Source organism: Brevundimonas sp. GW821-FHT10E09, assembly GCF_058809375.1.
On sequence record NZ_JBXASO010000002.1, the window covers coordinates 1 to 108088 of the forward strand.

Consider the following 108088-nt stretch of genomic DNA (forward strand, 5'->3'; position numbering starts at 1 on the left):
CGCGGACCTGCACCGTACGGCGCCCGGCCTTCGCCATCACCGAGTAGCGGTTACGGTCGAAGCTGATCAGGCAGGTCCCCGTCACCGCGTGCTCGCTCTCGTGGAAGCCGTCGAACGGGCCCAGCATCGGCTGCAGCGCCGGCCGCTCGGCGGCCAGGGCCTGAGCAACCGTCAGCTCTTTCTGCTCGGGGTGCTGACGCAGCTCGCCCCAGCGCCGGCACTCCGCCTCCAGCCAGCCGTTCAGCTCCTCCAGGCTGGTGAAGCGCAGGCGCGGCTGGAAGAACCGTCCCCGGGCCGTCTGGACCTGGTGTTCGACCTGGCCCTTCTCCCAGCCCGCCGCCGGGGAGCAGGCCGTCGGCTCCACCATGTAGTGGCTCGCCATGACCAGGAAGCGCCGGTTGAACACCCGGTCCTTGCCCGTGAACACCGTCGTCACCGCCGTCTTCATGTTGTCGTAGATCCCGCGCGTCGGCACGCCGCCGAAGAAGGCGAACGCCCGCGCATGCGCGTCGAACAGCATCTCCTGGGTCTCGCGCGGATAGGCCCGAACATAGATCGCCCGCGAGGCGCACAGCCGCATGTGCGCCACCTTCACCCGCATCGGCTTGCCCGCGATCTCCACGTCCTCGTGGCTCCAGTCGAACTGGTAGGCCTCGCCCGGCCGGAACATCAGCGGGATGAACGATGGCGCGTCCGCCACGCCCCGGCGTCGCTTCAGCCGCCACCCCGCCGCGTAGCGCCGGACCGCGTCGTACGACCCGTCGAACCCCTCGCGCACCAGCAGGTCATGAACCCGCGTCATCCGCAGCTTCTCGCGCCGCGGCCGCGCCTCGTCCTCTTCCAGCAGCTCATCGAGCCTGGCCTGGAACGGCGCCAGCCTCGGCAACGGCTGCACCGCCCGCCGATAGGCGAACTCCGCATCCGGCTCCCGGATCGCCTTGCGCACCACCTTGCGCGACAATCGAAGGTCACGCGCGATCGCCTTGATCGCCTTCCCGGACGCAAACTCGCGCCGAATCCTCAACACCGTCTCCAACACCAACATCCCGAACTCGCCGCCTGACATCCGCCAAGCCGCCACCGTTAGACCTCAGGAATGAGGGGTCCTTATTCGACGCCGATCACACCGCTAACGGGGTCCCTTTTCCACGCCGATCCACAATCTATCAAAATCAACAAACGCCCTGGTGGTGGTCAGCGTCCCGTCGAGCCCAACACGATGGTCGTGATGATCTGTTCCTTGCTCAAGGATGTCGCGAGCCATCGCATATCCAGGCGCTCTAGCCGCAGCTTTCGTAAAGGCTGCTCTTTGAACCGTCTGAGTGACTCGTTTGGCAGCGATCGAGAGATCCTCTGTATCCGCTGACAGCCCGTTGATTGATGCAAGTGGGTTGTGGCCCTTCTCTGCACAGGCCCCCAAAAAGAGATTTCCGGCACGCCGGCCAGTCTCGGCTAGGGTTGGGACATCGTCTGACAGTGGAACGTGTCCTGGTTCGTAGGCCACGTCAGCATGGAGGTCGTGGACGCCGTAAAGGTCTGAGGGACCGTTAGTAATCGGTCCAACGTGCACTCGCACTGTGTTTGTATGTCCAAGCCGGCCCGTAAACATGCCGTACTCAAGAATTACGTTTGCGCGCACTGTTCGTATCTCGCGATCCCTGGTTGTTATAGAATCGTCAGGAGTCGTAACAAAGAGCGCAAAATCAACCTCGTCTACGAGGCTCAAAATCTGCGTGTATACAGACTGATTTGGCCTGAAAACTTCCCACCAGCGCAATACACTGTAAAATCTCGTGCTCTCCAGTGCATCAGCAATCACAGCCGCATAAGCTTTGGCTTCGGTGGTAGAGCCGATGAACACCTTGAACATCGCTCGCCCCCTCCCCGCGTGACAAGTCATCACGATAACCGTAGCGGTTGTTCATGCAATCCAGATTTGGTCTCCCACTGGCAAAATTTAGTTAGATTAACAAGGTGCCCGTGCTGGCCTGCCCCCGCAGGGTTATCTGGCTTTAATTTTAGTTCATGGACGGCCCTGACGCCATGGTTGGGCAGCCCGCCGCCGATCGGAACGAACCACGTCCGGAATTCCAAAATGGCTGCAAAAACCACAAAACGCGGCTGGCATCCTAGTCCTAAGACCTTGAAATTGGAGCGGGCGATGGGAATCGAACCCACGACATTCAGCTTGGGAAGCTGACGTTCTACCTCTGAACTACGCCCGCGCGACGTCTTCCTTAGACGGAGGTCTGGCGCGGCTCAAGGCGGCGGGGCAAGGTCTTGTCGGGGAGGATGCGAAATGCGGCGAGGAAACGACGGCGGCGGCCTGGGCGGCCTCGGCTTCGGCTGTCTTGCAGCCACGATATTGGCGGGCGTGGCGGCGGCGGCGCTGTGGGTGATCTTCGCCTGGGGCGTCAATCAGGCCTGAGCGCCGCCGCCCTTGACAACTATTCGACGCTTTCGACGGCGACGCCGCGCGATTTCAGGATCGACTGGACGCTGTCGTCGCCGGTCAGGTGGGCGGCGCCCACAGCGATGAAGGCGGTGCCGGAGCCCTGGAGCTGGGTCTGGATCTGGTCGGCCCAGTCGGTGTTCCGATCGACCAGCAGCACCTTGTACAGTTCCGGGGCGTCGGTCTTCATCTCCTCGACGACGATCTTGTCCAGGGCTTTAACGTCGCCCTTGGCCCAGGCCTCGACCATGGAATCGAGCCGGACCACCGCCTGATCATAGTCCTTCAACGTCTCGCGCAGGAGCTCCAGCTGGACGTCGTCAGGCAAGGTGGCCAGCATGCCGATCTGTTCCTCGATCGTTTCCAGACCATGCACGGGCTTGCCCGCCGCGATGGCGCGCGCCTTCAGGGCCTGCTCGACGCCGGACTGGGGATCATAGCCGGCCTTCAGCAGGGGGGCGACCGACAGGGTCAGACCGACCAGCCAGGGCTTCATCGGCTCCATCTGGGCGGCCGTGAGACCGATGGTCTGGGCGGCGACGTCCAGCTGGGCCACTTCCTCGGCCGTCAGGCGGCTGGACAGCGGGATCTGGGGCGACATGCCGTATTGCTGCACCAGGGGGATGACGGCCGCCTGGTCGTCGGGATTGCTGATTTCGAACCAGATGTCCGAGGCGCTTTCGAAGGCGGCCTGGACGCGTGGGCTGTTCCAGCCGGTGGTCGGGCGCAGCACATGGACTGTGCCGAACAGATACAGGGTCGAGTCCGCATCCTTGACCACCCACAGGGCCGGGCCCTGGCCCTGAATGGCGGGCGCCGCGGCGGCGGCTGGAGCCGGGGCGGCCTGGGTCTGGGGCTGGGCCAGGGCCTGGGCCGGGGCGCCGGCGATGGCGAAGACCAGGGCCAGGCCGGCGGCGACGCCGACGGCGCCCTGAGCCAGATTGGAGACGGAGGATTTCAGGCGTTTCGACAGGGTCATGGTTGTTTCCTTTGGTTGAAAGCGAGGTGAAGAAAGCGAGCGCCTCAGGCGAGCCCGCGACGGGCGGACACGACGGCGGAGACGAACAGGTAGAGGGTCATCAGGACGGCGTAGACGTCCCAGGCGGTGAGCGGCGGCAGCAGGCTGAGCCGCTCGGCTGCCGCCCACAGGAACAGCAGCCCCTGTCCCAGGAAGAAGGTCGCGGTGGCGGCCTCCAGGGTGGTGCGGCGCAGCAGTTCATCGACGCCGCGCCACATCCTGATGTTCAGCACCGTATGAACGGCGAACAGCAGAATGATCAGGCCCATCGCCATGCCGCCGGCCAGTCCCGCCAGAGAGAAGGCCAGGGGCAGCAGCAGGATGAAGCCGGAGAAGCCCAAGACGGCCGCCTGGAAGCGGGCCTGGCCGACCTCCTCAGACGAGGCGGGCTCTTCCAGATGATACATCCGGGCCAGGCGGCGCGGGTCCAGACTGATGACCATGACCGCACCGGCGCCGATCATCAGGGCGATTCCAGTCAAGGCCGCCAGGGCGTCTGACCATCGCAGGTTCAGGCCGTCCAGGGCGTCCGGCCCGATCAGCTGGGGCAGGACCGTTCGGCCGAAGACATAGCCGGCGGCCCCCATGACCGCGCCGAAGCCGAAGCCGACCAGCAGACGACGCGGCAGGCGAGCGTTTTTGGGGGATGAAGCGGTCATCCGTTGTTCTCCTCTTCCGAGAAAATGGACTCGATCGGTTGATCGAAGATGCGGGCGATCTTGAAGGCCAGCGGCAGGGAGGGGTCGTAGCGGCCGGTCTCCAGCGCATTGACGGTCTGGCGCGACACGCCCAGCAGTTCGGCGAGATGGGCCTGGGACCAGTCGCGCTCGGCCCGCAGCACCTTGAGGCGGTTGTTCATGGGTCAGCCCTCACCGGCGCGCCAGCCACCACCAGCCCCAGACCACGGCGTAACCGATCAGCATCAGCGCCATCATGCCCAGGGCGCCGGTCGCGGCGTAGGCGGCGGGGTCGGTCCGACCGTCGAAGGGAGAAGCGATCACAAACCGCTCAGCCGGCGGCGCGGTGGCAAGGACGATGAAGACGCCGCCTACAGCGAGACCGACGGACCCGCCGTAATACCAGGCCGCCTTGTGCGCCTCGCGCGCCGCCTCGTCGATACGAACCATCCAGGCGAAACCGAGCCAGAGCGCCAAGGCCATCATCAGCACCGCCATGACGCCGATGACCGCCAGCAAGGCTGTGTCCTCCTCGACCAAACCGCGGTTTGAGGCGAAGACGAAGACGACCGCCGAGATGACAACGATCACCATGACCGCCAGCACGCCGGCCAGCGACAGGGCGATGAGTTTCCAGAGGCCTTTGGCCATGACAATGCTCCTTGTCCTTATGACAAGGATGCTTGTCTCACGAGGCTTAGCGAGCTGTCAAGCACACTTGTCAAAGAGACAAGCTCAGTTGTCTGTCGGCGCCGTCAACTCCGGCCGGGCGATGGTGCGCGGCTGGGTTTCGACCTGAGCAAGCGCAGGAATTTCCTTGCCCTCGTGGTCCACCTGCAGATCCTCGAACCGGCGGGCCGAGACCATGACCTGGCTCTCCAGCGAGCCGACGAACTGGTTATATTTCCCGACCGCCTGATCCAGCGCCCGGCCGACCGCCGAGGCGTGGCCGCCCATGACCGACAGCCGTTTGTAGAGTTCGCGCCCCAGGGCGGCGACCTTGTCGGCGTTGGCCGCCTGTTCCTCGGCCCGCCAGCCATAGGCCACGGCCTTGCACAGGGCGAACAGGGTGGAGGGGGTGGCGATGACGACCCGCGATTCCATCGCGTCCGACAGCAAGTCCGGCGCATGGTCCAGGGCGGTGGACAGGAAGCTGTCGCCCGGCACGAACAGGACGACGAAATCGGGGCTGGGCTTGAACTGGTCCTGATAGGCCTTGGACGACAGCTGGCGCACATGGGTTTTCAGGCTGGCGGCGATGCGCAGACCGACAGACCGGGCGCGCGCCTCCTCGTCGCCCTCCTCGTCATCAAAGGCCAGGGGCACCTTGGCGTCGATCACGAACAGGCCGCCGCCCGGCAGACGCACCAGGAAGTCGGGCCGGTTCTGCCGCCCCTCGTCATCGGCGCTCGAGGTCTGTTCGGTAAAGTCGAACCGGCCGGCCATGCCGGCGGCCTCCAGCACATTGCGGCAGGTCTGCTCGCCCCAGCGACCGCGCCGGCCGGTGTTGCCGCGCAGGGCCTCGGTCAGTTTGCGCGCCTCGTCCCGCGTGGCCGACGAAGCCGCCATCAGCTGGGTCAGCTGTTCCTTCAGGCCGCCGGTCTCCTCGGCGCGGGTCTTTTCCAGCGCCGCCACATGTTCCTGAAACTTCGTCAGGGTGTCGGCCACCGGCTTCAGCTGGGCCGCCATCCGCTCGCGCGCCAACTGGTCCTGGGCGCGGAAGGTCTCGGTCGCGCGACTGACCATCTGGTCGGCGACCACCTGAGCCGACTGGGCGGCCTGGGCCTTCAGCAATTCGCCCATCGTGACCCGGCTCTCCTCGACCAGATCAATGCGCGCCAGGGCCGCCGACAGCGCCCCCTGTGCTCTTTGCCACCCCATGAAGGCCCACAGGAATCCGCCCCCCAAGGCGGCGGCGAGAACGGCGAGGATCAGCGCGAGCATGTTCATGCTCCGTTCCTAGCCGGAGTCGGCGGAACGGAAAAGCCGCCAGCGGCGTCTTTACGCCGGCCTTCGCGCCCGCATGGCTTGAACAATGGTGCCGTCGTCCAGCCAGTCCAGCTCGCCGCCCACCGGCACGCCGCGCGCCAGGGAGGTGACCTGGACGTCGGGGCCCGAGATGCGTTCGGCGACATAATGGGCCGTGGTCTGGCCGTCGACGGTGGCGGGCAGGGCCAGGACGACCTCGCGCACGGCCCCGCCCCCCTCGTTCTGATGTCTGACGCGCCCGACCAGTTCGGCGATGCGCAGATGTTCGGGGCCGACCCCGTCGAGGGCCGACAGCAGGCCGCCCAGCACATGGTATTTGCCGCGGAAGGCGCCGGACCGCTCCATGGCCCACAGGGCGCCGGCCTCCTCGACCACGCAGATCAGGCCGTTGTCGCGCGATCCGTCGGAACAGATGGCGCAGGGGTCGCGCGTGTCGGGCGCGCCGCAGACCGAACAGGACACCACTTTCTCGGCCGTCTCGGCCAGGGACGCCGCCAGCGGCACAAGCAATTGCTCGCGCCGCTTCAGCAGGGCCAGGGCCGCGCGCCGGGCCGAGCGCGGGCCGAGCCCTGGCAGTTTGGCGAGAAGGGAGATCAGCCGCTCGATCTCCGGCCCGGCGGAAGCGGCCATCAGAACAGTTTCGGCATTCCGGGAATATTCATCCCGGCCATCGGACCTGCGGCTTCCCGCATCAGGGCGTTGTTGACCTCGTCCAGCTTGCGCTTGGCGTCGGCGTGGGCGGCCACGATCAGATCGGCCAGGATCTCGCCCTCGCCGGGCGACAGCAGGCTGTCGTCGATCTTGATCGCGGTGATCTCGCCGGCGCCCTTCAGGGCCACGGTCACAAGGCCGCCGCCCGAGGAGCCCTCGGCGGAGGTTTCGGCCATCTTCGCCTGGGCGTCCTGCAGCTTTTGCTGCATCGCCTGGGCCTGCTGCATCAGTTGGGTAAGGTCTTTCATGCCCCCAAGATAAGACGAAGCCGGCCGGTGCGACAGGGGTGTTTCGCCCGGATGACGTGCGTCCCCTTGGAAACGATGGATTGCCTGATTTGCACTTGAAACAGTTGCTGAAGCGACTAAATCAGCACCTGCACTTGTTGCTTTTCATGATCAGGACGCCTTCCCATGGCCTATGATGCCGCCACCCAACGCGACGCCCCGCTGTCGGACGCCGCCCTGTCGCAACTCTTCACCGAGGCGCGCACCCGCAACGCCTGGAGCGACCGCCCGGTCGCGCCGGACCTGCTGCGCAAACTGTACGACCTGACCAAGTTCGGCCCCACGGCCGTCAACGCCAGCCCCGCCCGGTTCGTCTTCGTCACCTCGCCCGAAGCCAAGGCGCGGCTGATCCCGCTGATGAGCGAGGGCAATCGCGCCAAGACGCAGCAGGCGCCGGTGAACCTGATCATCGCCCAGGACATCGACTTCCACGAGCATCTGGACGCCCTGTTCCCGCACGCGCCGGGGGCCAAGGCCTGGTTCGCCGACGAGGCCGGACGTCGCGAGAGCGCCTTCCGCAACGCCTCGCTTCAGGGCGGATACCTGACCATCGCCGCCCGGGCCCTGGGCCTGGACGTCGGCCCCATGTCCGGCTTCGACGCCGCCGCCGTGAAGGCGGAGTTCTTCCCCGACAGCAATGTCGAGCCGAACTACATCCTCAACCTCGGCTACGGCACGGAAGAGAACCTTTTCCCGCGCTCGCCGCGCCTGTCGTTCGAGCAGGCGGCGCAGATTCTCTGACCACCCGCGATCAGGGCCCAAAAAGACGACGGGGCGGCCTGCAAAGGCCGCCCCGCTTCAATTCCGACCATGCGAGGTCGATCTCAGGTGTTCGGCGGCGCTGCGCTGGTCGCAGCGGGCGGAGCCGCCGGGGTCTGCTGGGTCGTGGGCGCAGCGCCGACAGCCGGGGTTTCGCCGGTCGCCTCGGTCGCAGGCGCGCCCTCGGCAGGCGCCGCTTCTCCTTCGGCCGGGGCCGTCGCGCCGGGCTGACGGGCCGGATCGGGCGCCGGAATGGCGAAGCCGCCCGAGCCCTGGTTCCGCAGCCAGGCGATCAGATTGATCCGCGTCTGCGTATCGCGAATGCCGGCGAAGGACATCTTGGTGCCCGGCACATAGCGAGCCGGAGCGGTGATGAAGCTGTTCAGTTCGTCATAACCCCAGGTCGGCGCCTCGGCCTTGTGCTTGGCCATGGCGTCCGAATAGGCGAAGCCCGCCCGGTGCATGACCGGGCCGCCGACCACGCCAAACAGGTTCGGGCCGATGCCGTCGGCCCCGCCCTGCGCCGCATTGTGGCAGGCCTGGCAGCGCGCGAACGCGGCCTCGCCGGCGGCCAGATCGGCGGCCGGCAGGACCGTGCCCCAATCCGGCGGCAGCTCGGCCTGTTCAGCGCCGGCGGCCTCATCGGGCGCATCGACGAAATACCCCATCTTTTCCGGCGGCGCGGAATGATAGATCAGGCCCGACGCCTGTTGCACGACCAGGATGACGAACGCCGTCCCCAGGGCCGCACCGAATATCTTGTTCCATTTCAGATCGCCGCTCATGCGCGTCGTCTCATCCCGTCCCTAAGGTTTCCCACCTCCGCCGTCTTACGCAGCGAAGCCTTCCTTGCCTGATCAGGTCTTACACGGTAGCGCGGGGTTCGCAACCGGCGCGAACGCTCCAACAGCGGCGGCTGATCCAGGCAGGCTCCGAGTAGACTCATGAATCCGTTGATATTGATACCCGCTCGCATGGCGGCGACCCGTCTGCCGAACAAGCCCCTGGCCGATATCGGCGGCAAACCCATGATCGTGCGGGCCTATCAGCAGGCCGAGGCCTCGGGCCTGCCGGTCGCGGTCGCCGCGGGCGATCCCGAGATCGTCGCCGTCATCGAGGCCATCGGCGGCCGGGCCATTCTGACGGATCCCGACCTGCCCTCGGGCTCGGACCGCATCCGCGCCGCCGTCGACGCCATCGACCCGGAAGGCGATTTCGACGCCGTGATCAATGTCCAGGGCGACATGCCCTTCGCCGACCCGGGCCTGGCCACGGCCTGCGCCGCCATCCTGCACGGCGAGCCGAGCTGCGACATCGCCACCCTGGTCGCAATCGAGGCCGATCTGTCGGACCGGACCAATCCCGACGTGGTCAAGGCGATCCTGGCCCTGGGCGAGAACGAGCGCCAGGGCCGCGCCCTCTATTTCACCCGCTCCACCCTGTACGGCGACGCCCCCATCTGGCGTCACATCGGCGTCTACGGCTATCGCCGCGCAGCCCTGAACCGCTTCTGCGCCGCGCCCCCGTCGCCGCTTGAGAGGCGCGAGAAGCTGGAACAGCTGCGGGCGCTGGAGATGGGCATGCAGATCTGGGCCGCCGTCATCGACGAAGCCCCCCTGTCCGTCGACAATCCGGCGGACCTGGAGGCGGCGCGAGCGCTGGCCTGACGAATCCCCCCTGATCGCTGCGCAATCGCCCCCCCCATGAAGGGGAGGGAGATCAGGCCTCCTCCGCCCAGGCCTTGATCAGGCTGTGGGCGATGGCGAAGGGCGGCGGGGCCTGGATGGTCGGATGGTCGCCGGCGATCACGGCCTTGGCCTCGGCCCGCGTCAGCCAGGCCACCGATTCCAGCTCGGTCTGATCCGGCCGGGCCTGGTCGTCCGACACCTCGGCGATCAGGCCGATCATCAGTTGCGACGGGAAGGGCCAGGGCTGGCTGGAGTGGTAGGCTGTGTCGATCACGGTCAGGCCGGCCTCCTCCTTCACCTCGCGGGCGCAGGCCTCCTCGATGGATTCGCCGGGCTCCAGGAAGCCGGCCAGGGCCGACATCCGCCCGACAGGCCAGGCCGCCTGGCGGCCCAGCAGACAGATCGGCTCAGGCCCGCCCTTGTAGACCGGCAGCATGATGGTGACCGGGTCCACGCGCGGGAAATGTTCGGTCCCGCAGGCCGGACAACGCCGCTTCCATCCGCCGGAGGTCGTCTCGCTCAGCGTGCCGCAGTTGGCGCAGAAGCCATGTTTGCGCCGCCAGTCGAACAGGCTCTTGGCCCCGCCCGCCATGGCCGCGTCCTGCGCCGGCAGCATGGCCGCCGCGCCGCGCATCTCGTGAAAGGCGCCCAATCCCCTCACCGGCCCTTCGGCCGGATCAATCGAGCCTTCGAACTCGATGGCGAAGACCGGCGCCCCGGCCCACAGACCCAGGAAGACATCGCGGTCCGGAACCATGTCGCGCGCGTGTTTCAGCGACAGCCAGGCCAGGCGCGGCCCCTCGGCCGTCTCCTCGACCAGCGGCCGCCCCTCCCACAGCACCATCGACTGGGCTTCGGGATTGGCCTCCTGCTCGGCCAGCCATTCGGAATCGTTGCGCAGGTCGCCGGCCCGATCCAGGGGATTGCCAGCGAAGATGTTCTGATGAGCCATGCGGCCTTGTAACCCTTGATTCCGTTCGCCGCACCCGTCATATCCCCTCTCGGAGATCGCGCGGGCGAAGGCTTCGCCAACCTGGTCAGGGCCGGAAGGCAGCAGCCACAACGAATTCCCCTTCGGGTCGCGCGGTCTCTACTTCATTCTTTTTGCGCTATCGCTCACGACGCGGTCGCTCGCTGCTTGAGCGCGGCTTGAGCGCGTTTGCGCGTATCGCTTGCTGTCTGGGGCGTCTGACGCCGCACCATCTGAGCAGTGTTCCTCGACGATATGCTTGGTCTATAAGCCTCCGATATTTGACCGAGGGCGGCATGAAAATTGGGGGTTTGATTGCGGCGGGACTGATGCTGTGTATTGGCGGCGTCAAGCAGGCGGGCGCGTCCGATCTGAGCCCTGCTTGCCAGACAGCTGGACAAGCGATTCATGAGGCTGGCTTCGTCTCAATCGGCGGCATCGAGCAATGGGTGGTCGTCGATGGCGCGGACTGCCGCAACCCGGTCGTGGTGATCGTGCACGGCGGACCGGGCAATCCCAACACGCCCTTCGCCCGCAATATCTTCGTCGACTGGGAAAACGACTTCACCATCGTTCAATGGGACCAGCGGGGCTCGGGCAAGACCTATGGCGCCAACCGGCCCGCAGAGGACGAACCGCTAACCCTGCAGGCGCTCACAGCGGACGGGGTCGAGGTGACGCGTTATGCGATTCAGCGCTTCGGTAAGCGCAAGGTCATCCTGATGGGCGGATCCTGGGGCTCGGCCCTGGCGACCCATATGGCGATGGCGGCCCCGGACCTGTTCCACGCCTATGTGGGAACCGGCCAGTTGGTAAACTATCAGGACGATCTGAAGGTCAGCTATACGCGCACCCTTGCCCTGGCGACGGCCGCCAGCGACAGCGAGGCCATAGCCAGGCTAGAGGCCTTGGGCGCGCCGCCGTGGACCAATCCGCGTGCATTCGGAGTTCTGCGGCGGATATCGCGCAGATACGAAGCCTTGGTCAGCGAACCGCCGCCGGCTGGCTGGTTCACCTTTGGCCCGGGGTACGACACGCCCGCCTACGAGGCCGACTATACGGCGGGTGAGGACTACTCCTTCTTCGCCTTCGTCGGTCCCGCCAATAATGGCATGGGCCCAGGGATCGACCTGCGCGCGCTAGGATTGGATTTCGCCATGCCTGTCTACATGCTGCAGGGCGAGGAGGATTTGGTCACCCCGACACAGGTCTCCCGCGCCTATTTCGATGAACTTTCCGCCCCGCAGAAGACTTTTGTATCGTTGGCTCGAACGGGACACGACCCGAATCGCATAATGATCGATGCGCAATACAAGGCCTTGATAAGGGCGCGCGCAGACGCCGTAACGACGGACATACGCTGAGTAAAACGGCTTCGCCACGGCGGCTGCTGGCTGTAAGACTTCGCCCATGACGGACAACGACCCGAATCTCGACGGCCCGCCCTGGGAAGAGGACGAGGTCCTCGCGCGTGACGAAAACACCGACGACATGTTCGGTGCGCCCGCCTCCACGCCCGAGCCCGCCGCACCGCCCCCAGCCGTGACCGCCCCCGCGCCCCCCTCCGACCAAGCCCACGCCGGCGTCGAGGCCCATGCCGACGACGGGTCCGCCTATCAGGTGCTGGCGCGCAAATACCGGCCGCGCACCTTCGAGGACCTGATCGGGCAGGAGGCGATGGTCCGCACCCTGACCAACGCCTTCTCGACCGGCCGGATCGCCCACGCCTTCATGCTGACCGGGGTCCGCGGCGTCGGCAAGACGACCACCGCCCGTCTGCTGGCCCGCGCCCTGAACAACGAGACGGAGAGCATCGACCGGCCGTCCCTGACCCTGACCGCCCACGGCCGGCACGACGCCGCCATCATGGCCGGCCAGCATATGGACGTGATGGAGATGGACGCCGCCTCCCACACCGGCGTCAACGACATCCGCGACATCCTGGAGAGCGTCCGGTATGCGCCGGTCGAGGCCCGCTACAAGGTCTATGTGCTGGATGAGGTCCACATGCTGTCGACGCAGGCGTTCAACGCCCTGCTGAAGACGCTGGAGGAGCCGCCGCCCCACGCCAAATTCATCTTCGCCACCACCGAGATCCGCAAGGTGCCGGTGACGATCCTAAGCCGCTGCCAGAGATTCGACCTGCGTCGGGTCGAGCCCGAGATCCTGATCGGCCACCTGGGCCGGATCGCCGAGCGCGAAGGCATGAAGATCGAACAGGACGCCCTGGCCCTGATCTCGCGCGCGGCCGAAGGCTCGGTGCGCGACGGCCTGTCCCTGCTGGACCAGGCCCTGGTCCAGGCCGAGCGCGGCGAGATGGTCAAGACCGAGACGGTCCGCGACATGCTGGGCCTGGCCGACCGCAGCCAGACCATCGCCCTGTTCGAAAGCGTCATGGCCGGCCGCACGCCCGAGGCGCTGGAGAATTTCCGCACCCTGTACGGCTTCGGCGCCGATCCGGTGCAGGTGACCAACGACCTGTTGGAACACTGCCACGCCGCCTCGGTGGCCAAGATGCTGGGTCCGAACGCCACCCGCCTGCCCAATGACCAGGCGCAGAAGCTGGCCGCTCTGGGCGCCGCCATTCCGGCCGCAACCCTGTCGCGCACCTGGCAGATGCTGCTGAAGGCGCTGGACGAGGTGCGTCGCGCGCCCAATCCGGCCGATGCGGTCGAGATGGCCATTGTGCGTCTGGCCTACGCCGCCGACCTGCCGGGACCGGAGGAGGCGTTGAAGCGACTTCAGTCCGGCGAACCGTTCGGCGGCGGTTCCGCGCCACGTGGCGGCGGCGGGGGCGGCGGCGGAGGGACGTCCGCGCAACTGGCCGCCCGGCCCGTCATGGCCCCCGCCCTGCCCGACCCGCAGACCTTCGAGCAGGTGGTCGCCCTGATCGGCGAGAAACGCGAAGTCGGTCTGCAGATGGATGTCGAGCGGTTCGTCAAACCCGTCTCGTTCAAGCCCGGCGCCATCGTCTATGAAAGCGTCGAGGGCGCGCCGGTCGAACTGGCCCGGCGCCTGGCCGGGCGGCTGCGGGAATGGACCGGCCGCACCTGGCTGATCGCCGCCAACGGCCAGGGCGGCGGCGAGACCCTGATCGAGCGTCAGAAGAAGGAGCGGGCCGCCGAGCGCGAGAAGGTCGAGGCCGACCCCTTCATCAAGGCGGTGCTTCTGGCCTTCCCCGGCGCCAAGCTGGGCGAGATCAAGACCATCGCCCCCGCCGTCGTCACGCCGGAAATCCCCGACTCGCCCGAGGACGACGACGAGGACTGACGGCCTATCCCTCGAGCGAGACCACAGGCCCTGCTTCCACCGGGGTCGTTCGACGTCCGCCACGGCGGCGCTTCAGCCAGGACCGGATCCGCGACTGGATCCGGTCGTCGATCGCGAAATGGAAGGCGAAGGCGAAGGCGACCGCCGCCAGCACCCCGCCGCCCCAGAGCGCCCACTGCACGGGCGCCGACAGGGCGAAGCGGGCCGCAGCCGCATTGACCACCCCGAACCAGGCGATGCGGACCACCTCATTCGAGATGAACATCGAGAAGGAGACCATGGCGGCGGTCTCCACCCATTTCGACGGGCGACGCACCGGCACTGCGCCGGCGGCCAGAATGATCAGTGAGATCATCGCCAGGGAGATCAGGGCGTTCTTGCCGAAGGCCTGAGCGAGCGCCAGGCCGAGGAAGGCGGCGACGCCGACCCAGCCGGCCAGACGGGGGTCGATCCAGATCTTCTGGGCGAACCAGGCCAGGCTCATGCCCAGAAAGAACAGCGGCAGGGCGCGCATGAAGCCGTAGCCCATCGGCATCTGATAGACCGGATAGCCCAGCAGGCTCCAGCACAGCTGGTTGGCGGTCAGATAGGCGGCGACGCCCAGGGCCAGCGCGCCCCAGGGCCCAAGGCGCGTCAACCCGCGCAGGATCCAGGGAAAGCACAGATAGCAGCCGATCAGGGCCGAGATCGACCAGGTCGGGGCGTTCCAGCCCAGGCCGCCGGGCACGCCATAGGACTGCAACAGCAGCAACTGGGCCGGCAGCTGGTCCCAGCGGAACCATTCCGGATTGCGCGGCGCCGCCCCCGCCGCCGCACCGAGCAACACCAGGGCGACCAGCGACAGCCCCATGATCAGATGAGCGGGGACCACGCGAAGGACCCGCTTCAGCACGAAGTCGCCCGCCGACATCCGGCCCTGGCCCACTGCGGCCCCATAGACCCGCATCAGCACATAGCCGGAATCGATCAGGAAGAAGTTGGTCAGCAGGAAGCCGCCACGCGAGAACACCGGATGCACGGCCTCGGCCAGAGGAACCGGCCCGGCTCCCTGGAAGTGATGCAGGATGATCAGGAAGGCCACAATGAAACGCAGCGCGTCCAGCCAGCCGCCACGGGCGATCGGGGTTGTCTCGTTTCGGGTCGAAATCAGGCTCCAGGGCACGGCGAACGCCTCCTATGACCCCGATCTCGCAAGAGCCGGGCCGTAGTGGGACCTCTAGCCGCGCACGAGGCGCAGGAACTCCTCGCGGGTGCGGGGATCGTCGCGGACCACGCCGATCAGGTGGCTGGTCGACAGACTGGCGCCGGGGGCGTTGACGCCGCGCAAGGTCATGCAGCTGTGCTCGGCCTCGATGACCACGCCCACGCCCTGGGGCTTCAGGACGGTCTGGATGGCCTCGGCGATCTCGGCCGTCATCTTCTCCTGGATCTGCAGGCGTCGGGCGAAGCCGCGCACCACCCTAGCCAGTTTGGAAATGCCGACCACGCGGTCGGTCGGCAGATAGGCGACATGGGCCTTGCCCACGACCGGCAGCATATGGTGCTCGCAGAAGCTGACGAACCGGATGTCCTTCAGCACGACCAGCTGGTCGTAACCGCCCGTCTCCTCGAAGGTCTTCTCCAGATAGGACAGGGGGTCGACCTCGTAGCCCGAAAACAGCTCGCGATAGCTGCGCGCCACCCGCGCCGGTGTTTCCAGCAAGCCCTCGCGGTCGGGATCGTCGCCCGCCCATTCGATCAGGGTGCGGACGGCGGCCTCGGCGTCGGCCTGGGTAAGTCGGGAGGCGGTCGGGGGCGCATCAGTCATTGCGGGCCTATTAGCGAAGCGGAGCCGAGAAAGAAAATCCTTCTTCCCGTCCATTACGCTGCGGCGACCGATTTGGACCCCCGGGGACCTGGAAACGTGGTCTGAGTATCCGAGCCGCCTGACCGGCCGGCGACCGTCAGGCCGCTCGATCGATGTTGGGGAAGGACGCCAGAGAGACGGTGTCGGTGCTGGACAGCAGTCGGGGCAGGTCGATCAGGACCACGAAGCCGTCCTCGCGCCGCACCACGCCCGAGATATAGTCCGAGCGCCACTTGATCCCGATGTCGGGCGACGGCTCGATCTGGTCGGCGCTGAAGACCGCCACCTCGAACACCCGGTCCGCCACCAGGCCCAGGCTGAGCACCCGGTCCTCCAGCGGAATGTCCAGCACCAGGATGCGGGTGTTCAGCGTCGGCTCGGTCGGCGCCATGCCCAGGCGGATCCGAAGATCCGCCGTGGGAACCCCCTGCCCCCGCACGTCCGTCAGGCCCAGAAGATAGTCCGGACTGTTGGGAATGCGCGAGGGCGCCTGATAGGTCAGGATCTCCCGCACCAGGCCGACCGGAGCGGCGAAGAGTTCGTCGCCCAGGCCGAAGGTCACATATTGCCCCTCAGAGGCGCCTGGCCCCTTGGCGGTTTCGGACATCAGGCGCTCTCCCGGAAGTCCATGTCCTCGTCGTCCGCGCCGCCGACCGCCATGTCCAGGGCGAAGCCCTTGGCGCGGGCCTGCTGGGCGTGGACGGCGGGCTTGGACGGCGCAGCCTTGGGCGTCGGGCGAGCCGCCGGCTTGGCCGGGGCCTTGAAGGTCGAGACCCGGGCCTGAGCACGGGCAGGGACTCTTTCGGCGTCCGTGCGGAAGAAGGCGATCGAGGTCTGCAGCTCCTCGGCCTGGGCCGCCAGTTCCTCGGAGGTGGCCGACATTTCCTCGGCCGCGCCGGCGTTCTGCTGGATCACCTTGTCCAGTTGCTGGATGGCCTCGTTGATCTGGCTGGCGCCGACGTCCTGCTCGCGGCAGGCGGCGCTGATCTCCGACACCAGTTCGGCGGTCTTGCGGATGTCCGGCACCAGGCGTTGCAGCATCTCGCCGGCTTCCTGGGCCGCCTTGACGGTGTCGCCCGAGACGGCGCCGATTTCGGCGGCGGCCGTCTGGCTGCGTTCGGCCAGCTTGCGCACTTCCGAGGCGACGACGGCGAAGCCCTTGCCGTGCTCCCCGGCCCGGGCGGCCTCGACCGCCGCGTTCAGGGCCAGCAGGTCGGTCTGGCGCGCGATCTCCTGCACGATGCCGATCTTGGCGACGATGGTGCGCATGGCCTCGACCGCGCGATGAACGGCCTCACCGCTGGTTTCCGCGTCCTTGGACGACTGACGCGAGATCTTCTCGGTCTGGGCCGCGTTGTCGGCGTTCTGCTTGATGTTGGCGGCCATCTCTTCCATCGAGGCCGAGGCCTGTTCGGCGGCGGCGGCCTGTTCGGTCGCCCCCTGGCTCATCTGTTCCGACGAAGACGACAGTTCCTGGCTGCCGGCCGAGACATTGTCCGCAGCCGCTAACGCGTCGCCGACCACGCTGCGGAGGCGTTCGATCATCCGGTTAAGGTCGCCCAGCATGTCGCCGATTTCGTCCCGACTGGTGACGACGACCGCCTGGGTCAGATCGCCTTCGGCGACGGCGCGAACGGCCTCAGTGGCGCGGATCAGTCCCTTCCGAACAATCAGTGTGATGCAGACACAACCGAAGACCGCAGCGAATAGAGCGAAGGCGCTGGCGACGATCAGCCCTACACGCGCTTCCTCAAACACCGCATTGGCGCCCTCCTCGGCCTGCGCCATCAGCGCCTTGTCCGTCGCGACGATGTTTTGGGCGGCGTCCTCGATCGCAGAAAGGCTGGCGCGCGCTTCGTTCAACATCAACGCCTTGGCGCCGACGTCGTCGCCGGCGAGCGCCAGCCTGTGAATTTCTTCGCTGATCGGCTTGTATTCTGACCAGGCGTTCGCGAGCGAAACCCACTCGGCCTTGGCGTCTGCCGATGCGGCCGCCTGGCCTTGAGCCAGCAGGTCTTCCAACATGCCTCGGCCCCGGCCTACCTCTTCGGAAAACTCACGCACCGCTTCAGGGTCGGTGGTCAGGAGCATGCCGCGCTCACGCCTCACATAGCTGCTGAACTCGGTCTGGATGCTCTGGGCCCGGCTCAGTTGGGCGGCCGGTCCGGCGACAACCTCATGGATGGCGGCGTGCAGAGACGAAAGATGACTGAGGGAAACGCCGACTAAAACGGCGATCGCCGCGATCAGCACCCCGAACGTCAGGATCAACTTGGCCTTGATGGTGAAACGCATAGCCTATCTCCCGAAAAATCGATCATGACGAGCGACGGACGCCACTGGCGAGCGTGCACCCTGGTGCAGATTGCAGACAGCCGAACATCCGAGGGCGGTCAGGACGAAAGCCAGCGCCATCTGAATGACGAGCGAGCCATCGACCGGGAAAGTCGACCCTCGGAGGCTCGCCACATCACGAACCTCGACAGCCACATCCACTGGTATGCGTCTTCTCATATCTCGTCCCGTCCCCACGGCGCGCTAAAACACAACCCGAACGCACCATCCAGGGATATGGTTAAACCGACTTCAAACGCCTGATAGGGAGTTGTACCTATCGATAAGCCTCTAAGATTGGTGGGTTTTTTGATCAACGAAGGTCGAACCGCAGCCCGCCGGCCATGCACTTTCAGGTCGTTCCGCCACAGAATCTCACCCCGCCTGAAACACATCTACGGGTCGCAACACGCAGCAGATCGTGGAATTTCACAGCAAGCCCACGTCCGAATTCCCGCTACGATCCGTCGGACTGACGAGACGGTCCAGGCGGCCCGGAAGCCGGTTCCGGCATTGGGGCGGAGATGGCTCCTATTTGCTTTCTACAGACCGAAAAGGATTGGGGAGGGGGGCGGCCATTATCTCCCCGTTAACCATCCTCCCGGCATTTTCTGCCCAGTGATTTGCGGGAGCGTGGGCCGATGAACGGCGCGGAAGTTCTGGATGTAGGGCGCGACGCCATCTGGCTGACGATCCAGCTGTGCCTGCCGGTCCTGCTGGTCGGCCTGGTCGTCGGCGTGGTCATCGGCCTGTTCCAGGCCCTGACGCAGATTCAGGAACAGACCCTGATCTATGCGCCCAAGATCATCGCCATCTTCGTGTCCCTGTTGCTGTTCCTGCCGCTGATGGGCGCCCTGCTGGGCGGGTTCATGCGCCAGATCGCGGCGCGCATCGCGGGCATGTAGTGGAGGCTTACGCCACCGCGGATCAGGTCTGGGCCGGGGGGCTGATCTTCGCCCGCATCGGCGCGATCCTGATGCTGATCCCCGGCTTCGGGGAAACCTATGTGCCGCCGCGCATCCGCCTGTCGCTGGCCCTGCTGATCAGCCTGGCGCTGTGGCCTGTGGTGCGCGACAGCCTGCCGGGCCTGCCCGAGACCCTGGGCGGCATGGCCGGGTGGGTGATCCGCGAGGTGGTGGTCGGCCTGATGATCGGCATGCTGCTGCGCATGTTCCTGACGTCACTGATGACGGCGGGCGAGATCGTCTCGCTGCAGACCACCCTCAGCTTCGCCCAGACGGCCAATCCGCTACAGGCCCAGCCGGGGTCGACGGTCGGTTCGTTCCTGCTGCTGTTCGGGGTGACGCTGATCTTCGCCACCGACACCCACCACCTGTTCATCGCCGGCATGGTCGGTTCCTACAGTCTGATCGCCCCGGCCAAGCCCCTGATCATGGGGGATTTCACCGAGATGGCGGTGCGGACCCTGGGCGATAGTTTCCTGCTGGGGGTGCAGTTGGCGGCGCCGGTTCTGGTGTTCGCCCTGATCTTCAACCTGGCCTCGGGCCTGATCGCGCGGGTCATGCCGTCGTTTCAGGTCTATTTCGCCGCCGCGCCTCTGAGCGTCATCCTGGGCCTGTCGATCTTCGCGCTCAGCCTGGGCGCCCTGGGCACCGTCTTCATCGACCGCTACCGCCGCCTCGCCGAGGTGTTCGCGGCCGGCGCCTTCGGGGGAGGGGCGGGTGGCTGACGACACCGATCCCGAGTCGAAAACAGAAGACGCCACCCCCCGAAAACTCGAGGACGCCCGAAAGAAGGGCGACGTCGCCAAGTCTCAGGACGTCGGCCAGGTGCTGTCCCTGGCCGGGGCGGCGGCGGTGATCCTGGGCGCCGGGGGCTGGTTCGCCGGGTCGATGGCGCAACAGCTGCTGCCCTTTATCGCGGCCCCTCACCAGATGCTGGGGATGCTGGATTCGGGGGCGGGGGCTCAGATTCTGGCCCAGGCTCTTTGGGCCATGACCCCCTTCCTGGGAGCGGTCATGCTGGCGACCATCATCGGCGGGGCGGGCGGACACCTGGCCCAGTCCGGCCTGATCTTCACCGCCGAAAAGCTGAAGCCGAAATGGTCGTCGGTGAACCCGATGTCGGGGTTCAAGCGCATCTTCGGCCCCGACGGCCTGATGCAGTTCGTCAAGACCTTCCTGAAGCTGATCGCCGTCTGCGTCGTCTGCTGGATGGTGCTGAAGCCCCATGTCCGCGAGTTCGAGAACATGGTCACCCTGAGCCCGGCCGCCCTGCTGCCGCTGGCGCGGGACATGGCCCTGGCCCTGTTCGTGGCGGCCATCATCCTGTTGGGGGCGACGGCCGGAGCCGACTTCATCTGGCAGAAGATGCGCTTCGCCAAGCGGATGCGGATGACCAAGGAAGAACTGAAGGAAGACTACAAACAGTCCGAGGGCGATCCCCACATCAAGGCCAAGCTGAAGCAGATCCGCATGCAGCGCAGCCGCCAGCGGATGATGGCCAATGTGCCCAAGGCCACGGTCATCGTGACCAACCCGACCCACTATTCGGTGGCCCTGCGCTACGAACCCAGCGAGGGCGACGGGGCGCCGGTCTGTGTGGCCAAGGGGGTCGACGCCCTGGCCATGCGTATCCGTGAAGTCGCCAAGGAACATGGCGTGCCGATCGTCGAGAACGTCCCTCTGGCCCGCGCCCTTTACGCCTCGGTCGAGATCGACGCCGTCATTCCCAAGGAACATTTCGAGGCCGCCGCCAAGATCATCGGCTTCGTGTTCCAGTCCCGCAAACGTCGGTAAGACCCCCGTAAGGCTTGGCGCCGGATTTGGGGGTATGATCAGACCACTGATTCGCGAGGCCGCATGAAGCCCAACCGTCGCCTTCCGTTCGACCTGCTCTCCGTTGCGACGGCGTTCGGCGTGGTCGTGGCCGTCGCGGCCCTGGCCTATCCGGCCTTCAAGGCCAATCCGATGTCGGGGCCGGGCATGATCCTGATCGTCACGGCGGGTCTGATCGCCCTGATCGGCCTGTTCGGTTTCCGCCGCGCCGAGACGGTCAAGCCGTCCAGCGACGTGGCCGTGGACATGCTGGACGCCATGGCGGAGCCGGCGGCCCTGGTGTGGGAGACGGGCCAGGTCCTGGCCTTCAACGGCGCCTGGGCCCAGTCCAACGGCACGACCACCGCCCTGCCCCGCGGCAAGTCGGCCCAGGCCCTGTACATGGCCTTCGCCCAGGCGCGCCGGGGCGAGCCGGGCCACGCCATCGTCCAGATCGGCGACCGCGAGGTCGAGGTGGTGATCGGCAAGGCCGGCCCCGACCGGTATCTGATGCGGGTCGCGCCCGAAGCCGTCCTGCCCCTGCCCGTGGCGACGGCCCCGACGAACGGCGCGGCGACGGGCGAATCCCGCGCCATGGCGGCCGGCGCTCCCTTCGGCTCGGCCGTGATCGACGGCCCCGACCTGTTCGCCGGCCGGGCGCAGGAGGCCAACGCCGCCCTGGCCGTGCTGACCGGCCCCAACGCCGCGCGCGACGCCGCCTTCGGCCATCTGTTCGACCCGACGGGCGTGGCCGAGGCGCGGGTCAAGCTGGCGGCCGGGTCGTCCGGCCCCATCGAACTGGTCGCCCGCGCCTATCCCGACAAGATGCTGCACCTCTATGTGGCGCCAGAGGGCGAACAGAAGCGCATCTGGCTGTTCGACGTCTCGGCGCAGAAGTCGATGGAGCTGCAGCTGTCGCAGGCCCAGAAGATGCAGGCCGTGGGCCAGCTGGCCGGCGGCGTGGCCCACGACTTCAACAATCTGCTGACGGCCATCCAGTTGCAGCTGTCGGGCCTGCTGGAGCGGCATCCGGTCGGCGACCCCTCCTATGAGGGGCTGAACGAGATCCGCCAGACCGCCATTCGCGCCGCCGACCTGGTGCGCAAGCTGCTGGCCTTCTCGCGCAAGTCCACGGTGCGGCGTGAGCGGCTGGATCTGGGCGAACTGGTCGGGGAGTTCGCCATCCTGCTGCGTCGCCTGCTGCGCGAGGACGTTCGGCTGGAGACCGACTACGGCCGCGACCTGCCGGTGGTCCTGGCCGACAAGAGCCAGCTCGAGACCGCCGTCATGAATCTGGCCGTCAACGCCCGCGACGCCATGCGCGGCGTGGTCGAGCCGGGCGACGCGGTCGTCACCATCACCACCCGCCGTCTGACCGCCCAGCAGGCGCGCGAGATGGGCTGGCCCGACGCTCCCACCGATGAGGTCGCCCTGATCGAGGTGTCGGACACCGGCCCCGGCGTGCCGCCTGAACTGGTGGACAAGATCTTCGAACCCTTCTTCACCACAAAGGCGGTGAACGAGGGCACCGGCATGGGCCTGGCCACCGTCTACGGCATCGCCCAGCAGGCCGGCGGCCATATCTCGGTCAGCAATATCGAGGGCCCGCACGGCATGAGCATGGGCGCGGCCTTCCGCATCTTCCTGCCGGCCGCCGGCGAGGCGGAACTGGCCGAGGTTCAGCCGGTCGAGGTCAAGGTCAAGGCGCCGCGCGACCTGTCGGGCGCCGGCCGCATCCTGTTCGTCGAGGACGAGGACGCCGTGCGCGGCATCGCCGCCCGCCTGCTGCGCCAGCGCGGCTATGAGGTGATCGAGGCCGCCGACGGCGAGGAGGCCCTGATCCTGGCCGAGGAATACGCGGGCCAGATCGACATGATGATCTCCGACGTCATCATGCCCGGCCTGGACGGCCCGTCCCTGCTGAAGAAGGCGCGCAAATACCTGGGCGACGCCCCGGTCATGTTCATCTCAGGCTATGCGGAAAGCGACTTCTCGGACCTGCTGCAGGACGAGGTCGGGGTCTCCTTCCTGCCCAAGCCTCTGGACATCAAGACCCTGGCGGAACGGGTGAAGCAGGAACTGCACGCGGGCTGAATCCACGTCGCGGTTCAAAACGGCCGTTCAGGCGGCCCTGCGCGCGGCGGAGGGGGATTTCACATACAGGCCCTTGCGGCCGGTGACGGGGCGGAAGGCGACGGTCTCGCCTTCCAGCCGTTCATCCATGCCCAGGAACAGGCAGCCGTCGTCGACCAGGCGGCGTTCCAGCCCGTCCAGCACGCGGGCGCGGCGCGAGGGCTCCATGTCCCCGAGCACGTAGCGGCAGAAGATGACGTCGAAACGGGCCTCGTCGGTCGGCTCGTCCAGCAGGTTGGCGCGTCCGAAACGGACGGTGTCGGCCAGTTCGGCGCGGACGCGCCAGTTGTCCTCGGCCGGCTCGAACCAGCGCAGCATGGTCTTGGCGGTCAGACCGCGCTGGATCTCGAAGCCGGTATAGAGGCCTGAACGCGCCTTCTCGATCGCACGCTGCGACAGGTCGGTGGCCGTCAGATCCAGCGGAACGCCGATGTCCAGCCCCGCCATGGCGATCGACCAGGCCTCCTGCCCCGTCGAACATCCGGCGGACCAGACCTTGACCCGGCCGTTCGGCCGGGCGCGCGACAGGGCCGGCAGAAGCTCCTTCTCCAGCACGGTGAACGGGGTGCGATCGCGACGGAACCAGGTTTCGGCGTTCAGCAGGGCCTCGATCACAGCCCAGCCCAGGGAGGCGACCGGATTGGCCCAGAGATTCGTCAGCAGGGCCTCGACATTGGCGTAGCCTTCACGACGCGCGATCGGTCCCAGCCGGTGTTCGGCCAGGTGAATGCGATCCCGCGCCAGCCGATAGCCGGCGCGGGTGGCCAATAGCCCCTGAAGCTTGTCGAAGTCCTCGGGTGTCATGCCGCGATCGCGCCGACCTCCATCAGCTTGGACTGAAGAATTTCGCCGTCAAAAGGTTTCATGACATAGTCGTCGGCGCCGGCGGCCAGGGCCTCGGCGATCCGCTCAGGCCGGGTTTCGATGGTGCAGAACAACACCTTCGGAACCTCTCCTCCGGGCGAGGCGCGCAGGCGGCGCAAGAAGGTCAGCCCGTCCATCACCGGCATGTTCCAGTCGATCAGCAGCACGTCGGGCATGACGCCTGAGCAATAGGCCAGGGCCTCGGCGCCGTCCGCAGCCTCGTCGACCTCGTAGCCGAGGCCCTCTACGATCCGGCGGGCGACCTTGCGAATGATCCGGCTGTCATCGACGATGAGGCAGGTTTTGAAATCCAAGACGGGCTCCCCGGCGCCGGACCTTCAGCAGAAGTCACGCGTCGTAGCAGCATCGCCCGATTCCAGTTAACGAGTCGTTGGGAAAGCCTCACACGGGCATTCGCGCGACCAGGACGACGCGGCCGTCCTCGACCGTCACATGCAGCGAGCCGCCGGCCTCGACCACGGTCAGCCACAGCCAATAGGGCTGGATCCACTGCCCCGCCAGCCCTTCGATCAGGCGCTCGCCGGCCAGGCCCGTGACCGCCTCCGGCTTCAGCCGGGCGCGGGCGCCCTCGGCGAATCCCTCGATGAACAGGAAGCCGTTCTCGACGCGCGACTGGATCACCGCATCGCCCCCCATCGGCAGGGCGCCGACGGTGAGATAGGCCAGATTGGTCAGGGCGCGCGCCTGGGGCTTGGAAAACTCGCCCTCGTGGATGCGCCAGTCCAGCGAGGCGCGCCCGCCCTCGGTCAGACCCGTGACCAGAGACTGAAGCTCGCGTGCGGTGAACCGTTCGCTGGTCGTCGCCGCGCCGAAGGCGACGCGGGCGAAATGGACCAGGGCGACCATCTTGCGGGCGCTCTGTTCGATCAGGGACAGGGCGTCCTCGCGCATGTCCTGGGCCGAAGGATCGCGCATGAGATCCAGGCCCGAGACGATCGCGCCCGACGGGCTGATGAAGTCGTGGCACAGTTTGGCGGCGACATAGGTGGCCAATTCGATTCCGTCGACAGGCAGGTCCAGCGGGGCTTTGGCGGCGTCGGTCGAATTCATGGAGGCCAGCATACTCTCGTCGGCGTTCAGGTCACAGTTCATGTCGTGCGCGAAGCTGACGTGATTTGCCGGTTCATGGAACCGCCGCAATGGTCTATCGAGCCCATAATGACGACCTCCCCCACGAACACCCTGGCCCTCGACCTGGAGTCCGGCGCCCTGGCCCTGGCCATCGCCGAGATCGCCGAAGACGCCGCGCGCCTGATCCTGCCCTACTGGCGCAGCAACACCGCCGTCGAGACCAAGTCGGACGACAGCCCCGTCACCCAGGCCGATCGCGCCGCCGAGGCCCTGATCCTCGAACGGCTGGCCGCCCTCTATCCCGGCGTCCAGACGGTGGCCGAAGAAGCTGTGGCCGCGAACGGCGCCCCGGCCTCGGCCGAGGACTGGTTCTGGCTGATCGACCCGCTGGACGGCACCAAGGGGTTCGTGCGCGGCGGCGAGGCCTTCACCGTCAACATCGCCCTGATGCATGCGGGCTATCCCGTCGCGGGCGTGGTCACGGCTCCGGCGACGGCCACGACCTGGCGCACGGACACGCCGGGCGGCGGCGCCTTCCGTCGCCAGTACGGCGAGCAGCAGGAGGGCGAGGCCCACGCCGGCGCCGAATGGCGGCCGATCAAGGTCCGCGACCGCCCGCAGGAGGGCATGGCCCTGCTGAGCCACAGCGTCACCGACGAAGAGGCCGCGCGTCTGGCCGCCCGCCACGGCTGCACCCGCTGGCAGGGCACGGATTCCTCGCTGAAATTCTGCCTGATCGCCGAGGGCCGCTTCGACGCCTATCCGCGCTCCGGCCCGACCTCGGAATGGGACACTGCGGCCGGTCAGGCCGTGCTGGAAGCCGCCGGCGGCCGCGTCCTGGCCGACGACGGCCAGCGCCTGGCCTACGGCAAGCCCAAATTCCTCAACGGCCCCTTCGTCGCCATGGGCGGCTGAGGCTTAAACCTACAGCCCCGCCTTCCACAGCAGCATCCCGGCCCGGTCGGCCAGGGCCGGGACGCCCAGTTCGTGCGCGGTCAGGACGGCTTCGTTCAGGATCAGGTGCAGGTGGGCGGGCGCAGGGCCGCCCAGGCGATGACGGGCCAGGGCCAGTTCGGCCAGACCGATCTGGTCGGCGGCCCAGTCCAGCGGCGCAGCGGCGGCGAGCCGGTCGTGCAGGCGGGCCTCCATCAGCTCCAGCCCCGCCAGGTCGCGCACAGCCTCGGCCAGGGCGATCTCGCGCGATACCCGGCGTTCGCGCACCAGGGCGCCGATGACTAGGCCGCGCCCCTGGGTCAGGGCCTCGGCCTGGTTCAACAGCATCAGGGGCGTGGCGTCGTCGCCGGCGCGCAGCACCTGAATGACGGCCCAGTCCAGCGGGCTGTGGTCGGGCGTGAACTGATCGGCGGCGGCGTCGAACATCATCCGTCCCTGGGCCAGGGCCTCGGCATGATCGGCGACGGAGGCCAGGGCCGAAAGACCCGCGCCGCACAGGGCCAGGGCGCGAGCGCGCGTCAGGGGGCGATAGTCGGGCGAGGCGTTCTCGACCAGGGCGCCGAGATCGCGTCCGGCCTGGTCCAGCAGGCGGGCGTCCCGCTTGATCACCCCGGTCTCCAGCGCCAGTCCCGCCCGATCCAGCCGCAGTTCGACGTCGTTCGCCCCCGCCTCATGCAGGGCCAGGTCCATCAGGGCGGCGGCGTCCATCAGGGCGGCGGGGTCGCCGGACAGACGGGCCTTGCGTGTCTTGAGCCGGGCATGGATCGAGGACAACTCGCCTGCGGCATGGGACCGACGCGGCCGCCCGGCGGCGTCGAGCGCGGTCAGGGCGCGATCCAGGTGAATCGGATCGCCGCACAGATCGAAGCGCAGCATCAGGGCCTGGGCCTTGTCGATCGCGGCCCGCGCCGCCCGATCCTCGCCCACGGCGGCGCGCACCAGGCTGTCGGCGCAACGGTCGGCGCGGTCCAGGCTGTCGACGGCGCCGCTGCGGCGGGCGTGTTCGCGCCACAGGGCGGCGGCGCGACTCTCGGTCTCGAACGGGCGGGCGCAGGAGACACGACCGGCGTCGGTGGTTTCGCGCCGCGCCTCAGCCGCCAGCAGATCGACGCCGATCAGCTCGACCCAGCCCAGATCCTCGCTCTCGCGGGCCTGGGCGAACAGCTTGCGAAGGTCTCGGCCGAACTCGAACATGCGATGGACGCCTCTAAATCCCGCTTCGGGACGACCAATGCGTCCCCCTGGGGTTCCAATGCAAACGCGACGCCGCCAAGGGGGTTCAGCCTGGCCTTAAGGATGATTTCGTCAATTCAGATCGGGGGTTTTCTGACGACAGCGCTGCAGGGCGGCGCGGGCCTCGGAGGCGTCGGCGTTCAGCCGACGCACGGCCTCGATCCGGGCGCGGGTCTGGTCGGCCTCGGCCGCGCGCGAGGGCTTGCCGGCGGCGGTCGCGGCCTGCATGGCCGCCAGCGACCAGAACAGGGCGGCGTCGTACAGGCGTCTGCCCTCCGCGCTTTCGCCGCCTTCCAGTTCGGACGCGGCCTGGGTCAGGCCGGCGCAGCGCACCGCCTCCTCGTAGGAGACGAGGCCGACGTTCGGCGCGTGCTGAAGCAGCAGACTGGCGATGGTCAGCAGGACCAACATGGGAAGGCTCCATAGACATCCCCCCGGACATCGCCGACATCAGATCACGTTCCGACGACGGGGAGAAGATCGAACACGGGCGCGAATTGGACAGGATTGCGAATAACTGCCGCGCTGAGCTCAAACCCTGTATGCTGCTATGCAGCAAACGGCCGGAACCCGGTTTTCGGTCTCGGCAAGACCCGCAATGGATCGTCATGCTCTACGCCTTTCATGAACTCGCCTATCAGTCGGCCCTGCCGTTTAGGGTCGGGGCCCAGATGGCCCGGCGCTTCTGGACCTCGCCGTTCAATCCGGCGGCGGACACGGCGGTCGGACGCACCGCCTACGCCTCGGCCGAACTGTTCGAGAGCGTCACCCGGCGCTACGGCAAACCGGACTGGAAGCTGGAAGCCATCGAGATCGCCGGCAAGCCGGTGCGCACCGTCGAACAGGTGATCTGGCAGAGCCCCTGGTGCCGCCTGGTCCGGTTCGCCCGCAATATCGGCGACCTGAAACGGGCCGGAAAGCCGGCCTCCGGCCCCGCCGTCCTGGTCGTCGCGCCCCTGTCGGGCCACTACGCCACCCTGCTGCGCGGCACGGTCGAGGCCTTTCTTCAGGACCACGACGTCTATGTGACCGACTGGATCAACGCCCGCCAGGTGCCGTTGCTGGAAGGCCGGTTCGATTTCTTCGACTATATCGACCACGTCCGGCGGATGCTGGCCGAGATCGGCGGCCGGGCCCATGTGGTCGGGGTCTGCCAGCCGGGGCCGCCCGTGCTGGCCGCCTGCGCCATGATGGCCGAGGACGGCGACGAGAACCGCCCCCTCTCCATGACCTTCATGGGCTCGCCCATCGACGCCCGGCTGTCGCCGACCGTGACCAACCAGTTGGCGGAGGAAAAGCCCTTCACCTGGTTCCGGTCGAACATGATCCACACCGTGCCCCTGCCCTATGCGGGGTTCGGGCGGCGGGTCTATCCGGGCTTCGTCCAGCTCTACAGCTTCATGTCGATGAACGAAGAGCGCCATCGCGACGCCCACTGGGACTATTTCAACAGCCTGATCGACGGCGACGGCGACGGGGTCGAGAAGCACGAGGAATTCTACGACGAATATCTGTCGGTGCTGGACCTGACCGAGGAATTCTACCTCCAGACCATCGACATCGTCTTCCAGCAGCATCTGCTGGCGCGCGGCCTGCTGGAGCATCGCGGACGCAAGGTCGATCTGACGAAGATCACCGACATCGGCCTGATGACGGTCGAGGGCGAGAAGGACGACATCTCCGGCGTCGGCCAGACCCAGGCGGCCCACGGCCTGTGCCCCAACATCCCCGAGGACCGACGGGTGCTGTACGTCCAGCCCAACGTGGGCCATTACGGCGTCTTCAACGGTCGTCGCTTCCGTGACGAGATCTATCCCCGCGTCCGCGATTTCATCGCCCAGAACGAGGCCCTCGGTGGCGTATCGCAACGGTCAGCGTCTGCCGCTTGACGACGGGGGCTTGGGCTCCGGTTCCGGCCCCACACTGAGACTGTCGGTCAATCCCCGCGCCCGGCGTCTGTCGGTGCGGATCGATGCGCGCGCGGGCGAGGCGGTGGTGATCGCCCCGACCGAGCGCGGCCTGGCCCAGGCCGTGGCCTTCGCCCGTTCGAAAAGCGTCTGGATCTCCGAACGCCTGGCGGTGCGGCCCAAGGGCCGACCGCTGGAGCCCGGCCAGGTCATCTCATTGCGCGGCCGCCCGGTCCGCCTGGAGGCGACGCCCGGCGCCGGCGCAGCCCGCCTGGTCGAAGACGGAACCGTCATCCGCTCGGGCGGCGAGGGCGAGGCCTACGCCCGCCGGGTCGAGAACCTGCTGAAGCGCGAGGCGCGCAGCACGCTGTTGGACCGCACCGACCATCATCTGCGCGCCCTGGGCCAGGCGCCGGTCACGGTCTCCATCGCCGACACCCGATCCCGCTGGGGCTCGTGCAGCCCGCACAACCGCACCATCCGCTATTCCTGGCGCGTCATCATGGCCCCGCCGCCGGTCATCGACTATCTGGCCGCCCACGAGGTCGCCCACCTGGTCCACGCCGACCACAGCCCGGCCTACTGGTCGGTCGTCGAACGCCTGGTCGGCGACCACAAGCCCTGGCGCAAATGGCTGAAGGACTATGGTGCGGCCCTGCACGCCGTGGGGCGATAGAACCCACTCCTCCCCCCTTGGGGGAGGTGGATCGGCGCGTAGCGCCGAGACGGAGGGGGCAAGAGAGCGCCGCTAAGGCGGCGCCTCCACAAATGGCGGGCCTGTGTCGCCCCCCTCCACCCCCGCGCGAAGAGCGCGGCGGTCCCCCTCCCCCTTGGGGGAGGATCAGAAGAACAACGGGTCGCTTCGCTTCTCGGCCGGCAAACGGCCTTCGAGCTGTTGGTCCGGCGTGTCGCGCGGGGCGGGCTGGGGCGAGGTGGGGCGAACGACCGGCGCCCTCGACGCCGGTTGAGACGGCTGCTGGGCCGGCTCTTCCACATAGGGATCGCCCAGGCTCGGATCGACCGGCTCGACCGGGGCTCCACCTTCGTCCAGACCGCCCTGGCCCAGACCCGACATCAGATCGCCGACGGGATCCGGCGCGGTCCAGCCCTCGGGCATGGGCGGGCCGTCCGGGATGCGCGGCGCGTTCAGGCGCGGCAGGGCCGCCTCCATGAAGCCCTTCCAGATGGCGGCGGGCGACGAGCCGCCGGTCACGCCGCGCATGGCGGTGTTGTCGTCCTTGCCCACCCAGACGGCGGTGACGAAGCCGCCGGTGTAGCCGACGAACCAGGCGTCCTTGTAGTCCGAGGTCGTGCCCGACTTGCCCGCCAGATCGCGCCCGGCGATGGCCGCGCTGCGCCCGGTGCCCGAGGTCATGACCCCGCGCAACATCTGGTTCATATAGTACAGCGACGGATTGTTGATCGCCTGGCCGCTCTGGCCGCTGGCCCGCTGATAGATGACCCGGCCCTGGGGGGTGCGGATGCGGCTGATGCCATAGGCCTCGACCCGGCGGCCGCCGTTGGCGAAGGCGTCATAGGCGGTGGCCATCTCCAGCGGCGAGACCTCGACGGCGCCCAGGGCCATGGCGGGCTCCAGACCGATGCGGCTCTCGATGCCCAGGCGCCGCGCGGCGCGGGCCACGCTGTCGCGTCCGATCTGGTCGGCGACATAGGCCGCCACCGTATTGGTCGACTGGGCCACGGCCTGGGCCAGGGTCATGTTTCCGCTGAAGGTGTTGGAATAGTTCTTGGGCGACCAGTTGCCGATGGTGATGGGCTGATCGACCACCGGGGTTTGGGGCGTATAGCCGGCCTCGACCGCCGCCAGATAGACGAAGGGCTTGAAGGCCGAGCCCGCCTGGCGACGCGCCTCGACGGCGCGGTTGAACTGGCTGTCGGCATAGGAGCCGCCGCCGATCATGGCCCGCACCCGGCCGTCGCCGTCCAGGGCGACCAGGGCCGCCTGTTCGACGCCCTTGCGCTCGTCACGGTCCAGAATGCGGCGCACCGACCGTTCGGCGGCCGTCTGCAGCGTCAGGTCCAGGGTGGTCTCGACCACCATGTCCTCGGTCGGTTCGCCGACCAGGCCGCGGATCGACTGGTCCAGCCAGTCGATGAAATACTGGGCGTGCTGGGTCGCCAGGGTGCGCGACACGATGATCGGCTGGGTCACGGCCTCCTCGCGCTGGGCGGCGGTGATGACCCCGGCCTCTTCCATCTCGTTCAGCACGACGGTGGCGCGGGTGGCGGCCCGCTCGCTTTCGGACACGGGCGAATAACGCGACGGGGCCTTCAGCAGCCCGGCCAGAAGCGCGGCCTCGCCTACCGTCAGATCCTTGGCCGACTTGTCGAAATAGCGTTGCGACGCCGCCTCGATCCCATAGGCGCCGGCGCCGAAATAGACCCGGTTCAGATACAGGGCCAAGATCTCCTTCTTGGAGAATTTCATCTCCAGCCACACCGCCAGCATCAGTTCCTGCACCTTGCGGCGCAGGTTCTGGTCGGGCGTCAGGAACAGGTTCTTGGCCAGTTGCTGCGTCAGGGTCGAGCCGCCCTGCACCACCCGGCCGGCGCGCATATTGGTCGCCGCCGCCCGCATCATGCCGATGGGGTCGAAACCGGGGTGGTGATAGAAGCGCCGGTCCTCGATGGCGATGAAGGCGGCCGGCACATAGTCGGGCAGGGAGTCCAGATCGGCGGGCGGCGCCATCTGGGTGCCCCGGGTGGCGATCAGGGCGCCGTTGCGGTCCAGATAGGTGATCGAGGGCTGACGATCGACATTATACAGGCTTGAGGTGTCGGGCAGGCCGCGCGCGAACACGGCGAAGAAGACCACCAGGAAGATCAGTCCCCAGACGGCCAGCACCACGCCCCAGTAGAGCGCCTGTTGCAGCCGCGTGCGAGCCGGCTTTGCGCCGCCCTGCTGCCCGCCCCCGAACCCTGGACCCGCCATGACTTTCCTTCAGATGCCGCGCTCAGCGGGATTAAGCTCTACGGACATGTATCGCGTATGAACCGCCGCCGAAACGGCCCCGTCGATATCACGCGACCGTGAGCGGCTATTTCGCCGAAAGAAAGGCGTCCAGTTCGCCGTAGAAGGCCTGGGGCTGGTCCAGCATGATGAAATGGGCGCTGTCGTCGATCCGTTTCAGGGTCACGCCGGGCAGGTTGGCGAAGGACATCTGATAGATGGCGTCGGTGATCTGGGGCGTCATGCGCGGATCGTTGAACTTGACGTACAGCACTTCGGTCGGGGCCGTGATCCTGGTCAGTTCGGGCCGCAGGTCGGTGGTCACCAGCTCGCGGAAGGCGGCGGCCGAGACCTTCTGGTCGCTGGCCCGCATGTCTTCCAGCGCCGCCTCGCGGCGGCTCTCGGTATTGATCATGCCGGTGATGGCCGTCGTCGCCTGGGCGACATAGGCCTCGCGCGGGCTGCCGGCCTGCGCGGCCCAGATCTGGTCCGCGACCGGCGTCACCGCCTCGGCCGTGGTTCCGGGCGGGCCGAACATGGCGCCCATGAAGGGGATCATGTCCACCACCATCAGCTTGCCGACGCTGTCCGGATGGCGCACCGCCAACATCAGGCCGATGGTCCCGCCCATCGAATGGCCGACGACGGCCGGCTTGATCAGCTCCTGCTCGCGGATATAGCGGGCGATCTCCTCGGCGACCGGGGCGGCGACCGGCGTCGGCGTCGCGCCTTGAGCATTGCCCTCGGCCGGGGCGCCCGCGAAACCCTGGACATGGATGCGATGGACGCGCCAGCCGACGCCGTCCTGGGCCGTCAGGTGATCCACCGTCCCCTGCCAGATCTCGGGCGAGGAGCTGAGGCCGGGGATCAGGATGATGTCGCGTCCGTCCATATCCCCGTCCACGCGGACGTGGATGCGGTCGGAGGCGAACTCCGCGTGATGATGACCGTGGCCGACCTCGGGATGGGCCCCATGCCCGTCCTGGGCCCCAGCCGGAGTTTGAACAGCGGTGGCGGCGAACAGCACGGCGGCGAAACCTAAGGCGCGAAACATGGCGAAACTCCCCTGTGAGACGGCCGTTATGCCACCTCTACTTTATCTTGCAAAGTTCTCTATGAGCTCCGGGAGGACAGACCCCGCGTCCCTCTGTTAGAAGGCGCTCATGAAGCCTGTAGACGCTCCCCCCGTCCAGTCCCCTCAAGCCGAAGCCGCCCCCTCAAAGGCGGGCGCCCAGCCCTTCGGCAAGGGATTCGTCGCCGACGCCTGGTACTTCGTCGCCCTGTCCCGCGACGTCGCTCCGGCCGGCTTGAAACGCTACGAGATCATGGGCGAGCCCGTCCTGATCGGCCGCACACGCGCGGGCGCCGTCTATGCGATGCGCGACATCTGCCCCCACCGCGCCGCGCCCCTGTCAGCCGGGAAACTGGTCGAAAAGCCCGGCGAGGGCGAGACCATCGAATGCCCCTATCACGGCTGGCGCTTCCGCCCCGACGGGGTCTGCGCCGCCATTCCGTCCCTGGTCGAGGACCAGGCGTTCGAGGCCAATCGCATCAAGGTGCGCGCCTTTCCGGTGCGCGAGAGCCAGGGCATGGTCTTCGTCTGGATGGCGTCCGACGCCCGCAATCCGATGGAGCCGGACCACGCGCCCCCCGTCTTCCCGGGCGTGGTCGGATCAGGCCCGAAACTGGTCGAGGCGATGGAGTTCGACAGCCATATCGACCACGCTGTCGTCGGCCTGATGGACCCGGCCCACGGGCCGTATGTCCACCAGCAATGGTGGTGGCGGTCCGAACATTCGATGCACGAAAAGGCCAAGGCCTTCGCTCCCGCCGACTTCGGCTGGGCCATGGTGCGTCACACCCCCTCATCCAACAGCCGGCTCTACAGGATCCTGGGCGGCGCCCCGGCGACGGAGATCACCTTCCGCCTGCCCGGCTATCGCTGGGAGCATATCCAGGTCGGGGAGAAACAGGTCCTGGCCCTGACCTGCCTGACCCCGATCAGCGAGACCAGGACCCGCATCACCCAGATCTTCTGGTCGGACCACTGGGTCTTCGACCTGGCCAAGCCCTTCCTGCGCATGGGGGTGGTCGCCTTCCTGAAACAGGACGGCGGCATGGTGAACCTGCAGAACGAAGGCCTGCGCTACGACCCCGCCCTGATCTGGATCGACGACGCCGACAAACAGGCCAAATGGTACCAGCAGCTGAAGCGCGAATGGGCGAAGAGCCGGGCTGAGGGGCGGGAGTTCGTCAACCCGATCCAGCCCACGACGCTGCGGTGGAAGAGCTGAATCCGCTTCCTTCTCCCCTTGCGGGAGAAGGTGGCCCGAAGGGCCGGATGAGGGGTTGTTAGATGTTGGGTCGGACAGGGTCGTCGTGCATCCGCCGCCCCCTCATCCGACCTCGCTGCGCTCGGCCACCTTCTCCCGCAAGGGGAGAAGGAAGAATCGTTTACAGCCTCAATCCGGCTTCACCGGCCAGATCGGCCAGTTTCACCATCGGCCGCGGGCCCCAGTGGGCGATGACTTCGGAGGCGGCCAGCGAGCCCAGCTTGCCGGCCTCTTCCAGCGTCAGGCCGCGCGCGACGCCCAGCAGGAAGCCGGCGGCGTACTGGTCGCCGGCGCCCGTGGTGTCGATGACCTTGGCGACCGGATAGGCGGCGACCGTCACCCGCTCGTCGCCGGCGATCACCACCGAGCCGTGCTCGCCACGCGTCACGGCGGCGATCTCGACGATGGCGGCCAGTTTCGCGGCGGCGGCGTCAAAATCTTCGGTTTCGAACAGGGCGGCCAGTTCGGCTTCGTTGGCCAGGACGATGTCGGCCGACTGTTCGATGAAGCTCAGCAGTTCGGCCCGCCAGCGGGCGACGACGAAGGTGTCCGACAGGGTGATGGCCACCTTGCGGCCGGCCTTGTGCGCGGCGGCGGCGGCGCGTTCGAAGGCGGCGCGGGCCGGGGCCGGGTCGAACAGATAGCCTTCCAGATAGACGATCTGGCTGGCCCCGATCAGGGCCTCGTCGATGTCGTCGGCGTACAGCTGGTTGGCGGCGCCCAGGAAGGTCGCCATGGTCCGCGCCCCGTCCGACAGGACGTTGATCAGGCAACGGCCGGTGCCGAAGCCGTTGTCCGCCCCGCCGTTCAGGACCGGGGTGTCGAAGTGGACGCCGGCGGCGCGGATGTCGTGGCTGAACACCTCGCCCAGGACATCATCGGCCACCTTGCCGATATAGGCCGCCCGGCCGCCGAACGAGCCGACGCCCGCCACGGTGTTGCCGGCCGATCCGCCCGAGGCCTCGACCCCCGGCGCCATGGCGTCATACAGGGCGGCGCTGCGTTCGGCGTCGACCAGCTGCATCGAGTTGGGGGCCAGGTCCTGGGCCGTCAGGAAGGCGGCGTCACAGGGGCTGAGCACGTCGACGATGGCGTTGCCGACAGCGCAGACGTCATATTGGGCGGTGTTCTGGGTCATGGTCGCGCCTTAGCGGTTGAAGGCCCGCACGTCACCCGAAAACATATAAGGAAGCCCTTATATGCGTCGGCGGGTTGCGATACGGAGGCGTCATGACCCAGATCGCCGTCCTGACCCCCGATCCGACCGACAAATCCTACATCGGCCGCTGGCCCGAGGTGCTGACAAGGCTGACGGCGACGCTGGAAGGGACCGGCGCGACGGTTACGGCGACGCCCTGGACCGATCATGTCGAGGACGCCTCGGCTCTGGCCGCCTATGACCTGATCCTGCCGGTCATCGCCTGGGGCTATCACCGCGACCATGCCCGCTGGCTGAAGGCCTGCGTGACCTGGACCGAAGCGGGCCTGCCGGTCGCCAATTCGGCCTCGGTGCTGGGCTGGAACTCGGACAAGACCTATCTGGCGCGACTGGTCGACAAGGGCGTGCCCATTCCGCCGACGCGGTCGAGCGAGGCGATCACTCAGGACCAGGTGGATGCGGCCTTTGCGGAAACTGGAGCCCCGGTGCTGATCGTCAAGCCGACCGTCTCGGCCGGAGCCTTCCGCACCCTGCGTCTCACGCCCGGCCAGCCTCTGACCGATGCCCCGCAAGGCCCGGCCATGATCCAGCCCTATCTGAAATCGATCGAGACCGAGGGCGAGACCTCGCTGCTCTTCTTCGGCGGCCGGTTCAGCCATGCGGTCAACAAGCGGCCTGTGCCCGGCGACTTCCGCATCCAGATCCAGTTCGGCGGCCTCTATACGGCCGTGACGCCGGACGCGGCGGCGATGGCCCTGGCCGAACAGGTGCTGGCCGCCATCGAGGAGCCGCTGCTCTACGCCCGCATTGATATGGCCCGCGACGACGCCGGCGCCTGGGTGCTGATGGAGGCGGAACTGATCGAGCCCGACTTCTACTTGGACCATGATCCGGCCGACGGCGCTGGGTTCGCCCGCGCCGTCAGCGAACGGCTGGGCGGCTAGAAGCCCGCCTGACGCGAGCGGGCCGGCGCCCGAACGGCCGCAAAGGCCGCGATCCGGGCGTGGGCGTCACGAATCGGGGCCGGGGCGCGGTCGGCGCCGCCTTCGCTGACCTGGAACCGTCCGACCAGTTGCGTCAGGTCCGACGCCTCGCGGCTCAGGCTCAGGCTGGCGGCGGTCGATTCCTCGACCATCGCGGCGTTTTGCTGGGTGACCTGGTCCATCTCGTTCACGGCCGTATTGACCTCGGCTAGGGCCAGGGCCTGTTCCTGGGTCGAGGCGCGAATCTCGCCCATCAGATGGGTGATGTCGTTGATGCGCACGGCGATGGCCGACAGGGCCTCGCCGGATTCGCGGACCAGCACGACCCCGCTCTTGACCTGGGTGCTGCTGGTCGAGATCAGGGTCTTGATCTCCCGCGCCGAGTCCGCCGACCGCTGGGCCAGGGCCCGAACTTCGGAGGCCACCACGGCAAAGCCGCGACCGGCTTCGCCCGCGCGCGCCGCCTCGACCCCGGCGTTCAGGGCCAGAAGGTTGGTCTGGAAGGCGATTTCATCGATGACGCCGATGATCTGGCCGATCTGATCTGAGGATTTCTCGATCTCGCCCATGGCTGTGATGGCGCGCTGGACGACGGCGCCGCCAGTCTCGGCCTGGCTGCGGGTCTGGCCCACGACCACATCCGCAGCCTGAGCGTTCTCAGCCGCCTTGCGGACGGTGGCGGTGATCTCGTCCAGGGCGGCGGCGGTCTGCTCCAGACCGGCGGCCTGACGTTCGGTGCGACGCGACAGATCCTCGGCTGCGCTGCTGATTTCATTGGCGCCCGACTGCATGGACCCCGCGTTGCCGCGGATGACGGCGACCGCCTCATCCAGGGCCGCCATGGCGCGGTTGAAGTCCTCGCGCAGAATGGCGTAGTCGCCGGGGAAGGCCTCGCCGATCCGATACGACAGGTCGCCGGCCGCCATGGCCGACAGGCCGCGCCCCGTGGCCTGGACGACGGAAGCCTGAACTTCGGCCGCCACGCGATCAGCCTCGGCGCGGCGCTCGCGCTCGACCTCCGCAGCCGTGACGTCGGTCGCGAACTTGACGACCTTGTAGGGTTTGCCGTCAGCGCCGAAGATCGGGTTGTAACTGGCCTCGATCACTGCACGGGCGCCGCCCTTGCCATAGCGGATGAACTTGTCTGCGATGAACTCGCCCGCGTTCAGCCGACGCCAGAAGTCCGTGTAGGCGGGCGAGGCGGCCTCGGCGGGGTCCATCAGCATGCGGTGATGGCGGCCCTTAACCTCGGCCAGCTCATAGCCGATCACCGCGAGGAAGTTCGGATTGGCCGAGATGATGGTGCCGTCCAGCTCGAACTCGATCACGGCCTGCGACCGCTGAACCGCCGCCATCATGCTGCGCAGCTCGGCGGTCTCCGCCGCATCGGGGGAGGGGCGGGGCTGGAAGAAGGATTTCATGACGGACGTTCTACGCGAGCAGTTGATGTCCTGAATCGTGACATCAATTCGTTACGACGCGGCGCCCATGTATTTAGCCTCGACAAGCATCCAAATAGTGCATCCACTCGTATTTGGAATAAGCGCGGCAAATCACGATAGGCGATCATTCAACCCTGAATATCGCAATCCAAGGACCTGCCATTGTTACAGTTGCTTTCTACAGCATTATCGCCCCGCCAAGTTTTGCAACTGAAAATCGCTTTCGCCATCACCTTGGCGGCCCGGCGTTTCCAGACCGTAGCCGCCGAAGCCCGGCAGGCCTGCGGCCAGGAGGCGGCGCGGACCAGTCTGCTCTATTTCCTGGAGGGATCTCCCAGAGGCCTGACCCAGACGGAATTGGCGAGCCGTCTGGAGATCTCCGGCCCCAGCCTGACCCGGCAACTCGACAAGCTCGAGAGGCTGGGCTTCGTCAGCCGGCGCCGCATGATTGGCGACGGCCGGGTGCGTCTGATCATGATCGAGCCGGCCGGTCGCGAAGCCTTGCTGGAGTTGGACGTCCACGCCTCCGAAATGCGCGACCGCATATTCGGGGATATTCCACAGGCGGATCTGGAAACAGCCCAGCGCGTGCTGGATAAACTGGCGGCGCGTCTGGCCGTCCATCCAGGCCTGGCCGCGAAACCGTCCTAGCCCGCCTCGCCCAGCGCCATCAGCCCCGCCCGCGACGGGCACAGGTCGGCGATGACGCAAGACAGGCATTTGGGTTTGCGCGCCGTGCAGGTGTAGCGTCCGTGCAGGATCAGCCAGTGGTGCGCCTTGGGCAGCCACTGCTCCGGCACGACCTTGAACAGCTGGGCCTCCACCTTGTCGGGCGTGGCCGCATTGGCCAGGCCCAGCCGGTGCGAGACGCGGAAGACATGGGTGTCCACCGCGATGGCGGCCTCGATCCCCAGTTCGTTCAGCACCACCGAGGCGGTCTTGCGCCCCACGCCGGGCAGGGCCTGCAGATCGGCCCGGTTCAGCGGAACCTCGCCGCCGTGCTTCTCCAGCACCAGGCGGGACAGGGCGATGACGTTGCGGGCCTTGCCGCGATACAGGCCGATGGAGGCGATGTAGGGGATCAGCCCCTCCTCCCCCAGGGCCAGCATCTTCTGCGGCGTGTCCGCCACCCGGAACAGCCGCTCGGTCGCCTTGTTGACCGACACGTCCGTCGCCTGGGCCGACAGGGCCACCGCGACGACCAGGGTGAAGGGGTTGGAGAAGTTCAGCTCGGTCTTCGGCTCGGGCATGACGCCGGACAGACGCTCGAAAATGGCCTCGACCCGGTCCTCGTCCGGCGGCCAGCGCAGCACGGGCACAGACGCGCCGGTCATCACCGCCGGGCGGTTCGGACCGGGTTTGCGCCGCTTGGCGACAGGTTTTCGGACCTTGGTCGGCGTCATGCCTCGCTGTCGCCGTCGTCGCGGCGCGGGTCAAGACCCAGGCTGGTCAGGGCCGCATCCGCCGCCCGTTCGCCCTCCATCCAGGCCCCGTGGGCCGTGCCGTAATAGACCGGCGCCGTCGCCTCGCCCGCCAGGAAGATCCGGTCCTCGACCGCGATCCGTAACTTCGCCCGGTCCCCCGCATGGCCCGGCAGGGCGTGGGAATAGGCGCCGCGCGACCAGGGATCGACGCCCCAGTTCGACACGGCCACGGCCTCCAACCGCCGCCGCAGGTTCGACCCCAGGGCCGCCACCAGTTCGGACACGGCGAAATCGACCAGGGCGGCGGGCCCCTCCGCCTCCAGCCCCCAGGCCAGCCCGGCGCCGAAATAGGCCTCGATCATCGGCCGCCCGAACGGCCGCAGGTGATAGCCGCCGGTCTCGGCCGTATCGATCCGGGCCCACAACTGGGTGTCAGGCTGGAAATCGCCCGCGCCCCGCACCGTCATATGCACCTTGGACGCCAGCCCCAGAGGCACGCCCGCCGTCGCCTCCAGCCAGGCCGGAACGGGCGGATCGATCCGCACCGCCTCGGTGGCGATCAGACTGTTGGGAACCGTCAGGATCACCACCCGCGCCGTCAGCTCGCCCCGGCTGGTCTCCAGCCGCAGCAGGGGGCCGGACCGGTCGATCCGGCGCACGGCGCAGTCGCGCACCACGACGTCGGACACCGCCTCGCCCAGACGGGCGATCAGCCGGCCATAACCTTCGCGCACCCGCCAGTTCACCCCGGTGTCGCCATAGGCGTCGTAATCCAGGCTGGACACCTCGGCGAACCGCGCCCCGTTCAGGGCGCCCGAAATGGCGTCCATCCGGGCGTTCCAGCGACAGTCCGGGTCGAAGAAGTCGGACGCGGGCCGGTCTTCGCCCCGCCCGGCCGCTTCCGTCACACGCTGGTCGAAGGCGGCGAAGGCCTCGCCGAACTCGGCCAGATCGGCCCGCGTGATCTCGTGGTCGAAGGCCTGGGTCCGCCACGGCGGCGGCGTCTGGTCCAGCGTCAGCCCTTCGGCCTCGACCCGCCCGGCCAGGACATTGTCGTCGGCCGAGTGCAGCCAGCCGCAGCCCATGTCCAGACCCTCGCCCTCGACCCGCGCCGTCCAGGCGCGTCCGCCGATCCGGTCGCGGGCCTCCAGCACCAGGACCGACAGGCCGGGCCGCATCAGCCGGCGCGCGGCTGCGATCCCGGCCGCGCCCGCGCCGATCACGACGACATCGACCTGGGACGGCAGCGGATGGGAGGCTCGGGCGCGGTCGCTCATGGGCCGAGGACATACACGAAAAGAGGCTTTGATCGGCCTCTTCGCGATTGGACATTGATTTTTGGACGGCGACGTCCATTTTAGCCCCGCTTCAAAACGCCGCACCCTCCCCCCGGATGTCCCATGTCGCCTGAACTGAAGAAACGCCTGCCCCTGTTCGCCGCCATTCTCGTCGGCCTCGCCCTGGTCGCGGGCGGGATCGTCTGGTGGATCAACGGCCAGAGGTGGGAAAGCACCGACAACGCCTTCGTCCAGGCCGACACCACCCTGATCAGCCCCCAGCTGGCGAGCCGAGTGACCGAGGTCCTGGTCGGCGACAACCAGCGGGTCGAGGCCGGTCAGATCCTGGTCCGGCTGGACGACGCCAATCAACGCGCCGAACTGGCCCGCGCCGAGGCCAATCTCCAGGCGGCCATCGCCGCCGTCGGCAATGTCGACGCCCAGGCCGAGCAGGAGAAGGCCGCCATCGCCGCCCGCGCCGCCGCCGTGACCCAGGCCCGCGCCCAGGCGGGTCTCGCCCGCGCCGAGGTCGACCGCTACGGCAAGCTGGCCCAGCAGGGCTGGGTCTCGCAGCAGCGGATCCAGACCGAACGCGCCGGCGCCGCCACCGCCGACGCCAGCGTGCAACAGGCCCAGGCCGCCCTGGTCGCCGAACAGCGCACCGCCGGGGTGCTGGGCTCGACGCGCGAACAGAGCGTCGCCGCCGTCGAACAGGCCCGCGCCGTGGTCGAAACCGCCCGCATCGCCTTGGAACGCACCGTCATCCGCGCCCCCATCGCCGGCGTCGTCGGCGCCCGCAGCGTCCGGCCCGGCCAATACGTCAACGCCGGAACCCAGCTGCTGTCCATCGTGCCCCTGACCCAGACCTATATCGTCGCCAACTTCAAGGAGACCCAGCTGGACCGGATGCGACTGGGCCAGACGGTCGAGATTTCCGCCGACGCCTTCCCCGGCCGCAAGATCGAGGGCCGGATCGACAGTTTCGCCCCCGCCACCGGGTCCGAATTCGCCCTGATCCCGGTCGAGAACGCCACCGGCAACTTCACCAAGATCACCCAGCGGGTGCCCGTGCGGATCGTCGTCAGCGGCGCCGACCGCAGCCTGGCCCTGCGTCCCGGCCTGTCGGTTGACGTCAAGGTCGATCTGAAGAGCCAGGGTGGCCAGAGCTTCGCCGAGGCCTCCATCGGGACGCCTCGCCCGTGACCACCGCCAACCCGGCTGCGGCTGGGGGCGGGGTCACGCCGCAGAGCCCCGTCGCCGGCCATCCCGAGATCAACTGGACCATGCTGCTGCTCGGCTTCGCCGGCATGGTGGTGGGCCAGTTCATGGCCATTCTGGACATCCAGATCGTCGCCGCCTCCCTGCCCCAGATCCAGGCCGGCGTCGGCGCCTCGGCGGACGAGATCAGCTGGATCCAGACCGCCTATCTGATCCCCGAGGTGGTGATGATCCCCCTGTCCGGCTTCCTGTCGCGGCTATGGGGCACCCAGAAGCTGTTCCTGGCCTCGTGCGCCGGCTTCGTCCTGATGAGCATCGCCACGGGCCTGTCGACCTCCATCGACATGATGATCCTGTTCCGGGCCATCCAGGGCTTCGTCGGCGGGGCCATGATCCCGACCGTCTTCGCCGTGGCCTTCACCGCCTTCCCGCCGGACAAGCGGGTCACGGCCAGCGTGGTCATGGGCCTGATCGTCACCCTGGCCCCGACCGTCGGCCCGACCCTGGGCGGACACCTGACCGAATGGCTCAGCTGGCGCTGGCTCTTCTTCATCAATGTGGCGCCGGGCCTGCTGGTCCTCTTCCTGGTCGGCCGCTACGGAAACTTCGACAAGGGCGACCCGTCCCTGGCCAAGGGCTTCGACTGGTGGGGCCTGGGCTTCATGGCCGTCTTCCTGATGAGCATGCAGTATGTGCTGGAGGAGGGCGCCAGGAACGACTGGTTCGACGACACCTCCATCCTGCTTCTGGCGGTGGTCGCGGCCGTGGCGGGGCCGGTCTTCGTCTGGCGCTCGCTGACCTATCGCCAGCCGATCGTCGAGTTGCGCGCCTTCACCAACCGCAACTTCCTGGTCGGCTTCATCATGACCTTCACGGTGGGATTCGCCCTGTTCGGCGGCACCTTCCTGCTGCCGCTGTTCCTGGGCCGGGTGCGTGATTATTCGTCGGCCGAGGTGGGCACGACCATGGTGGTTTCCGGCCTGGCCATGTTCGCCACCGCCCCCTTCGCCGGGCGGCTGGTGCGCAAGATGGACGCCCGCATCCTGATGTTCGGCGGCTTCATGATGTGCGCCTGGGGCATGTGGGAGGCGCGGCTGGTCACGGACGAATGGGGCTTCTGGCAGTTCGCCTCGGTCCAGGCCTTCCGGGGCGTCGGCGTCATGCTGGCGATGATCGCCTCGCAGCAGGTGACGATGGCCACCCTGCCGCCGCACATGGTCAAGAACGCCTCGGGTCTGGTGAACCTGTCGCGCAACGTCGGCGGGGCCTTCGGCCTGGCGATCCTGAACACCGGCCTGACCACCAATACCGCTGTCCATATCGGCGAGCTTACCAGCGGCATCACCCAGGGCGACCAGGCGATGCGTCACATGATGGCCGGCATGGCCCAGAGGTTCGCGGGCACCATCGACCCGGCCGCCTCTGCGATGAAGGCCGTCTATGGAATTCTGCAGAAACAGGCCACGACCATGGCCTTCGGCGACGCCTTCGCCCTGCTGGGCATCATGTGCGCCGGCGCCGCCTTCGTCACCCTGCTGGCCCAGCCGGTCAAGGCCCAGCCGGGCGCGCCCCCGTCGGACGCCCACTGATGGCCCGCCGCCGGGGTCAGGTCGACGAGAAGAAGAGCGAGGCCATCCTCGACGCCGCCGCGACCCTGTTCGCGGACAAGGGTCTGGCGGTGTCGATGGACGAAATCGCCCGCGTCGCCGGCGTTTCCAAACAGACGGTCTACAACCGCTTCGCCTCCAAGCTGGAGATCGCCCGGGCCATGGCCAGCCAGAGGTCCGACGCGGTGGCGGCGCCGCTGAAGGCGCCCGGCGACCCTGCCGCGGTGCTGGAGGCCTTGGCCCTGAGCCTGCTGGAGCGCATCTGCCACCCGGACAAGGTCGGCTCGATGCGCGGCGTGGTGCTGATGTCGACCGAAGCTCCCGAGATCGCCCAGGCCGTCTATGAGGCCGGGCCCCTGCGCAGCCTGAAACTGCTGTCGGCCTGGCTGGCGGACCAGACGCGCGCGGGCCGGCTGAACGTGCCCGACCCCGACGGGGCGGCCGAGATGTTCTCGGGCCTGGTCCTGGGCCACGGCCATCTGCGGGCCATGCTGAACGTGCCCCAGATCGACGCCGACCACCGCCTCCGCCGCGCCCGCGAGGCCGCACGGGTCTTCGTCGCGGCCTATGCGCCGACCGCCTATGCGCCTGGCCAGGATCGCGCTAGTTGAGACCCGCCGCGTAGAGGAGTTCGCCCATGCTGATCCACCTGTCGTCCTGGCCCGAGATCGACGCCCAGATCGCGTCGGGCCGGCCCCTGTCGAAGACGGTCGTCGTGCCGATCGGCTCCAACGAGCAGCACGGGCCGACGGGCCTGTTGGGCACCGACTGGCTGTGCCCCGAGATCATCGCCCACGAGGCCGAGCGTTCGGACGCCGCCCTGATGGTCGCCCCCACCTTCAACATCGGCATGGCCCAGCACCACCTGGCCTTCGCCGGCACCATCTCCTTGCGCCCCTCCACCTTCATGGCCGCCATCACCGACTGGGTCTCGTCGCTCAGCCGCCACGGGTTCGAGCGGATCTATTTCCTCAACGGCCACGGCGGCAACGTCGCCACCATCGAGGCGACCTTCTCGGAAATCTACGCCGAATGGAGCTTCGTCGAGGACGAACCCCCATTTGTTCTGAAGCTCAAGAACTGGTGGGACCTGCCGGGCGTCCAGGGCCTGTGCAACTCGATCTTCCCCACCGGCCACGGCATGCACGCCACCCCGTCCGAGATCGCCGTGACCCAGGCCGCCTATCCCGACCGGATCAAGACGGCCGACTACAGCCCCCAGATCGCGCCCAGCGGCCCGATCCGCGACGCCCTCGACTATCGCGCCCGCTTCCCCGACGGCCGCATCGGCTCCGACCCGGCCCAGGCCAACCCCGAAAAGGGCCGCCGCATCATCGACCTGGCCGTCCCCGCCCTGCTGTCCGACGTCGCGGCCTTCGCCGCCGAGGCCCGGCCCGGAGACGCGTCCTGACCCGCAAGACCTGCGCCACCGGCGTTCCAACACCGGCTGTTCTGGGCGCCGAAATGCTGTCCGCCTCGGCCGAGGTCATCGCGGCGCGCACCACCCTGATGGTCCACGGCCTGACCGATCCGGCCGGCCAGGACAGGGTCGAACTGTCGCTGATGAGCTCGGAAAAGACCGAGGCCCTGTCCGCCTCCGCCGCCGCGCTCGCCGCCAGCGCCGGGACCGTCGGCAAACGCCTGGGCCAGGCCGCCCTGGACGAAGGCGCACGCGCCCTGCAGGCGGCGACTGAAATCGCCGGCGCCCGGACCCCGGCCGAAGCCGCCCAGGCCCAGTTCCGTTACGCCCTGGGCTGGTGGAGCCGCGCCGCCGGCCAGGCCCTGACCCTGAACGCCGAACTGACCCAGGCCCAGACCGACGCCCTGACCCCCATCCACAAGACCGCCGTCGCCAACGCCAAGCGGTTGAGGAAGTCGTAGGGGCAACCGCTCACCCCCCGTCATCTTCGGGCTTGACCTGGGATGCGGATATTCGGACTAGCGCGGCGAGCAAAAGGGCTAGCCGGACGCATCAAGCGATGCTGCTAGGTGATCCACGATGGCCCGTACTTTCGCTGACGGCCGCGGCCCCGCCGGAAAAACAGCGTAAACCTCGGCGGGTTCGAGACGATAGCGATCGAGCAATTGTACAAGCTGGCCGCTGCGCAGTTCTTCTCCTGCCATGACGCGGGTGGCCAGCGCGACGCCGAGCCCTGCGACTGCGGCTGCAAGGACCCCTGGCGCCGAGTTGATCCAGAGTTTCGCCGAGACATCGACTGACGTAGCGGTGTGATTGTGCGTGAAGCGCCAGCTCTCGCGGCCGAACAATCCGTGCTGGACAATGCAATCGTGCCCGGCGAGTTCAGCGGGACTTGCAGGCTCGCCACGTGAAGAGAGATAGGCGGGCGCGGCGACCACCAGCCGTTCGACCCGCGCGATTCTGCGAGCGCCGAAGGTGGAGTCGTCGAGCGGCCCGACTCCTAGGCGTATGGCCACGTCGACCCCCTCCGTGACGAGGTTCTGGCGCGCGTCGCTCATGACAATTTCGACTCGGAGATCCGGATGCAGCGGCAGGAACGTCGCCAGCGCCGGAATGACCGCGCGCGCGCCATAGAGCACCGGCATGGCGAGGCGGAGCACGCCGTGCAGCGAGTCAAGCCCTCGGGTCGCCTGCTCGGCCTCCTCCATCTCCGCGAGCAGATGTCTTGCACGCTCCAGGTACAGAGACCCGGCTTCCGTCAGGGAGATGCTGCGGGTAGTGCGCAACAACAGCGTCGTGCCCAGACGCGCCTCCAGCGCGCCGATGATGCGCGATACCGAGGGCTGCGATAGGTTCAGCTCGCGGGCCGCCCGCGAAAGGCCGCCGCCCTCGGCCACGCGGACGAAAACGGCCATCTCCTGCCAACGGTCACTCATTCGAAATCCGAATATAACCTGTTCGAATTCGACTGATACACGGCCTCTGGCGGATAGCCTAATTCCTCTCTCACGGCGATCACGCCGTCTCATCGTTTGATCTTCGGTAGGTTATTGCCGAACTCAATCGATACCTAAAAATACGGAGCGAGTTCCAATGTCGATCAAGATTTATGGCGACCCAGGCTCGGGAAGCCTGCGTCGCGTCACGTCAGCATCAGCCGCGATGGGCGTGCCGATCGAACGCGTGAACATCGACCTCTTCAAGGGCGAGAGCCACACGCCGGAGTTCCTAGAGCTCAATCCGCACGGCCTTTCGCCTGTGATGGTGGATGGCGACTTCGTTCTCTACGAGTCTTCGGCGATCAATCTTTATCTCGCGGAGAAGGCGGGCAGCGACCTCGCCGGCGCCACGACGCGCGAACGGTACGAGATCCTTCAGTGGATGTTTTGGTCGGGCGAACAGTGGCGGGTCTTCGCGACGCTCACCTTCGACGAGGTGCTCGCCAAGCGTTTCGTGGGCCTGCCTGCGGACGAGACCATCGTGCAGTTGGCGTTCGCCAAAATCCGCGCTGCGGCAGCGGTGCTGGACGCCCATCTCGCGGATCGACAGTTCATCGTCGGCGATCGGCTGACGCTGGCCGACCTCGATATCGCAGGACCTTTCTCGCAGAATGAGCGGACCAAAATCCCGCTCAACGAATTCCCTAACTTGGTCGCTTGGCAGCAGCGACTGTTGAAGACGGCGCCCGCGTGGGCCGCCACCAAGCAGGAGGTCGATGCTCGCATCGACGGCGCTCTCGACGCGGCCGGAATCAAACTGTGAAGCTTAGCGCCGACGCCTTCAGGCGTCGGCGCATTGCGCACAAGCCGAGCTAGTGGCCAACGCTGCACGCCCGAAATCCCCCTCACCTCAGCGGCAAAAACAACTCCGCCGCCGCCCCCTCTCCGGCTCCCCCAGGAACTCAGCATCCGGGCATGATCGTGGTCCAGCGCCGTCGTCATCATCCTCATCCGTCGTGATGAGGCCACCTTGGCGCCGGACGCCGTCGCGCGCTCGACCGATCTTGCGGTTTGAAACGGCCCCTGACACGAGGACCGCCTAAGCTGCTCCGGTCCCCTTGTCGCGATGCGGGCATCCCGGCCAGCAGCAGGGGCGGCGTTTGCCGTCGCTCAGGTTCTCGCGACCCCAGTCGATCCGCTTGAGCCGGGTCTCGGCCTTCTTAGCCGACTCGACCCAGCAGATCCATTCGTTGCGGGCCAGGGGGGTGATCGCCGTCCAGGTCGCCAGGGCTGCGGCGTCGCGGCTCAGCGCCGCCCGCAGATCGGCGGGCAGGGGGTGGACGACGCCGCCGGGCAGGTCTGCATCCTCAGCCATGCGCCATTTTCGCAGCCCCGGATTTGCGCCGCAAGCCGTGTCCTGCCCACCCCGTGGGGCGGGGAAGTCAGGCGACCTCGACCACCTTCAGCTTGGGCTTCTTGAGCTTGGAGGTCTTGGCCGGGCGGACCGCCTTCTTGGCGGCCTTTTCGGCCTTCTTGGCTTCCTTCTCGGCCATCTTCAGCGCCTTCTTGGCGGCCTTGGCCTCGGCCTTGGCGGCGTCGGGGGCGGCGTCGGCGGCGGCGGCCAGTTCAGCCAGCTGGGCCAGGAAGGTCTCGCGCTGGCCCTTGGGCAGCAGGGCCATGATCCGCTTGTCGGCGGCCTCGACCAGCGGGCGGGCGGCCTCAAGCCGGGCGGCGCCCTCCGTGGACAGACGGACCGCCTTGGCGCGGGCGTCCAGGGTCGAGCGTTCGCGCTCCAGCAGGCCCTTGGCGGTCATGCGGGTGACCAGGTCGGCCAGGGTCGAGCGGTCGATGCCGGTCATCCGCACCAGTTCGGTCTGGGTCAGACCGGCCTTCAGCGAGGCGGCCTCAAGCACGGCGAACTGTCGCTGGGTCAGGCCGTCGGCGCCCATTTCCTCGGAATAGATGTCCAGGGCCAGTTGCAGGGCCCGGTGCATCAGGTGACTGGGCGAGGTGGCCAGAGGCCCGACCTTGCGTAACGACTTGCCAGACTTGACCATATCGACCGTCCCCCGAGTGTCTTTCGTCCGCATGCGTACCAGCCGCGCTTTACGATTTGACGCGACACGTATGTCACTTCCGCGACATTCTGTCTGTAGGCTCCCGTGGTTTCGTCAGGTGCGCGCGCTACATTCCCGTGTCGGGAGAAATGGGACCGGGCTCCTCGTCCTTGGTCATGTTCTTCATGATCAGCGGCACCTGGGACAGGCCGAAGATCGAGGCGGCGATCCACAGGACGCCGCGGAAACTGGTCCAGACGTCGTTCGGATTTGGGGTGTCGCGGCCCAGGGCGTGCCAGAGGGCGGTCACGGCGGCGGGGCTGCGGAAAATCTCGTTCAGGATCGCCACCGCCAGGAAATACAGGCCGTAGCGCAGGGTCAGGGTGCGCCAGGCGGCGTCATTGACCTTGATGGCCGAGCCCAGCAGGGCCTTGAACGGATATTTCTTCAGCGGGATCGACCCCAGCAGGATCACCGCCAGCAGGCCGTTCTGCACCGTCAGCTTCAGCTTCACATAGAGGTCGTCATGGGTGAGGACGGTCAGCAGGCCGAACACCAGGGCGAACAGGCCGGTGATCAGCGGCAGGGGGGCGAACCGCCGCTCCACCGCATAGCCGATGATCAGGGCCAGGCCCGAGGCGCCGACCAGGACCCAGGTCGCCAGGATCATGTCCCGGCTGACGAAATAGCTGATCATGAAGGCGGCCAGGGCGCCGAAATCGACGGCCTGGCGGATCCACTGGCGGTTCTTCTTCGGTTCGGGAGAAGCGGTCGTGTCGGTCATGTCAGTCTTCCAGTCCCACAAGCGAGCGGGAGAAGGCGCGGGCGTCGAAGGGTTGCAGGTCGTCGATCCCCTCGCCCACGCCGATCAGCATAAGCGGGGCGTCGGAGGCCTGGGCCACGGGCACCAGCACCCCACCCCGCGCCGTGCCGTCCAGCTTGGTCATGACGATGCCGGTGACGAAGGCGGTGCGGCCGAAGATCTGTTCCTGGGCAAGGGCGTTGCGGCCGACCGTGGCGTCCAGCACCAGCAGGGTGTCGTGGGGGGCCGCCGGATCGATCTTCTTCAGCACGCGCACGATCTTGAGCAACTCGTCCATCAGGGCCGACTTGTTCTGCAGCCGGCCGGCCGTATCGACCAGGACGACGTCGAACCCCTCGGCCCGCGCCTTGGCGTAGGCGTCGAAGACCAGGCCGGCGGCGTCGGCGCCGTCGCGACGGCTCTCGAACTCGGCGCCCGCCCGGTCGGCCCAGACCTTCAGCTGTTCACGGGCGGCGGCGCGGAAGGTGTCGCCGGCGACGATCATGACCTTGGCGCCCTTGCCCGTCAGGTCGGCGGCGATCTTGCCCAGGGTCGTGGTCTTGCCCGAGCCGTTCACCCCGACGAACAGGACGACATAGGGTTTGGGCCCGCTCAGCGGGTCGAAGGCCGCCTGGCGCGGCGACAGCTCGGCGGCCACGGCCTCGGCCAGGGCCTCCTTGACCTCATGTTCCTGGGCGTCCTTGCCGAACTTCAGCGCGCGGAAGCGTTCGACGATCCGGGCCGAGGCTGCGGGGCCGAGATCGCTCTCCAGCAGATGCTCCTCCAGCCGCTCCAGCGCCGCCTCGGACAGGGGTTCCTTGACGAAGCTGGCGACGACCTGGTCGGTCATCTGTTTGGAGGAGCGCGAGAGCCCCGCGGACAGGCGCTGGAACCAGCCCTTTTTCGGCGTATCGGTCATCGGATGGCTTTAGCGGCGGCGGAGGCCGACGTCATCCGCATTCGCATGCAGACGGCGGCCTGCGTCATCGGGCGCCGGGGCGGGGATTTCAGACTCTCGCGGGAAAAAACAGAGTCTAGATAGTATGAATCGTCTGAAATCCGCCCTCTCCGCCGTGTCCGTCCTCTGAACCGCAGACTATGAGGCCGACGGGAGCCCAGGCTGGGAAAAGACCCCGAAGATTCGGCAAGACCTTGAAATCCCTGATGAAGCACCAGCGTCATTGTGACAGTTGGCGGATGGGGCGCGGCGCCGACACGGCAGAAACAGCCGCTTGCGGCGCCAGAATGACGAATATACATTTCATATACGAATCATATAGTCCGGAGTCAGGCCTTGGGCATCGTCAATATCGAGGACGCGCTGCACGAACAGCTGCGTCGCGCCAGCAAGGCCTCCTATCGGTCCATCAACGCCCAGGCGGCCTTCTGGATAAGGATCGGCCTGTTGTGCGAGACCAATCCGGGCCTGACCTTTCAGGACCTGGTGGCGCGTGAGCTGAAGGCCGCAGGCGTGGACGCGACGGCCCTAGCGGATGCGGCTGCATGACCAAGACCCCCGCCGAGGTCGAGTTGATGGCCGAGGCCGGGCGCCGGCTGGCCTCGGTCTTCACCCATCTGGATGGGCTGGCGCTGGCCGGCATGACCACGATGGAGATCAATGACCGCGTCGAGGCCTTCATCGTCAATGACCTTCAGGCCCGGCCCGCCAGCAAGGGCCAGTACGGCTATGGGTTCGTGCTGAACAGTTCGCGCAATCAGGTCGTCTGCCATGGCGTGCCGTCGGCGGACGAGGTGCTGAAAAGCGGCGACATTGTCAATCTGGACATCACCCTGGAAAAGGACGGCTTCATCGCCGATTCCAGCAAGACCTATCTGATCGGGACCGTGGGGCCCCAGGCGCGGCGGCTGGTCCGCACCACCTATGAGGCGATGTGGAAGGGTATTCAGGCCGTGCGGCCGGGGGCGAAGCTGGGCGACATCGGCTTCGCCATCGAACGGCACGCCAAGAAGGCCGGCTATTCGGTCGTGCGCGAATACTGCGGCCACGGCATCGGCCGCGAAATGCACGAAGACCCCCAGGTGCTGCATTTCGGCAGGGCGGGCACGGGCGTGACCCTGCGCGAGGGCATGGTCTTCACCATCGAACCCATGCTGAACCAGGGCCGCCGAACGGTGCGGACCGAGGACGACGGCTGGACCGTGGTGACGGCGGACGGGATGCTGTCGGCCCAGTTCGAGCATACGGTGGCGGTGACAGGGGACGGGGCAAGAGTGTTGACGCTGAGACCGGACGAGATGCGGGCGGGTAAGGAGGCTGCCTGATCGCCCATCTCAATCATGCAGTTGCGAAACGCCGCTCTTAGGCTACACCCTCGGCGAGAGCCGCACTCGGGGGAGTTCAGTCAATGCGTCCGGTCACAATCGCTGTTTGTTCGGCGCTTTTCCTTACATCCACAGCGGCGGCGCAGTCGCCGGAGCTCGATACATCCGCCTCGCCCTCCACAACCGTCGAGGAACAGGCCGGCCAGCCACAGCCTGTCGGCGTCATCGATCGGTTCGCCGCCTCGATGTACGGTCTGGAGCCTGCCGGCGAGCCTGACGTCATGACCGCCGCAGGCCGCAACGAGGTCATCTTGCGCGCGCCGATGCGCCTGATCAAAGAAGGCGTACTCGGCGGTGAACTCGCCATGCGGCAGGTCCGGATGAAGCAGGGGAGCCGCGTGACGTATCGACGCTTCACGGCCCGGACCGGAATGGAAGCGCAGAACATCGAAGCATGGTGTGGTCAGGGTGAGATCGATCAGTGGGGATGGCGGCCGACGACCGTCTGCATGATCCTGACGCCGGATGGCCGCGCCACCCTGGCCACGCCTCCGCTCGATCTGGGGTCCTGGTGGTCGGTCACAGCCATCGCCCCCACCTCCGCGAGCGAACGGGTGGACCGGGTCGAAATCCTGCCGGTCGAAGACCCCACACCCATTGATCTTGAGCTGGTTTTGGACCGCATCAGAAGCGGCGAAGTCAAACTGAGACGCAGACTGGCCGGCCCGGACGTGACGGGCGAACGACGCGTCTTTCCCCGCATTGGGGACGCAGAACGTCCCCTGCAGCCCGACGGGGCCGCGACCTATGTCTATGACGGCCTGGAACTGCGCCTGACACCGAATGTCGAGGCCAAGACGGTGAGCATCGCCTCGGCGCGCGTCGCGCCGCCGCTGGACGCAAGTTTCGCCGAAGAGGGAGGGCTGGCCCGCAGGCTGGAAATCCTGACTAGGCCGCCGGAAGAGTTGCAGCCGACGGAATTCGTCGTGGGCGGCGTGCGGTTCGATCCCTCCGCTCTCGTCGTTGACGGATCTCCCTTGGGGCCGCGAGGCGTTCTGGCGAAAGGAACCATGTCGCATGCTCGCACCGGTCGGGTCACCCAGGACATCGAAATGGGCACCATGCTGAACGCCCGTATTCCGGCGGGCGCCGCAGCGCACCAGGTCGAGATATTCCGAGGGTTGGCGCTGGGCGGCAGAACCAGCCGTTTCTGGTGCGCGTCTGTCTCGGCCCTTACCGTCTTTGGTCGCCAGAACGACCAGCTAACCTGTTTCCGCCGCGCAGGAGAGGGCTATGAAGGCGTCTGGCCCGACCAGGGCAGAACATGGCTTGCCACGACAGACCAGTCGACGACGCCGGTTTTCCGTCGTGCGGACGCGCTTCATATCGAGGAATCGGAAATTGATCTGATCGGTCCGATGGAGGTCCGTCTGGAAATTCAGCGCATCGTCCGCGACCTGATCACAGTGCGAATCTTCGCGCGACGGGACGAGCAGGACGCGCTGGTCATGACGGTCACGCGCCTCGTCGAAAACGGCCAGGCGGTCATCCCGATGTGGAGCCATCGCCTCGTCCTGACTGTCGCCGATGGCAAGGCCCAGGCGAGCCTAACGGCTGATGGCGACGGCGAGGGGCTGCCGTCGGTCGGAACCTATCCCTAATGAACGTGCGCCGGCGACGCCCCGGCGTGGGTCCGCGTCGGCTTTGCGAGAAAAGGCGTTGTCTGGGTTGGTGATGTAGGACTCTCTCGCTTCATCATTCGCGCCTATATGGAGGCCAACGACCGGCGCGGGCCGGGTGAAGCGGACGATCCGATGGCTGATGCTTTGTTCCATTCCCCCAAGACCCACGGCTTCGTGCGGGTGGCTGCGGCCACGCCCGTCAGCCATGTGGGCGACCCGAAGGCGAACGCCGAGGAACACCTGGCCCTGATCCGTCAGGCGGCCGATCAGGGCGTGGACCTGATGGTGTTTCCCGAGCTGTCGCTGTCGGCCTACGCCATCGACGACCTGCATATGCAGGCGGCCCTGCTGGACGAGGTGGAGCGCCAGATCGCGGTCATCGCCCAGGCGACGGGCGACCATGATCTGGTCGCGGTGGTCGGGGCGCCGATCCGCAACGGCGACGCCCTGTACAACTGCGCCGTGGTGATGGGCGCCGGCGAGGTTCTGGGCGTCGTGCCCAAGACCTATCTGCCGAACTACCGGGAATATTACGAGAAACGCTGGTTCGCCCCGGCGACGGCCCGCGCCGAGGACGTGATCCGTCTGAACGGCGAGACGGTGGATTTCGCGCCCGGCCTGGTGTTCGAGGCGGTCAACCGGCCGGGCTTCGTCTTCGCGGTCGAGATCTGCGAGGACTATTGGGCCCCCCTGCCCCCCTCGACCCGCGCGGCCCTGGCGGGGGCGCGCATCCTGCTGAACCTGTCGGCGTCGAACATCGTCATCGGCAAGGCTGACGAGCGCGCCATGCTGAGCGCCAGCCATTCGGCCCGCACCCTGTCGGCCTATGTCTTCACCGCCTCGGGCTGGGGCGAGAGCACCACCGACCTGGCCTGGGACGGTCAGGCGACCATCCACGAACTGGGGTCGAAACTGGCCGAGGGCGAGCGGTTCGCCCTGGAGAACCACCTGACCCTCGCCGACGTGGACGTGGACCGGATCGGGCTGGATCGCCTGAGAAACGGCACCTTTTCCGAATGCGCGCGCGTCGAGGGCGAACCGGCGACGGTCGTGCCCTTCATGGCGCGCGAGGACGCGGTCGAGAGCGAGCTGATCCGGCCGCTGGACCGTTTCCCCTTCGTGCCGGACGAGGCCGGACGGCTGGATCAGGACTGCTACGAGGCCTTCAACATCCAGGTCCAGGGCCTGATGCGCCGGATGGCGGCGACCAACGGCGAGCGGCTGGTCATCGGGGTGTCGGGCGGGCTGGATTCGACCCAGGCCCTGCTTGTCGCCTGCCGCGCCTTCGACCGGCTGAACCTGCCCCGGACCAATATCCTGGGCTTCACCATGCCCGGCTTTGCGACCTCGGACGGGACCAAGTCCAACGCCTGGGCCCTGATGAAGGCTCTGGGCGTGACCGGGGCCGAGATCGACATCCGCCCCGCCGCCGAACAGATGTTCAAGGACATCGGCCACCCCTATGCGGCGGGCGAACCGGTCCACGACATCACCTTCGAGAATGTGCAGGCGGGGCTGCGGACCGATTATCTGTTCCGCCTGGCCAACCAGAACCGGGCCTTTGTGCTGGGCACCGGCGACCTGTCGGAACTGGCCCTGGGCTGGGCCACCTATGGCGTCGGCGACCATATGAGCCACTACAACGTCAACGGCGGGGTGGCGAAGACCCTGATCCGCCACCTGATCCGCTGGGTGGCCGACCGCGAACTGGTCGGCGCCGAGGCGAGCCCGACCCTGCACGCCATCCTGAACACCGAGATTTCGCCCGAACTGGTGCCGGCCAAGGACGGCGTGATCCAGTCCACCGAGGGGACGGTAGGCCCCTATGCGCTGAACGACTTCTTCCTGTTCTACATCAGCCGCTTCGGCCTGAAGCCGTCCAAGGTCGCCTTCCTGGCGCACCAGGCCTGGTGCGACGCCGGCGCCGGACATTGGCCCGCCAATACCCCTGACGACGAAAAGGTCGAATACGACCTGGCGACCATCAAGGCCTGGCTGAGGAAGTTCCTGATCCGCTTCTTCCAGACCGCCCAGTTCAAACGCTCGGCCCTGCCGAACGGCCCCAAGGTCGTCACCGGCGGATCCCTGTCCCCGCGCGGCGATTGGCGCGCCCCGTCGGACGGCAATGCGCGGGTGTGGCTGGACGAACTGGACGCCAACGTCCCAGATTGACCGTCTCCTCCCGCTTTGCGGGGAGGAGACAACACAAAATCCGTGCCTGGAGTGTGGATATTCGGCGTGGCGGTCGCTAGAAGCTTCGCCATGACCGAAGACGTGACCAAAGACTCGAACGGCAACATCCTGGCCGACGGCGACAGCGTGACCCTGATCAAGGATCTGAAGGTCAAGGGCTCGGGCGGCGTGACGCTGAAGCGCGGGACCCTGGTCAAGAACATCCGTCTGACCGGCGACACCGACGAGATCGAGGCCAATGTCGACAAGGTGCGCGGCCTGGTCCTGCGCGTCGAGTTCGTGAAGAAGGCCTAAGCCCCCTTTTCATCGGGCGATGCAGCCGCCATCTAGCGGCCTATGACCGACACCCTCGCCGCCCCCGTTTCGACCGCCGCACCCCAGAATTCTGGCGGCAAGATCCCCGTCACCGTCCTGACCGGCTATCTCGGCGCCGGCAAGACGACGCTTCTGAACCGGATCCTGACCGAGGATCACGGCAAGCGTTACGCCGTCATCGTCAACGAGTTCGGCGAGATCGGCATCGACAACGACCTGGTGGTCGGCGCCGACGAGGACGTGTTCGAGATGAACAACGGCTGCGTCTGCTGCACGGTGCGCGGCGACCTGATCCGCGTGGTCGCCGGCCTGATGAAGCGCCAGCGTCCCGGCAAGCCCGCCTTCGACGCCATCATCGTCGAGACCACGGGTCTGGCCGACCCCGGCCCGGTGGCCCAGACCTTCTTCGTCGACGAGGACGTCAAGGCCAAGACCCAGTTGGACAGCGTCACCACCCTGGTCGACGCCAAACATGTGATGGCGCGGCTGGACGACTCCAAGGAGGCGCGCGAACAGGTGGCCTTCGCCGACCGCATCATCCTGAACAAGGTCGATCTGGCCACGGCGGAAGAGTTGGACGCTGTCGAGACCCGTCTGCGCGCGCTGAATCCCCTGGCCCCCATCGTGCGGGCCGAACGGTCGAACGTGCCGCTGGATCAGGTGCTGGGTCTGGGCGCCTTCGACCTGGACCGGATACTGGAGGTCCAGCCGGACTTCGTGAACCCGCCGCACGGCGCGGACGGCCACGTCCACGACGAGCACTGCGGCCATGATCATCACGACCATGAGCACGGTCACGATCATGGGCACGACCACGCCCACGCCCACGCCCACGCCCACGCCCACGAGGCGCATTCCCATGGCGCGAGGGGGCACGCCCACCAGGACGACATCAAGGGGATTTCCCTGTCGCTGGACCGGCCGCTGGACGGCGCCAAGTTCACGGCCTGGCTGGACCGGCTGCTGGGCGAACAGGGTCAGAACATCCTGCGCGCCAAGGGCATCATCGACGTCCAGGGCGAGAACCGCCGCCTGGTCTTCCAGGCCGTCCACATGATCCTGGAGGGCGACCTGCAACGCGAATGGGGCGAAAACGAACGCCGCTGGAGCCGCGCCGTCTTCATCGGCCGCGAACTGGACGAGGCCGCGCTGCGGGCCGGGTTCGAGGGTTGCGCGGCCTGATATCGCAATAAAAAAGGCCGGCGGATCGCTCCGCCGGCCTTTCTATCATGGGCAGCCGCTTCGGCTCAGCCCCTCTCGAACAGCTTGTTCCAGCGGCGCTTGTCGCGGGCCTTCCAGGCGCCGCGGTGGTAGGCGTCAGAGCCGATCAGGGGCACGACGGTGGTGGCTTCGGCGAAGACCATCTGTTCGTGGGTGGTCTGGACCTTGCCCCAGGAGGCGGCCTCTTTCAGCGTCGAGGAGGAACAGGCGCCGTCGCGGACGTCGGCGACGGTGATCTGGACCGCATAACGGTGCATCTCGGCCTCGACGCCGAGGATTTCGGCGCAGACGACGGTGTCCTGGGCGAAGTTCTTGGGCACGCCGCCGCCGACCATGAACAGGCCGGTGACGCCGGCGGCGATCTTGATGTCTGTCAGTTCGCGGAAGTCGGCGATGGCGTCCAGCATCAGATAGGGCAGACCGGCCGCGGCGCGTTCCTTCTGGTGCTTGACCAGGCCGAAGCCGGCCGATGAGTCGACGAAGGCCGGGCAGAAGATCGGCACGCCTTCTTCATAGGCGGTCTGGATCAGCGAGCCGGGCTTCTTGGCGTTGCCCTCGCTCAGCCACTTGCCCATTTCCCAGATGAACTCGCGGCTGGAATAGCCGCGCGGCTCCAGCCGGTTGGCGATCTCCAGGATGGTGTGGTCGCAGGCCTGAAGCTCTTCCTCGTCGATATAGGTGTCGTAGATCCGGTCGACGTAGTTTTCGCGCAGGACGTTGTCGTCCACCTCGCCGGCGGCCTGATAGTGTTTGAAGCCCAGGGCCTCGAAGAAATCCATATCGACGATGGAGGCGCCGGTTGCGACGACCGCATCGACCATGCCGAACTTCACCATGTCGCGGTACACGTGCATGCAGCCGCCGGCCGAGGTCGAGCCGGCCAGGATCAGCCACGGCGAGCAGTCCTTGTCCTCGATGGCCATGGAGAAGATGTCGGCGGCGCGGGCGGTGTCGCGCGAGCTGAAGGACATCTTGCGCATGCTGTCGATGATCGGACGGGCGTCGAAGGACGTGATGTCCACGTGTTCGACGACGTTCTGCAGCAGCTGGGCCTTGGTGTTGGCAGTCATGGGTGACTCGTGAATCGTGAGGCGTGAATGGTGAAGTGCGGTCAGTCGTGCCGCCGTTGCTTCAGTCGCGTCGAAAGGGCGGAGAGCATACGCCCGATCCGCTCCATGTCGGCAAGCAAAGGCTGGAGATTGTCAGTCGTTAGATAGCCGAGACGCGCGGCGATGAGGAGATGGGTTTCGACCTCCGCGAGCGACCCGCGCGCGACGCCGAGGAAGTGGAAGAACTCACCCGTTCCGTTTCGGCCTGCGCCCTCCGCGATATTGGCGGCCACGCTGACGGCTGAACGACGAACTTGACTGATCAGGCCAAACCGCTCGTCAGACGGCCAGGAGACCGAGCAACGATAAACGGCTTCAACCCAATCAACCGAGAGCTTCCAGACGTCTAGATCGCGGTGAGTTCGCAAGTCGGTCATGGCTGACAATCACGACTCACGATTCACCTCTCACGATCAGCGTCGCGACTTCTTCCTCTGACCGGCCTTACCTTTCGGACGTGACAGACGCACGACCTTGCGGGCGTTCTCCTCGGCCGTGGTGCGCACGGTGGGGATGGAGCGCGGCGCCAGGCCGTAGAGCGAGGCCATCGGGGCGTCTTCGACGATGGCGATGTCGTGTTCGCCATAGCCGTTGAAGCCGGTCGACATGGCGACGCCATAGGCGCCGAGCATGCCGATTTCGATGAAATCGCCTTCGCGGATGTCGGCCGGAAGCCAGAACGGACCCGGCATATGGTCGATCGAGTCGCAGGTCGGACCATAGAACTGGAACGCCTTCAGCTCGGACGCAGCCTCGCCGTCCCGGACCAGTTTGGTCGGGAAGGGCCAGCGCGAGTGGGTCGCGTCGAACAGCGAGCCGTAGGAGCCGTCGTTCAGATACAGGGCGTCGCCCTTGCGCAGGTCCACACGGGCCAGGATCGACGAGGATTCGGCGACGATGGCCCGGCCGGGTTCGCACCACAGCTCGGTCGTTTCCGACACCGGCATCTCGTTGAAGCCGCGATGGATGGCGTCGGCGTATTCGCTCATGTCCGGCGGAACCATGCCGGGATAGACCGAGGGGAAGCCGCCGCCGACATCGACGATGTCCACGATGACGCCCGCACGGCTGATCGAACGGCCGACCTGGGCCATGGCCGCCTGATAGGCGGTCGGGCGCATGCACTGGCTGCCGACATGGAAGCTGACGCCCATCAGCCCGTCCTTGACCGCCTGGCGCGTGGCCAGCAGCAGGGCCGGGGCCTGGTCGGCGGGAACGCCGAACTTGCCCGACAGGGTATAGGCGGCGCCGTCGGCCGAAACCGCCATGCGCACGATCAGGTTCAGGTCGTCCGCGCCGCCGGTGGCGTCGAGGATCTTGTTCAGCTCATCCACGCAGTCGAGCGAGAAGGTGCGAACGCCGTGTTCGAAATAGGCCTTGGTGATCGCAGACCGGCTCTTGACCGGATGCATGAAGGCCAGGCGAACGTCATGGCTGACCGAACGCACCAGTTCGATCTCGGCGATGGACGCCACGTCGAAACCGCGAACCCCGGCCTCGATCAGGGTCTCGATGACCCAACGCGACGGATTCGCCTTCACGGCATAGAAGACGTCGGCTTTTAGATTATCCTGGAACCAAAGCGCCGCTACGGATACCGAACGCGGTCGCACGAGGGCGACGGGACGTTCAGGGGACCGCTCACGGACCAGGTCCAGGGGAAGCTGATACGTGCGCAATTCACGTAACCCCCTGCTAATTGTGAAACCCAGACCGGCGTTAGCAGCGCTTAACGGTTAGACCACGGGGTCCGCCGGAAGCCGCGATATGGGGGCATCGGACTGTCATGTAAAGGGGTTTTTTCGTGGCGGGGCCTGGGTTTGGACTGTCACAAATCCCCCGCGACAGTGTCACAGCCCCCCAGGGGCGCAACCTTGGCCTTTTCACGCCGTTGATGAACGGGAGGCGTGAATGAATCGATGGCTGTTCCTGTGGCGCAAGACGCGGCGCCAACTGTGGGTGCGGGCGACCGCCTACGCCGTCTTCGGCCTGGCGGCCTCGCTGCTGGCGGCGGCCCTGTCGCCCTGGGTGCCCCAGGACATGGCCGAGCGCCTGGGCGGAGAATCGGTCGAATCCATCCTGACCATACTGGCGTCCAGCCTGCTGGGCGTCGCGACCTTTTCGGTCGGGGCCATGGTGACGGCCTATACGTCGGTGTCGTCCGCCGCCAGCCCCAGGGTCGCGGCCCTGGTGACCAGTGACGAGGAAACCCAGAAGTCGCTGGCGACCTTCGTCGGCGCCTTCCTGTACGCCATCGTGTCGGTGACGGCGATCAACGCCCATTACTACGGCCAGAACGGCCGGGCGATCCTGTTCCTGTTCAGCCTGGCCATGGTCGGGCTGGTGGCGTTTCGCCTGCTGGCCTGGATCAACCGCCTGTCCAGCCTGGCGCGGGTCGGGCACATGATCGAGCTGGTCGAGTCCTATGCGCGGGATGCGCTGGAACAGCGCCGTGACCTGCCGCGACTGGGCGGCCGGGCGGGCGGCCTGGAAAACGGCGCCGTCGTCGTCGCCCCCGCCACCGGCTATGTCCAGAACGTCGATCCCGACCGGCTTCAGACCCTGGCCGAGGCGCGCGACTGTCAGGTCGAGGTCGTGGCTGCGCCGGGCGCCTTTGTGCGGCGCGGCGGGGTGCTGGCGCGCATCAGCCTGACCGCCTGCGACGACACGGCGCAGGCCGACTTCTGCTCGGCCTTCGCCCTGGGCGATTCCCGGTCCTATGATCAGGATCCGCGTTTCGGCCTGATCGTGCTGGGGGAGATCGCCGCCAAGGCCCTGTCTCCCGGCGTCAACGATCCCGGAACGGCGATCCAGATCATCGGCGCGGGCGTCCGCCTGCTGGACGTCTGGACGGCCGACGCCAGTCCGGAAAAACAGCCCCCGCATCGCGACCGGCTGTTCGTGCCGGGAATCGCCGACGCGGACCTGCTTGACGATGTTTTCGGACCGGTGGCCCGTTACGGGGCCGGAGACGTCGCCGTCGCCGTGCGGCTTCAGAAGGGCCTGAAGACTCTGGCGACGACGCCGGCCCTGGCCGGGGCGGTGGAGGTTCTGGCCCGCGAGGCGCTGGACAGATCGCGCGTCGCCCTGCCGATCGCCGCCGATGTCGCACGGGTCGAGGCGGCGGCCGAGGCCGGTTGAACGGGTCGGGTCTGGACGAGATTGCGCCTGCCGTGCGATTAAGACTTGCCCAGAAGCCTTTGTCGCGTCATGCGGCGCCCGTTCGCCACAGCCTCCCAGCGAGTTCATGACCTCATCCGCAGCCGCCGTCGCCCCCGGGCTTGTCCTGGCGCGTGACGTGTCGAAGACCTTCGGATCGCGAAAGGCGCTGGACGGCGTCTCGATCTCCGTGGCCTCGGGCGAGATGGTCGCCCTGATCGGCCCGTCGGGATCGGGCAAGTCCACCCTGCTGCGCTCCATCACCGGCCTGCAGTCCATCGATCCCGGCAAGGGGACGATCAGCGTCTTTGGTGAAACCGTCCAGAAGGACGGGCGCGTCACCGGCGCCGTGCGCCAGGCGCGCGGCAAGCTGGGCATGATCTTCCAGCAGTTCAATCTGGTCGGGCGGCTGAGCCTGTTCTCCAATGTCATGCTGGGCGCCCTGGGGCGTCTGCCGGCCTGGCAGGGCCTGCTGGGCCTGTGGCCCCAGGCCGACAAGGATCGCGCCATGGCGGCCCTGCACCGGGTCGGGGTCAGCGACTACGCCGGGCAGCGCGCCAACACCCTGTCGGGCGGCCAGCAGCAGCGGGGCGCCATCGCCCGCGCCATCGTGCAGGGCGCCAAGGCCATCCTGGCCGACGAACCCGTCGCCTCGCTGGACCCCGTGTCCGCCCGCAAGGTCATGGAGCTGCTGGTCGAGTTGAATCGCCGCGACGGCATGGGGGTGATCGTCACCCTGCACCAGGTCGACTACGCCATCCGCTACTGCGACCGCGTCATCGCGCTGCAGGGCGGCAAGATCGTCTATGACGGTCCCGCCACGGGCCTGGATCAACAGCGCCTGATCGATATCTATGGTCCTGAATTCGAGGACGCGTTCTGGGAGACCAAGGCATGAGCCCGTTTCAAGCTTCTTTGGCGCGTCGCTTCGTAGCGAAGGCCGGCGTCGCCGCCCTGGGCGCCGCGATGATCCTGGGCCTCGCCTCGTGCGGCGGGGGCGACGAGAAGCCGGCGGCCGGGACCATGCCGTCGGAACTGACCTTCTCCATCCTCTCGGCCGAGGGCCAGGCCTCTTCGGGCCCGCTGTGGCAGCCGCTGCTGGACGACATGTCCAAGGCCGTCGGCGTGCCGGTGAAGCCCTTCTTCGCGGGCAACTACAATGTCCTGATCGAGGCCATGCGGTTCAACCAGACCCAGGTGGCCTGGTTCTCGGCCAAGCCGGCCCTGGAAGCCGTGGACCGCGCCCAGGGCGAGGTCATCGCCCGCATCGTCGATCCCGAGGGTCGCGACAGCTACACCTCGACCCTGATCGTGCGCAAAGGCTCGGGCGTCACGCTGGACAAGGTGCTGGCCTGCGGCAAGCAGTATGATTTCGGCATCGGCGACGCCCAGTCCACCTCGGGCACGCTGGCGCCCCTGACCTTCCTGTTCAATCCGCGCGGCATCGTGCCGGCCCAGTGCTTCAAGACCGTGCGCTCGGCCAGCCACCAGGCCAACGCCTTCGCCGTCGCGACCGGCGTGGTCGATGTTGCGACCTCCAACTCGGTCAACACCGTCTTCATGCGCCGCGAGAACCCGCAACTGGCGTCGCAGATCGAGGACATCTGGGTGTCGCCGCCGATCCCGGAATCCGGCATCGTCATCCGCGAGGATCTGGATCCGGCGCTGAAGGAGAAGCTGCGCAGCTTCTTCCTGACCTACGGCCAGGGCCAGGGCCCCGAGGCCGAGCGCCAGCGTCAGGTGCTGGCGGGCCTGAACTATTCGATGTTCCGCGCCGCCGACGATTCCTACCTGGACCCGGTGCGCGAGATGGTCGCCGACCAGAAGCTGAGCGAGGCCAGGGCCAAGAACGACCAGGCCGGCGTCGCCGCCGCCGAACGCGACCTGGCCGCCCTGCGCGCCAAGCGTGAGGTCCAGCCTTGACCGAAGCCAGCCTCGACATGGCGGCCAAGGGCGGCGTCGCCCCGACCGCCATCCCCTCCGCGCCGACCAAGTCGCTGTCGGCGACCCTGTTCGACCTGATGCTATGGGGCGGTCTGGCGATCATCCTGATCGCCAGCTTCGGCAAGGTGGACATGCAGAATTTCGGCCGGCTGTTCTCGGGCTCGTCGAACATCTCCACCTATGGCGCCGACCTGCTGCGGCCCGACTGGGGGGCCATCTTCCCGCCGGGAGACTTCTGGACGTCGTTCACCCATGTCTTCACCCAGCCGACGACCAGTCTGGCGGGCCAGATGTGGCTGACGGTGCAGATCGCCCTGTGGGGCACCTTCCTGGCCGTCTTCATCGCCCTGCCCCTCAGCCTGATGGCGTCGCGCAACATCGCGCCCGGCTGGATGGTCTTCATCGTGCGCCGGTTCATGGACCTGCTGCGGTCGATCCCCGACCTGGTCATCGCCACCCTGTTCATCGTCGCCGTGGGCCTGGGTCCGCTGGCCGGCGTGCTGGCCCTGGCGCTGAACACCGGCGGGGTTCTGGCCAAGCTGTTCTCCGAAGCGGTCGAGTCGATCGACAAGGGGCCGGTCGAAGGCGTGCGCGCCACCGGCGCCGGCAAGCTGCACGAGATCGTCTGGGGCGTCTTTCCCCAGGTGGCGCCGCTGTGGACCTCGTTCGCCCTGTATCGGTTCGAATCCAACAGCCGCGCGGCCACGGTGCTGGGCCTGATCGGGGCCGGCGGCATCGGCCAGACCCTGTTCGAGAGCATCCAGGCCTTCGACTACAGCCGGGTCGCCGCCATCGCCATCGTCATCGTGGTCGCCGTGACCCTGATCGACACCCTGTCCCAGGTCATGCGCAAACGCCTGCTGTAACGGTGGGCGCCGTGCCCGGGACGCAGGAAAAACAGTCACACTCGTCTGGTCTAACCGTCGTGAAATCGATGCTCAGGGAGATCTTCAAATGATCCGCACACTGAAACTGGCGACGGCGGCCGCCGCCCTTCTGGCCCTGGCGGCCTGCGGCGACGGCTCCGGCGGCGGGAGCTCGGGCGCCCGTTCGGGCATCTGGTCGGCCGGTTCATCGACCGTCTTCCCCTTCGCCACCCGCGTGGCCGAGAATTTCGCCCGCACCGCCGGCGGCGCCGCGCCCCGCGTCGAATCCCTGGGCACCGGCGGCGGCATCCAGGCCTTCTGCCAGGGCGTCGGCCCGAACACCCCGGACATCGCCAACGCCTCGCGTCCGATGAAGGCGTCGGAGTTCGACCTGTGCCAGAAGAACGGCGTCACCGACATCGTCGAGATCAAGATCGGCTTTGACGGCATCGTCGTCGCCACGGCCCGCAACGGCAACGGCTTCAACTTCGAACTGAACGACCTGTACGAAGGCCTGGCCAAGGAAGTGCCCGGCCCCGACGGCCAGTTCGTCGCCAACCCGGCCAAGACCTGGAACGAGGTCAACAAGGGCCTGCCGAACCAGCGGATCCAGGTCTATGGCCCGCCGCCCACCTCGGGCACACGCGACGCCTTCCTGGAGCTGGGCATGACGCCGGGCGCCAAGCTGGTGCCCGCCACCGCCGCCGTGGAGAAATCCGACAAGGACCGGTTCGAGGCCCTGGCCCACACCCTGCGCGAAGACGGCGCCTGGATCGACTCGGGCGAGAACGACAACGCCATCGTCCAGACCCTGACCCGCACGCCCGGTTCGCTGGGCGTGTTCGGCTATTCCTTCCTGGAACAGAACCTGGACACGGTGAAGGCCGAGACCATCGACGGCGTCACCCCCAACGCCGACACCATCGCCAGCGGCGAATACCCGCTGTCGCGCAGCCTCTTCATCTATGTGAAGAAGGCCCATATCGGCGTGATCCCCGGCCTGCAGCAGTATATTCAGGAATTCCTCTCGGAAGGCGCCGCAGGCAAGGGCGGCTATCTGGCCGACCGCGGCCTGATCCCGCTGCCCGAAACCCAACTGGTCGCCCAGCGCGCGACCGCATCGGCCATGACCCCGATGCAGCGGCCCGCCAAGTAGGGCGGAACCGACGGCCGTCCTGCCCCTTCTTTCGCCGGTCCGCACCGGCTAAGAGGGGCGGGATAGCTGTCAGGATTCATTGATGACCACCAAGCCCGCGCGTCTGCGCAAGGCCGTTCTGCCCGTCGCGGGCCTCGGCACCCGCGTTCTTCCCGGCACCAAGACCACGCCCAAGGAACTGCTGAACGTCGTCGATCGGCCGATTCTGTCCTATATCGTGGAAGAAGCCCGCGAAGCCGGGATCGAACACATCGTCTTCGTCACCGGCCGGTCCAAGGGCGCCATCGAGGACTATTTCGATCACCAGATCGAGCTTGAGGCCCAACTGCTGGCCAAGGGCAAGATCGAGATTCTCGAGATGATGAACGCCGAGCTGGCCTCGGCCGGCGAGATGAGCTTCACCCGCCAGATGCAGCCCAAGGGGCTGGGCCACGCCGTCTGGTGCGCCCGCGACATCATCGGCGACGAACCCTTCGCCGTCATCCTGCCCGACGTCATCGTCGATTCGCAGCCCGGCGCCCTGAAACAGCTGGCCGAGGTCTATGCCGAGACCGGCGGCAATATCATCGGCGTGGAATCCGTCGACGTCGAACAGGCCCACAAATACGGCATCGTCGATCCGGTCGGCCGTCAGGGCAACCGGATCGAGATGAAGGGGATGGTCGAGAAGCCCGCCCCCGGCACGGCGCCGTCCAATCTGTCGATCTCGGGCCGCTACATCCTTCAGCCGGAGATCTTCGACCTGCTGGCGACCCAGGAGAAGGGCGCCGGGGGCGAGATCCAGCTGACCGACGCGATGGCCCGCCTGATGGAGCGCCAGGCCTTCACCGCCGTCGAATACGCGGGCGTCACCCACGACTGCGGCGACAAGATCGGCCTGCTGCGCGCCAATGTGGCCCTGGCCCTGAAACGTCCCGACCTGGGCGAGGCGGCGCGGGCGGCGATTGCGGCCCTGCTTTAAGCACAGACCGACGATCTCCTTCCCCCCTGCGGGGGAGGGGCGTCGCGTCAGCGACGGGGCGGGGGCGGCAAGGCGACGCCGCTCAGATCTTCTAATGTCGGGGACGGGTCGCGCGGCCCTTCCCACCCGGCTTCGGCTCCGCCTTCGCCCCCCTCCCCCGCAGGGGGAGGGAGAAGACGTTGAGCCCGTGGCCTGCGCCTGCTAACCCTCCGCGCAAATCATCAGGAGACGTATCATGGCCGCTTCCGAAGGCTGGAACATGCCGACCGGCGAACTCATGAAGGGCAAGAAGGGCCTGATCATGGGGGTGGCGAACGCCAATTCGATCGCCTGGGGCATCGCCTCGCAACTGGCGGCCCAGGGGGCGGAACTGGCCTTCACCTATCTGGGCGAGGGGCTTGAGCGTCGGGTGCGGCCGCTGGCCGAGAGCGTGGGCGCCAGGCTGCTGATCCAGGCCGACGTCACCGACGACGCCTCAATGGACGCCGCCTTCGCCGAGCTGGAAAAGGAGTTCGGCACGATCGACTTCGTCGTCCACTCGGTCGCCTTCGCCAACAAGGACGAGCTGAAGGGGTCGTTCGTCGAGAACACCAGCCGCGACAGCTTCCTGCTGGCCATGAACATCTCGGCCTTCAGCTTCGTGGACGTGGCCAAGCGCGCGTCGAAACTGATGCCGAACGGCGGGTCGATGATCACCATGACCTACCTCGGCTCGGAACGGGCCATCCCAAACTACAACACCATGGGCGTGGCCAAGGCGGCGCTGGAGGCGGCGACGCGCTATATCGCCCGTGACCTGGGGCCCAAGGGCATCCGCGTCAACGCCATCTCGGCCGGCGCCATGCGCACCCTGTCGCTGGCCGGCATCTCGGGCGGCCGCGGCATGATCAGCCAGGGCCGCGCCATGTCGGCCATGAAGGAAGACACCTCGATGGAAGGCGTCGCCGGGGCGGCCCTGTGGCTGTGCTCGGACCTGGGCCTGTCGACCACGGGCGAAGTCGTCCACGTCGACGCCGGCTTCCACATGATGGGTCTGGCCGGCGACGAGGAATAGGGGCGTCCCCTGTCCATTTCCGAACCGTCCGCCCCCCTGCTGACGCCGTCCGCCGTTTCGGCGGCGGCGGTGGCGACCGTCGTCGGCTTCGGCGGCACGGTGGCCCTGGTGGTGCAGGCGGGTCAGGCGCTGGGCGCCCACCCCGCCCAGATCGTGTCGATGGTCACGGCCCTGTGCCTGGGCATAGGCGTGCCGGGCATGGTGCTGAGCTGGCGACTGCGGATGCCGGTCGTCCTGGCCTGGTCGACGCCCGGCGCGGCCCTGCTCGCGGCCTCCACTCTGGGGCTGGGCTGGGCCAACGCCGTCGGCGCCTTCGTCGTGGCGGGCGTGTTGATGCTGCTGACCGGCCTGTTGCCGGTCCTGGGACGGCTGGCCCAGAAAATCCCCGCCTCGGTCGCCTCGGCCATGCTGGCGGGCGTGCTGTCGCCCTTCGTGCTGAGACTGTTCAAGGTCGCGCCCGACGAGCTGACCTTGGCGGCCGGCCTGCTGGCCGTCTTCATCGTCGTGCGCCGCCTTTGGCCCGCCTGGGCCCTGCCCGCCGTCCTGGGCGCGGCTTTCGTCGTGCTGATGCTCAGGAACCAGATCGGCCTGCCGCCGGGGACCGGCCTGTTCGGGACGCTGTCGCCCGTCATCCCCGCCTTTGACTGGAAGGTCGCCGCCAGTCTGGGCCTGCCGTTGTTCCTGGTGACGCTGGCGTCGCAGAACCTGCCGGGCCTGGTGGTGTTGCGGGCCGCCGGATATGCGCCCCCGGCGAACCTCCTGATCCTGGCGACGGGCCTGACCAGCGTGATCGCCGCGCCGTTCGGGGCGCACGGAGTCAATCTGGCCGCCATAACCGCCGCCCTCTGCACCGGGCCGGACGCCCACCCGGATCCGGCGCGACGCTGGATCGTCGGGGTGATCTATGGCGGCTTCTATATCCTGGTGGCGCTGTTCGCGGCGCCTCTGGCGGGACTGTTCATCGCCATGCCGCCAGCGGTGCTGGCCATCATCACGGGCCTGGCCTTGATCGCCGCCCTGACGGGTGCGCTGAGCGCCATGCTGGCCAAGGCCGACGAGCGCGAAGCCGCCGTCCTGACCTTCGCCGCCACCGGATCGGGGATCGCCCTGTTCGGCATAGGCTCGGCCTTCTGGGGCCTGGTCGTCGGCTTCGCGGCCCTGGGCGCGCTGCGCTGGATCAGACCGAAAGCCTGATCCAGCGCCCCGGCCCCGCCGGGTCGCCTCAGTCCCGCAGCGACGCCGGGACCTGGCCGCCGTTTTCCGCCAGCTTGTTCCAGACCGCCCTGGACAGGGCGGTGTTCTGCTCGGCCGAGCCGTGTTCGCCGGCGTGGACGTTCAGCTCCTCGGCCAGTTCCTTGCGGGCGGCCAGGCTGGAATCCAGATCCAGCAGCTTCAGCAGATCGACGATCGAGGTGCGCCAGTTGCCGCCGCCCCCCCTGGATTCGGCCAGATCGCTGAGCACCGCCTCGACGTCGACCGGGGGCAGGACAGGCGCCGCCGTCGCAATGGGCGCAGCGCCCGGCGTGGGGGGCGCGCCGCCGACGGTCGGCGACGGCGCGGGGGCCGTCTTCGGTTTGTGGCCGGTGATCTTGTTCCAGATCGAAGAGAAGATGCCCATCGGTCGCGCTCCTGTTGGTGTGGCGAGACAACGCGGCCAATGGGCGAGGGTTCAGCCCCGCGCCGGAATCGCCAGCCCGCGCTGCACCGCCGGACGGGCCAGGCCGCGCTCCAGCCAGGCGGCGACGTGCGGGAAGTCGTTGAAGCCGACGATCTCGCCCGCCTCGTAGAAGCCGATCAGGTTGCGGACCCAGCCCAGCGTAGCGACGTCGGCGATGGAATAGTCGCCCCGGCCCTCGCCCACGATCCAGTCGCGGGGGGCGCCGCCATCATTGGCCAGCCGTGTTTCCAGCACGCCCAGCAGACGGCGGCTTTCGGCGACGTAGCGGTCGCGCGGACGCTTGTCCTCATAGTCCTTGCCGGCGAACTTGTGGAAGAAGCCCAGTTGGCCGAACATCGGGCCGATCGCGCCCATCTGGAACATCAGCCACTGGATCGTCTCATAGCGGGTCGCCGGATCGTTCGAGAGCAGTTTGCCGGTCTTTTCCGCCAGATAGATCAGGATGGCGCCGGACTCGAACAGGGCCAGCGGCTGTCCGCCGGGGCCGTCCGGGTCGAGAATGGCGGGGATCTTGCCGTTGGGGTTCAGCGAGAGGAATTCCGGCCCCCAGGTCTCGTTGGCCATGATGTCGATGAAGTGCGGCTCATAGGCCAGGCCGACCTCTTCCAGCATGATCGACACCTTCACGCCATTGGGCGTGGGCAGGGAATAGAGCTGCAACCGGTCGGGATGCCGGGCCGGCCAGCGGCCGGTGATCGGAAAGGCGGACAGGTCGGTCATGGGTTCGGCCTCGGCGTGGTGATGAACAACCATGTCGGCGCCATGCGCGAGGTTCGCAACTGTCATCGGCACGATTTGGTCGCGGACTTGTGTCTGGAAACGGACCGAGGACGGCGCCAGCTTGGCCGTGACCGATCACAGGTCGCAGGAAGGGAGACGCCCGATGGCGCACAAGTTCGAGATCTACAAGGACAAGGCCGGCGAGTTCCGAGTCCGGTTCAAATACAATTCCGAGACCCTGTTCTCGACCGAAGGCTACAGCTCCAAGGCCTCGGCCCAGAACGCCATCGACTCCATCAAGAAGAACGGCCCGGACGCCGAGGTCGAAGACAACAGCTAATCCGGCTCGCGCTCGCCCACCTCGGTCGGCGGGACGGCCAGAAGCCAGCCGTCGGCCAGGTGCAGCTCGGGCGTCGCTGCCTTGGTGAAGGGCAGATACCAGGTCGGGCCGCCGGTCGCGGGGGCGATCTCCAGCATGTCGTCGGCGCCGAAATTCTGGACCGACTTGACCGTGCCCATGACCTCGCCCGCCGTGTCGCGGACCTCGACGCCCAGCAGGTCGGCGAGATAGAATTCGTCCTCGTCCGGTTCGGGGAAGCGGTCGCGGGGAACATAGAGTTTCAGGCCGCGCAGGGCGTCGGCCTGTTCCTTGGTGGCGATCTCCTTGGCCCGGCCGACCACGCCGCTCTTGTCCGGGCGGGTCGCGGACAGGGTCAGGGCGACCGTGCCGTCGGCGCGCAGCAGCGGGCCATAGGCGGTCAGGGCCAGGGGATCGGCGGTGAAGGCGGTCACCCGCACCTCGCCCCGCACCCCGAAACCGCCGCCGATCTGGCCGACGAGGATCAATCTGCTGTCCGTGGTCATGGTCTGTGTCCGTCGTCCTAGATCTTCCCCCGCTTGCGGGGGAAGTGTCAGCTCGTCGAGCGCAGCGAGACGGCTGACGATGGGGGAAGTGTCGCGACACTTCCCTCTCCGACCCTGGATCGGCTGCGCCGATCGCCGGGCCACCTCTCCCGCAAGCGGGAGAGGGTCTAGTAGCGCATGAAAAAGGCGGCGTCGAAGGACGCCGCCTTGATCGTGTCGAGACCGAAAGCCTTAGGCTTCGGTCTTTTCTTCGGTTGCTTCTTCAGCAGCCGGAGCTTCTTCGGCGGCGGCTTCAGCGGCGGGCGCTTCTTCAGCCGGGGCTTCTTCGACAGCCGGAGCAGCCGCGGCGGCGGCGGCTTCTTCCTTGGCGCGGGCGGCGGCTTCAGCGGCCTCGACCTTGGCGGCGGCTTCGGCTTCCAGGCGGTCGGCTTCGCGCTGGGCGCGTTCCGCGGCGCGCTCTTGCGCCTTCTTGCCGGGCTGGGCCTTGTTCGGGTTGTTGGACTGGGTCCACTTCACCTTGGCGCCCAGGGTCTCGTCCTGCGACAGGAAGCGGGCGACGCGGTCGGTCGGCTGGGCGCCCTTGCCGAGCCATTCGGCGATACGCTCGACCTTCAGGGCGACGCGCGGAGTGGCGCCGTCCTTGGGCAGCATCGGGTTGTAGCTGCCGACCTTCTCGATGAACTTGCCGTCGCGGGGCGAGTGCGAGTCGGCGATGACGATGTGGTAGTAGGGGCGCTTCTTGGCGCCGCCGCGGGCCAGACGAATCTTCAGCATTTTCAGTCTCTTTCTAGGAAGTCGTTATTTCTTGGGAGGGAAGCCCGGCAGGCCCGGAAGGCCTCCCGGAAGTTGTCCGCCGCCCCCGAGGGGGTTTCCAAGTCCCGCGAGGCGGTCCTGGATGGCTTTCAGGTCGTCGGCGCTGGGTTCCGGCGTCTTGCCGCCGCCCAGGGCCTTCAATCGGTTCAGATCGGGGCCGCCGCCCATGCCCGGCATGCCGGGGATGCCGCCGCCGCCGCCGAGGCCGCCCAGCATGGCGGCCATCTGCTGCATCTTCTTGGGTCCGCCGCGCGCCATCTGCTTGACCACGTCGGCCATCTGGCGGTGCTGTTTCAGAACCCGGTTCACGTCCTGGACATCGACGCCGGCGCCGGCGGCGATCCGCTTCTTGCGGCTGGCGTTCAGCAGGTCGGGCTTCTTGCGCTCGACCTTGGTCATCGAGGAGATGATGGCTTCCTGGCGCAGGATCATGCGGTCGTCGATGCCGCTCTCGGCCATCTGACCCTTCATCTTGGCCACGCCGGGCAGCATGCCCATGATGCCCTGAAGCCCGCCCATCCGCTTCATCTGCTGCAGCTGACCGGCCAGGTCGTCCAGGTCGAACTGGCCCTTGGCCAGTTTGCGGGCCATCTTCTCGGCCTTGGCCTGGTCCAGGTCCTGCGACGCCTTCTCGACCAGGGCGACGATGTCGCCCTGGCCCAGGATGCGGCCGGCGACGCGGCGGGCGTCGAAGACGTCCAGCGCATCGACCTTTTCGCCGGCGCCCAGATATTTGATCGGCAGGCCGGTGACGGCCCGCATCGACAGCATGGCGCCGCCGCGACCGTCGCCGTCGGCGCGGGTCAGGACCAGGCCCGTCAGGGGCAGGCGGGCGTGGAAGGCGGCGGCGGTGCGGACCGCGTCCTGGCCGGTCAGGCTGTCGGCGACCAGCAGGGTCTCGACGGGCTTGGCGATCTCGGCGACCTCGGCCACCTCGTTCATCAGCCCTTCGTCCAGGGTGATGCGGCCGGCGGTGTCGAGGATCAGGACGTCGAAGCCCTGGAGCTTGGCCGATTGCAGCGCCCGGCGCGTGATCTGGACCGCGCTCTCGCCCGCCACGATGGGCAGGACGGCGACGTCGATCTGTTTGCCCAGCTGGGCCAGCTGTTCCATCGCGGCCGGACGACGCGTGTCCAGCGAGGCCATCATGACCTTCTTGCGATCGAACTTGGTCAGGCGCAGCGCCAGCTTGGCCGAGGTCGTGGTCTTGCCCGAGCCCTGAAGGCCGGCCATCAGCACCACGGCGGGCGGAGTGGCGTTGGTGTTGAGCGGGACCGGCTCTTCGCCGCCCAGCATCTCGATCAGGCCGTCATAGACGATCTTGACCACCTGGTCGGCCGGCTTGACCGAACGGATGACCTCTTCGCCCGTGGCGCGCTCGGTGGCGAAGGCGATGAATTCCTTGACGACCGGCAGGGCGACGTCGGCCTCGAGCAGGGCCACGCGCACTTCGCGCATCGCCTCGGCGACATCCTTTTCGGACAGGGCGCCGCGGCCGGTGATCCGGTCGAAGACGCCTGTCAGCCGCTCGTTCAGAGCCTCGAACATTCACTACCTCGTGGCGACGGGTGAAGCGGCTCCATACGACAACGGCCTCTGGCGACGATCACGTCGGCAGAGGGTTCTCGCCCACCTCGTTCTCTTTTTTGGGCTATCGGCCTTGCGGCCTGCTTGAGCCCGAATGGGCTGTGCTCAAGCAGCGCGGAGCGCGGTAGCACGACAAAAGAGCTGTCGTGTGGGTGGAGACGCGAGGTTCACTTGCGTCGGAAGCGGCGGCTTATGAAGGAAAACAAGGGGAATGTCGAATCCCAACGCCACAGATTCTCTCGCCGTGCGCACGGCGGAGGCCCCTTCCCGGTTCAGACGGAGATGTTCAGCAGCACGGCCTGCGTCTTGCCCTGGGCGGCCGCGTCCTTGACCTTGGCCTCCAGCGCCTCCTGCAGCTTCTGGGCGACCAGCTTGGCGATCTCGTCCTCGATCGTGGCGCGGGCTTCCTTCGGCAGGGCGGCGACGTCGCGCTCGCTCATATTCTTGTCCGACAGGACCTGCTCGCGGAGCCGCGCCTTGAGCTTCTCCATCTGCTGCTCATGCGCCCAGGCGCTGAGCCCCTTCTCACGAATCTGGTCAAGATCGTTCTGAAGGACAGAAGTGGGCTTATTTTGCCCGGCGGATGCGCTCTGGCCGACCGAGCCCACACTGCCAAGGAAGCTGCTAACCGACGAAATCGACAAGACATTCTCCTTTCCGAAATAGTCGACGACGCGACTGTTGCGGAAAGGCTTGCAACCCGCGTGCCGAAATCAGTCCTCAGGCGTCTCGGCCGGCGTCTCGTCCTTCTTCGGTTCGGAGCCCGGCTCGGTGACGACGATGGTCTCGGGCGGGGCGGACAGTTTGGACAGGTCGCCGCCGGCGCGCAGGACGTCCAGGGCGCGTTGCAGCTGGTAGTCCTTCTCCTTGTCGAAGTCCTTGCCCGGGGCCTCGCGCGGCGTGTGCGGCCCCTTGCGTTCCGCACCGATGGAGGAGTCCAGGGCGGTGGCGTAGGCGGCTTCGGAATAGATGAAGCTGGAGCGCGAGACGATGCGGGCCTCGGCCTCGGACCGGGCGACCTCCAGATCCGGCTCGATGCCGATCTTCTGGATCGAGGCGCCGGACGGCGTGTAGTAGCGGGCCGTGGTGATCGACAGGGCGCCGTCCTGGCCCTGGCGCAGCGGGATCACCGTCTGGACCGACCCCTTGCCGAAGCTGGTCAGGCCGACAATGGTCGCCCGCTCATGGTCCTTCAGGGCGCCGGCGACGATTTCCGAGGCCGAGGCCGAGCCGTAGTTGACCAGGACCACCACCGGCAGGCCGCCGGTCAGGTCGCCGGGCTTGGCGGAATAGCGCTGGATCTGCTCGGGCTTGCGGCCGCGCTGGCTGACGATCTCGCCGCGTTCCAGGAAGGCGTCGGACACGTCGATGGCGGCGTTCAGCAGACCGCCGCCATTGTTGCGCAGGTCCAGGACATAGCCCTTCACGCCGGGCTTCTCGGCCTTGATCTTGGCGATGGCCTCGGTCAGTTCGCGGCCGGTGTTCTCGTTGAAGGTCGAGACGCGCAGATAACCGAAATCGCCTTCGACCCGGCCCGTGACCGACTGAACCTTGATGATCTCGCGGGTCAGGACGACCTCGAGCGGGTCCTCGCCGTCGCGCAGGAAGGTGACGCGCACGCTGGTGCCGACGGATCCGCGCAGTTTCTCGGACACCTGGCTGACGGTCAGGCCGGAAGCGTTCTGGCCCTCGATGGATGAGATGACGTCGCCGGCCTGAACCCCGGCCTTGGCGGCGGGGCTTTCGTCCATCGGCGAGATGACCTTCACCAGGCCGCCCTCGGAGGTGATGGTCAGGCCGACGCCCGAATACTGCCCCTCGGTCCGCTCACGCAGCTCGTCATAGTTGGACGGCGGCAGATAGTTGGAGTGGGGGTCCAGCGCCGTCATCATGCCGGCCAGGGCCGCCTCGATCAGCTTCTTGTTGTCGACGGGGACGACATAGGCCTGCTCGACGATGCCGACCACGTCGCCGAACAGCTCCAGCATCCGGAAGGTTTCGTTGCGGGGCGTCTGGCTGGTGGCGACGGCGGCCGAGCCGCCGAGAACCAGGGCGGCGCAGCCGACGAGGAGCAGTTTACGCATTCGGTCTCTTTCGGTCGGGCCGATCATGAAAGGCGCCCGTTGCAAGGGTAAGGCCCCGCAGACACGACGAAATCGTGGCGGCGCAGCGTCACGCCGATAAAATCAGCGTCAGGTTGGAAAGCAAGGCCTTATCGCATCTCGGCCATTTCGCCGCCTCCCAACTCGCCGTCAGAGGCAAGAGGCCGGAAATGACGCCTGTCGGAGCCTATTTCAGCCAGGGACCGGGATCGATGGGCCGTTCCTCGCGCCGCAGTTCGAAATAGACGTCGCCGTCGGGGCCGCTGCGTCCCAGGGTCTGGCCGTCCGAGACGCGGGCGTCGTGCGCCACGTCCACGCTTTCCAGCCCGGCGATGACCGCCCGCCAACCGGGGCCGAGGTCCAGAATCACCACCTGGCCCCAGCCGGTCAGGGGGCCGGCGTAGGCGACCTTGGCGTCGGCGGGGGCGGTCACGGCCGCGCGGTCGGCCCGCCAGCGCCACCCCGAGGTCCCTGCCCCCCAGGTCTGGCTGGGCGCGCCCTGGACGGGCGAACTGAGGCGGGTGCGGCCGGCGGGCAGGCGCGCCGGGGCCGCCTCGGCCGTAGCGGCGGCGGGGACGTCGCCGCCCAGTTCGCGGATACGGTTCTCCAGCACGCGGGCCGCGCGTTCGGCGGTGCGGGCCTCGGCGTTCAGGACGGCGGTCAGAGCGGTCTTGCGCGCCGTCAGCCCCTCGATCTCGGCGCGGCGGTCGCCCTGGGCGCTTTCCGTGGTCAGCAGCCGTTCGGAAGACAGGACCGCCAGGCGGCGGATGCGCATGATCTCGGCCTGACGCGCGGCCAGGGCCTGGGCGCGCCTTTCCAGGTCGGGCGTCATGGCCCGCAGCAGGATGGAGGCGCGCACCGTATCCACCGCCTTGTCCGCCGGAATCAGCAGGGGCGGCGGGGGGCGACGGCTCATCATCTGCAGGGCGCTGAGCAGCCGGCCCTGGGCCCCGCGCTCCCGGGCCAGGTTCGTGACCAGTTCGGCCTCGCGTTCGCTGAGCTGGCGCAGGCGGGCGCGCTGGTCGTCGATCTGGCGGTCGTCGGTCCGTTCGTCGGCGCGCAAGGCCGCCAGGCGTCGCTCCAGCTGGGCCAGTTCGGACTTGGCCGCATCGGCGTCGGCGCGCAGGCGGCGCGCCCGCACGGCCTCGTCGCGGTATTCGGCCTGGGTGCGGGCCAGCTCGCTTTCAGGCGCCTGCCGGCCCACGGCGGGCGCGGCGAGCACGAGGCCCGTCAGCAGGGCGAGAGAGAGTGTGGCGGCGCGACGCATGTCAGTCGCGATGATAGGGTGATCCGGCCAGGATGGTCACGGCCCGATAGAGCTGTTCGGCCAGCATGGCGCGAGCCAGGGCGTGGGGCCAGGTCTGGGGACCGAAGGCCAGGGTCGAGGAAGCGGCCGCGCGCACGCTGTCGTCCAGCCCGTCCGCCCCGCCGATGGCGAAGACCAGACGGCGTTCGCCCTGATCGCGGAGTTTGGCGACATGGTCGGCGAAGGCGCGCGAGGAATAGGTCTTTCCACGCTCGTCGCAGGCGATCAGGTGCGACCCTTCCGCAGCCGCGAGGATCAGTTCGGCCTCCGGCCCCTTGCCCGGCTTCTTGGCTTCCAGGTCGATCAGTTCAAGGGGGCCGAGGCCAAGCGCGCGTCCGGACAGGGTGGCGCGCTTGGCGTAGTCGTCGGCGAGGGTCGCCTCTGGCCCTCGGCCCGGTCGGCCGATGGCGACGATCCCCAGCCTCATGGTCTCAGTCGCGGACCATGCGGTGGGCGGAATCGACGGCCCAGATCTTCTCAATATTGTAGAAGGTGCGCACTTCCGGGCGGAACAGGTGGACGATCACGTCGCCGGCGTCGATCAGGACCCAGTCGCAATGCGGCAGGCCCTCGACCTTGGCCTTGCCCAGGCCCTGTTCCTTCAGCGTGCGCAGCAGGTGGTCGGCGATGGCGCCGACATGGCGGTGCGACCGGCCCGACGCCACGATCATGGTGTCGGCCATGGCGCTTTTGCCCTTGAGATCGATCAGAACCATCTCCTGGGCCTTGTCCTCGTCGAGGCGGCTCAGAATGGCTTCTTCAAGCGGGGTCGAGCCGATCGGGCGCGGTGCGGAATCGCCGAAGGCGCTGGGCGCGCCGTCGGATTCAAAGCCGTCTTCGGAATGCAGAGGTTCTATGGCATCCATCTCGTGCGCCGTGTTCGAAACGGCGGCGTCTTGCGTATCATACGCGGGCGAGGGGGTCAGCGGAGGGCTCCAGGAGCATTGACTAAAGAAGCCCTCTAGCACGGATAGGCCGGTCCGTGAACCGGCGCCCCGATCACGAGGCCGCGCGTCGTCCGGTTCCGGTGCGGATCGCGGTCGAGGACAGGGGGTTCAGCGGCGCCGTCAGATAGGTCCAGGCGGGCGCCGACAGGGTCGGCAACAGACCCGCCTGCTCGGCCGGAACGCGGAAGGTCGCGAACCGCGCGGCCGCCGGGGCGGTGCGGCTGTCCAGCAGGGAGCCCGGCCGGGCGATCACCGCCACCGGCATCAGCCGCATGATGTCGGTCCAGCCGCGCCAGCGATGGAAGCTGGCCAGATTGTCCGATCCCATCAGCCAGACGAAATGCACGCCGGGATGCCGCGCGACCAGCAGGCGCAGGGTGTCGACGGTCCAGGCCACGCCGGTGCGGGTCTCGAAATCCGAAATGATCATCGACGGGCCGCGGGCGTGTTCACGCGCCGAAGCCATGCGTTCGGCCAGGGGCGCGCTGTGGCGGGCGTCCTTCAGCGGGTTCTGCGGCGAGACCAGCCAGACGACCCGGTCCAGGCCCAGGCGGCGCATGGCCGTCTCGGCCACATGGGCGTGACCGTCGTGGGCCGGATTGAAGGAGCCGCCGAACAGGCCGACCTTCATTCCCGGCGTCAGGATCAAACCGTCCCGCAACCCCCCGGATCGGGGGCCGGCGCCTTTGGGCGCGGGACCGGCGTGAAAGAAGGACAAGCGGGACGTCTCGGGGAGTTATGCTCAGCGGCGCCCTTATCATGGGGCTCGGCGCCTGTCCCCCGATTAATCGTCCGCCCTCAGACCGCCGCCTCGAACAGGGCGTCGCGGGCGACGTCGGCATGGGTCATGGGGAACAGATGGCCGCCGCCGGCGACCACCTCGACCGTCACGTTCGGCAGGCCGCGCGGCGCGACCGGCACATGGGTCAGGGCGCCGTGCTCGGCCTTCAGAATATGGATCGGCCCCGGATAGCGGCGCAGGGCCCGCCAGGGATCATGCGCCTGGGCGGCGTAGTTGGCGGCCTCCCAGACCGGGGTGGCGGTCAGCGTCAGACCGTCCGGCGTCTCGACCAGGCCCTCGGACAGATAGTCGGCCAGCACCCGGTCGGGCCAGCCCTTGAAGGCGCCGCGTCCGCGATAGGCGGCCATGGCCTGTTCGCGGCTGTCGAACACCGGGCGACGGCGGCGTGTGGCCCTGGCGATGGGGATGTCCTTCATCAGCCGGTGGGCGAAGGGCAGGTTGAAGGCGAAGACCGCCGCGCGCCGCCAGATCACCGGATCGAACAGGACCAGGCTCGACACCCGATCCGGCCGTTCGGCCGCCGCCAGCAGCGAGGCGGTTCCGCCCATCGAATGGCCGGCGAGGACCACCGGCGGCCCGTCGATCGCCTCGATCAGGGCCAGGATGTCGTCGCGGTGATCCAGCCAGCTGGACTTGGGCCGGGCGAACACCGGCAGGTCCGACCCGCCGTGGCCGCGCAGATCCGGAGCCCAGATCCGCAGACTGGCCGACAGGGGCGACAGCAGGCTGCGGTAGGTGGCGGCGTTGAAGCCGTTGGCGTGGGAGAAGATCAGGTCCACGGGCCGCTTCGGGTCGCCGAAGTCCATCACGGACATCCGGCCCGCGCCCCAGTGATTTTTGATCGGCACGCTGAGTCGACGGGGCGGGGACATCAGCGCAGCATCCATGATCATGCGGCCTGACGACAGGCGGCGCAGAGTCCGTGCGCCTCTATGGTGGTGCGGGCGATGGCGTAGCCGGCGGCGGCGGCGGCGGCGTCCATGGCGCCCTGGTCCGGCCCGTTGATCTCGCGCGTCGCCCCGCAGCAGTCGCAGATCAGGAAGGCCGCCGCATGGGGCGCGGTGTTTTCTTCATGTCCGGCGCAGGCGACATAGGCGCTGATGGAGGCGATGCGGTGGGCCATGCCCTGGCGTTCCAGAAACTCCAGGGCGCGATAGACGGTCGGCGGCTTGGCGGCCTGGCCGTCCTCGCCGAAGCGGGCGATCAGGTCATAGGCCTTCACCGGCTCGCCGGTCTCGAGCAGAAGGAACAGCACCCGTCGACGCGGCGGCGTCATCCGCTCGCCCGCCGCCGTCATGCGCGCTTCCGCCCCCTCCAGCGCGCGGATCAGGGCTGCGCCGTGCAGGCCCGCATGATCGTGATCGTGGTCGCAGGTGGAGGTCATGCGCCACAGCTAATGGCTGAGCGGCCTGGCCGCAACATGAGACGCCGCCGGGCGTCGCCTCCGTTTGCCGCTGGGACGCGCTTGGGCTAGAAGGCCCGCCTCGTTTCCATTCCAGAGCGCCTGGCTTCTCATGACCGACACGACCAACTCGCCGCTCGAGGGCAATGTCCTCTTCTACAAGAACCCCGAGCCGCTGGATCCGGGCCTGCACGGCGCGCTGGGCGTCAATCCGGCCGACAAGCCCTACGCCTTCGTCGGCCAGACCAATGTCGTGCCGCTGACGGTGACCGAGTTCGCCGCCGCCGCCCTGTCCTATCCGGTGATCTTCACCGGCGAGAACCGCCAGCCGGTCGTGGTCATGGGCCTGCGCCAGGGCGAGAACCTGTTCGTGGCGGCCGACGGCGAGTTCCGTCCCGACGCCTATATCCCGGCCTATGTGCGCCGCTATCCGTTCGTCTTCGCCGACGACAAGCAGAACCAGCGCCTGATCCTGTGCATCGACCGCGGCGCGGAGATCGTCGCCGAGGGCGGCCAGAACCCGCTGTTCGTCAACGGCCAGGCCAGCGACTACACCACCATGGCGATGGAGTTCTGCAACAACTTCGAGCAGGAGCGTCAGCGCACCGAGGCCTTCGTCAAGCTGATCACCGACCTGGATCTGCTGGACGTACGCGAAGCCGTCTTCACGCCGCGCAATCCGGACGGCACGCCGGGCGCGCCGCAGAAGCTGGCCGAGTATTTCGCCGTGTCGGAAGACAAGCTCCGCGCCCTGCCGGCCGAAAAGCTGGCCGAGCTGCGCGACAACGGCGCCCTGGGCCAGATCTACGCCCACCTGGTGTCGCTGCTGGGCTGGGACCGCCTGATCGCCCTGGCCTTCCTTCGCCAGGCCCCCGGCACGGTCAACTAAGACCCGCCGTCCGATCGAAATGGAACGCCCCGCCGGTTCGCCGGCGGGGCGTTCTGCGTTTCAGCGGCGCGAAAAGACGGCGCGGGTCAGGCAGGAGAAGACCAGCCGACCGCCTTCATCCAGCAGGTCGTGCGAGGCGATGACGATGCCCTTCTCGTCTCCGACCGGATCCTTGCCCATCACCGTCATCCGCCCGCGCAGCAGTTCGCCCGGCGGGGGATTGCGCAGATAGCGCAGACCGTCCACGGCCAGGACCTTGGTCTGGGCCCAGCCGCCGGCCTTCTCGGCCGCCAGCCGGCTCCACAGGGCGTAGACCATGGCGTCCGGCGCGCCATAGGCGGCGTCCCAGCCGGGCGAGAACCGCTCGACGAAGACGTCCAGCGCGGCCGGATCGACCGCGCAGGCGCCCAGGGGCACGACCTGTCCCGTCTCCAGATCCTCGTAATGGACGAGCAGGGGGTCGCTCATGGATATCCTCAGGCAGGTTCTTCGGAGACGCGAACCAGCAGCTTGCCGTCGTGATCGCCGGTGAACAAGCGATTCAGCGATTCCACCGCCCCTTCCAGCCCGTCATCGACGTGGACCTTCCACTTCACCTTGCCCTCGGCCAGCCAGGGTCCCATCTCGGCGACCATTTCGCGGGCGCGCGGGGCGTAGTCGAGCACCAGGAAGCCCTGGACGGTCAGACGGTGGGTGATGATGCGGGCGAAGTTCGGCGACGGCGGCGCCTTGGTGGCGTTGTAGGACGACACCAGGCCGCACACCGCCATCCGGCCGTGCACCTTCAGCCGGTTGAAGACAGCGATCATGATGTCGCCGCCCACATTCTCGAAGTTCAGATCGATCCCGTCCGGCGCCAGCCGATCCAGGGCCGCGCCGACATCCTCGTTCTTGTAATCGACGGCGGCGTCGAAGCCGAGTTCGTCGGTCAGCCAGGCGCATTTCTCGGGTCCGCCGGCGATGCCGATGACGCGGCAGCCGCGCTGTTTAGCGATCTGGCCGGCGATGGAGCCCACGGCGCCGGCGGCGGCCGAGATCACGATCGTCTCGCCGGCCTTGGCCTTCAGCACGTCGGTGACGCCGAAATAGGCTGTCAGGCCGGTCATGCCCAGGACCGACATATTGGCCGTCAACGGCAGGCCTGGCGCACGGTGGACCGGACGCAGCCCGCCCTCGGGCACGACGGCGTAATCGGCCCAGCCGGCCGAGGCGGGCATGACCACGTCCCCGACCTTGAACCGGTCGGAGCGGCTGTGTTCGACCACGCCCAGGGTCAGGCCGCGCATGACCTCGCCCAGACCCACCGGCGGCAGATAACCCTCGGAATCGTTCATCCAGGTGCGATTGGTCGGATCCAGCGACAGATAGACGGTGCGGACCAGAACCTCGGTCTCCTTGAGATCCGGGATCGGGCTTTCGACCAGTTCCAGGTCGCCCGGTTGAATCAGACCCTTGGGCCGCTGGCGCAGCACCCACTGGCGGTTCGTCTTGCCGTTCAAAGCCATGCGTCTATCTCCTAGGATTGTCTTTTGAGGCCATCCTGACCCTGCCGCCCCCGGCGGTCGAGAGCGAAAAGAAAAAGGCGACCCCTGCGGGCCGCCTTCAAGTGGCATCATCGAGAATGAGGCGCGGAGGCGACAGATTGGCTTTCGCCAATCTCAAGTCGGGGGGGGCGTCGCCGCCTCCGCAAGCCGATAACGGCAGGCCGGGAGAGTGGTTCCAGAGGTTGCGTGCAATTTTTCGTCTTCCCACGAACAAGGTTCGCCGGAGCCGCGCGCCAATCGGAACGTCGCCACCGGCAGGGCGTTGAGGCGCGACCAGAAAACAGAACAAGGGAGGCCGAGCATGAGCCACCAAGACCCCCAGACGAAGATAACGGACGCGGATCGATCCAACCGGCCGATCGACGCCCAGTCCACCCGCCAGGGCCGGTCCGGCGTGCGCATCCTGTGGCTGCTGATCCTCTCCGGCGGGGCGGCGGCGGTGCTTCTGCTGTCCATCTGGGCCTTCAGCCAGGGCGGCATGTCGACCACCAACGCCAACGACGGCGACCAGGCGGTGGACGCCCGCGCCTTCCAGGGCGACGCCCAGACCCCGCCGGCCGCCGACGCCCCCACCGGCCCCGCGGGCGAGGCTCAGCCCACCCCGACAGGCGAGACGCCGAACGTCAACGCCCCGACCGCGTAGCGGACAGAAAGAGGCCCCGGCGCGCAAGCGACCGGGGCCCTGACGGCGTTCAGTTCGAAAGGGCGGTCAAGCCGCTTGTTTGTGACGCGAAGGGTGGAAGAACAGGGCCTGGCTGATCGCCGCCTTCACCGTTTCCGGCTGGAAGGGCTTGGTGATCAGGAAGGTGGGTTCCGGCCGTTCGCCGGTCAGCAGGCGCTCCGGGAAGGCGGTGATGAAGATCACCGGCACGTCCATGTCCTTGAGGATTTCCTTGACCGCATCGATGCCCGAAGACCCGTCGGCCAGCTGGATGTCGGCCAGGACCAGACCCGGCTTGTGGCGAGCCACGGCCTCAATGGCTTCGTCATGGGTGGTGGCCGCGCCGGTGACGCGGTGCCCCAGTTCCTTCACCAGACTCTGGATGTCGGCCGAGATGATGGCCTCGTCCTCGATCACCAGAACATCGGTCGCCAGTTCCGCGTCAATGTCGGACTGGGCTTCGGCGATCAGCCGCTCGACGTCGCGGGCGTCGGCCGACAGGATCTGCGCCGCTTCCGACGGCGTGAAGCCCTCCAGCGCGGTCAGCAGGAAGGCCTGACGCGAGCGCGGCGCAATCCGCAGCAGACGGCTCGAGGCGTCGGTGCGGCCATCGACGCCGCTGACGTCTTCCAACTGCGCCCCGGTCGAGGACCAGATGGCGTGGAAGACGTGATAGAGGGCGACGCGCGGCGTCATGTCCGTCGAAAGCTGTTGCTCGCCGGCCGCCAGGGCCTCGAGCGCGACACGCACATAGTTGTCGCCCGTCGCCTGGTCTCCGGTCAGCGCCCGTGCATACCGACGGACATAGGGCAGATGCGGCGCAAGTCTGGCCAGAAGGCTCATGCTAGATAGTCCCCGACAAAAATCGCTGTCTCGCCCGACCAGGGCGCAGCGCTACAGCGGGTTGAAACGTATCAAATCCACCACGGTTCCGCACCAAGCCGCAAGCTTGAGTATTTATTCCCAAAATGGGAGGAACCCGGCGGCAGGGGCGACGTTATCCAGTCCGCATTTCTGCACTGCAGTTGGGTGGGCGGTGTTCTGTCTATGATAAATTCTTCCGATTCCTCGCGGCGCAACGACGTCGAAAATGCGGGGGAGGCGGGGCTTGAGGAAGCTCGACTTCGCCAGCAGGCCATCGGCGTCAAGCTGCGCCACATGTTCGACGAGGTGGTCAACGAGCCTGTGCCTGACGAATTCCTGGAAATTCTGAAGCGCGCCGACGCCAAGGCGTCGGGCGGTGGCGCATGAGCACGTCTCGCCTGGGAGCCGCCCCGAAACCCGCTTCGGCCGACGACGACGGCTTCAAGCGGGAATTGGTTCAGCTGATCCCTCATCTGCGCGCTTTCGCACGGACCCTGACGGGTGATCCGACCGCCGCCGACGACCTGGCGCAGGACGCCATGATGAAGGCGTGGGACGCGCGGGCCAGCTATCAGATGGGCACCAACATGAAGGCCTGGACCTTCATGATCCTGCGCAACCAATTCTATTCCGAGAAGCGCCGGTCCTGGCGCCAGTCCCAACTGGATCAGGAAGCGGCCGAACGGACCCTGGTGGCGGTCGACGACCCCGAGGCGCCGGTCGCCCTGGACGAACTGCGCCAGGCGCTGAAGACCCTGCCTGAAGAGCAGCGTGAAGCGCTGATCCTGGTGGGCGCCGGCGGCTTCGCCTACGAAGAGGCGGCCGAGATCTGCGGCTGCGCGGTGGGTACGGTGAAGAGCCGCGTCAGCCGGGCGCGCCGCGCCCTGGCGGCCACGCTGGAAAAAGGCGGCTACGGCCGCGACGGCAAGGCCGCGGGCGACGCGATGCGGTCGATTCTCGGCGAGGCCGACAGGCTGGCCGGCGCCCGGTCCTGATCCCCGGTGGCGGAAGAGACCAGAGCGGGGGACGCGGACGCGCAGCCGCGCCTCGGTCGGAAATTGAACACCGCCCGGTTCCAGGGCATCCGCTTTCGCCTCGGCGTGGCCATGGCCCTGGCCCTGCTGCCGATCTTCATCCTGATCCTGATCCAGACCCAGGCCGACTTCAGCCAGCAGGCCGAAGATCGCAAGGTCGATCTGCAGCTGGCCGCCGAGCGCAGCGCCGGCAGCGCCAAGGCGCGGCTGGACGGCGCGCAGGTCCTGCTGCGCGCGCTGAGCCCCGACGCGCTCGGTCCCTATTGCGCGCCGCGTCTGACGGCGCTGGTCGATCGGCTGGAGGGCTATGAGGGCCTGTACCGCCTGAGCCCCACCGGCGAGGCGGTCTGCGCGTCGGGACGGCCTGACGGGGTTCGAGCCGGCCTCGCCCCCGCCGCCGGCGCCGACTGGTTCCAAAGATTGCGGCGCGGCGAGGATCTGGTCGTGGTTCGCGCGCCGGCCAACGCCGGCTATCCGGCGGCGCTGATCGTCGCCGTGCGTTCAGAACGCCCCATGGGCCGGTTCGACGGCGCCATGGCCGCCGTGATCCCCCTGTCCGCGCTTCAGCCGGACATCGAGGACCCCGCCCTGCCCTCGGCCTCCGAAGCCGCATTGACCGACGGCGCTGGCCGGATCCTGGTCGCCAGCGATCCCGCCGCCTTCCGCCTGGCGGACGGCGGCGACGTTTCGGGCTGGGTCGCCCGAGCGCGCGACGAGGGAACGGCGGTGTTCGCGGCCAAGGACAGCCGCAACCAGCGTCGCGACTACGCCGGGGCCGTGCTGGCCGGCGGCGACCTGTACGCCCTGCTGTCGGCCCCGGCTCCCGGCCTGCTGTCGTGGGCGCGGCTCAATCCGATCGGCAGTCTGCTGCTGCCGCTGGGGGCCTGGCTGACGGCCTTTGCGGCGGTCATGCTGCTGTCGGAACGCATCTTCATTCGCTGGCTGGATTATCTGGAGCGGATCGCCGCCCTCTACGCCAAGGGCCGGTTCTCGGTGCGGCCGCTGCAGGCGATGAACGCCCCGGCCGAGATCCGCACCATGGCCCGCACCCTGGACGAGATGGCCGAGGCCATCACGGTGCGCGACCGCGAGCTGATGAATTCGATCGCCGAGAAGGACGCGCTGATGCGCGAGATCCATCACCGGGTGAAGAACAATCTTCAGATCATCTCGTCCCTGCTGTCGATGCAGCAGCGGGCCCTGACCGACGCCCCGGCCAAGGCCGCTCTGGGCGATACGCGCCAGCGGATATCGGCCTTGGCCCTGATCTATCGCACCCTGTATCAGAGCGACGACATCCGTCATGCCGACGCGCGCGACTTCCTGACGGAACTGGTCGGCCAGTTGGTCGCCAGCGAGGCGGGGCGCGGCCCGGTCGTCGTCAGTTCGGTGGAGGCGGATTCGCTGCTGGTCGATCCGGACAAGCTGGCGCCCCTGGCCCTGTGGCTGGTGGAGGCGGTGACCAACGCCCAGAAACACGCCTTCGCCGGGCGGGGCGGCGTGCTGAAGGTCCGGTTCCGGGTCCTTGGCGACACCTCGACGCTGGAAGTCGAGGACGACGGACCCGGCGCCTCGGCCGGGGCGGAGGTCGGGGTCGGACGCACCCTGATGGGCGCCTTCGCCAAACAACTGCGCGGCGAGGCCGAGTTCATCGAGTCGCCCGGCGGGGGGGCGATCGCCCGCATGACCTTCGCCACGCCGGAAGCCCTGTCGCCGACGGACCCCGCAGACAAGTCGGGCGGTCAGGACGGAACCGGGACTGTGCGGTCGCGTTGATAGGCCAAGACCGACAGACTCCCATGTCGGCTCAACCGGAGCTTTCTCATGCGCAAGATTTTCGTACTGGTCGCCGCCGCCGCCGCCCTGACCACCGCCGCCTGCAACACGGTCGAAGGCGTGGGCCGTGACACCCAAGCCGCCGGTTCGGCCGTTTCGGGCGCCGCCCAAGACGCCAAGAACTGATCTTTCGGCGGCGAATGTCGCATTGAAGATGCTTGCAAGGCCCCGCTTCGTCGGGGCCTTGTTCGTTTCAGGACTGCACCAGGAGAATTTCCGTGAACCAGACCGCCCGGAACGCCGGCCTCGCCCTGCTTCGCCAGCACGCCTTGATCGCGGGGGAGCCCGTCCCGGCCAACGGCGGGGGAATCGCGGTCGATGATCCGGCGACGGGAGAGATTATCGGCCATGTTCCCGATCTGGGCGCCGCCGAGACCGAGACCGCCATTCAGGCCGCCGCCGCCGCCTTTCCCGCCTGGTCCCGCACCGACCCGCACAAGCGCGCCGCCTTTCTGCGCAAATGGGCCGAGCTGATCGACGAGAACGTCGAAGGGCTGGGCGCCCTGATGGCGCTGGAGAACGGCAAGCCGTTCGAAGAGGCCAAGGGCGAGGTGGTCTACGCCAACGGCTTCATCAAATGGTTCGCCGGTGAGGCCGAACGCCTGATCGGCGAGACCCAGGACAGCCCGCTGGGCCATCTGCTGCTGACCTATCGCGAGGCGGTGGGGCCGTGCGCCCTGATCACGCCCTGGAACTTTCCGGCGGCCATGCTGACGCGGAAGCTGGGTCCGGCCTTCGCCGCCGGCTGCACCGCCGTGGTCAAGCCGGCCAGCCAGACTCCGTTCACCGCCATCGCCCTGGCCGAACTGGCCTATCAGGCGGGCCTGCCGGTCGGCGCCCTGTCGATCGTGACCGGCGAGGCGGCGGTGATCGGAAAGGCCCTGACCGACAGTCCCCTGATCCGAAAACTGTCCTTCACCGGATCGACCGGCGTGGGTCGGAAACTGGCGGAACAGTGCGCCCCGACCCTGAAACGGGTGTCGATGGAGCTGGGCGGCGCCGCCCCGCTGATCGTCTTCGCCGACGCCGATCTGGACCTGGCCGTCGCCGAGACCATCAAGGGCAAGTTCCGCAACTCGGGCCAGACCTGCGTCTGCCCCAACCGCGTCTATGTCGAACGGTCGGTGTCTGAGGCCTATGCCGAAAAGCTGGCGGCGGAAGTGGCGAAGATCAAGGTCGGGAACGCCTTCGAAGACGGGGTCAAGGTCGGCCCGCTGATCGAGAACAAGGCCATCGACAAGGTCGAGAAGCACGTCGCGGCGGTGCAGGCCGACGGCGGGCGGGTGCTGACCGGCGGTTCGCGCCATGAACTGGGCGGTCGCTTCTTCCAGCCGACGGTGACCCTGGGCGGAAACGACGCGCTGTTCCGCGAGGAGGAGACCTTCGGCCCGATGATCCCGGTCTTCCCGTTCGATAGCGAGGACGAGGTGCTGGAGAAGGCCAACGCCAGCGATTACGGCCTGGCCTCCTACCTGTTCACCCGCGACCTGGACCGGGCCATGCGCTTCAGCCGCCGCATCGAGGCGGGGATGTGCGGGGTCAACACCGGCCTGATCTCCACCGCCGTGGCCCCGTTCGGCGGGGTCAAACAGTCTGGCTACGGCCGCGAAGGCTCGATCCACGGCATCGACGAATATGTGGAGGTGAAGACGGTGACCCTGGCGTTGCGGTGAGGGTCACACCCTTTTTAGGGACCGGCTGAAATCGGCCACGTCCTGGATCATCAAGTCCTGACCTTCGAACCAGAAACGCGTCAGGGCTTCATGGTTCAGGGCGACCCACTCCAGAGCCTTGGGCGCGATCCGATTAAGATCGCGCTCCTCCAGACTGCTCGCCAGGACGCGAGGATTTGGACCTATCGAGATTGAGGCGCTGGGCTGGTGTCTACCCGTCTTGAGGTACAGTTTGATCCTCGGACCATGGCCGCCCAATGCGGTCGAAATGAAAATGGTCGCCAGCACGCCGGTCCAGTCAGGCGGGAGATTAGCCATCTCGACGACGTCCTCCTCGCCCAGAGCGCGCAGTTCCTCATCGAGCGTGGGCTCGCGATCCGTCCAGACGACGATGCTCTCTTCAACACCCATAGGTCGTATGATCCACACTGAACCGCACGAGTCAAATCACGCGAAGGCCCAACCGGCCGCCGGGTCGTCGTCCGGTGACGGCGGGCGACGACGGGCCGAAGGCCGCGCGACCCGGGGCGTGCGATTGGCGATCCGACGCCGGACCGCGGCCCGCCACTGATCCGTCTTCGCTTCGATCATCCCTCGAATGACCTGGACGCGAGCGTTCGCCGCGATCAGTCTGACAGCCGCCAGCACCTCGACATAGGCCAGGACGTCGCCGGCCATGAACAACGCCAACTCCAGCGGCAGAAGCTGAATCAGCATCACGGCGCCCAGCACGATGATCGCGGTCCTGAAGGCGCCGCGCGACAACAGGCGCAGGGTGGTGCTCACGACCAGACGGCGACTGCCCGAATGGAGAGTACAGGCCAGGCCGACGCAGACGATAAACAGCGGGAACAGCGGCAGTCCGCCCGCCAGAACCCCCGGCATGGCGACCAAGGCGGCGGTGATCGCCAGGCCGAACCAGGTCAAACCGTCGCGATCCATATATCCCCCAGACCAGATGTCCCCATTCGATCTGGGAACCGCCGCTCACACCGGCAAGGCCCCCCGTTTGACCACCGACCGCATGGCCACGCTGGAGGAGACGCGGTGGACGCCGGGCAGGCGCGTCAGGGTCTTGGCGTGGACCCGTTCCAGATCGTCGACGTCGCGCACCACCAGCCGCAGCAGATAGTCGGCGCCCCCGGTCATCAGATAGCATTCCATCACCTCGGGGGCGGCGGCCACGGCCTGTTCGAAGGCGGTCAGGACCGCCTCGGACTGGGACGACAGGGTGACGGTGACGAAGACGCTGATCGGCAGGCCCACGGCCCGTTCGCTGATCACCGCCGCATAGTGATCGACCACCCCCGCCGCCTCCAGCGCTCGCAAACGACGAAGGCAGGCGCTTTCGGACAGGGCCACCTGACGCGCCAGGTCGGCATTGGTCATCCGTCCGTCCTGTTGGAGCAGGCGGAGCATCTTCCTGTCAGTTCCGTCCAGTTCGACGGCGGAAACAGTCTTCATTTGGTCAATCCATCGCAGAGACTGCGTATGTACGGCGATCAGGTCGTCAAATGAACAGGATTCTGCGACCCGCTCGGCGCTATATGTGGCGCAACGGCGATCCGCCCGCAGAGACGGACGCTCCCATTATTTCCGGAGAGGTTCCCCATGCGCGTCGGCGTTCCCAGCGAAATCAAGAAGAACGAACATCGGGTCGGCCTGACGCCGACGGCGGTGCGCGAATATGTAGCCCACGGCCATGCGGTCTCGGTCCAGACCGGCGCCGGCCTGGGCGCCGGTTTCACCGACGCCGACTACGAAAAGGCGGGCGCGACCTTGGTCGCCGACGCGGCGACCATCTTCGCCAACAACGACATGATCGTGAAGGTCAAGGAGCCGCAGAAGGTCGAGTGGGAGATGCTGCGCGAGGACCAGATCCTCTACACCTATCTGCACCTGGCCCCCGATCCGGAACAGACCAAGGGCCTGCTGGCGTCGAAATGCGCCGCCATCGCCTACGAGACCGTGACCGACGCGCGCGGCGGCCTGCCGCTGCTGGCGCCCATGTCGGAAGTCGCCGGCCGGATCGCCGTCTTCTCGGCCGCCGAGACCCTGCTGAAGCATAACGGCGGCATGGGCCTGCTGTTCTGCGGCGTTCCGGGCGTGGCCCCGGCGCGGGTGCTGGTGCTGGGCGGCGGCGTGGTCGGGCTGAACGCGGCGCGGATGGCCATGGGCCTGGGCGCCGAGGTGGTGGTGCTGGAACGGTCGATCCCGCGCATGGCCTATATCGACGAGATCACCGGCGGCCGGGTCATCACCCGCTATTCCTCGATCGGCGCGATCGAGGAAGAACTGATCAAGGCCGATGTGGTGATCGGCGCCGTCCTGGTGCCGGGCGCCTCGGCCCCGAAACTGGTCAAGCGCGACCATCTGAAGACGATGAAGCCCGGCTCGGTCCTGATCGACGTGGCCATCGACCAGGGCGGCTGTTTCGAGACCTCGCACGCCACGACCCACGAAGACCCGACCTATGTCATCGACGGCGTGGTCCATTATTGCGTCGCCAATATGCCGGGCGCCGCGCCCCGCACCAGTTCCGAAGCCCTGAACAACGCCACCCTGCCCTTCGGCCTGGCCCTGGCCGACAAGGGTCTGGACGCCCTGAAGGCCGATCCCCACCTGGCGCGCGGCCTGAACGTGCTGAAGGGCGAGATCACCTATCCGGCCGTGGCCCAGGCCCTTGGCCTGGAATGGAGCGATCCGTTCGGCGTCTGGGCGCGCGGCTGATCTAGACCGTCAGGGAGACCCCGGCCGCGCCCAGATCGCGGCCGGCGCTCTCGATCGCCCGCACGGCCTCGGCTGCAGCCTGCGCCGCCTGGTCGGCGTGCTGGCGCAGGGCGGGGTCGGTCTCGGCCTGGTGCTGCGCCCGCTTCGCCATGCTCTTGATCTGGCTCGCCAGATTGCGGGCGTCGGACAGGAAGTCGCGATCCTCCTGCTGCGCCGCCCCGCGTCGTGACTGCTCAGCGACGCGCGCCTGGGCTTCCGCCGCCATGCGCCGATACGGATTGTCTTCAGACTTGGTGGTTTCGGGGTTTTTCTCGCCCTCGCCCTCGTCCTCGCCCTTGCCCTTGGGCGCCGCAGCATCCTCATTCGCGGGCGGGGCGGGAGGCTCCGCCGCGATGGGCGTCTCCGTGGGCGCGGTCTCGGTCGCGCCCACGCTAGGGTCCGCCGCCGGCGCCGCATTGGATGCCGCCGAAGAACCGGCGTCGGCGCCGCCGATCTCCGCCGACGCGCCGCCCGATCCCCCGTACATTTTGACTGCGGACTTCAGTTCCTTCGCCAACTGGGCCAGCAGTTTGGGATCGGCCCAGCCGCTCATCTGCAACATGCGGATGCGGGCCTTGATCTGTTCGATCTTCTGCTTGGCGGCCGCCTTGCGCTGTTCCTGGGCGTCCTTAGCGGCGGCGGTGTTGCGCTGCTTCAACGTTTCGACGGCGGAGCGCGCATCGCGCAGCCTGGCCTCGGCGCGCTCCTGCGCCTGTTTTTCGCGCTGGACCCGGCCCTCGGCCAGGACGCTGGTCATGGATGTCGCGCTGGACAGGTTCATGACAGAGAATCTCGTCTGCACCGCTTAACGCTCCATGAACGGCACAGCTCGGCTAGGAAGCAGACAGTAAAATCGGGGGTTGCGACGACAGGCGTGGTCATCTAGCTCTGAAACATGACCCTGTTCGCTCTTCTGGCCGCCCTGACGACCGCCCAGGCCACGGCTTCAGCGCCGCCCGTGGTTTGGGAAACTCCGCCCCGCATTGAAATGCCCGCCAAGGCGCTGGAGACGGGCGTGAAATCCGGCGTCGTGGTTCTCCGGTGCGACTTCACGGCCAACGGCATCCCCACGAATTGCCTGATCGTGTCCGAGACGCCGGTCGGCCAGGGTTTCGGCCGCGAAGCCCTGCGCGGGGTCAGGACTGGCCGGGCTCAATCCGGTCAGGCAGGGATGCGCGAAATCACCCTGACGTTCGAGACACGCTGAACCGAAGGTCACGCCTGTAATTCGCCGTCGTCTTGCGGCATAAGCCCGCGATGAAGTTCCTCGACCAGGCCAAGATCTATATCCGCTCCGGCAACGGCGGCGCGGGCTCCGTGTCGTTTCGACGCGAGAAGTTCATTCCCAACGGCGGCCCCGACGGCGGCGACGGCGGCAAGGGCGGCGACGTCTGGATCGAGGCGGTCGACGGGCTGAACACCCTGATCGACTATCGCTACCAGCAGCATTTCAAGGCCCAGACCGGCCACCACGGCCAGGGCCGCCAGATGCACGGCGGCAAGGGCGACGACGTGCATCTGAAGGTGCCGGTCGGCACCCAGGTGCTGGACGAGGACAAGGAGACCGTGCTCCTGGACATGGACACGCCCGGCAAGATCGAACTGCTGCTGAAGGGCGGCAACGGCGGCTGGGGCAATGTGCGTTTCAAGGGGCCGACCAACCAGGCGCCGACCTACGCCAACCCCGGCCAGGATGGTCAGGAGCGGTGGATCTGGCTGCGGCTGAAGCTGATCGCCGACATTGGTCTGGCGGGTTTGCCGAACGCGGGCAAGTCCACCTTCCTGGCGGCCGCCAGCGCCGCCAAGCCCAAGATCGCCGACTATCCCTTCACCACCCTGGCGCCGAACCTGGGGATGGTGGACCTGTCGCCGTCCGAGCGGTTCGTCATCGCCGACATTCCCGGTCTGATCGAGGGGGCCAGCGAGGGCGCGGGCCTGGGCACGCGTTTCCTGGGCCATGTCGAGCGCTCGGCCAGCCTGATCCACCTGATCGACGGCACCCAGGACGACGTGGCCGCCGCCTACCGGATCATCCGGGGCGAGCTGGAAGCCTATGGCGAAGGTCTGGCCGAAAAGGCCGAGATCCTGGCCCTGAACAAGATCGACGCCCTGACGCCCGAGGCGCGCGAGGAGAAGGCGGCCGAGCTGGAGGCCGTCGCCGGTCGTCGGCCCATGCTGGTCTCGGGCGTGTCGGGCGAAGGCGTGGCGGCCCTGCTGCGCGCCGCCTGGGCCGAGGTGAAGAAGACCCGCGGGGCCCTGGCGGGCGAAAGCGACGTCGACCAGACCTCGGGCTGGCAGCCTTGAAATCCCCCGCCATCCCCGGCGCGGGCCGGGATGGGCGGGTGTGGCGTGCGAACGTCACCTGCGGATTTCGCCGGGGAAAACGGCACGGCGAATGAGCGGACAACGGATTTCGGTGCTATGCGTTAACCCGTGCCAACGGTGAAGCTGGAGCACTCCTCCCCCATGCGTCGATTCCTCATTTGGTCCGCCCTGGCCGCCCTGATCGGCCTGATCCTGGCGGGGCTCGGCTACTGGGCCTACTGGAACTTCTATTCGCGGTTCCAGCCGGTCACGATCAGCCGCAACCAGGCCCAGATCCAGCAACTTCTCGACGAGGCCTCCTGGGTGTCGGGCGGCGGCGGGGGCGAACCCCTCTATATCGTAGGCTATCGCGACAGCGCGTCGGCCCAGCGCTATGAGCAGGAGGAGGTCGCCAAGCTTCAGGCCGCAGGGGTCGAGCCGCGCGTCATCCTGTTCGCCCGCGCCGACCGCGAGGGCCTGGCCCAGTCCACCGCCGCCGAACGAGCCACGATCGCGGAACTGTGGCTGACCCGCGACTGGTCCCTGTACCAACGCTGGACGGCGACGCCCGCGCGGAACTGGACCGCCGCCGGCATCCCCCAGGCGGACGGCAATCTGGCCCGCTCGGCCGTGGTGGACGCCAGCCGCCAGTTCGACGAACGCCTGACCGCCCTGCTCAGCGACGCCGGGGTGCACATCACCTATCCGTTGATCCTGTGGCGTGACCGCGACGGCTTCCTGAAGGCCTGCGGTTGCGCCGACAGTCGGTCCTGGGCCTTCATCCGTGACGATCTGAACGCGCCCGACCGCGTGGGTCAGGCGACGCCGGTCGATGAGCTCCCGGCGGCGGAAGCCTATCCGGGCGACGGAAGCCCGGCCGAAGCGGGCCAGACCCCGGCCATGCCCTATCCGGCCCTGCCGGCGATCCCGCCTGCGAACGGGCAGACGCCCAACGGCCAAACGCCGAACACGCCGCCGAACGCCGGGACGCCGCGCCAGACCCCGCCGGCGACGACGCCCCGCGCCGCGCCCCAGGCCAAGAAGCAGGACGACACCACCTTCTTCTAGGGGAGGCTGAAACCCTACAGGGCGCGGCAGGCCGCGATCAGCCGATCCACGTCAGCGGCGTCCTGATACAGGCCGAAGCCGAACCGGATCACGTCGTCGCGCACGTCCGTCACCACGCCGGCCGCCAGCAGGTCCGCCCGCCAGGCCGGAGCGTTGTCGTGGCGCAGGGCCAGGAAACGGGCGCGGGCGTCGTCGCCCTGGACCGGGTTCAGCATCTCGGCTGCGCCGACCGCTCCGGCCTCTCCGGCCTCTCCGGCCTGAAGCGCCGCCTGGAATTGCATCGCCAGAGCCCGACTGTGGTCCGCCACGTCCGCCGTGGTCAGCCCGGCTTCTCTCAACATCCGGCGCACGGCGTTGAACCGGTACAGAGCCGAACTGTCGAAGGTCGCGCCCCAGAACCGGCCGCCGTCCGAGCGATACTGGACCCCGCCCGGCGGGCCGGACAGATCCCCGAACTCGGCGAACCAGCCGGTGACCACCGGCCGGGGCGCAAAGCCGTCGGGGGCGTGCAGGAAACAGGCCCCCTCGCCCGCCATGGCGTATTTATAGCCGCCGCCGACATAGAAGACCCGGTCCGCCACGGCCGACAGATCCGTCGGGGTCGCCATGAAGCCGTGATAGCCGTCGATCAGGACCCACGGGCCCTCGGGCCGGGCCAGGGCGGCCAGGGCCTCGATCCCGTCGAACAGGCCGCCGGTGCGGAAGAAGACCTGGCTGACCAGGATCCAGTCGTGACCGCCCGCTGCGGCCGCCGCGACGAACCGCTCGGCGAAGGTGTCGAAGGGCGCCAAGGGCACGCGGGTGACCACGGCCTGACCCGCCTCCTCCCAGCGCTCGGCCTGACGCCGGAACGAGTGGAACTCGCCGTCCGTGGACAGTATCCGCACCGGCTGGGTCTCGAAGGCCGAAAAGACCCGCAGCAGCAGGTCATGGGTGTTGGGCGAAAACACCACGCTGTCCGGCGAGGCCAGCTTCAGTTCGTTCGCCACCTCGGCCTGGGCCTGGGGGATGATCTCGTCGAAGATCAGGTTCCATTTGCGGTCGGCGTGCCGATTGGCGTCCAGCCAGGCCTGTTGCTGGGCCTCGAAACTGACGTCGGGCCACAGGTGATGGCTGTGGGCGGCGAAATGCAGGCGCTCCGGCGCAAGGGCCAGGGCGCGGGAAAAGAGGGGCTTGAACGACATGGGCGCACCATGACCGCTTCGGCGCCGCCCGTCGATATCAGCGGCCCTTGCGCAGGCCCAACATGCCCAGCCAGCCGCCGCTGGTCAGCAGGGCCACGTCCAGCAGGGCCAGGGGCAGGGGGGTGGATACGGGCGCAGCGATGAACCGGGCCTTCCAGTCCGGCGCGAACTTGGCCTTGTAGCTGCGCAGACCCTGGAAGCCGTACAGGGCGCCGCCCTCCTCGAACACCAGGGCGCCGACGCGGGCGAAGACGGGGGCGACGCGACGATCCTCCAGCCCGGCCAGGGGCGCCATGCCCAGGTCGAAGGTGGCGATCCCCTCGGCCTTGGCCCACTGGACGCAGCGGATGAACAGATAGTCCATCACCCCATGCGGCGCTTCGGGCGTATAGCGCATCAGGTCCACCGCCGCCTCGCCCGGCGTGACCAGCAGATTGGCGAAGGCCACGATCCGCTCGCCCTCGCGCACCACCGCCAAGGGCGTCAGGTTCAGATAGTCGATGTCGAACCGGCCCAGGGAGAAGGACTTCTCCGCCCCGTTGTGCAGGCCCATCCAGGCGTCCGAAATCGCCTTCAGCTCGGGCTCCAGCGCCCTGGCGGCGCCCGCAGGCAGGATGTCGAAACTGGCCCCCTCGCGTTCGGCCCGGTTCACGGCCGTGCGCAGGTTCTGCTTGCTCTTGCCCTCCAGGGCGAAGGCCTCGGTGCGGATCACCGCCGTCTCGCCGACCTTGCGCATGGCCAGGCCCATGGTCGCCAGTTCGCTGAGGATATCGTCCCCGACCGAGTAGAAGACCGCCGCACCGCCGTAGCTGTCGGCCAGTTCGGTGAAGGCCCACAACAGCTCCTGGCGTTCCGCCAGCGCCCCTGCCGGTTCGCCCATGGCGATCCAGCGCCGGCCCCGCACCCGATAGGCCAGGAAGCTGCGGCCCGAGGGGCTGAACAACAGGGCCTTGTCGCCCAGCATGGCCAGCCAGGCCTCGGGCGTGGCCTCCTCCGCCGCCTCCAGCGCGATGCGGGCGCGTTCGATCTGGTCCTTCGAGGCCGGACCGTGACTGTCGGCGCCCGGCGAACTGAGCAGGGAGCGTCCTGCGACCAGCAGGGTCAGCAGGGACAGGACCAGACCCGCCCGCAGGAAGCCCGAGGCCTGGCGATCCACCAGGAACCGCCACCACAGCTCATCCGAATAGGCCACGTCGCGATAGGCGAAGAAGCCCAGCCACAGCATCGACCCCACCACCGCGATCAGCAGCAGCAGCCAGCCGGGCCGCAGGGGCTCGCTGAGACGCGAGCGGCGGTTGAAGGCCGTGCGACACGGCGCCAGCAGGGCGGCGACGAGCGCCAGATCGACGGACTCTTCCCAGTCCAGCCCCTTCAGAACCGAAAAGACGGCCCCGACGGCCAGCACCGCCAGGGCCGCCCAATAGGCGCCGCGGCGCCGTCGCCACAGACCGGCCGACAGCAGGATCAGCATGAATCCGGCGATGCTGGCCACGAAATGGGACAGGTCGATCAGGATCGGCGACACGACGCCGGTGAGTTGCCGCAACCGGTCGTCGAACTCGGGCGTCACCGCCGAAATGAGCATCAACGCCCCGGCGCAGAAGGCCACCACGGCGAAAACCTGAGGGGTCAGCTCATAGGCGAGACCCAACAGCCTGCGCAGCAGGCCGGGGACATAGGCGTTCCGGCGATTCACGCGGCCTCCTGCCGATTCGACGCAATGCCGCACCTTAGACCAGGAATCGTCCAACCGGGGCAGGTTCAGGGTCATTTTGGGGCCGACGAAACAATCCGTAACATGGTGGGTTTGGTGATTGCGGGCGCCGGGCCCGTGCAACCGGATGTTCTCCCATGAACTTCAAGACCGCCATTCTGAGCAGCGCCGCCGCCGCCTTCCTGATCGCCTCGCCCGCCCTGGCGCAGGAAATCGCTCCCGCGGCCCCCGCAACCCAAGACGCCCCCGCTCAGCCCAGCCTGTCGTTGACGCCCGGCACTTCGGTGCACGGTCCCGATGGCGAACTGGGCAAGCTTGAAGGCGTTCAGAACAACGCCTCGGGCGCCCAGGAACTGACAGTTCGCGGCGCCGACGGCCAGCTTCGCGCCGTGCCGCTGAACGGCATCCGCCAGGACGGCGCCAATGTGGTGGTGGCCTATACCAAGACGGAGTACGACGCCGCCGCCCCGATCGCTGGCGCGCCGCCGCCTCCGTCCGCCGCAACGGCGCCCGCCCCCGCCGCCGATCCTTCGGCCATGCCCGCCGAGCCTGCCGCGCCGATGACGGCCGAACCGGCCCCGACTGGGCCGATTCCCACGGAACCCACCACGACCGAGCCTGCCGATCCGTCGGGCAGCAGCGACCCGATGGCCCCGCCGACCGGCGACCAGCCCCAGCGCTGATCCATGACCGCCTGGGCTCGAGCCTGAGCCACAGACGTCGAGAAGGCGGCCGGGACATCCCGGCCGCCTTTTCCATTGTCACCTGACAGGAAGGACTGTTCCATGATGCGTTTCGCAACCCTCGCGGCCCTGGCGGCCACAGCCGTCCTGGCCCAAACCGCGTGGGCCCAGACCGCGTCGACTCAGGTTGACGGTCAGGACAAAGCGCCGTCTTCGCGCCACGCCGATACGCCTGCCGAAGCCCCTGCCCGCTCGGAAGACGCCCCCGCCGAGGTCGCCGTCGGCGCAACGGCGCGGGGATCGAGCGGAGAGGCGCTGGGCCAGGTCGTGGGCGTCAGTCGGGGGTCGGGCGGCCGTATCGACGGCTATCTGATCCGTCTGCCCGACGGATCGACCCGCCTGCTGCCCGCCGACGCCGCCACGGTGCAGAGCGGCGTCCTGATCGCCGCGCAGGGCGACTTCCGTCCCGCCCCCGCAGCGCAATAAGCCGGTCGAAACATACAAAAAGGGCGGCTCTCGCGAGCCGCCCTTTCGTTCATTCTCAGTCCAGAGGGACGATCAAGCGCGACGCTTGACCAGACCCAGAAGGAACAGAAGGATGATGGCGCCGATGGTGGCGACGATGGTCGAACCGATCCAGCCACCCCAGGCGAAGCCCAGCGCATTGGCGACGAAGCCGCCGATCAGGGCGCCGATGACGCCGACGATCAGATTGGTGATCAGGCCGTGGTTGCGGCCCATGATCTGTTCCGCGAGCCAGCCCGCGACGATGCCGATGATGATCCAGGCGATAATGCCCATGGTGTAGGTTCCTTCCTGTGAAGCCAAGCTGGGGAGTAAATGCACGCGGCCGGATTGGGTTGCGATCACGACATGCAGAGTTCGATGAGCCGCGAAACTCGCCCCTGACGCGACCTGCGGCATGCGGATTGCGGCGTGGCGGGCGAACCGTCCCGTGTCGGGACAGGTCTTCAGATAAGGCATTGAGGGTCATGGCCACCGACATCGATCTCCACCTGGGCCGCCGCCTGCGTCGCCGCCGCCGCCTGCTGGGCCTGACCCAGCAGCAGTTGGCCGTTCAGGTCGGCATCCGCTTCCAGCAGATCCAGAAATACGAATGCGGCGCCAACCGCATCTCGGCCGCCCGTCTGTGGCAACTGGCCGAGGCGCTGGAGACGCCGGTCAGCTATTTCTACGACGGCGTGACCGAGGCGCTGGAGCGCAAGGACGCGGCGCCGGGAACGTCCGCCGGAGGGGGCGAGATGTTCTCGCGCAAGGAGACGCTGGACCTGATCCAGGCCTACTACCAGCTGGGCGAACGCCCGCGCCGACGCCTGCTGGATCTGGCCAAGTCCCTGCACGACGTCAACGATGCGGTCGCCTGAACGAATAGGGCGCAGGCGTTGCGGCCGGGGTTCTCTGCACGGGGCGATCCGCGCTAAGAGCGCCCATGATCGAATTCGAATCCTTCGCCGTTGAACTGGCGCACGAGGCCGCGCGCGTCACCCTGCCCTTCTTCCGCTCGGGCATCGGGCATGAGGACAAGGGCGGGGCGGCGGGCTTCGACCCCGTCACCGAGGGGGACAAACAGGCCGAGGCGGCGATCCGCCGCCTGATCGCCGCCCGCTATCCCGACCACGGCGTGATCGGCGAGGAATACGGCGAGGACCGGCCGGACGCCGAGCACGTCTGGGTTCTGGATCCCATCGACGGGACGCGGGCCTTCATCTCGGGCCTGCCGCTGTGGACCACCCTGATCGCCCTGCGCGTCGCCGAAAAGCCGACTGTGGGCCTGATCGCCCAGCCCTATCTGGACGAGATCTTCATCGGCGGCCCGTCCGGCGCCCGCCTGTTGCGCGGCGCGACCGAGCGGCCCCTGGCCGTGCGGGCCTGCGAACACCTGACCGACGCCGTCATCTCGACCACCGACCCCGACATCTTCAACGGCGCGGAACGGGGCGCCTGGACCCAGGTCCGCGCCGCCGCCCGCCTGGCCCGCCTGGGCTGCGACGCCTATGCCTACGCCATGGTGGCGGCGGGCCAGATGGACCTGGTCGCCGAAGCCAGCCTGAAATCCTGGGACTGGTCCGCCCTGGTTCCGGTGATCGAGGCCGCCGGCGGTCGGGTCGTCAACTGGCGCGGCGATGCGCCGGACGGCAGCGGGCAGATCCTCGCCGTCGGCGACTCACGCCTGATCGACCAGGCCCTGGTGACGCTGAAGCGCGCGGCCATCTAGATCATGCCGGTCGGCCGCAGACCGGATTGACCTGTCTTCGTAAGACGCCTCTTGTGACCGCCTAGCGAGGTCGTCGATGCTTGGACTGTCTAGCTTGGTCGTCGGCGTCGACGTCCCCTGGGTCACCAGTTGGAGCGGCGAAGACATCCTCGGCGCCGCGCCCTGCGAAACCATCGGCCGGCACCTGGCCCTGATCCAGGCCAGCGCCCCTGGCCGGGGCAAGCCGCAGTATTCCAAAAATCACCTTGTCCGCCAGCGGCTCTCGGTCGCGCGAATGCTGTGTCCCATGTGCGGCGAGACGACCGATCCAAGCGATCGATGGACCCAGGTGGCGACGCGGCGATGCGCCGGCCAGCTTCGGGCGCGCGGCGGTCAGGTGCGGGCGGACATCGGCGACGACCAAGTCTTGATCGACGCCGGCTCTATCGCACCGCTGCATCGGCGATGCGTCGATCGCTCGATGAAATACTGCCCGCATCTCCGATCAAGCGACGATGTGATGGTGATGCGTTTCCCGCGTGACTGGCTCGTCTTGCCCTTGCTGGTGAAATCCGACGCCGGCCCCGGCGTGGCGGTGGCCTTCCTGCAGCTCTGCGGGATCAAGCAGACCATCGACCGACGCTGGCGCACCCTGGCCCCCTGAGGCGGGAGGCGCGGAGAGGATCGAGGTGCGCGCATCCCGATCTATATGTGCGGTCCACGATGGGGTCGTGCACGGCCTTGAGCCAGCCGCCCAGTTGTGAGGGGTCGCCTTCTATCCGCATCTGGCCTGTGCTCAGAAGCCTATCCAGCAGGAGGGCGTATTCGGGGTCATCGCCGTACAGGAGGTTCAGGGCGCGCGCCCCGGCAGCGGTGATTTCGATGGTGATGTCCGCGCGCTCGTCAGGCCGCGCTCCGGCTCGGAACCCCGGCTTTCCGTCGCGGATGTCGAAGCGAAGACCTTGCACGAGACCTTCGCCTATTTCCGCCCCGTCCGTGTAGCGTTCGACAAGGGACACATTCAGGTCCGCCGCCAGCCCCGATCGCACGGCGGCTTCGGTCATGACGGCCCCGACCATTTCAAACCAGGCCAAGGCGCCATGGCGCAGTTTCGATCGGGTCGTCATCAGGCTCTGCTTTCCTAAACACGCGTCTTCGATGTCCGCGAGGAGGGCGGCGCGCGGCGGGCCGATCGATTTCAGGCGACCTTCAGGACGATCTTGCCCTGCGACCCGCCTTGCGCCGCCCGCTCGTGGGCCCTGCCGGCTTCCGCGAGCGGGAACTGACTTCCGATCACGACGCGGATCGTGCCGTCGTCGAGCAGACGCGCGATCTCGGCCAGTTGCGCCCCGCTGGAGCGAACCTGGGTCGTAGAGACCGTGACGCCCCGTCTTTGCGCCTCCTCAGCCGCCGCAATGCCCAGCGGGAACACCAGAAACAGCGCCCCGCCCCGCTTGATCACAGGCAGGAAGCGGGCGGCGGCCGGACCGCCGACGGCGTCGATGACCAGATCGACATCCCGCACCACGGTCTCCGCCGCCGTCGTTTCGTAGTCGATGACCTCATCGGCGCCGAGATCGCGCAGCAAGGCCTGCTGCTTGCCGGACCCGACCGCGATGACGCGCGCGCCCTTCCACTTGGCGATCTGCACGGCGAAATGCCCCACGCCGCCCGCCGCGCCGTTCACCAGGACCGTCTTGCCGGCCAGCGGAACCGGATGATGCAGGGTCGGCTGAAGCGGGTTGGGCTCATCATGACCGCGCGCGACCAGGAACTGCCAGGCGGTCAGCAGCGACATCGGCGCGCCGGCGGCCTGAACGTGATCGACCCTGGTCGGCTTGAGCGCCAGTTCGGAGGCGGGCACGCTGACGTATTCGGCATAGGCCCGGGAGCCCCCCATCATGCCGGTGGGGAAGCGCACCATCGAATAGACTTCGTCGCCGACGGCGAAGGTTTTCACGTCATCGGCGACCGCCTCCACCACGCCCGAAACATCCGTTCCGAGGATCATGGGGAAGTCGACCTGCGGCCGCCATTCGGGCGGCAGGGCCTTGTAGCCTTCGCGCAGATGGAAGTCGGGAGGATTGAGCCCGACCGCGTGAACGCGAACCCGCACTTCGCCCGGCTTCAGTTCGGGCACGGGAGCGTCCTCGTACACCAGCACCTCGGGTCCGCCGAATGCATGCTGCTGGATGGCCTTCATCGTCTTTACGGACATTGTCTGATCCTCACGGAATGCGTCTGCGCATCCATGACAGGCAGATAGTCGCGTCCATTCGTGTTGATAATGATCCCGCGTTTCGCTTAAATAGCGCCATGACGGAACATATGGGCCTGGATCGGCTGACAGGCCTGATCGCGTTCGCGCGGGCGGGATCCCTGGGCAGCTATACGGCCGCCGCCCGCAGCCTCTCCATCTCGCCGTCCGCCGTCAGCAAGAGCGTGCAACGGCTCGAGCAACGTCTGGGCGTGTCGCTCTTCACCCGCACGACCCGCTCCCTGACGCTGACGCCGGAGGGGCGTGAGTTGCATGGGCGGGCGCTGAAACTGCTGCAGGACGCCGAAGAGATCGAACAGGTGGCGATGACCGCCCGCTCGGAGCCGTCGGGCGTTCTGCGGATCGCCGCCTCGCTCCCGCTGGGCATCCATGTGATCGCACCGGCGCTGCCGGAGTTTCGCCGACGCTATCCCAAGGTGACCGTCGATCTGCGGCTGAGCGACCAGATCGTCGATATCGTGGATCTGGGCGTCGATGTCGCCGTCCGCATCGGAGAGCTGGCGGACTCTCGGCTCCTGTCGCGCCGCCTGGCGCCCATGCGGCTCGGCGCCTTCGCCTCGCCCGCCTATCTGGCGTCACGGGGCGCGCCGACCCATCCGGACGCCTTGGCCGAGCACGATACCGTCAATCTCCGCTACCAGAGCAGCGGTCAGGTTTTTCGCTGGCCGTTCAAGATCGGCGAGCGGGAGATCGAGATCGTCCCGCCGTCCGGAATCATCGTCGATGTCAGCGAGGCGGTGCTCGCCGCCCTGGCGGCCGGCGGCGGCGTCGGCCTGAGCGCGACCTTTGTCGCAGCCCCCTATGTGGCGCGCGGCGAGCTGGTTCCGATCCTGACCGAATACGCCGTCGAGCGCCACAACATCACGGCGCTCTGGCCGGAAAGCCGCCGGGCCAATCCCGCCGTCCGGGCCTTCCTGACCCTGCTTCAGGACATCCTCTAGGCCGTCGACCCTAGGCCACGGACGGCGTCTCTTCGGTGACGTCCTCGGTGCGGGCGGCGGGATCGGCGACGGTCGTCAGGTCCTGGATCGGCGAGACATAGTCGGCCATGGCGTCGAACTCGTCCAGGAAGACGGCGCGCTTGTCGTCGGCCTCCATGATCACCTCGTGCAGGGCGCCGGGGACCTCGACATAGCGGCCGCGGCCCAGGCGTTTGGCGGCCCAGCGGTTGGTCTGTTTCCACACCACGTCGTCATTGTCGGCCTGGACGATGGCGACCGGTATCTTGACCGCTTTCAGGGCCTTGGGCTTCAGCGCCCGCTCGCCGGCGTCCAGGGCGAAGGCCAGCCAGCCGTAGGTGGGGCCGCCGATGGCCAGGTGGGGGCAGGCGTACAGCTGCTGGCGCCACATCTCGTAGCGCGCCTCGTCCGAAGTCAGGGCGTCCTCGGCGAAGGTGTGATCGAACGGATCATCCGGGTCGCCCAGGATATAGTCGCCCGCATGGCCGTGGCGGATGTTCCAGCGGACCGCCAGCTTGACCGACCACATCGACCGTTTGCCGGTCTTGATGCGCAGCATCGGGCTGGACAGGACCGCCCCCGAGAACCGGCTCTCGCCGGCTTCCAGCGACAACAGGTTCAGGCAGGCGCCCATCGAATGGCCGACCATGATCCAGGGCTTGGGGCACTGGTCCTCGAAGGCGTCCAGCAGCCGGCCGTAGTCGTCCAGAAACTCCTCGACCGCGCGGGCGTGGCCCTTCAGGCGGTCGGGCAGGAGCCGCGCCGACAGACCCTGGCCGCGCCAGTCGTGAGCCAGGACGCACCAGCCGCGCGCCAGGAAATTGCCGATGACCTCGAAATATTTCTCGATCGGTTCGGTGCGGCCGGGGCTGAGCACCACCGTGCCGCGCGGCTTTTCGGCGGTCAGGTGCGACGGCGTCCACAGGGCGGCGCGCAGCCGCATGCCGCCGGCCCCCCGGTACCAGTCGCCCTTGCCGCCTGGCGGCGAGGACGCGCCTGGAACCCCCATCAGGGGGGCGTTGGCGGCGAAGGCTTGGGCGCGGTTCACTCGGGTTTCCTGAATTTCAAGGTCATGCGGTCGCTCTCGCCGATCTCCTCGTATTTGGATCGGTCGAAGGCGGGGTCGGCGGGGTCGCCGCGAGGGGCGGTCAGGCGGGTCGGCGGCAGGGTGTCGACGCCGAACGGATGATCCTTGGTGTCCTTCTCGTTGGCGTTGACCTCGGATGCGGCGACGAAGACGAAGCCCGCCTCTGCAGCCAGCTGTCGGACGAAGGCCTCCTGGACATAGCCGTTGGCCGCCACCGGATCCTGGTCCTCTTCCGGGGCCAGACGGTGCTGTTCGACGCCCAGGACGCCGCCAGGCTTCAGGGCGGCGAAGGCGTCGGAGAAGGCCTTTTCGGCGATCCCGGCCGCCATCCAGCCGTGCAGGGTGCGCATAAACAGGCACAGGTCGGCCGTGCCCGCCGGAGCCACTGGGCCGGAGGCGGCGCCGAAGGTGGTGAACTGGGGCTCGCCATACAGTTTCTTGTCGGCGCTGAACCGGGTCTGGAAGGCGGCGTTCAGGGCGGCCTGGGCCGGATCGGCGGTCGGCCCCTCCGGGAACAGGGCGGCGATATAGGTCCCCTGGCCCCGCGTCAGATAGGGGGCCAGGATTTCAGTGTACCAGCCGCTGCCGGGCCAGAATTCGACCACCGTCATGCGCGGTTGCAGCCCGAAGAAGCGCAGGGTCTCCATCGGATGGCGGAAGGCGTCGCGGGGCCGGTCCTGGGCGCGCCACGGCCCGGCGACGGCCCATTCCAGCGATCCTTCGGGCGGACCGGCGGGGGCGGGCGGCGCCTCGGGGGCCTCCTCCTTCTTGGGGCCGCAGCCGGCCACGGCGATCAGGGCCAGAGCCGCGGCGCCGGACAACAGGAACCGGCGCGACGGGTCGCTGGAAATCGCAGAAAGAGCAGCCATCAAAACACCCCCTCGGAACGCCGGGCCCCGTGTCCGGCAAACCTTGGTCGAACGGGCATAAGCAGGTTCGTGGCGCGGGTCAAAACCCGACTATTCCGGTTTGCGGAAACGCAGGGTCATGCGGTCGCTTTCGCCGACCGCATCGAAGGTCGCGCGCTGATCGGGGGTCAGGGCGGCCGAGCCGTCGCGGGCCTGGGACTGGCGCACCGGCGGCAGGGTCCAGACGCCGAACGGGTGGTCGTGGTCGTCCCTGGGATTGGCGTTCAGCTCGCTGCGGGCCTCCAGGACGAAGCCGGCGTCCTGGGCTTCGTGGATCACATAGCTTTCGGGCACATAGCCGGTCGAGGCGACGTCGGCGACGTTCAGGCCCTCGGCGCTGCGGTGCTGTTCTACGGCCAGGATCCCGCCGGGCTTCAGGGCGGCGTAGAAGGCCTTCAGATAGGGCTGGGTGCGGCCGTCGCGGGACCAGTTGTGGAAGGCGCGGGCCACCAGGATGAAGTCGGCCGAGCCGGCCTCGACCCCCATGCCCTCGAGCGGGCGACCGACTCCGACATAGCGACCGCCGGTCGCCGCCGCATAGGGCTCCAGGATATGCCGCCACCAGCTGGCGCCGCCCGGCTCGATCTCGACCACCGTCATGCCCGGCGTCAGGCCCCAGAAGGTCAGGGCCTCATAGGGGTGACGGGCGGCGTCGCGAGCCCGGTCGGCGGCGGGACGGGTCTGGGCGGCGACGGCGGCCTTCAGGGCCGTATCCTCCTCGAAGGTCGGCATGGCGCTGGACAGGGCCGAGCGCGGCGGCGTCCAGGCGCCTTCGGTCTGGGAGGGCGGCTGGGCCGGAGATTGGGCGGCGGCCATCGTCGGGGCGACGGTCGACAGCAGGGCGGAGAGGCCGAGGGCGGCGAGACGCATGGGCGTGTTCCTTGATCCGGTTCGCCCCTCCTTACGGAGCATCGTGGCCGGCGCAAATGACGATCCCGAGACGCCGACGATTTGCCGCGTATTCCACCCCCTTGACGCCGGTTCGCCGCATCCCATTTCAGTGTCCGAGAGCGCCGGTTCCGGGCTCTCCAGACCGACGGCGCCGATTTCGGGTCGCCGGGCTGAACTCCTACCGTCCGGGCAAACCGCCGGGCGGCTCAACCTTGCTGATCCTCAGGAGGATGCTGATGCGTACCTATGATTTCACCCCGCTGTACCGTTCGGCCGTCGGTTTCGACCGTCTGGCCAATCTGCTGGAAACCGCCGCGCGGACCAGCCAGGACGGCGGCTATCCGCCCTATAATATCGAGACCACGGGCGAGAACGCCTATCGCATCGAGATCGCCGTCGCCGGATTCTCTCCCGACGAGCTGAATATCGAGGTGAAGGAAAACCTGCTGACCGTGACCGGCCGCAAGACCGCCAACGACGACGCCGAGGCGCAGAAGACCTATCTGCACCGCGGCCTGGCCGAGCGCGATTTCGAGCGCCGCTTCCAGCTGGCCGACTATGTGGTCGTGAGCGAGGCCAATCTGGTCAACGGCCTGTTGTCGATTTCGCTGAAGCGCGAACTGCCGGAAGCGCTCAAGCCCCGCCGCATCGAGATCGGCGCCGGCCAGCCCCTGATCGAGGGCAAGGCCCAGACCAAGGTGGAAGACAAGGCGGCCTGATCCGCCTTCGGACCCGAGACTATGGAAGGGCGGCGTTCGCGCCGCCCTTTTTCTATGCCGACTTTTGGGCCGCCAGATGCGCGAAGGCGGCGACCACCTGTTCATAGGCCGGGCGTTTGAACGGCACGATCAGTTCGCAGGCCTCGGACAGGGCGCCCCAGCGCCAGGCGTCGAACTCGATCTCGTCGTCGGCTTGCAGGTCGATCTCGCTGTCCTGTCCGGTGAAGCGGAAGGCGAACCACTGCTGGCGCTGACCCACGAAACCGCGCCAGGCCTTGGGGTTGTTCATCGCCTCGGGCGGGAAGTCGTACAGGATCCAGTCGTCGGTCCGCGCCAGGAATTCGACAGAGGTCACCCCCGTCTCCTCGCGCAGTTCGCGCAGGGCGGCGGCCAGCAGATCCTCGCCCTCGTCCACCCCGCCCTGCGGAAACTGCCAGTTATGCGGGCCGGGCGTGGCGTGGCGCCGTCCGTACCAGACCCGGCCTTCGGCGTTGAAAAGCACGACCCCGACATTGGGGCGGTACAGACTGAGGTCGGTCATTACCGGCCGGACCGCAGGGTCATGGCCGAGGCGGGCGCCAGCTGCAGACCGCGCTGTTCCAGACCGGCGGTCCAGCGGGCGGCGGCCTCGACCGTCACCGGATAGGAGAAGCCGGTCCCCAGGGCCGAGCCGCGCAGCTTGGCCTGGGCTTCCAGACTGTTCAGGGCGGCGATGATGGCGGCGGGGGACTGGGTCTGATCGATCACCTTGTCGGCGCTGGCGCGGGCCCAGGCGCCGGGACGGCGCTGGAACGAACCGTCGTCCAGGAAGGCGATCCCGCGCTGGCGCAGGGTCGACAGGAAGGCGCTCATTCCCGTGTCCGAGGTGGCGAACCGGTCGCCCAGATAGTTGGTCACGCCGAAATAGCCGACAGCGCGGCCCAGCAGCCAGTCCATCTTGGCCTGGACGTCGTCCGGGGTTCCGCTGGCCAGCAGCGTATAGGGGCCGGGGTCGTTGTCGGGATAGCCGGTGGGCTCCATCGGCATTTCCAGCATGACCTCGTGGCCCTGGGCGCGGGCCTGGTCGATCCAGGACTGGAGATTGTCGGCATAGGGCACGAAGCTGAGCGTCACCTCGGGGGGCAGGCGTTCGATGGCCGCGCGGGTGGTGACGGCGTTCAGCCCCAGGCCGCCGACGATCAGCGCCACGCGCGGCTTGCCGTTCGAGCGGAACGGACGGGCATAGGCCTGAGCCGGAACGCGGCCGTCGGGCGCGATCATCGGCAGGGGGCCGCTGGGACCGGGTTGCGACAGGCCGGCGATCGGGGCCTTGGCCAGCGGAGACGCCGCCTGGACGGGGGCGCTATAGCTGGCCCCGCCCGCGACGGTGGCGCCGTCCGGCAGGGTGATCACGGCCTCGCCGCCTGCGGCGCCGCTGGGGTCCCCGGTTCCGGTCAGGTCCTGATACAGGCCCATGGCCCCCATGGAGAAGGCCTCGAACCCGGTCGGGGCCGGGGCGGGCGCGGCCTCTTCACGATGCAGGGCGATCCGGGCTGAAGGCGTGCCGGCGCG

General features: G+C 67.8%; 118 protein-coding genes, 1 tRNA gene and 1 other RNA gene (1 of these 120 cut by a window edge). 55 read left to right on the top strand and 65 right to left on the bottom strand.

The features are described 5' to 3' along the window. The 3 genes from istA to AC1RSI_RS01940 all read right to left on the bottom strand — a co-directional run. Nucleotides 1–1045: IS21 family transposase (istA, locus tag AC1RSI_RS01930; RefSeq protein ID WP_492322653.1), on the bottom strand; the 1045-nt coding region annotated here is incomplete at its 3' end. An 84-nt stretch (nt 1046–1129) separates the two neighbouring features. Beyond that, complete coding sequence (locus tag AC1RSI_RS01935; protein WP_492322609.1) at nt 1130–1870, bottom strand: TIR domain-containing protein; 741 nt, start codon at nt 1868–1870, stop codon at nt 1130–1132. A gap of 280 nt (nt 1871–2150) precedes the next feature. Beyond that, nucleotides 2151–2225 (bottom strand) — tRNA-Gly (locus AC1RSI_RS01940). A 74-nt stretch (nt 2226–2299) separates the two neighbouring features. Here AC1RSI_RS01940 and AC1RSI_RS01945 point away from each other — a divergent pair. Beyond that, nucleotides 2300–2428: a hypothetical protein gene (locus AC1RSI_RS01945; RefSeq protein ID WP_008259175.1), complete on the top strand. Its 129-nt coding sequence runs from the start codon at nt 2300–2302 to the stop codon at nt 2426–2428. Between the two features lie 19 nt (nt 2429–2447). On the opposite strand, the gene AC1RSI_RS01950 is transcribed toward AC1RSI_RS01945, so the two are convergent. The 7 genes from AC1RSI_RS01950 to AC1RSI_RS01980 all read right to left on the bottom strand — a co-directional run bounded on the left by AC1RSI_RS01950 (nt 2448) and on the right by AC1RSI_RS01980 (nt 7095). Then, nucleotides 2448–3431, bottom strand: coding sequence for a TraB/GumN family protein (locus AC1RSI_RS01950; RefSeq protein ID WP_008261038.1), 984 nt, complete (start codon nt 3429–3431; stop codon nt 2448–2450). Between the two features lie 44 nt (nt 3432–3475). Then, a complete protein-coding gene (locus AC1RSI_RS01955; RefSeq protein ID WP_008262384.1) occupies nt 3476–4129 on the bottom strand; it encodes a hypothetical protein in 654 nt (217 codons plus the stop codon). After that, entirely contained in the window at nt 4126–4329 is a 204-nt protein-coding gene (locus AC1RSI_RS01960; protein WP_008259774.1) for a helix-turn-helix transcriptional regulator, read from the bottom strand. Before AC1RSI_RS01960 ends, AC1RSI_RS01955 begins: the two co-directional genes overlap by 4 nt. 10 nt (nt 4330–4339) lie before the next feature. After that, complete coding sequence (locus AC1RSI_RS01965) at nt 4340–4798, bottom strand: hypothetical protein (RefSeq protein ID WP_008264238.1); 459 nt, start codon at nt 4796–4798, stop codon at nt 4340–4342. An 84-nt stretch (nt 4799–4882) separates the two neighbouring features. Then, on the bottom strand, nt 4883–6097 hold the full coding sequence (locus tag AC1RSI_RS01970) for a DNA recombination protein RmuC (protein ID WP_035307510.1): 1215 nt from the start codon (nt 6095–6097) through the stop codon (nt 4883–4885). 51 nt (nt 6098–6148) lie between these two features. Further along, complete coding sequence (gene recR / locus AC1RSI_RS01975; protein ID WP_008259401.1) at nt 6149–6766, bottom strand: recombination mediator RecR; 618 nt, start codon at nt 6764–6766, stop codon at nt 6149–6151. Further along, on the bottom strand, nt 6766–7095 hold the full coding sequence (locus AC1RSI_RS01980) for a YbaB/EbfC family nucleoid-associated protein (RefSeq protein ID WP_008260925.1): 330 nt from the start codon (nt 7093–7095) through the stop codon (nt 6766–6768). Before AC1RSI_RS01980 ends, recR begins: the two co-directional genes overlap by 1 nt. A 165-nt stretch (nt 7096–7260) precedes the next feature. On the opposite strand from AC1RSI_RS01980, the gene AC1RSI_RS01985 reads away from it, so the two are divergent. Continuing rightward, nucleotides 7261–7875, top strand: a complete 615-nt coding sequence (locus tag AC1RSI_RS01985) for a malonic semialdehyde reductase (protein ID WP_154726598.1) — start codon at nt 7261–7263, stop codon at nt 7873–7875. A gap of 83 nt (nt 7876–7958) precedes the next feature. On the opposite strand, the gene AC1RSI_RS01990 is transcribed toward AC1RSI_RS01985, so the two are convergent. Then, a complete protein-coding gene (locus AC1RSI_RS01990; protein ID WP_008260941.1) occupies nt 7959–8678 on the bottom strand; it encodes a c-type cytochrome in 720 nt (239 codons plus the stop codon). Between the two features lie 159 nt (nt 8679–8837). Between AC1RSI_RS01990 and AC1RSI_RS01995 the strand changes: the two genes are divergently transcribed. Further along, a complete protein-coding gene (locus AC1RSI_RS01995; protein WP_154726597.1) occupies nt 8838–9560 on the top strand; it encodes a 3-deoxy-manno-octulosonate cytidylyltransferase in 723 nt (240 codons plus the stop codon). 52 nt (nt 9561–9612) lie between these two features. Here the strand turns inward: AC1RSI_RS01995 and nudC are convergent, their stop codons facing one another. Next, nucleotides 9613–10533, bottom strand: a complete 921-nt coding sequence (nudC, locus tag AC1RSI_RS02000) for an NAD(+) diphosphatase (protein ID WP_154726596.1) — start codon at nt 10531–10533, stop codon at nt 9613–9615. A gap of 49 nt (nt 10534–10582) precedes the next feature. Here nudC and ffs point away from each other — a divergent pair. The 3 genes from ffs to AC1RSI_RS02015 all read left to right on the top strand — a co-directional run bounded on the left by ffs (nt 10583) and on the right by AC1RSI_RS02015 (nt 13821). Further along, nucleotides 10583–10678: signal recognition particle sRNA small type (ffs, locus tag AC1RSI_RS02005), an RNA gene on the top strand. A 154-nt stretch (nt 10679–10832) separates the two neighbouring features. Then, nucleotides 10833–11915 carry an alpha/beta fold hydrolase gene (locus tag AC1RSI_RS02010; RefSeq protein ID WP_230307691.1) on the top strand — a complete coding sequence of 361 codons (1083 nt, stop codon included), beginning with the start codon at nt 10833–10835 and terminating at the stop codon, nt 11913–11915. Between the two features lie 46 nt (nt 11916–11961). After that, nucleotides 11962–13821, top strand: coding sequence for a DNA polymerase III subunit gamma/tau (locus AC1RSI_RS02015; protein WP_447941407.1), 1860 nt, complete (start codon nt 11962–11964; stop codon nt 13819–13821). 4 nt (nt 13822–13825) lie between these two features. On the opposite strand, the gene AC1RSI_RS02020 is transcribed toward AC1RSI_RS02015, so the two are convergent. The 4 genes from AC1RSI_RS02020 to AC1RSI_RS02035 form a co-directional block, all read right to left on the bottom strand. After that, nucleotides 13826–14983 carry an acyltransferase family protein gene (locus tag AC1RSI_RS02020; RefSeq protein WP_154726674.1) on the bottom strand — a complete coding sequence of 386 codons (1158 nt, stop codon included), beginning with the start codon at nt 14981–14983 and terminating at the stop codon, nt 13826–13828. Nucleotides 14984–15037: 54 nt separating this feature from the next. Further along, on the bottom strand, nt 15038–15628 hold the full coding sequence (gene folE / locus AC1RSI_RS02025) for a GTP cyclohydrolase I FolE (RefSeq protein ID WP_008264053.1): 591 nt from the start codon (nt 15626–15628) through the stop codon (nt 15038–15040). A 136-nt stretch (nt 15629–15764) separates the two neighbouring features. Further along, nucleotides 15765–16274: a chemotaxis protein CheW gene (locus AC1RSI_RS02030; protein ID WP_154726675.1), complete on the bottom strand. Its 510-nt coding sequence runs from the start codon at nt 16272–16274 to the stop codon at nt 15765–15767. Further along, entirely contained in the window at nt 16274–17962 is a 1689-nt protein-coding gene (locus AC1RSI_RS02035; RefSeq protein ID WP_154726676.1) for a methyl-accepting chemotaxis protein, read from the bottom strand. Before AC1RSI_RS02035 ends, AC1RSI_RS02030 begins: the two co-directional genes overlap by 1 nt. Nucleotides 17963–18642: 680 nt before the next feature. Between AC1RSI_RS02035 and fliQ the strand changes: the two genes are divergently transcribed. The 4 genes from fliQ to cckA all read left to right on the top strand — a co-directional run bounded on the left by fliQ (nt 18643) and on the right by cckA (nt 22872). After that, complete coding sequence (gene fliQ, locus AC1RSI_RS02040) at nt 18643–18906, top strand: flagellar biosynthesis protein FliQ (RefSeq protein WP_008258892.1); 264 nt, start codon at nt 18643–18645, stop codon at nt 18904–18906. After that, complete coding sequence (gene fliR / locus AC1RSI_RS02045; RefSeq protein WP_035308077.1) at nt 18906–19691, top strand: flagellar biosynthetic protein FliR; 786 nt, start codon at nt 18906–18908, stop codon at nt 19689–19691. The genes fliQ and fliR overlap by 1 nt, the downstream gene beginning before the upstream one ends. After that, complete coding sequence (flhB, locus tag AC1RSI_RS02050) at nt 19684–20760, top strand: flagellar biosynthesis protein FlhB (protein WP_008262919.1); 1077 nt, start codon at nt 19684–19686, stop codon at nt 20758–20760. The genes fliR and flhB overlap by 8 nt, the downstream gene beginning before the upstream one ends. A gap of 63 nt (nt 20761–20823) precedes the next feature. Continuing rightward, a complete protein-coding gene (gene cckA / locus AC1RSI_RS02055; protein WP_008264323.1) occupies nt 20824–22872 on the top strand; it encodes a cell cycle histidine kinase CckA in 2049 nt (682 codons plus the stop codon). A 27-nt stretch (nt 22873–22899) separates the two neighbouring features. On the opposite strand, the gene AC1RSI_RS02060 is transcribed toward cckA, so the two are convergent. From AC1RSI_RS02060 to chpT, 3 genes are all read right to left on the bottom strand, one after another. Then, nucleotides 22900–23715: a CheR family methyltransferase gene (locus AC1RSI_RS02060; RefSeq protein WP_008259147.1), complete on the bottom strand. Its 816-nt coding sequence runs from the start codon at nt 23713–23715 to the stop codon at nt 22900–22902. Continuing rightward, nucleotides 23712–24089, bottom strand: coding sequence for a response regulator (locus AC1RSI_RS02065; protein ID WP_008263303.1), 378 nt, complete (start codon nt 24087–24089; stop codon nt 23712–23714). Before AC1RSI_RS02065 ends, AC1RSI_RS02060 begins: the two co-directional genes overlap by 4 nt. A gap of 88 nt (nt 24090–24177) precedes the next feature. Beyond that, nucleotides 24178–24888 (bottom strand): histidine phosphotransferase ChpT, encoded by a 711-nt coding sequence (chpT, locus tag AC1RSI_RS02070; RefSeq protein ID WP_008259610.1) that lies wholly within the window; start codon nt 24886–24888, stop codon nt 24178–24180. 66 nt (nt 24889–24954) lie between these two features. Here chpT and cysQ point away from each other — a divergent pair, with 66 nt between their 5' ends. Further along, nucleotides 24955–25782 carry a 3'(2'),5'-bisphosphate nucleotidase CysQ gene (gene cysQ, locus AC1RSI_RS02075; RefSeq protein ID WP_154726677.1) on the top strand — a complete coding sequence of 276 codons (828 nt, stop codon included), beginning with the start codon at nt 24955–24957 and terminating at the stop codon, nt 25780–25782. A gap of 9 nt (nt 25783–25791) precedes the next feature. Here the strand turns inward: cysQ and AC1RSI_RS02080 are convergent, their stop codons facing one another. After that, nucleotides 25792–27015 (bottom strand): hypothetical protein, encoded by a 1224-nt coding sequence (locus AC1RSI_RS02080; protein WP_154726678.1) that lies wholly within the window; start codon nt 27013–27015, stop codon nt 25792–25794. 111 nt (nt 27016–27126) lie between these two features. Continuing rightward, nucleotides 27127–27465 carry a hypothetical protein gene (locus tag AC1RSI_RS02085; protein ID WP_154726679.1) on the bottom strand — a complete coding sequence of 113 codons (339 nt, stop codon included), beginning with the start codon at nt 27463–27465 and terminating at the stop codon, nt 27127–27129. A gap of 197 nt (nt 27466–27662) precedes the next feature. On the opposite strand from AC1RSI_RS02085, the gene AC1RSI_RS02090 reads away from it, so the two are divergent. Further along, a complete protein-coding gene (locus AC1RSI_RS02090) occupies nt 27663–28943 on the top strand; it encodes a polyhydroxyalkanoate depolymerase (RefSeq protein WP_035308086.1) in 1281 nt (426 codons plus the stop codon). After that, the gene (locus AC1RSI_RS02095; protein WP_008258663.1) at nt 28909–29637 is read left to right on the top strand and encodes a M48 family metallopeptidase; all 729 of its coding nucleotides are present in this window, start codon (nt 28909–28911) and stop codon (nt 29635–29637) included. The genes AC1RSI_RS02090 and AC1RSI_RS02095 overlap by 35 nt, the downstream gene beginning before the upstream one ends. A gap of 165 nt (nt 29638–29802) precedes the next feature. Here the strand turns inward: AC1RSI_RS02095 and AC1RSI_RS02100 are convergent, their stop codons facing one another. Next, complete coding sequence (locus tag AC1RSI_RS02100; RefSeq protein ID WP_447941406.1) at nt 29803–31914, bottom strand: PBP1A family penicillin-binding protein; 2112 nt, start codon at nt 31912–31914, stop codon at nt 29803–29805. A 106-nt stretch (nt 31915–32020) separates the two neighbouring features. Beyond that, nucleotides 32021–32986: an alpha/beta fold hydrolase gene (locus AC1RSI_RS02105; protein ID WP_035307260.1), complete on the bottom strand. Its 966-nt coding sequence runs from the start codon at nt 32984–32986 to the stop codon at nt 32021–32023. A gap of 109 nt (nt 32987–33095) precedes the next feature. Here AC1RSI_RS02105 and AC1RSI_RS02110 point away from each other — a divergent pair, with 109 nt between their 5' ends. Beyond that, on the top strand, nt 33096–34226 hold the full coding sequence (locus AC1RSI_RS02110) for an aromatic ring-hydroxylating oxygenase subunit alpha (protein ID WP_035307262.1): 1131 nt from the start codon (nt 33096–33098) through the stop codon (nt 34224–34226). A gap of 160 nt (nt 34227–34386) precedes the next feature. Here AC1RSI_RS02110 and AC1RSI_RS02115 read toward each other — a convergent pair whose 3' ends face one another. Beyond that, a complete protein-coding gene (locus tag AC1RSI_RS02115) occupies nt 34387–35403 on the bottom strand; it encodes an adenosine kinase (protein ID WP_008258937.1) in 1017 nt (338 codons plus the stop codon). Between the two features lie 92 nt (nt 35404–35495). Between AC1RSI_RS02115 and AC1RSI_RS02120 the strand changes: the two genes are divergently transcribed. Then, nucleotides 35496–36368 carry an ATP-grasp domain-containing protein gene (locus tag AC1RSI_RS02120; RefSeq protein WP_008263468.1) on the top strand — a complete coding sequence of 291 codons (873 nt, stop codon included), beginning with the start codon at nt 35496–35498 and terminating at the stop codon, nt 36366–36368. Here the strand turns inward: AC1RSI_RS02120 and AC1RSI_RS02125 are convergent. Next, complete coding sequence (locus AC1RSI_RS02125) at nt 36365–37828, bottom strand: methyl-accepting chemotaxis protein (RefSeq protein WP_154726140.1); 1464 nt, start codon at nt 37826–37828, stop codon at nt 36365–36367. The two genes, AC1RSI_RS02120 and AC1RSI_RS02125, sit on opposite strands and share 4 nt — an antisense overlap. A 225-nt stretch (nt 37829–38053) precedes the next feature. Here AC1RSI_RS02125 and AC1RSI_RS02130 point away from each other — a divergent pair, with 225 nt between their 5' ends. Further along, nucleotides 38054–38500 carry a MarR family winged helix-turn-helix transcriptional regulator gene (locus AC1RSI_RS02130; RefSeq protein WP_008260735.1) on the top strand — a complete coding sequence of 149 codons (447 nt, stop codon included), beginning with the start codon at nt 38054–38056 and terminating at the stop codon, nt 38498–38500. On the opposite strand, the gene nth is transcribed toward AC1RSI_RS02130, so the two are convergent. Together nth and AC1RSI_RS02140 are read right to left on the bottom strand one after the other, a co-directional pair. Then, nucleotides 38497–39252 (bottom strand): endonuclease III, encoded by a 756-nt coding sequence (gene nth / locus AC1RSI_RS02135; RefSeq protein ID WP_154726139.1) that lies wholly within the window; start codon nt 39250–39252, stop codon nt 38497–38499. The genes AC1RSI_RS02130 and nth overlap by 4 nt on opposite strands. Further along, nucleotides 39249–40550 carry a flavin monoamine oxidase family protein gene (locus AC1RSI_RS02140; RefSeq protein ID WP_154726138.1) on the bottom strand — a complete coding sequence of 434 codons (1302 nt, stop codon included), beginning with the start codon at nt 40548–40550 and terminating at the stop codon, nt 39249–39251. The genes nth and AC1RSI_RS02140 overlap by 4 nt, the downstream gene beginning before the upstream one ends. A 123-nt stretch (nt 40551–40673) precedes the next feature. On the opposite strand from AC1RSI_RS02140, the gene AC1RSI_RS02145 reads away from it, so the two are divergent. From AC1RSI_RS02145 to AC1RSI_RS02165, 5 genes are read left to right on the top strand one after another with little or no spacing between them, the layout of a single operon-like run. Next, nucleotides 40674–41753 (top strand): HlyD family secretion protein, encoded by a 1080-nt coding sequence (locus AC1RSI_RS02145; protein ID WP_154726137.1) that lies wholly within the window; start codon nt 40674–40676, stop codon nt 41751–41753. Beyond that, entirely contained in the window at nt 41750–43357 is a 1608-nt protein-coding gene (locus AC1RSI_RS02150) for a DHA2 family efflux MFS transporter permease subunit (protein ID WP_008259473.1), read from the top strand. Before AC1RSI_RS02145 ends, AC1RSI_RS02150 begins: the two co-directional genes overlap by 4 nt. Continuing rightward, nucleotides 43357–43986, top strand: a complete 630-nt coding sequence (locus tag AC1RSI_RS02155) for a TetR/AcrR family transcriptional regulator (RefSeq protein WP_008264314.1) — start codon at nt 43357–43359, stop codon at nt 43984–43986. Before AC1RSI_RS02150 ends, AC1RSI_RS02155 begins: the two co-directional genes overlap by 1 nt. A gap of 26 nt (nt 43987–44012) precedes the next feature. After that, nucleotides 44013–44786, top strand: coding sequence for a creatininase family protein (locus AC1RSI_RS02160; RefSeq protein ID WP_008259933.1), 774 nt, complete (start codon nt 44013–44015; stop codon nt 44784–44786). A gap of 53 nt (nt 44787–44839) precedes the next feature. Further along, the gene (locus AC1RSI_RS02165) at nt 44840–45256 is read left to right on the top strand and encodes a hypothetical protein (protein WP_008261317.1); all 417 of its coding nucleotides are present in this window, start codon (nt 44840–44842) and stop codon (nt 45254–45256) included. Nucleotides 45257–45334: 78 nt separating this feature from the next. Here AC1RSI_RS02165 and AC1RSI_RS02170 read toward each other — a convergent pair whose 3' ends face one another. After that, complete coding sequence (locus AC1RSI_RS02170; RefSeq protein WP_008264346.1) at nt 45335–46210, bottom strand: LysR family transcriptional regulator; 876 nt, start codon at nt 46208–46210, stop codon at nt 45335–45337. A gap of 178 nt (nt 46211–46388) precedes the next feature. Between AC1RSI_RS02170 and AC1RSI_RS02175 the strand changes: the two genes are divergently transcribed. Further along, the gene (locus tag AC1RSI_RS02175) at nt 46389–47057 is read left to right on the top strand and encodes a glutathione S-transferase family protein (RefSeq protein WP_035307283.1); all 669 of its coding nucleotides are present in this window, start codon (nt 46389–46391) and stop codon (nt 47055–47057) included. Nucleotides 47058–47333: 276 nt separating this feature from the next. Here AC1RSI_RS02175 and AC1RSI_RS02180 read toward each other — a convergent pair whose 3' ends face one another. From AC1RSI_RS02180 to ftsY, 4 genes are all read right to left on the bottom strand, one after another. Further along, a complete protein-coding gene (locus AC1RSI_RS02180) occupies nt 47334–47609 on the bottom strand; it encodes a YdeI/OmpD-associated family protein (RefSeq protein ID WP_008263047.1) in 276 nt (91 codons plus the stop codon). A 67-nt stretch (nt 47610–47676) separates the two neighbouring features. Next, nucleotides 47677–48291 (bottom strand): MarR family winged helix-turn-helix transcriptional regulator, encoded by a 615-nt coding sequence (locus AC1RSI_RS02185; protein WP_008259635.1) that lies wholly within the window; start codon nt 48289–48291, stop codon nt 47677–47679. Nucleotides 48292–48418: 127 nt separating this feature from the next. Then, nucleotides 48419–49075: an inner membrane-spanning protein YciB gene (locus AC1RSI_RS02190; RefSeq protein WP_035307287.1), complete on the bottom strand. Its 657-nt coding sequence runs from the start codon at nt 49073–49075 to the stop codon at nt 48419–48421. Between the two features lies 1 nt (nt 49076). Next, nucleotides 49077–50012: a signal recognition particle-docking protein FtsY gene (ftsY, locus tag AC1RSI_RS02195; RefSeq protein WP_154726136.1), complete on the bottom strand. Its 936-nt coding sequence runs from the start codon at nt 50010–50012 to the stop codon at nt 49077–49079. Between the two features lie 375 nt (nt 50013–50387). On the opposite strand from ftsY, the gene AC1RSI_RS02200 reads away from it, so the two are divergent. The 6 genes from AC1RSI_RS02200 (at nt 50388) to AC1RSI_RS02225 (ending at nt 56748) form a co-directional block, all read left to right on the top strand. Further along, a complete protein-coding gene (locus AC1RSI_RS02200) occupies nt 50388–50600 on the top strand; it encodes a ParD-like family protein (RefSeq protein WP_154726135.1) in 213 nt (70 codons plus the stop codon). After that, a complete protein-coding gene (gene map / locus AC1RSI_RS02205; protein WP_154726134.1) occupies nt 50597–51376 on the top strand; it encodes a type I methionyl aminopeptidase in 780 nt (259 codons plus the stop codon). Before AC1RSI_RS02200 ends, map begins: the two co-directional genes overlap by 4 nt. 83 nt (nt 51377–51459) lie before the next feature. Next, on the top strand, nt 51460–53037 hold the full coding sequence (locus AC1RSI_RS02210) for a hypothetical protein (protein WP_154726133.1): 1578 nt from the start codon (nt 51460–51462) through the stop codon (nt 53035–53037). A 153-nt stretch (nt 53038–53190) separates the two neighbouring features. After that, on the top strand, nt 53191–55230 hold the full coding sequence (locus tag AC1RSI_RS02215) for an NAD(+) synthase (RefSeq protein WP_154726132.1): 2040 nt from the start codon (nt 53191–53193) through the stop codon (nt 55228–55230). Nucleotides 55231–55320: 90 nt separating this feature from the next. Continuing rightward, nucleotides 55321–55545: an alkylphosphonate utilization protein gene (locus AC1RSI_RS02220; protein WP_008263608.1), complete on the top strand. Its 225-nt coding sequence runs from the start codon at nt 55321–55323 to the stop codon at nt 55543–55545. Between the two features lie 42 nt (nt 55546–55587). Next, the gene (locus tag AC1RSI_RS02225) at nt 55588–56748 is read left to right on the top strand and encodes a CobW family GTP-binding protein (protein WP_291754233.1); all 1161 of its coding nucleotides are present in this window, start codon (nt 55588–55590) and stop codon (nt 56746–56748) included. Between the two features lie 65 nt (nt 56749–56813). Here the strand turns inward: AC1RSI_RS02225 and AC1RSI_RS02230 are convergent, their stop codons facing one another. Genes AC1RSI_RS02230 through AC1RSI_RS02240 form a run of 3 tightly spaced genes read right to left on the bottom strand, consistent with a single transcriptional unit; the run spans nt 56814 to nt 59575 of the window. Further along, nucleotides 56814–57857 (bottom strand): 1,9-bis(guanidino)-5-aza-nonane synthase, encoded by a 1044-nt coding sequence (locus AC1RSI_RS02230; RefSeq protein WP_154726130.1) that lies wholly within the window; start codon nt 57855–57857, stop codon nt 56814–56816. A 41-nt stretch (nt 57858–57898) separates the two neighbouring features. After that, entirely contained in the window at nt 57899–58273 is a 375-nt protein-coding gene (locus AC1RSI_RS02235) for a four helix bundle protein (protein ID WP_154726141.1), read from the bottom strand. 36 nt (nt 58274–58309) lie between these two features. Then, nucleotides 58310–59575 (bottom strand): type III PLP-dependent enzyme, encoded by a 1266-nt coding sequence (locus tag AC1RSI_RS02240; RefSeq protein WP_035307304.1) that lies wholly within the window; start codon nt 59573–59575, stop codon nt 58310–58312. 232 nt (nt 59576–59807) lie between these two features. Between AC1RSI_RS02240 and AC1RSI_RS02245 the strand changes: the two genes are divergently transcribed. The 8 genes from AC1RSI_RS02245 (at nt 59808) to AC1RSI_RS02280 (ending at nt 68230) form a co-directional block, all read left to right on the top strand. After that, entirely contained in the window at nt 59808–61037 is a 1230-nt protein-coding gene (locus tag AC1RSI_RS02245; RefSeq protein ID WP_154726129.1) for a DUF2254 domain-containing protein, read from the top strand. Nucleotides 61038–61143: 106 nt separating this feature from the next. Next, on the top strand, nt 61144–61953 hold the full coding sequence (gene phnC / locus AC1RSI_RS02250; protein WP_008264302.1) for a phosphonate ABC transporter ATP-binding protein: 810 nt from the start codon (nt 61144–61146) through the stop codon (nt 61951–61953). Continuing rightward, complete coding sequence (gene phnD / locus AC1RSI_RS02255) at nt 61950–62978, top strand: phosphate/phosphite/phosphonate ABC transporter substrate-binding protein (RefSeq protein ID WP_008259855.1); 1029 nt, start codon at nt 61950–61952, stop codon at nt 62976–62978. The genes phnC and phnD overlap by 4 nt, the downstream gene beginning before the upstream one ends. Then, nucleotides 62975–63865, top strand: a complete 891-nt coding sequence (phnE, locus tag AC1RSI_RS02260; protein ID WP_008258633.1) for a phosphonate ABC transporter, permease protein PhnE — start codon at nt 62975–62977, stop codon at nt 63863–63865. The genes phnD and phnE overlap by 4 nt, the downstream gene beginning before the upstream one ends. Nucleotides 63866–63953: 88 nt before the next feature. Next, complete coding sequence (locus AC1RSI_RS02265; protein ID WP_035307307.1) at nt 63954–65021, top strand: substrate-binding domain-containing protein; 1068 nt, start codon at nt 63954–63956, stop codon at nt 65019–65021. Nucleotides 65022–65103: 82 nt separating this feature from the next. Continuing rightward, a complete protein-coding gene (galU, locus tag AC1RSI_RS02270) occupies nt 65104–65982 on the top strand; it encodes a UTP--glucose-1-phosphate uridylyltransferase GalU (protein WP_008259420.1) in 879 nt (292 codons plus the stop codon). Between the two features lie 259 nt (nt 65983–66241). Beyond that, a complete protein-coding gene (locus AC1RSI_RS02275; protein ID WP_164952750.1) occupies nt 66242–67036 on the top strand; it encodes an enoyl-ACP reductase FabI in 795 nt (264 codons plus the stop codon). 39 nt (nt 67037–67075) lie between these two features. Next, nucleotides 67076–68230: a benzoate/H(+) symporter BenE family transporter gene (locus AC1RSI_RS02280; protein WP_035309167.1), complete on the top strand. Its 1155-nt coding sequence runs from the start codon at nt 67076–67078 to the stop codon at nt 68228–68230. A 28-nt stretch (nt 68231–68258) separates the two neighbouring features. On the opposite strand, the gene AC1RSI_RS02285 is transcribed toward AC1RSI_RS02280, so the two are convergent. Continuing rightward, a complete protein-coding gene (locus AC1RSI_RS02285) occupies nt 68259–68654 on the bottom strand; it encodes a DUF3597 domain-containing protein (RefSeq protein WP_008264261.1) in 396 nt (131 codons plus the stop codon). A gap of 51 nt (nt 68655–68705) precedes the next feature. Continuing rightward, nucleotides 68706–69434 (bottom strand): glutathione S-transferase N-terminal domain-containing protein, encoded by a 729-nt coding sequence (locus AC1RSI_RS02290; RefSeq protein WP_035309174.1) that lies wholly within the window; start codon nt 69432–69434, stop codon nt 68706–68708. 163 nt (nt 69435–69597) lie between these two features. On the opposite strand from AC1RSI_RS02290, the gene AC1RSI_RS02295 reads away from it, so the two are divergent. Then, on the top strand, nt 69598–69774 hold the full coding sequence (locus AC1RSI_RS02295; protein ID WP_008260025.1) for a YegP family protein: 177 nt from the start codon (nt 69598–69600) through the stop codon (nt 69772–69774). Here AC1RSI_RS02295 and rimM read toward each other — a convergent pair. From rimM to AC1RSI_RS02350, 11 genes are all read right to left on the bottom strand, one after another. Further along, the gene (rimM, locus tag AC1RSI_RS02300) at nt 69771–70298 is read right to left on the bottom strand and encodes a ribosome maturation factor RimM (RefSeq protein ID WP_008258910.1); all 528 of its coding nucleotides are present in this window, start codon (nt 70296–70298) and stop codon (nt 69771–69773) included. The two genes, AC1RSI_RS02295 and rimM, sit on opposite strands and share 4 nt — an antisense overlap. A gap of 231 nt (nt 70299–70529) precedes the next feature. Beyond that, on the bottom strand, nt 70530–71072 hold the full coding sequence (gene rpsP, locus AC1RSI_RS02305) for a 30S ribosomal protein S16 (protein WP_008263068.1): 543 nt from the start codon (nt 71070–71072) through the stop codon (nt 70530–70532). Nucleotides 71073–71096: 24 nt separating this feature from the next. Continuing rightward, entirely contained in the window at nt 71097–72659 is a 1563-nt protein-coding gene (ffh, locus tag AC1RSI_RS02310) for a signal recognition particle protein (protein WP_154726092.1), read from the bottom strand. Nucleotides 72660–72970: 311 nt separating this feature from the next. After that, the gene (locus AC1RSI_RS02315; protein ID WP_008262658.1) at nt 72971–73189 is read right to left on the bottom strand and encodes a hypothetical protein; all 219 of its coding nucleotides are present in this window, start codon (nt 73187–73189) and stop codon (nt 72971–72973) included. A 222-nt stretch (nt 73190–73411) separates the two neighbouring features. Next, on the bottom strand, nt 73412–74782 hold the full coding sequence (locus AC1RSI_RS02320; RefSeq protein ID WP_035309155.1) for a S41 family peptidase: 1371 nt from the start codon (nt 74780–74782) through the stop codon (nt 73412–73414). A gap of 205 nt (nt 74783–74987) precedes the next feature. Beyond that, nucleotides 74988–76067 (bottom strand): murein hydrolase activator EnvC family protein, encoded by a 1080-nt coding sequence (locus tag AC1RSI_RS02325; protein ID WP_154726093.1) that lies wholly within the window; start codon nt 76065–76067, stop codon nt 74988–74990. A gap of 1 nt (nt 76068) precedes the next feature. After that, nucleotides 76069–76533 (bottom strand): 23S rRNA (pseudouridine(1915)-N(3))-methyltransferase RlmH, encoded by a 465-nt coding sequence (gene rlmH, locus AC1RSI_RS02330; protein ID WP_008262378.1) that lies wholly within the window; start codon nt 76531–76533, stop codon nt 76069–76071. Nucleotides 76534–76537: 4 nt separating this feature from the next. After that, nucleotides 76538–76972 carry a ribosome silencing factor gene (gene rsfS / locus AC1RSI_RS02335; protein WP_008264216.1) on the bottom strand — a complete coding sequence of 145 codons (435 nt, stop codon included), beginning with the start codon at nt 76970–76972 and terminating at the stop codon, nt 76538–76540. Between the two features lie 133 nt (nt 76973–77105). Then, nucleotides 77106–77714 (bottom strand): nicotinate-nucleotide adenylyltransferase, encoded by a 609-nt coding sequence (locus tag AC1RSI_RS02340; RefSeq protein ID WP_268865004.1) that lies wholly within the window; start codon nt 77712–77714, stop codon nt 77106–77108. 137 nt (nt 77715–77851) lie between these two features. After that, nucleotides 77852–78742, bottom strand: a complete 891-nt coding sequence (locus AC1RSI_RS02345) for an alpha/beta fold hydrolase (protein ID WP_419178331.1) — start codon at nt 78740–78742, stop codon at nt 77852–77854. Nucleotides 78743–78744: 2 nt separating this feature from the next. Continuing rightward, nucleotides 78745–79239 (bottom strand): Fur family transcriptional regulator, encoded by a 495-nt coding sequence (locus tag AC1RSI_RS02350; RefSeq protein WP_447941403.1) that lies wholly within the window; start codon nt 79237–79239, stop codon nt 78745–78747. Nucleotides 79240–79369: 130 nt separating this feature from the next. Here AC1RSI_RS02350 and AC1RSI_RS02355 point away from each other — a divergent pair, with 130 nt between their 5' ends. Beyond that, nucleotides 79370–80146, top strand: coding sequence for a SapC family protein (locus AC1RSI_RS02355; protein WP_008259888.1), 777 nt, complete (start codon nt 79370–79372; stop codon nt 80144–80146). Between the two features lie 60 nt (nt 80147–80206). On the opposite strand, the gene AC1RSI_RS02360 is transcribed toward AC1RSI_RS02355, so the two are convergent. Together AC1RSI_RS02360 and AC1RSI_RS02365 are read right to left on the bottom strand one after the other, a co-directional pair. After that, nucleotides 80207–80614: a hotdog family protein gene (locus tag AC1RSI_RS02360; protein WP_008264307.1), complete on the bottom strand. Its 408-nt coding sequence runs from the start codon at nt 80612–80614 to the stop codon at nt 80207–80209. Nucleotides 80615–80622: 8 nt separating this feature from the next. Next, on the bottom strand, nt 80623–81651 hold the full coding sequence (locus AC1RSI_RS02365; protein ID WP_008263474.1) for an NADP-dependent oxidoreductase: 1029 nt from the start codon (nt 81649–81651) through the stop codon (nt 80623–80625). Nucleotides 81652–81991: 340 nt separating this feature from the next. Here AC1RSI_RS02365 and AC1RSI_RS02370 point away from each other — a divergent pair, with 340 nt between their 5' ends. Continuing rightward, nucleotides 81992–82333 carry a hypothetical protein gene (locus AC1RSI_RS02370; protein WP_008259720.1) on the top strand — a complete coding sequence of 114 codons (342 nt, stop codon included), beginning with the start codon at nt 81992–81994 and terminating at the stop codon, nt 82331–82333. A 66-nt stretch (nt 82334–82399) separates the two neighbouring features. On the opposite strand, the gene phyR is transcribed toward AC1RSI_RS02370, so the two are convergent. Next, a complete protein-coding gene (phyR, locus tag AC1RSI_RS02375) occupies nt 82400–83194 on the bottom strand; it encodes an anti-anti sigma factor/receiver protein PhyR (protein WP_008262700.1) in 795 nt (264 codons plus the stop codon). A gap of 204 nt (nt 83195–83398) precedes the next feature. Here phyR and nepR point away from each other — a divergent pair, with 204 nt between their 5' ends. The 5 genes from nepR (at nt 83399) to AC1RSI_RS02400 (ending at nt 87758) form a co-directional block, all read left to right on the top strand. Continuing rightward, nucleotides 83399–83602, top strand: a complete 204-nt coding sequence (nepR, locus tag AC1RSI_RS02380; protein WP_035309987.1) for an anti-sigma T factor NepR — start codon at nt 83399–83401, stop codon at nt 83600–83602. Continuing rightward, nucleotides 83599–84210, top strand: coding sequence for a sigma-70 family RNA polymerase sigma factor (locus AC1RSI_RS02385; RefSeq protein WP_008259301.1), 612 nt, complete (start codon nt 83599–83601; stop codon nt 84208–84210). The genes nepR and AC1RSI_RS02385 overlap by 4 nt, the downstream gene beginning before the upstream one ends. A gap of 111 nt (nt 84211–84321) precedes the next feature. Then, nucleotides 84322–86025 carry a sensor histidine kinase PhyK gene (gene phyK / locus AC1RSI_RS02390; RefSeq protein WP_083793428.1) on the top strand — a complete coding sequence of 568 codons (1704 nt, stop codon included), beginning with the start codon at nt 84322–84324 and terminating at the stop codon, nt 86023–86025. 48 nt (nt 86026–86073) lie between these two features. Beyond that, on the top strand, nt 86074–86211 hold the full coding sequence (locus AC1RSI_RS02395) for an entericidin A/B family lipoprotein (protein WP_008264300.1): 138 nt from the start codon (nt 86074–86076) through the stop codon (nt 86209–86211). 92 nt (nt 86212–86303) lie between these two features. After that, on the top strand, nt 86304–87758 hold the full coding sequence (locus tag AC1RSI_RS02400) for an NAD-dependent succinate-semialdehyde dehydrogenase (RefSeq protein WP_154726095.1): 1455 nt from the start codon (nt 86304–86306) through the stop codon (nt 87756–87758). A gap of 3 nt (nt 87759–87761) precedes the next feature. Here the strand turns inward: AC1RSI_RS02400 and AC1RSI_RS02405 are convergent, their stop codons facing one another. Genes AC1RSI_RS02405 through AC1RSI_RS02415 form a run of 3 tightly spaced genes read right to left on the bottom strand, consistent with a single transcriptional unit; the run spans nt 87762 to nt 89222 of the window. After that, entirely contained in the window at nt 87762–88169 is a 408-nt protein-coding gene (locus AC1RSI_RS02405; protein ID WP_154726096.1) for a hypothetical protein, read from the bottom strand. Nucleotides 88170–88205: 36 nt separating this feature from the next. Then, nucleotides 88206–88700 (bottom strand): hypothetical protein, encoded by a 495-nt coding sequence (locus tag AC1RSI_RS02410; RefSeq protein WP_291755111.1) that lies wholly within the window; start codon nt 88698–88700, stop codon nt 88206–88208. 45 nt (nt 88701–88745) lie between these two features. Then, on the bottom strand, nt 88746–89222 hold the full coding sequence (locus tag AC1RSI_RS02415; protein ID WP_008258826.1) for an Lrp/AsnC family transcriptional regulator: 477 nt from the start codon (nt 89220–89222) through the stop codon (nt 88746–88748). 147 nt (nt 89223–89369) lie between these two features. Here AC1RSI_RS02415 and ald point away from each other — a divergent pair, with 147 nt between their 5' ends. Further along, a complete protein-coding gene (ald, locus tag AC1RSI_RS02420) occupies nt 89370–90488 on the top strand; it encodes an alanine dehydrogenase (protein ID WP_154726098.1) in 1119 nt (372 codons plus the stop codon). A gap of 1 nt (nt 90489) precedes the next feature. Here ald and AC1RSI_RS02425 read toward each other — a convergent pair whose 3' ends face one another. Then, nucleotides 90490–91308 carry a hypothetical protein gene (locus AC1RSI_RS02425; RefSeq protein ID WP_154726099.1) on the bottom strand — a complete coding sequence of 273 codons (819 nt, stop codon included), beginning with the start codon at nt 91306–91308 and terminating at the stop codon, nt 90490–90492. Between the two features lie 114 nt (nt 91309–91422). Here AC1RSI_RS02425 and AC1RSI_RS02430 point away from each other — a divergent pair, with 114 nt between their 5' ends. The 3 genes from AC1RSI_RS02430 (at nt 91423) to AC1RSI_RS02440 (ending at nt 93899) form a co-directional block, all read left to right on the top strand. Beyond that, nucleotides 91423–91734 carry an energy transducer TonB gene (locus AC1RSI_RS02430; RefSeq protein ID WP_008260429.1) on the top strand — a complete coding sequence of 104 codons (312 nt, stop codon included), beginning with the start codon at nt 91423–91425 and terminating at the stop codon, nt 91732–91734. A 50-nt stretch (nt 91735–91784) separates the two neighbouring features. Continuing rightward, nucleotides 91785–92831, top strand: coding sequence for a GTPase ObgE (gene obgE, locus AC1RSI_RS02435; RefSeq protein ID WP_154726100.1), 1047 nt, complete (start codon nt 91785–91787; stop codon nt 92829–92831). A 162-nt stretch (nt 92832–92993) separates the two neighbouring features. Beyond that, nucleotides 92994–93899, top strand: a complete 906-nt coding sequence (locus tag AC1RSI_RS02440) for a hypothetical protein (protein WP_154726101.1) — start codon at nt 92994–92996, stop codon at nt 93897–93899. Nucleotides 93900–93913: 14 nt separating this feature from the next. Here the strand turns inward: AC1RSI_RS02440 and AC1RSI_RS02445 are convergent, their stop codons facing one another. Continuing rightward, entirely contained in the window at nt 93914–95083 is a 1170-nt protein-coding gene (locus tag AC1RSI_RS02445; protein ID WP_447941402.1) for a kynureninase/PvdN C-terminal domain-containing protein, read from the bottom strand. 37 nt (nt 95084–95120) lie between these two features. Then, nucleotides 95121–96779 carry a GNAT family N-acetyltransferase gene (locus tag AC1RSI_RS02450; RefSeq protein WP_008260454.1) on the bottom strand — a complete coding sequence of 553 codons (1659 nt, stop codon included), beginning with the start codon at nt 96777–96779 and terminating at the stop codon, nt 95121–95123. A 155-nt stretch (nt 96780–96934) separates the two neighbouring features. Between AC1RSI_RS02450 and AC1RSI_RS02455 the strand changes: the two genes are divergently transcribed. After that, nucleotides 96935–97480, top strand: coding sequence for a hypothetical protein (locus AC1RSI_RS02455; protein ID WP_035309927.1), 546 nt, complete (start codon nt 96935–96937; stop codon nt 97478–97480). 102 nt (nt 97481–97582) lie between these two features. Next, nucleotides 97583–97966: a hypothetical protein gene (locus tag AC1RSI_RS02460; protein WP_154726104.1), complete on the top strand. Its 384-nt coding sequence runs from the start codon at nt 97583–97585 to the stop codon at nt 97964–97966. 72 nt (nt 97967–98038) lie between these two features. Here the strand turns inward: AC1RSI_RS02460 and AC1RSI_RS02465 are convergent, their stop codons facing one another. Continuing rightward, entirely contained in the window at nt 98039–98281 is a 243-nt protein-coding gene (locus tag AC1RSI_RS02465; RefSeq protein ID WP_008258823.1) for a GlsB/YeaQ/YmgE family stress response membrane protein, read from the bottom strand. Between the two features lie 191 nt (nt 98282–98472). Between AC1RSI_RS02465 and AC1RSI_RS02470 the strand changes: the two genes are divergently transcribed. The 3 genes from AC1RSI_RS02470 (at nt 98473) to AC1RSI_RS02480 (ending at nt 100359) form a co-directional block, all read left to right on the top strand. Beyond that, on the top strand, nt 98473–98865 hold the full coding sequence (locus tag AC1RSI_RS02470) for a helix-turn-helix transcriptional regulator (RefSeq protein ID WP_035309925.1): 393 nt from the start codon (nt 98473–98475) through the stop codon (nt 98863–98865). A 65-nt stretch (nt 98866–98930) separates the two neighbouring features. Then, nucleotides 98931–99716: a histidinol-phosphatase gene (gene hisN / locus AC1RSI_RS02475; protein WP_154726105.1), complete on the top strand. Its 786-nt coding sequence runs from the start codon at nt 98931–98933 to the stop codon at nt 99714–99716. A 76-nt stretch (nt 99717–99792) separates the two neighbouring features. Further along, nucleotides 99793–100359 (top strand): hypothetical protein, encoded by a 567-nt coding sequence (locus AC1RSI_RS02480; protein WP_154726106.1) that lies wholly within the window; start codon nt 99793–99795, stop codon nt 100357–100359. Here the strand turns inward: AC1RSI_RS02480 and AC1RSI_RS02485 are convergent. Beyond that, nucleotides 100316–100759, bottom strand: coding sequence for a hypothetical protein (locus AC1RSI_RS02485; protein WP_230307617.1), 444 nt, complete (start codon nt 100757–100759; stop codon nt 100316–100318). The genes AC1RSI_RS02480 and AC1RSI_RS02485 overlap by 44 nt on opposite strands. Nucleotides 100760–100893: 134 nt before the next feature. Continuing rightward, nucleotides 100894–101913 (bottom strand): NADP-dependent oxidoreductase, encoded by a 1020-nt coding sequence (locus tag AC1RSI_RS02490; RefSeq protein ID WP_154726107.1) that lies wholly within the window; start codon nt 101911–101913, stop codon nt 100894–100896. Between the two features lie 98 nt (nt 101914–102011). On the opposite strand from AC1RSI_RS02490, the gene AC1RSI_RS02495 reads away from it, so the two are divergent. After that, nucleotides 102012–102914, top strand: coding sequence for a LysR family transcriptional regulator (locus AC1RSI_RS02495; RefSeq protein WP_154726108.1), 903 nt, complete (start codon nt 102012–102014; stop codon nt 102912–102914). A 10-nt stretch (nt 102915–102924) separates the two neighbouring features. On the opposite strand, the gene AC1RSI_RS02500 is transcribed toward AC1RSI_RS02495, so the two are convergent. The 3 genes from AC1RSI_RS02500 to AC1RSI_RS02510 form a co-directional block, all read right to left on the bottom strand. Beyond that, complete coding sequence (locus AC1RSI_RS02500) at nt 102925–103980, bottom strand: alpha/beta fold hydrolase (RefSeq protein ID WP_052005101.1); 1056 nt, start codon at nt 103978–103980, stop codon at nt 102925–102927. Then, nucleotides 103977–104888 (bottom strand): class I SAM-dependent methyltransferase, encoded by a 912-nt coding sequence (locus AC1RSI_RS02505; RefSeq protein WP_008261396.1) that lies wholly within the window; start codon nt 104886–104888, stop codon nt 103977–103979. Before AC1RSI_RS02505 ends, AC1RSI_RS02500 begins: the two co-directional genes overlap by 4 nt. 90 nt (nt 104889–104978) lie before the next feature. Then, nucleotides 104979–105797: a class I SAM-dependent methyltransferase gene (locus AC1RSI_RS02510; RefSeq protein ID WP_008264318.1), complete on the bottom strand. Its 819-nt coding sequence runs from the start codon at nt 105795–105797 to the stop codon at nt 104979–104981. A gap of 257 nt (nt 105798–106054) precedes the next feature. On the opposite strand from AC1RSI_RS02510, the gene AC1RSI_RS02515 reads away from it, so the two are divergent. Continuing rightward, nucleotides 106055–106537 carry an Hsp20 family protein gene (locus AC1RSI_RS02515; RefSeq protein WP_035308211.1) on the top strand — a complete coding sequence of 161 codons (483 nt, stop codon included), beginning with the start codon at nt 106055–106057 and terminating at the stop codon, nt 106535–106537. 52 nt (nt 106538–106589) lie between these two features. On the opposite strand, the gene AC1RSI_RS02520 is transcribed toward AC1RSI_RS02515, so the two are convergent. Both AC1RSI_RS02520 and AC1RSI_RS02525 read right to left on the bottom strand, forming a co-directional pair. Continuing rightward, entirely contained in the window at nt 106590–107078 is a 489-nt protein-coding gene (locus tag AC1RSI_RS02520) for an RNA pyrophosphohydrolase (protein ID WP_035308180.1), read from the bottom strand. Continuing rightward, nucleotides 107078–108088, bottom strand: partial view of a divergent polysaccharide deacetylase family protein gene (locus AC1RSI_RS02525; protein ID WP_052004996.1) — the 3' portion only. 180 nt of this gene lie beyond the right edge of the window; 1011 of the gene's 1191 nt are visible here — the last part of the coding sequence; the start codon falls outside the window, past its right edge; it ends in the stop codon at nt 107078–107080. The genes AC1RSI_RS02520 and AC1RSI_RS02525 overlap by 1 nt, the downstream gene beginning before the upstream one ends.

Excerpts from the sequence above, each read along its gene's own strand:
- AC1RSI_RS01935 (WP_492322609.1), bottom strand. The coding sequence starts at position 1,870 with ATGTTCAAGGTGTTCATCGGCTCTACCACCGAAGCCAAAGCTTATGCG.
- AC1RSI_RS01945 (WP_008259175.1), top strand. The coding sequence starts at position 2,300 with ATGCGGCGAGGAAACGACGGCGGCGGCCTGGGCGGCCTCGGCTTCGGC.
- AC1RSI_RS01950 (WP_008261038.1), bottom strand. The coding sequence starts at position 3,431 with ATGACCCTGTCGAAACGCCTGAAATCCTCCGTCTCCAATCTGGCTCAG.
- AC1RSI_RS01955 (WP_008262384.1), bottom strand. The coding sequence starts at position 4,129 with ATGACCGCTTCATCCCCCAAAAACGCTCGCCTGCCGCGTCGTCTGCTG.
- AC1RSI_RS01960 (WP_008259774.1), bottom strand. The coding sequence starts at position 4,329 with ATGAACAACCGCCTCAAGGTGCTGCGGGCCGAGCGCGACTGGTCCCAG.
- AC1RSI_RS01965 (WP_008264238.1), bottom strand. The coding sequence starts at position 4,798 with ATGGCCAAAGGCCTCTGGAAACTCATCGCCCTGTCGCTGGCCGGCGTG.
- AC1RSI_RS01970 (WP_035307510.1), bottom strand. The coding sequence starts at position 6,097 with ATGAACATGCTCGCGCTGATCCTCGCCGTTCTCGCCGCCGCCTTGGGG.
- recR (WP_008259401.1), bottom strand. The coding sequence starts at position 6,766 with ATGGCCGCTTCCGCCGGGCCGGAGATCGAGCGGCTGATCTCCCTTCTC.
- AC1RSI_RS01980 (WP_008260925.1), bottom strand. The coding sequence starts at position 7,095 with ATGAAAGACCTTACCCAACTGATGCAGCAGGCCCAGGCGATGCAGCAA.
- AC1RSI_RS01985 (WP_154726598.1), top strand. The coding sequence starts at position 7,261 with ATGGCCTATGATGCCGCCACCCAACGCGACGCCCCGCTGTCGGACGCC.
- AC1RSI_RS01990 (WP_008260941.1), bottom strand. The coding sequence starts at position 8,678 with ATGAGCGGCGATCTGAAATGGAACAAGATATTCGGTGCGGCCCTGGGG.
- AC1RSI_RS01995 (WP_154726597.1), top strand. The coding sequence starts at position 8,838 with ATGAATCCGTTGATATTGATACCCGCTCGCATGGCGGCGACCCGTCTG.
- nudC (WP_154726596.1), bottom strand. The coding sequence starts at position 10,533 with ATGGCTCATCAGAACATCTTCGCTGGCAATCCCCTGGATCGGGCCGGC.
- AC1RSI_RS02015 (WP_447941407.1), top strand. The coding sequence starts at position 11,962 with ATGACGGACAACGACCCGAATCTCGACGGCCCGCCCTGGGAAGAGGAC.
- folE (WP_008264053.1), bottom strand. The coding sequence starts at position 15,628 with ATGACTGATGCGCCCCCGACCGCCTCCCGACTTACCCAGGCCGACGCC.
- AC1RSI_RS02030 (WP_154726675.1), bottom strand. The coding sequence starts at position 16,274 with ATGTCCGAAACCGCCAAGGGGCCAGGCGCCTCTGAGGGGCAATATGTG.
- AC1RSI_RS02035 (WP_154726676.1), bottom strand. The coding sequence starts at position 17,962 with ATGCGTTTCACCATCAAGGCCAAGTTGATCCTGACGTTCGGGGTGCTG.
- fliQ (WP_008258892.1), top strand. The coding sequence starts at position 18,643 with ATGAACGGCGCGGAAGTTCTGGATGTAGGGCGCGACGCCATCTGGCTG.
- cckA (WP_008264323.1), top strand. The coding sequence starts at position 20,824 with ATGAAGCCCAACCGTCGCCTTCCGTTCGACCTGCTCTCCGTTGCGACG.
- AC1RSI_RS02060 (WP_008259147.1), bottom strand. The coding sequence starts at position 23,715 with ATGACACCCGAGGACTTCGACAAGCTTCAGGGGCTATTGGCCACCCGC.
- chpT (WP_008259610.1), bottom strand. The coding sequence starts at position 24,888 with ATGAACTGTGACCTGAACGCCGACGAGAGTATGCTGGCCTCCATGAAT.
- cysQ (WP_154726677.1), top strand. The coding sequence starts at position 24,955 with ATGACGACCTCCCCCACGAACACCCTGGCCCTCGACCTGGAGTCCGGC.
- AC1RSI_RS02080 (WP_154726678.1), bottom strand. The coding sequence starts at position 27,015 with ATGTTCGAGTTCGGCCGAGACCTTCGCAAGCTGTTCGCCCAGGCCCGC.
- AC1RSI_RS02085 (WP_154726679.1), bottom strand. The coding sequence starts at position 27,465 with ATGTTGGTCCTGCTGACCATCGCCAGTCTGCTGCTTCAGCACGCGCCG.
- AC1RSI_RS02090 (WP_035308086.1), top strand. The coding sequence starts at position 27,663 with ATGCTCTACGCCTTTCATGAACTCGCCTATCAGTCGGCCCTGCCGTTT.
- AC1RSI_RS02100 (WP_447941406.1), bottom strand. The coding sequence starts at position 31,914 with ATGGCGGGTCCAGGGTTCGGGGGCGGGCAGCAGGGCGGCGCAAAGCCG.
- AC1RSI_RS02105 (WP_035307260.1), bottom strand. The coding sequence starts at position 32,986 with ATGTTTCGCGCCTTAGGTTTCGCCGCCGTGCTGTTCGCCGCCACCGCT.
- AC1RSI_RS02110 (WP_035307262.1), top strand. The coding sequence starts at position 33,096 with ATGAAGCCTGTAGACGCTCCCCCCGTCCAGTCCCCTCAAGCCGAAGCC.
- AC1RSI_RS02115 (WP_008258937.1), bottom strand. The coding sequence starts at position 35,403 with ATGACCCAGAACACCGCCCAATATGACGTCTGCGCTGTCGGCAACGCC.
- AC1RSI_RS02120 (WP_008263468.1), top strand. The coding sequence starts at position 35,496 with ATGACCCAGATCGCCGTCCTGACCCCCGATCCGACCGACAAATCCTAC.
- AC1RSI_RS02125 (WP_154726140.1), bottom strand. The coding sequence starts at position 37,828 with ATGAAATCCTTCTTCCAGCCCCGCCCCTCCCCCGATGCGGCGGAGACC.
- nth (WP_154726139.1), bottom strand. The coding sequence starts at position 39,252 with ATGACGCCGACCAAGGTCCGAAAACCTGTCGCCAAGCGGCGCAAACCC.
- AC1RSI_RS02140 (WP_154726138.1), bottom strand. The coding sequence starts at position 40,550 with ATGAGCGACCGCGCCCGAGCCTCCCATCCGCTGCCGTCCCAGGTCGAT.
- AC1RSI_RS02145 (WP_154726137.1), top strand. The coding sequence starts at position 40,674 with ATGTCGCCTGAACTGAAGAAACGCCTGCCCCTGTTCGCCGCCATTCTC.
- AC1RSI_RS02155 (WP_008264314.1), top strand. The coding sequence starts at position 43,357 with ATGGCCCGCCGCCGGGGTCAGGTCGACGAGAAGAAGAGCGAGGCCATC.
- AC1RSI_RS02160 (WP_008259933.1), top strand. The coding sequence starts at position 44,013 with ATGCTGATCCACCTGTCGTCCTGGCCCGAGATCGACGCCCAGATCGCG.
- AC1RSI_RS02165 (WP_008261317.1), top strand. The coding sequence starts at position 44,840 with ATGCTGTCCGCCTCGGCCGAGGTCATCGCGGCGCGCACCACCCTGATG.
- AC1RSI_RS02170 (WP_008264346.1), bottom strand. The coding sequence starts at position 46,210 with ATGGCCGTTTTCGTCCGCGTGGCCGAGGGCGGCGGCCTTTCGCGGGCG.
- AC1RSI_RS02175 (WP_035307283.1), top strand. The coding sequence starts at position 46,389 with ATGTCGATCAAGATTTATGGCGACCCAGGCTCGGGAAGCCTGCGTCGC.
- AC1RSI_RS02180 (WP_008263047.1), bottom strand. The coding sequence starts at position 47,609 with ATGGCTGAGGATGCAGACCTGCCCGGCGGCGTCGTCCACCCCCTGCCC.
- AC1RSI_RS02185 (WP_008259635.1), bottom strand. The coding sequence starts at position 48,291 with ATGGTCAAGTCTGGCAAGTCGTTACGCAAGGTCGGGCCTCTGGCCACC.
- AC1RSI_RS02190 (WP_035307287.1), bottom strand. The coding sequence starts at position 49,075 with ATGACCGACACGACCGCTTCTCCCGAACCGAAGAAGAACCGCCAGTGG.
- ftsY (WP_154726136.1), bottom strand. The coding sequence starts at position 50,012 with ATGACCGATACGCCGAAAAAGGGCTGGTTCCAGCGCCTGTCCGCGGGG.
- map (WP_154726134.1), top strand. The coding sequence starts at position 50,597 with ATGACCAAGACCCCCGCCGAGGTCGAGTTGATGGCCGAGGCCGGGCGC.
- AC1RSI_RS02210 (WP_154726133.1), top strand. The coding sequence starts at position 51,460 with ATGCGTCCGGTCACAATCGCTGTTTGTTCGGCGCTTTTCCTTACATCC.
- AC1RSI_RS02215 (WP_154726132.1), top strand. The coding sequence starts at position 53,191 with ATGGCTGATGCTTTGTTCCATTCCCCCAAGACCCACGGCTTCGTGCGG.
- AC1RSI_RS02220 (WP_008263608.1), top strand. The coding sequence starts at position 55,321 with ATGACCGAAGACGTGACCAAAGACTCGAACGGCAACATCCTGGCCGAC.
- AC1RSI_RS02225 (WP_291754233.1), top strand. The coding sequence starts at position 55,588 with ATGACCGACACCCTCGCCGCCCCCGTTTCGACCGCCGCACCCCAGAAT.
- AC1RSI_RS02230 (WP_154726130.1), bottom strand. The coding sequence starts at position 57,857 with ATGACTGCCAACACCAAGGCCCAGCTGCTGCAGAACGTCGTCGAACAC.
- AC1RSI_RS02235 (WP_154726141.1), bottom strand. The coding sequence starts at position 58,273 with ATGACCGACTTGCGAACTCACCGCGATCTAGACGTCTGGAAGCTCTCG.
- AC1RSI_RS02245 (WP_154726129.1), top strand. The coding sequence starts at position 59,808 with ATGAATCGATGGCTGTTCCTGTGGCGCAAGACGCGGCGCCAACTGTGG.
- phnC (WP_008264302.1), top strand. The coding sequence starts at position 61,144 with ATGACCTCATCCGCAGCCGCCGTCGCCCCCGGGCTTGTCCTGGCGCGT.
- phnD (WP_008259855.1), top strand. The coding sequence starts at position 61,950 with ATGAGCCCGTTTCAAGCTTCTTTGGCGCGTCGCTTCGTAGCGAAGGCC.
- AC1RSI_RS02265 (WP_035307307.1), top strand. The coding sequence starts at position 63,954 with ATGATCCGCACACTGAAACTGGCGACGGCGGCCGCCGCCCTTCTGGCC.
- galU (WP_008259420.1), top strand. The coding sequence starts at position 65,104 with ATGACCACCAAGCCCGCGCGTCTGCGCAAGGCCGTTCTGCCCGTCGCG.
- AC1RSI_RS02275 (WP_164952750.1), top strand. The coding sequence starts at position 66,242 with ATGCCGACCGGCGAACTCATGAAGGGCAAGAAGGGCCTGATCATGGGG.
- AC1RSI_RS02285 (WP_008264261.1), bottom strand. The coding sequence starts at position 68,654 with ATGGGCATCTTCTCTTCGATCTGGAACAAGATCACCGGCCACAAACCG.
- AC1RSI_RS02290 (WP_035309174.1), bottom strand. The coding sequence starts at position 69,434 with ATGACCGACCTGTCCGCCTTTCCGATCACCGGCCGCTGGCCGGCCCGG.
- AC1RSI_RS02295 (WP_008260025.1), top strand. The coding sequence starts at position 69,598 with ATGGCGCACAAGTTCGAGATCTACAAGGACAAGGCCGGCGAGTTCCGA.
- rimM (WP_008258910.1), bottom strand. The coding sequence starts at position 70,298 with ATGACCACGGACAGCAGATTGATCCTCGTCGGCCAGATCGGCGGCGGT.
- rpsP (WP_008263068.1), bottom strand. The coding sequence starts at position 71,072 with ATGCTGAAGATTCGTCTGGCCCGCGGCGGCGCCAAGAAGCGCCCCTAC.
- ffh (WP_154726092.1), bottom strand. The coding sequence starts at position 72,659 with ATGTTCGAGGCTCTGAACGAGCGGCTGACAGGCGTCTTCGACCGGATC.
- AC1RSI_RS02315 (WP_008262658.1), bottom strand. The coding sequence starts at position 73,189 with ATGGAGAAGCTCAAGGCGCGGCTCCGCGAGCAGGTCCTGTCGGACAAG.
- AC1RSI_RS02320 (WP_035309155.1), bottom strand. The coding sequence starts at position 74,782 with ATGCGTAAACTGCTCCTCGTCGGCTGCGCCGCCCTGGTTCTCGGCGGC.
- AC1RSI_RS02325 (WP_154726093.1), bottom strand. The coding sequence starts at position 76,067 with ATGCGTCGCGCCGCCACACTCTCTCTCGCCCTGCTGACGGGCCTCGTG.
- rlmH (WP_008262378.1), bottom strand. The coding sequence starts at position 76,533 with ATGAGGCTGGGGATCGTCGCCATCGGCCGACCGGGCCGAGGGCCAGAG.
- rsfS (WP_008264216.1), bottom strand. The coding sequence starts at position 76,972 with ATGGATGCCATAGAACCTCTGCATTCCGAAGACGGCTTTGAATCCGAC.
- AC1RSI_RS02345 (WP_419178331.1), bottom strand. The coding sequence starts at position 78,742 with ATGGATGCTGCGCTGATGTCCCCGCCCCGTCGACTCAGCGTGCCGATC.
- AC1RSI_RS02350 (WP_447941403.1), bottom strand. The coding sequence starts at position 79,239 with ATGACCTCCACCTGCGACCACGATCACGATCATGCGGGCCTGCACGGC.
- AC1RSI_RS02355 (WP_008259888.1), top strand. The coding sequence starts at position 79,370 with ATGACCGACACGACCAACTCGCCGCTCGAGGGCAATGTCCTCTTCTAC.
- AC1RSI_RS02360 (WP_008264307.1), bottom strand. The coding sequence starts at position 80,614 with ATGAGCGACCCCCTGCTCGTCCATTACGAGGATCTGGAGACGGGACAG.
- AC1RSI_RS02365 (WP_008263474.1), bottom strand. The coding sequence starts at position 81,651 with ATGGCTTTGAACGGCAAGACGAACCGCCAGTGGGTGCTGCGCCAGCGG.
- AC1RSI_RS02370 (WP_008259720.1), top strand. The coding sequence starts at position 81,992 with ATGAGCCACCAAGACCCCCAGACGAAGATAACGGACGCGGATCGATCC.
- phyR (WP_008262700.1), bottom strand. The coding sequence starts at position 83,194 with ATGAGCCTTCTGGCCAGACTTGCGCCGCATCTGCCCTATGTCCGTCGG.
- nepR (WP_035309987.1), top strand. The coding sequence starts at position 83,399 with ATGATAAATTCTTCCGATTCCTCGCGGCGCAACGACGTCGAAAATGCG.
- AC1RSI_RS02385 (WP_008259301.1), top strand. The coding sequence starts at position 83,599 with ATGAGCACGTCTCGCCTGGGAGCCGCCCCGAAACCCGCTTCGGCCGAC.
- phyK (WP_083793428.1), top strand. The coding sequence starts at position 84,322 with ATGGCCCTGGCCCTGCTGCCGATCTTCATCCTGATCCTGATCCAGACC.
- AC1RSI_RS02395 (WP_008264300.1), top strand. The coding sequence starts at position 86,074 with ATGCGCAAGATTTTCGTACTGGTCGCCGCCGCCGCCGCCCTGACCACC.
- AC1RSI_RS02405 (WP_154726096.1), bottom strand. The coding sequence starts at position 88,169 with ATGGGTGTTGAAGAGAGCATCGTCGTCTGGACGGATCGCGAGCCCACG.
- AC1RSI_RS02410 (WP_291755111.1), bottom strand. The coding sequence starts at position 88,700 with ATGGATCGCGACGGTTTGACCTGGTTCGGCCTGGCGATCACCGCCGCC.
- AC1RSI_RS02415 (WP_008258826.1), bottom strand. The coding sequence starts at position 89,222 with ATGAAGACTGTTTCCGCCGTCGAACTGGACGGAACTGACAGGAAGATG.
- ald (WP_154726098.1), top strand. The coding sequence starts at position 89,370 with ATGCGCGTCGGCGTTCCCAGCGAAATCAAGAAGAACGAACATCGGGTC.
- AC1RSI_RS02425 (WP_154726099.1), bottom strand. The coding sequence starts at position 91,308 with ATGAACCTGTCCAGCGCGACATCCATGACCAGCGTCCTGGCCGAGGGC.
- AC1RSI_RS02430 (WP_008260429.1), top strand. The coding sequence starts at position 91,423 with ATGACCCTGTTCGCTCTTCTGGCCGCCCTGACGACCGCCCAGGCCACG.
- obgE (WP_154726100.1), top strand. The coding sequence starts at position 91,785 with ATGAAGTTCCTCGACCAGGCCAAGATCTATATCCGCTCCGGCAACGGC.
- AC1RSI_RS02440 (WP_154726101.1), top strand. The coding sequence starts at position 92,994 with ATGCGTCGATTCCTCATTTGGTCCGCCCTGGCCGCCCTGATCGGCCTG.
- AC1RSI_RS02445 (WP_447941402.1), bottom strand. The coding sequence starts at position 95,083 with ATGTCGTTCAAGCCCCTCTTTTCCCGCGCCCTGGCCCTTGCGCCGGAG.
- AC1RSI_RS02455 (WP_035309927.1), top strand. The coding sequence starts at position 96,935 with ATGAACTTCAAGACCGCCATTCTGAGCAGCGCCGCCGCCGCCTTCCTG.
- AC1RSI_RS02460 (WP_154726104.1), top strand. The coding sequence starts at position 97,583 with ATGATGCGTTTCGCAACCCTCGCGGCCCTGGCGGCCACAGCCGTCCTG.
- AC1RSI_RS02465 (WP_008258823.1), bottom strand. The coding sequence starts at position 98,281 with ATGGGCATTATCGCCTGGATCATCATCGGCATCGTCGCGGGCTGGCTC.
- AC1RSI_RS02470 (WP_035309925.1), top strand. The coding sequence starts at position 98,473 with ATGGCCACCGACATCGATCTCCACCTGGGCCGCCGCCTGCGTCGCCGC.
- hisN (WP_154726105.1), top strand. The coding sequence starts at position 98,931 with ATGATCGAATTCGAATCCTTCGCCGTTGAACTGGCGCACGAGGCCGCG.
- AC1RSI_RS02480 (WP_154726106.1), top strand. The coding sequence starts at position 99,793 with ATGCTTGGACTGTCTAGCTTGGTCGTCGGCGTCGACGTCCCCTGGGTC.
- AC1RSI_RS02485 (WP_230307617.1), bottom strand. The coding sequence starts at position 100,759 with ATGACCGAAGCCGCCGTGCGATCGGGGCTGGCGGCGGACCTGAATGTG.
- AC1RSI_RS02490 (WP_154726107.1), bottom strand. The coding sequence starts at position 101,913 with ATGTCCGTAAAGACGATGAAGGCCATCCAGCAGCATGCATTCGGCGGA.
- AC1RSI_RS02495 (WP_154726108.1), top strand. The coding sequence starts at position 102,012 with ATGACGGAACATATGGGCCTGGATCGGCTGACAGGCCTGATCGCGTTC.
- AC1RSI_RS02505 (WP_008261396.1), bottom strand. The coding sequence starts at position 104,888 with ATGGCTGCTCTTTCTGCGATTTCCAGCGACCCGTCGCGCCGGTTCCTG.
- AC1RSI_RS02510 (WP_008264318.1), bottom strand. The coding sequence starts at position 105,797 with ATGCGTCTCGCCGCCCTCGGCCTCTCCGCCCTGCTGTCGACCGTCGCC.
- AC1RSI_RS02515 (WP_035308211.1), top strand. The coding sequence starts at position 106,055 with ATGCGTACCTATGATTTCACCCCGCTGTACCGTTCGGCCGTCGGTTTC.
- AC1RSI_RS02520 (WP_035308180.1), bottom strand. The coding sequence starts at position 107,078 with ATGACCGACCTCAGTCTGTACCGCCCCAATGTCGGGGTCGTGCTTTTC.